Genomic DNA, 115,343 nt, shown 5'->3' on the forward strand with positions numbered 1-115,343 from the left:
ACGAGTACGCCGATTAATAAAAGAAAAAGTCGAGGCGTTGTTCACTTCTTTCGATTTAATTTTATTGCCGGTTGCTCCTACCACCGCTTTTAAAATTGGCGATAATTTGCAAGACCCCTTGGTAATGTACATGGCTGATATTTTTACCGTGCTAGCTTCTCTTACTGGTAATCCGGCCATCGCCCTGCCCATTGGCAATAACAAAGCAGGTTTACCGTTAAGTATCCAGTTTGTAGCCGGCCAATTTAACGAGGAAGAACTTTTGGCGTTTTCTCAACAATTTTTAAAAAATTAATGCGATAGGTTTGTAGGTTTAATCTTTTGATAATCAGTCCGTTTCGTTAGTTTTGGTTTTTTGGTAATGTTTTGTTGTGTAAAACCCAGCAAAACATTGTAGGCTTTTTTAATAAGTTTTGCCAGAATCCGATATCACCAGATAGTCTTTCTTTAGGAGCTATGGTGGGTAATTTAAAAAAATCAACCTGTATAGAATGATTAAACTAATGCGAATTTTCTATCTGCTTCCGCTCCTCAGCTTAACAACTAGTGCGTTTTCTCAACAAAAAATTAACCCAGACAGCCTTCTAAAAACCTCAAATTTTTTTGTCGATACCGATTCGAGAACCGTGCCAGAAGCGATTGAAAATCAGTTGCTTTTTGGACAGAATTATATTTATAAGCTTCGCTTAGATTCCATACAAAAAACAGTTCCACTGCCGTACAATGAGTATGTACAGCAATATATAGACATTTATAGCAAGCGTAAGGACATGTTTGGTAAAATGTTGGGCCTGTCTAACTATTACTTTCCTATTTTCGAAAAAGCGTTGGCAGAGTATAATGTGCCCAAGGAAATTGAATACCTCACCATTATCGAGTCAGAAATGAATCCTAACGCCCGTTCTCGGGTTGGTGCCACAGGCCTTTGGCAATTTATGTTTGGCACAGGCAAGGCCTATGGATTGCAAATGGACAACTATGTTGATGAACGAAAGGACCCAATACAAGCTAGCTACGCTGCGGCAGCTTATTTTAGAGATTCTTATGAAGAGTTGGGGGATTGGTTGCTAGCACTTGCCGCCTATAATTGTGGTAAAGGGAATGTTAATCGTGCGATTGCCAAGGCAGGGTCTAGAGATTTCTGGGAAATTAGGCAATTCCTACCTAAAGAAACCAGAAACTACGTGCCAGCATTTATAGCAGCAGTATATGTAATGAACTATTCCTCTAAACATCAAATTACCCCTCAGGCCTGTAATTTGTGCCTAAAAACAGATACGGTTTTGGTAAATAAATTTGTTTCGTTACCGCAACTTGCCAATGCGTTAAATGTTTCTAGCGATGCGCTCGCCGATTTAAATCCTTCGTACAAGAAACAGATTGTAAATGGCACAGATGAAACGCCAAAAAGAATTATCCTACCGAGTTTACAAAATGCAGATTTTACAGGCATCTATAATGTGTTAAATACTGATTATATAGATGCTAATCCCAATATTATCCTTGCTAGTACAGATGATGTTAGAGCGCTTCGGAAAGCAAGTGCGTCAAATTTGTCAAGGGAAAAAACAGTACTCTACAAGGTAAGGCCTGGCCAAAGTTTAAATGCTATTGCTGATAAATATAATGTAGAGGTGCAGGATTTAAAGGTATGGAACCGGTTAAAAAGCAATGTCATTGTACCTGGGCAGCACCTCAAAATTTATGTACATGGGGCGCCAGCTAAAGCAGCAACCTCTTCCTATTCTAATTATCGGGTTAAAGCAGGAGACACATTATCTGATATTGCAGAACGATTTGATGGGGTAACCGTTCAAAGGATAAAGAACGACAATGGTTTAAAGAAGTCGATTTTACAACCAGGTATGCTGCTAAAAATTTCTAAAGGCTAGTTTTAGGCTGTTGGAAAGAGTTGGTATTGATGGTTATTATGTAAAACGCAACCATTGTTGATGCTACAGGCTTTGGTTAAAAATTTTCGATAAAGTTTTATTTTTGCTTTTTATTTAGAGAACCATGAAGCTTAAAGCAACCAATTTATCTAGTTTGCCACACATAGCAAGCGAACTTTTGATTTTTGCCCAAGATGAAAAGATTTTCTTGTTTGAAGGGGAAATGGCTGCTGGAAAAACTACTTTTATAAAGGAACTTTGCGCCGGCTTGGGCGTTTTAAAAAATGTTTCCAGTCCTACTTATTCCATTGTAAATGAGTATCAAGGCGAAAAGAATAAAATTTTTCATTTCGATTTTTATAGGATAAAAACGGTTGAAGAGGCTTTTGATATTGGTTTTGAAGAATATCTTGACAGCGGTGCCATTTGTTTAATAGAATGGCCAGACAAAATAGAAGTGTTGTTGCCCACCAATTATATAAAAGTTAAAATAGAAGTGGCGCTCAATGGAGAACGAATTTTTAATTTTTCTAAAATATAGCCGCATGCATTCATTGTTAATTTTCATTGCTTGGTTTATTATTCAGAAAGCTTTGATGGTATTCACTCCGATGTTTTGATATTACGCAAAACATTTCCAACGTTTTTTTGTAACTTCAACAACCCAAAATTTTAAATAAGCTAAAAATGGCTACAGGATTTAGCGCCGGAATGGCCGATATTGCTTTGCAGGGTCTGCGGCAAACACAAGAGGCGACACTAGAAACCAAGGCTAGAAAAAACGACCTTTGCATCGGTATTCCAAAAGAAATTTCTTTTCAAGAAAATAGAATAGCGCTAACACCTTTATCAGTCGCGCTGTTGGTAAATAACGGCCATCAGGTTATATTAGAAAGTGGCGCTGGTATGGGTGCCAACTTTTCTGACAGGGAATATGCAGAGCAAGGCGCAAAAATTGTGCATGATAAAAAGGAAGTGTTTGCATGCGATATTTTAATGAAAATTGCGCCGCCTATGCTGGTAGAAATCGAGATGATGCACAAAGGGCAGACCCTAATTTCTTCACTCCAAACAGGAACACTTAAGCAAGAATACCTCAAAGCCTTAATGCATAAAAAGATCAATGCGCTTTGTTTTGAGAACATAAGAGATGAAGGAAACGTACTAAGCGTTGTGCGGGCAATGGGCGAAATTGTTGGATCTACCTCCATTTTAATCGCTGCAGAATACTTAAGTAGCGTAACCGGCGGCAAAGGATTGATGCTTGGCGGCTTTACTGGCGTGCCGCCAACCGAACTAGTAATTCTTGGTGCTGGTACCGTTGGAGAATATGCGGCAAGAACAGCTCTAGCCTTAGGTGCAGAGGTAAAGGTTTTTGACAGTTCTATTTATCGACTTAGGCGATTGCAAAATAATTTAAGCAGCAGCAGGGTTTTTACTTCGGTTATGCAGCCCATTGTATTGCATAAATCTTTGGTTACTTGCGATGTGGTGATTGGAGCTATTAGAGCCAAACATGGCCGAAGCCCCTGCATAGTAATGGAGGAAACAGTAGCTAAAATGAAACCAAATTCAGTGCTGATAGACATTAGCATAGATCAGGGTGGTTGTTTCGAAACTTCCGAGGTCACAAATCACACAAAACCCGTATTTAGAAAGCATGATGTGATACATTATTGTGTGCCCAATATTGCCTCTCGCGTACCTAGAACAGCATCTTATGCACTTACCAATATCTTTGCACCAATTCTTTTAGCCATTGGCGAGAGCGGTGGATTAATGAATATGGTTTGGGAGCATCCCGGAATTAGAGAGGCACTGTACATTTATCAAGGCAACGTAACCAATAAGGACCTAGCCGATATGTTCGATTTGCCTTTTAAAGACTTGGAATTATTGGTGCTTTCGAATAGGTAGTTTTGAGTTAGAAAGATGAAAGGGGGAAGGTAGCAGAAAGCTTAAGGCAAAAAGCTGAAAGACTAAAGCGAAAAGAGGTTGAAGGCTGAAAGGTTGAAAGTTTAGGGTAGCAGAAAGCTGAAAGACTAAAGACTAAAGCGAAAAGAGGTTGAAGGCTGGAAGGTTGAAGGTTTAGGGTAGCAGAAAGCTGAAAGATGAAAGCGCGAGGCGCCCAATTTTCGCACTCGCCACTCCCCTTCTAGTTCAAGGAGGGGTAGGGGGCAATGTCATTAACTTAAGGAATCGTTTGTCAGTCAGAGCCTGTCGAAGACCTTAAAAAAAGTCTAAAAACCAACAAAATAGCTGTCCTTCGACAAGCTCAGGATGACACCAGTTTTTGTGGTTTCTATTAAGTTAATGACATTGGGATCCCGGGGTGATTAAATAGCATAGTCGGAGGTCGGAAAGCACATATTTACAGATCAAACAGAGCATCAGTCTGCCATAATTTAACACAATGAAAAAAACTATAATCTGTCTGTTGCTCGCCACGCTAACTTGCAGCGTCTTTGCGCAAAGTGATGAATATAGCCAAACTAAGCTGCGTATTGTAGACTCTTATTTTACCTACCTGTCTTCTACTATGCAAAACAACCAAAACGAACTCGTAGAAATAAAGAAAGAAATACCTTCTATTGTGTTGGATATTCGATATGCCACAAACAATAATTTTATGCAACAGGTAATGTACAACCAGGCAAGAGCCTTCGCTCGCCGCCCGGTTGTGGAAGCGCTTAAAAAAGTGCAGACCATTTTGCGTGCGCGAGGTTTAGGTTTAAAGATTTACGATGGTTACAGGCCTTATGCCGTCACAGTAGATTTTTATAAGAAAGCTAGCGATAAAAACTTTGTCGCAAATCCTGCAAAAGGCTCTAAACACAATAGAGGTTGTGCGATAGATTGTACATTGATCGATTTAAAAACAGGAAAAGAGTTGGAAATGCCCACGCCGTACGATAGCTTTTCTAAAGCAGCAGCGGCAGGTTACCCAGCTGTTTCGGCTGTGGCAAGAACAAATAGAGATTTGTTGATTTTTATTATGAGAAAAAACCAAATGAACGTGCTGAGCAACGAATGGTGGCACTATGATTTTGTAAGTTGGCGCAACTTCGATTTGATGGATATTCCTTTTGAGAAATTGTAGTCTTTTATGAAGCGCCTCTTAACCTTCCTTTCGAGAGCGTTTATCGGAGGTGGTATGTATGGCAGATGCTGAAATAAATTCGGTATGACAGTTTTGGTTTTGCGCCCACCCACCTAGGCACATTAATTCCTACTCCCCGCGTACCTAAACCCGGACGAAGTGGAATATTTTGAAATTAAATTTATTGATTCAAATGCCCCTTCACGGCTTGCGGTTAATCTCCATCAACTATCGTTTTAAAAAAAGCAAACTGCTGTTTTATAGATTTCTTCCAATAAGTTGCATTGTGGCTTCCGGGCTGCTGAGTATAAGTGGCATTTATTTTTAAACTGTCGCACTTTTTCTTAAGGTTGTTGTTGGCATGGTAGAAGAAGTCGCTATTTCCATCGTCGAAGATAATTTGTTTTTTACTTCCCTTCAATTTATCTATGTTTCCAATTACAGAATATTGCAACCAAATATCACTGTCATGACTTGGGTTGCCCAACAAATCTGGTACGCCAAATTGGCCAATTGGATCTGTTAAATCTACACCTCCGCTGGTACTGCCGGCACTTTTAAATAATTCTGGATGCTTTAAAAAGAGATACAAAGCGCCATGGCCGCCCATGCTAAGGCCTGTAATAAAAACATTAGAAGTATCTACCGGGAAATCTGTTTTTATTTTTGGCATCAATTCATCGAAGAAAAAACTTTCATATTGCCAATCTTTCTTTGCCGGGCTATTGATGTACCAACTGTTGAACAATCCATCTGGACAAACCAAAATATAACCAAAATCATCGGCATATTTTTGTGCATCCATAATGCTGTTCCATTGTTTATAATTTGCGCTGAAACCATGAAGCAGGAAAACCGTTGGCAAAGTTTTGTGCTTCGACATGTTATGCGGGGTAAATACCCAAACGGTATCGGTGCGGGGCAGATTTTTAGAGTTAAAAACCAACTGCTTTTGGGCAAAGGTAGAGAGATAGCAAAGTGTTGCAATTAATAAAAGAGAAAGGTGTTTCATGTTAAAAGTTATTGTGTATTAAGGTAATGGTTTTTACTATTTCGGCTCGTATGGCGCTGGTGGAATCTACAAAATTATTATTCATAAATGAAAACAAGTATGTTTTGCCCTTTTTAGTAATCACGTAGCCGCTCTGGTTATGTACACCCGTTAACGTGCCTGTTTTTGCAAAAACGAAAGGATTGTCCGTTTTTGGGTAGGCATACTTTATGGTGCCTGCTTTGCCGCCTGCGGGCAGCATGGCAAATAATTTTGATGGATTATTTACTTCCTTATAAATAAGCTCTAATATTTTTATTATGTCTCTAGGCGTAAACAAATTCATCCGAGAAAGGCCGCTGCCATCTACCCAGTTCGGCTTGTCTGGCAGGGTTTTCAAATAAGTGTTTAGTGCATAATCTATTGTCTTTTTGGTCTGTAAAGTATCGCTTATTTGGTTGCTGCAAAGCAGTATCAATTGTTCGGCAATAAAATTATCGCTAGGTAACAGCATCTCGGTTAATACAGCATCTCTATCTGCGCCAAGAATGGTTTTGGCATTCTTTGGCATTGGTATATTAACTAGCCCAACAAATGCATGCAAGGTGTCTGCTAGCAAGTTCAGCGTAGTCTGGCTATTTAGCGAGTATGGAATCCGCTCCTGGTAATTTGCCGCAGGCGCAGAATTGCTGTAGTGAAATTCGTTTTTGAGTAGATCTCTTTTTACAAAAAAGTTGTTACTGTTGGCGCTGTCTTTAATAAAACAGCTTGTAAAGGTTTTTGGCGAAATACTAAAAGAGCCCTCCGAATTGCCGGTTACTTGCACGGTATTGTCCATTATAGGCAACTCGCTAATTTCTGCTTGAAAGTAATCATTATAATCATCCCAAGCCCAGCCAGGGCCAAATTTATTGCCCACGTATCTGCCGGGCGAAAAAAATAGCTTCTTATTACTGGCTTTTAAAAAGTTTAGGGCGCTTCGGTCTTTCAGTTCTGTTTGGAGGAAAGAAGGGTCTCCGGTGCCCCAAAAAATTAAGGAGTCATTTCTTTCTTCGTAACGTAAGGCAGCAATTTTTTGCGGCAGCATTTTTAGCACAGTGTAAAATGTAAATAGCTTTGTGTTAGAGGCCGGCACAAAATATTTACTGGCATCTTTCTCAAAAATCATTTTTTCATCCTGTAAATCGTATAGAGCAAAGCCAAAAGCCGTGTTCTTTAAAACTGCTGAGGTTTTAAATTCCTTTGAGAGTTTGTGCGAGATTTTTTTATTTATCCCACAGCTGGCTCCTAGAAAAATAAATAGGCAAAGAAAATATAAGGTTGCTTTTTTCTGAGATTTTGGGGACATTTTTTGGCATTCGTTAAAATCTGAACTAAATTGCTAAATTTAATTTAATGTTGGCCAAATACAAAACTATTGCAATTAAAATCATTCAAAATGTACAATTTTGTCTGTGCAGTTTATTGCTCGTTTTTGCGACCGCCAATGCTCAACAATTTCGACTGCCAGAAAACAGGCATCGCCAATCAATCACCTTTAAAAGTATAAAAAACCTAATTGTGGTGCCAGTATTGGTAAATGGCAAAGGTCCCTATGATTTTATTTTGGATACTGGCGTAGGCCCTATGATTATCACAGATCCAAGTATTTTAGATTCCTTAGATTTCCATGCACTTAAAAAAGTTACCGTTTCGGGCTTAGGCACAGATACCTTGGTGGCTTATGTTTCTCAAAGCATTAATGCGCAGATTGGAAGGGCAAAAATAAGCCGCATTCCTACCGCTATTTTAAATGACGACCTTTTTAACCTATCGGGATATTTAGGCAAGAAAATTTATGGAATAATAGGTTTTTCATTCTTTAACAGTTTTGTGGTAGATATTCGGTATAGTCAAAACAGACTAATTATATATCAGCACGATGCAAAAATAAAGCTTCGCGGCAAACGGATTCCGCTGCAAATTTACAATCAGCGGCCTTACGTGTCTGCTGAGGTTGCTGTATCTGATGGTGTTAAGGTAATGGCAAAATTCTTGGTGGATACTGGCGCAAGCCACTCCTTATCTATGGAGACGTTGGGTGATGGAGGCTTTCCAATACCTCAAAAAAAAATAGCCGCTAATCTTGGCATGAGCTTAAGTGGTAGAATAAAAGGCTATGTGGGTAGAATTGCCAGCTTTAATTTTGGTGGCCATGTATTTAAAAATATTGTGGCCGGCTTCCCAAATTATAAAACAATTATTAAAAAAATTGCAGATAGTAAGCGTAATGGTACCCTTGGAGCCGAATTGCTAAAGAGGTTTGACGTGCAATTTGATTATGCAAACAGCGCGGTCTATTTAAAGCTCAACAGCTACGCAAAGAAGCCCTTCAACTATGATAAAGTGGGCGCAGTATTGTATTTGGATCTAGAAAAAGTAAAACGTTATATGATAGCCGAGGTAGACGAAGATTCGCCTGCAGATAAAGGTGGTCTGTTAGCTGGTGATGAAATTTTAGCCATAAATTTTAGCGACGTGAATAAATATTCTCTTGATGAACTGGCTGAAATGTTCAAATCAAATCTTCAAAAAACAATCATCTTTGAGATAGCCAGAAATGGAAAGGTAATTTTCCGTTTCGTGCGCCCCGAAGATAGAATCTGACGCTATAAATAGCGGTAATTTTATGGTTACAAGGTCCAAAAATGGCAATATTCTTATATCTTTAAAGCAAACTAAATAAACTATTTACTTATTCGAATGAAATTTGACTTTAAAATTTTAGCGGCTGTCGTTCTGGCACTTTCCATATCCGGCTGTAAAACTATTTTCCATCACAAGAAATCGAACACTAAACCTGCAACAGCAGCGCAGGCAACTCCACCAAAAAAGCAAGAAGACATAAAGGCATATAAAGAGGTGGTAACCGATAAGGCAAAAACCATTAATGGCATGTTTAAAACCCATAAGGTTGATGATAAGTGGTATTTCGAAATTCCAGATAGTCTGTTAAACAGAGATATGTTGGTGGTAACTCGTTTATCAAAATCACCTACGGGGATTAATGTCGGAAATCAACAATATGGCGGCGAAGAGCTAAACGAACAAGTTTGGAAATGGGAGCGTAAGGGAAGGAAAATCTACATTCGTGTACCAAGTTTTTCTGTACGTGCAGATTCTACGAGTGACATGTATCAATCGGTTAAGAACTCGAACCTATCGCAAATTTTGGCCAGTTTCGACATTAAGGCTTACAATAAAGACACCACAGCAATTGTAATAGATGTTACCGATTTTTACAATGGCGATATAATGGCCATCGGCGCAACTGATGCATTAAGAAAAGCCTACAAAATCCAAACTTATGATGCTGGCCGATCCTATGTTGATACCATTAAAACATATCCAATCAACATTGAGGTAAAGACAGAAAAAACGTATAAGGCACAAGATTCACCGACTGATGCAAGCAACGGTGCGGTAACATTTGAGTTTAATACTTCTATGTTGTTGTTGCCAAGAACACCCGTAAAAGCAAGGTTAATGGATAAAAGGGTTGGCTATTTTGGCCAATCTCAAATAGATTATGGAACGAATGCTCAAAAAGCAGAACGTACCGCATATATTCATCGTTGGAACTTAGTACCTAAAGATACAGCCGCCTATCTTCGTGGAGAACTGGTAGAACCAGTAAAACCCATTGTTATTTATATAGATCCGGCAACACCAAAAAAATGGGTACCTTATTTAATTGCAGGTATAAATGACTGGAATGTAGCTTTCGAGGCCGCAGGATTTAAAAATGCCATTATGGGCAAGGCTGCACCAACCAAAGCAGAAGATTCTGAATTTAGCGTAGACGATTCTCGCTACTCGGTGTTGAGGTATTTTGCCTCAGACATTGCAAATGCGTACGGCCCCCACATCAGCGACCCGCGTACTGGCCAAATTTTAGAAACGCATATTGGCTGGTACCACAATGTGATGGACTTATTGCGCAATTGGTATTTCGTACAAACCGCTGCCGTAAATCCGGCAGCTCGTAAAGCGCAGTTTACCGATACAGAAATGGGCGAACTGATTAGATTTGTGTCTTCGCACGAGATTGGCCACACGCTCGGCCTACCACATAACTTTGGCTCAAGCTATGCTTATCCTGTAGATTCTTTACGTTCTAAAACTTTTACAGATAAACATGGAACGGCACCTTCTATTATGGATTATGCCCGTTTTAATTACATTGCTCAGCCTGGCGATGGTGTAACCAAATTACATCCAGAAATAGGAGAGTACGATAAGTGGGCCATTAAATGGGGCTATAGTTGGTTTCCAGGCAATAAATCTCCACAGCAAGAGCGAGCTATCTTAGATAAATGGACGTTAAAGAATGCTGGCAATCCACTTTATTTCTATGGTAGACAGGGTACGAGTTTAGATCCGCGTTTGCAAAGCGAAGATTTGGGCGATAACGCCATGAAAGCAAGTACTTATGGCATAGCAAACCTAAAACGCATTTTGCCAAATGTAGAAAAATGGACGTATAGACAAGGGAAAGATTACAGCGACCTAAAGGAAATTTACAATGAAGTGGTTACCCAATTTAATCGGTACATGGGGCATGTAGCAACCAACGTGGGTGGCATGAGCGAAAACTTTAAAACTTACGAACAAAGCGGGCCAGTATATGCCTACCTGCCTAAAGCCACCCAACAAGGTGCGGTGTCGTTTTTTAATAAGAATCTTTTTGTAACTCCACTTTGGTTAATAAATACCGAAGAGTTGGGCAAATTTGATAATGGAACGCTTTTGAACAGAGTTAAGGGTGTGCAGACTGGTACATTGGGAGCTTTACTGTCTCCCACTCGAATTGCTCGTTTGCTAGATAACCAAACCAAGAACGGCACATCAGAAGCCTACACTTTAACAGATATGTTTGCCGATTTGAAATCTTCCGTCTTCTCTTCTGGAAGACCAGATGCCTTTAAAAGAAACTTACAACGGGCTTATGTAGAAGATTTGGGTGATTTAATGACCAAGGATCTTAATCTTCCGGGAGGCTTATCTTCGGATGCCGCAGCTGGTTATGGATATACTCCGATTAATGTTGGCCTTTCTGACATAAGACCAATAGTGAGAATGGAATTGAAAAACTTACTGAGAACCACAAAATCAAGAGCAAATGCCGGTGATGTCATTTCTAAGGCTCATTATGATGATTTAAGCAGTAGAATTAAAGATATTTTAGATCCTAAAAAGTAAACGACAGCTTAGTATTTAAAACGAGGTAATTCTGTATAGTTTTACCTCGTTTTTTACGCACTATAATTCCAAATTATAGAAAGTTTTTTTTGTTTCCTTGATGGCTTAGCTGAAAGTATTGGTTCTTTGCACAACAAATAAAGAGGATATAAAAGGCTTTGGCGAAAATGGGGCCTGCAATAACCAACGTAAAGTCGGCGCTGTATTATTGATAAAAAGAAAATAGGAGGTCAGAGGTGGGCGATAGGATAATATTGAAATTTTTATACGTTCCAAAACAAAATTTTATTGTTTAATTTGCAAAACATCAAAAACACCTATGTTCCGTTATTACCTATTCTTTTTGTTTGGATTGCTACTTTTTACCGCTTGCAACAACACCAAAACTAACGACGCATCGCTCAGAGAATTTACCTTTGCGCCTGTTAAGGGCATTCGATACACAGAAGTTAAGCGTAGGTTTAGTTCAGGGCTCTCTTTTAATCCAGAGGGTTTTATGCAAAAGCCATCATGGATTATAGAAGTTGCCGCCGAAGACACCATGTTGGCCTGGAGCCCGCAAAAGCAAATGATGCAGCGTTTCTATATGCAGTATGATCACGGAGATGTGTACAATTTTGCCGCAGAGTTTTTTAAAGTGCAACACGTAAGTAAAGATAGCATGGTGTTTAGGCGAGTAGAGGTAGAAGGGAGGAAGATTGTAAATGGCATAGCATCTGATGTAAACATGACATTTTATGCCCAAAACTACATCAAAAACAAACTAAAAACAACTGTAACAGCATTGCAAAAACCTAGTAAAGAAGATACTGCTTTCGTTAAACGAAGGGCTGCAACAGTAAACAAGAGCCTAGACAGTGCTTTTGCAGCAACCACCCCTGTAAAATTTATAGCAAAGAATAAAACCGTTAGCGTAGAAAAAATAAGTACCGTAGATCCTTTGCAGAAACGTACAGAAGCGTACGATTATATGTTTCCGCAATATGAAATTAAGATAGACAAAGCTTACAAAGACTTTTATTATCTCTGCAATGCAATAGTAGATTTTAAAGGGCATATACATATTGAAAACGTTGTAGGCGTGTTGCCAGAGAATGCCGAGAATAAGAAAAAGGTGGTGCAAGCTATTGCAGATATTTACCTATACAGTTTTTTTACGGTGCAGCCAGGAACCACGTTGGGTATACCACATAATTCGCAAATAACGTTTGGTATCACTGGAAAAGCAGCTAAAAAGCCTTAATAGTCTGTTGGTTAACTTTTATGTGGATTGTTAAAAAATGTTAAATGTTTTTTTGTTTTAATGAATATATCACTTATCTTGCAAGCTTAATCTAACACTAAATACAATGCAAGAGGGTACAGTAAAATTTTTCAACGTAACAAAAGGTTTTGGTTTCATCGTTCCATCTAACGGCGACGCAGAAATTTTTGTTCATTCAACGGGTTTAATCGATGAGATCCGTGAAAACGACAAAGTGCAATATGAAGTTGCCAACGGAAAAAAAGGCTTAAATGCCGTTAATGTGAAAGTAATTTAATTTATTATCATATTTAAAAGACAGCCTGCAAATTAACTTTGCAGGCTTTTTTTGTGGTAAAGAATTTGAAAACCAAAATCACAGGTCAGTAATCCTAACTCGACATTCTAAAAGTTAAAAGCAATAGTTAAGCAGTGGTCTCCTTTGTAGAATCCTCAACAAACTAAACAAGTCTATTTATATTTTTCTGATTGATGTTGCAGCAGAGTTCAAGCTCCCATCTTTGTTTTTGATGATAGGACACGTTAATTTAACAGTTTCGTTTTGAGCGATGTGAAAAATCTCATAAATAGGAAATAGATCCTGTGAGCAGATCTTGCTTGTGAGGCGTTTCGTACCTCAACGCAACGACTGGTTTCCTTAAGTTATAATCATTTAAAGCCTTTCTCCAACACTCTTAATAATCGCAACTGTTAATCTGCTTACACACGCCAATTTTCCGCGATTGTTATAAATTTTAATATCCCAAACATGTGTTTTTGCACCTAAGTGTATTTTGGTGCAAACGCCCTTTACCAAACCACCTTTTACTGGCCGCAAGTGGTTTGCATTTACCTCTAACCCAACAGGAACATATTTTTCTGGATCGATACACATAAAAGAGGCAACGCTGCCAATCGACTCTGCCAAAACCACCGAAGCACCGCCGTGCAAAATGCCCGCAGGTTGGTGCGTCCGTTCATCAACTGGCATGGTGGCAGTTAAAGAGTCAGCGCCAATTTCTGTAAACACAATATCTAAAAGGCCGCCAATATGATTTTTTGGTTTGCCATTTAATTCTTCTACCGTAAACTGTTTAAACCACATGGTAAAGTTCTTTTAAAATTTGTACGTGATGCGCTATATGCCCTGCAATTACAAACAGCAAAGCCCTTACGGTTATCTCTTTACCAGATGCAATTCCTTTTCTATTTAATTCCTCCTCGTTCAACGACTCAAAAAGGTATAGATTCGCTTTGCGCAAAGCGATGAATTCTTCTGTTAGGTTTTTAAAATCTCTATTTGCAAAATCAGCGTTCGCTACATACGCATCTTCATCAAAACCAGTCAAAGGCTGTTGCTCGTTTCTAGCAAAACTCATTAACCTATAGGTTAATATTCTGTCTGTATCTATCAAATGCCCAAGTAATTCTTTTACTGTCCATTTGCCCGCTGCGTAAGCAAAATTCTCCTTGTCTTTATTGTTTAGTAACAATTTCGGGAGCGAAGTAATCTGTTGGGTCAATTTCTCAAAAATATCGTCTTTAACTTTGCTAATGTAGTTTTCGCCCCAAGCTGGGTATTCGTTAGGCTGTGGTCGGTTCATAAGTTAGGCTGCTTTTTAATATGATTCTAAATGTTGTTCCTTTTCCAATTTCAGAGTCTTTTACAAAAATCTCTCCGCTGTGATAGTTTTCGACAATGCGCCTTGTAAGCGAAAGACCAAGTCCCCAGCCTCTTTTTCGAGTGGTAAATCCAGGCTGAAAAACAGCATCGAATTTCGATCTGGGTATGCCACGACCGCTATCGGTAACGTCTATAAAAACTTGTTCTTTTGCTAGGTTCTCAATAATATTTACTGAAATGGTACCAGCGTTATCTATGGCATTCGCCGCATTTTTTAACAAATTTTCTGTCACCCAATCAAATAACGGTACGTTTAGCAGGGCCCTAACCTGTTCGTCTCCAGTAATAGAAAATACAACCTTATCAGAAGTGCGCAGTCTAAAGTAGGCAATAAAATTAGCCACAACTGTAAAAACCACATGGTCTTCTAAAATAGGTTTCGACCCAATTTTAGAGAATCTATCTGCAATAACCTCCAAACGCTTAATGTCATTTTCCATCTCGGCAATTAATGGGTCATCTTCCGCGTCGAACTTCGATTTCATTAGCTCAACCCAAGCCATTAGAGAAGATATTGGCGTACCCAACTGATGAGCGGTTTCTTTCGCCAAACCAACCCAAACCTGATCTTGTTCATCTTTTCTTGCCGAGCTAAATGCAGTATATGCAGTTAATAGGAATAAGAAAATTACCCCCATTTGGATGTATGGAAAAAACCTCAACTGCGTTAAAATAAAAGAGTCTTTATAATAGGCATTGTATTTATCGCCCAAAATGGCAACCGTTACCGGCGGATGTTGCCTCTTCATTATCGCCAGTTGGCGTACAAAATATAAACTATCGTAAGTTAGTTTTGTATTGTCGGCATACATGGTTTTTGTGCTATCTAAACCTGTAGAAGAGGTAATTCTGCCGGTAGTATCTGTTAGAATGACTGGCATTTTCATGTTTTCTCGCACGGCCTCCATAATGCCGGTGTAATTGTCGTTGTCCATCAAAAACATAGAGCGTTCGGTAACTTTAAGCCAAAGTTGAAATTGTGTTGCTTCTTCTCGCTCCATTTTTTTTACAAATGAATCTGTATAAAAAATAGAGGCAATGCCAATTAATATAGCGAATATGAGGAGGAGAAACTTCCAGCGTCGTTTTTTCTGATATGGATTCATGCTTATGAAGGCAAATTACAATAAGAAAACGAAAAAAACATAAAAAACATATCTTTGTGGCTCCTGCCGTTTTTAGGTGGGGCGATTAACTTTCGATGCACCAAATGTATGGAGCCGAAAGCGCAACATTCCCAATTATGGAAAAAAAAGTAAGAGTAAGATTTGCCCCGAGCCCAACAGGCGGCCTACATTTGGGCGGTGTACGTACCGCATTGTTTAATTATCTGTTCGCTAAGAAGCACAACGGAACATTTGTTTTAAGAATAGAAGACACAGACCAAAGTAGATTTGTAGAAGGTGCAGAAGAATATATAGAAGATTGTTTAAACTGGTGTGGTATAATGCCTGATGAGAGTTCGGGCAACCCTGGTAATTTTGGGCCATATAGGCAAAGCGAGCGCAAAAGCTCCTACAAAAAATTTGCAGAACAATTGGTAACTGATGGCTATGCCTATTATGCTTTCGATACTCCAGAAGAGTTGGACGCAAAAAGAAAAGAGATTCCTAATTTTCAGTATGGCCAGACAACGCGCATGCACATGCGTAATTCGCTTTCGTTAAGTCATGACGAGGTTGCAGAGCTCTTAGAAAATGAAATTCCCCATGTAATCAGGATAAAAGTGCCCGAAGATGAAAATGTTTCTTTTAAAGATTTGATCCGTGGAGATGTTGCGTTCGAAACTAGTGGCGTTGATGATAAGGTATTGCTAAAAGCTGATGGTATGCCTACTTACCATTTGGCCGTGGTGGTAGACGATAAAGCGATGGAAATTACCCATATTTTTAGAGGAGAAGAATGGCTGCCATCTGCACCTGTCCATATATTGCTTTGGAAATATTTGGGTTGGGAAAACATTATGCCGCAGTGGGCACACTTGCCGCTTATTTTAAAGCCAGATGGTAATGGAAAGCTAAGCAAACGCGATGGCGATAGACTTGGTTTTCCGGTGTACGCCATGAACTGGACCGACCCTAAAACTGGAGATGTGACTACTGGATTTAAAGAATTGGGCTTTTTGCCCGAGGCTTTTGTTAATATGCTGGCCATGTTAGGCTGGAACGACGGCACAGAACAAGAATTATTTGGTTTGGCAGAACTCGAAGAAAAATTTTCTTTAGAAAGGATAAGCAAGGCAGGCGCAAAGTTCGATTTTGAAAAAGCCAAATGGTTTAACCACGAATGGATTAAAGTTACACCGGCAGCCGAACTTTGTCGAATGGTTAAAGTTGAGTTACAGAAAGAAAACATTGAGGTAGAAAATGATAAATATCTTATCCACGTTTTAGAGATGATAAAAGACAGGTGTTTCTTGTTGCCAGATTTTATTGCACAATCTGCCTACTTTTTCGATTTGCCAAAAGCGTATGATGATGCTGCTATAAAAGCCAAATGGACACCAGAAAAAGCCGCTTTTTTTGAGGTATATGCAGAAAACTTGGATTTAACGAGTGCCGAAATAGCCGAAATAGCTTTTAAAGCATTAGCAGAAAAGCATGGTTTTAAGGCAGGCGAATTAATGCTCCCTTTTAGAATTATGCTGGTAGGAGGGAAATTTGGTCCAGGTGTTTTTGATATAGCTGTAACGTTGGGGGTAGAGAAAACCCAGTTAAGGATAGAAAAAGCGATACAAGCTTTTAATGCTTAGCGTACGTGTAAACGAATTGTTTTATATGTTTGGTAGGCCCTAGAATTGCTGCCTAAATCTTATTTTACCATTAAATGGAAGTACTTAGGCGCCTGTTTTATGGAATGAATTCGTCTTTTTTAAAAGCATAACCAAATTTTTTATAAGGGTTAAAATTTTTATTTTATCTTCGATAAACCATAATAACACAAACCATGCAAATTTTTGGAAAGGGAAGTGAAAACATAGAAGACAGCAGGGGCAGCAGCGGCGGTCGCGGTGGAAAAACTATTCTCGGCGGAGGCATTGGGCTTCTGGTAATTGTTGTTGGCCTCTTTTTTGGTAAGGACCTTACTGGCTTGGTTTCTCAAATGCCAGATGGTGGACAAAATGTAGAAGTGAAAAAGGGAATTCCGAAAGACCCCGACGGCATTAGGATAAGCCAGATATTAGCCACCACCGATTCAGTTTGGACGGTTGAGTTTGAAAAAATGGGCAAAACTTACCAAAGGCCAACGCTACGAATGTTTGACGATGCCGTGCAAACTGGTTGCGGAAACGCAAGCTCTGGCGTTGGGCCATTTTATTGCCCTGCCGACGAACATGTTTATATAGATTTATCTTTTTATAAAGAATTGAAAGACCGCTTTGGTGCAGCTGGAGATTTTGCGCAAGCCTATGTAATTGCGCATGAAGTTGGTCATCATGTGCAAAACTTACTGGGCATTTCTGAAAAGTTGGACAAAGAGCGCGGTCGATTAAGCGAGACAGCATACAACAAATTATCAGTTAAGTTAGAGCTACAGGCAGATTTTTTTGCAGGAATTTGGGCACATGACATTAAAAATGGCAGTAACGTTATATTAGACCCAGGCGATATAGAGGAAGCTTTAACTGCCGCGAACGCCATTGGTGATGACAAATTGCAGAAACAGGCAACAGGAGAAGTCCATCCAGATTCGTTTACGCATGGGACTTCTAAACAACGTGTGTATTGGTTTAAAAAAGGGTACGAAACCGGCGATTTTAGCCAAGGCGATACTTTTAATGCTAGCGATTTATAAAAAGGCAAAACATTTGCTCAATTTGCGCTGTTAACTTTAGCATTTGAGTTCGTAGCTCCAAATTTTTAGATTGCCGAATCAACATTTACATCCACCAAAAAAAGAATGATTTTACTAGTTGATGATTTGCCCGAAAATTTAATTTCGTTGCAAAGAGTGCTTCAAGCCCATAATTTTGAAGTTGATACAGCCTCATCGGGTGAAGAAGCCTTAAAGAAAGTTTTAAAAAAAAGCTACGTATTAATTATTTTAGATGTACAAATGCCAGAGATGGATGGCTTTGAAGTTGCCGAGGCCATTTCTGGATTTAGCAAATCTAAAGATACCGCTATCATTTTTCTTTCGGCGGCAAACACAGAATCTCAATTTATAACCAAAGGCTACCACAGTGGTGGGTTAGATTACATCACCAAGCCGGTAGACGTAAACATTCTACTCTTAAAAATAAAGACCTTTTATCGTATTTATGAGCAAAACAGAAAGCTCAATGAAATGCAGGAAAGATTATTGGCCGAAATTGAAACTAGAAAAGAGGCCGAACATAAAAAAGACGAATTCATCAGCATTGCTAGCCATGAGTTAAAAACTCCTTTAACAAGCGTTAAGGGATATATTCAATTGTTGCAACGCAGTTTAAACAAGGGAGATACAAGCACAGCTATAAGTCATTTAAATAAAGCAAACACCCAGCTACAAAAACTTAACGAGCTTATTGTTGATTTGCTGGACATTTCTAAAATAGAGAGCGGCAAACTTAAGTTTAACATGCAGTATTTTCCTGCCAATAATGTGGTAGATAATGCCATAGAAATGATGCAAAGCGCCTATCCAAATTTTACCATTAATAAGATTGGCGATTGCCAAGAGTTGGTTTATGGAGATGAAGGTAGGCTTGAGCAAGTAGTTATCAATTTTATAACCAATGGAATTAAATATGCGCCAAATACCAATCAAATTAATGTTTCGATAGGCATAACCGAGGGTAAATTGCGGGTTTCGGTAAAAGATTATGGCATTGGCATACCAGAAGAAGAACAGGCCCACATCTTCGAAAAATTTTATAGAGTGGAAGAAAATAGTGCGCATTTTAATGGATTGGGCATAGGCTTGTATATCTGTTCTACGGTGATTGATAGGCACCAAGGAAGTATTGGCGTACACAGTTCACCTAGCCAAGGTTCCGAGTTTTATTTTGATATTCCGGTTGATACAAAAGATGTTGAGTCAGCAAACTTAGATTAAAATATTCTGATAAAAATTAATGAAAACAACTTTAAAAAATAATCTGCGCTTAGGGCTTGGGCTTTCCTTAATCATTCTTTTTATAAGTTCTTTGGCTTCGTACATCAGCATCAGCAATCTGATCAAAAGTACCGATCTGGTAAAGCATAGCGATGAAGTGATATTGGATATTCAGCACTCGCTCGCCAAAATGATAGATGCAGAAACTGCACAACGTGGTTACCTTCTAAATGGAAACAAAGTATTTTTACAACCCTACATTGGAGCCAGAGACAGCATAAATTTAATTTTAGCTAAAGTTGCGCACGACACCAAAGAAAACCCCGTTCAGCGCAATTACGTCGGGGCAATTAAATCTGTTTTTAATAAGCGATTAGATGTTCTTAAAATAGCTATTGATTTAAAGGCTGCCGGAAAAAAGATAGACGAAGCCACCCTTTTACAAGGGAAAGAATACATGGATGAGGGCAGGCAGTTAGTGGCCAAAATGAGCGCAGAAGAGAGACGCCTGTTAGACGTAAGGACTTTAGAGTTAAATAAGCTAACAACCTACACCCCGATCCTAATTGTTATCGCTTCGCTTTTAGCGATCATCATTACATTGTTTTTTTATCGTAGGGTATCGGTTGATTTTGACGATAGAGTTAGGTTACTTGGAGAAATTGAAGGTCAAAAGTCAGAAATGGAGAATCGCCTAATTGCCATTAAAGACATCGCCTACCAAATATCAAAAGGAGATTATGAGATGAGTTTGGACAGCCGAACCCAAGATGATATTGGCGAGCTTTCTGGTTCTCTAAATAAGATGGCTAAAGCACTTAAACTTTCTTTTAATACCCTAACAGAAAAGGAATGGATGCAGGCTGGAGTGGCAGGGTTAAATGTGAGAATGGTTGGAGAAAAAAATGTTTTCGACCTAGCAGAAGATATTATTCATTTTTTGGCTACCTATACAAACGCTCAAATTGGTGTTTTGTATGTTTTTAAAGGAGACGGCTTGTTGCATTTAAAAGGGCAATATGCCGCTTTGTCTAAAAAACTTCCAGAAACCTTAGAAATTGGAGAGGGTTTAGTTGGTCAGGCGGTAAAAACAGGCGAGGTAATTTTGGTAAAAGATGTTCCACAGAATGAGTTTACCATCAGCTACTCTACAGGAGCAATTAGACCCGCAGAAATTATTGTTGTTCCGATTATAAGAAATGAAATTTCGGTGGGCGGCATCCAGCTTGGAACCACAGGCTCTTTCACTAGCATGGAGGTAGAGCTTTTAAAATCTGTAATGTCTGATGTTGGCACCGCACTTATTGGCGCTCAAAACAGGCAACATTTACAGTCTCTGCTAGAGGAAACCCAAGCGCAAGCGGAAGAGTTGCAAGTGCAGCATGGCGAGCTAGAAGGAATGAATGCCGAATTGGAGGCTCAAACGCAAAAACTTCAGGCATCAGAAGAGGAGTTGAAAGTGCAGCAAGAGGAATTGTTGCAGGCCAATCAAGAATTAGAAGAACGCTCAAGTCTTTTGGAAGAAAGAAATGAAATGATTAATGAGCGCAATATAGAAATTCAACATAAAGCAGAGGCATTAGAGGTAAGTACCAAGTATAAATCTGAGTTTATGGCAAACATGTCGCACGAGTTGCGCACGCCATTAAATTCTATCCTTTTGTTGTCCAGACTAATGTCTGAAAGTGAACAGATGGATAAGGAACATCAAGAGTTTGCCTCTGTAATCCAAAGTTCCGGTCAGGGGCTGTTAAGTTTAATAGATGAGATTTTAGATCTGTCGAAAATAGAAGCAGGCAAAATGGAGCTAGAAAAAGCAGATATCGCAATAGCAGAAATTGTTACCACGATGCGCGCTTTGTTTAAGCCAGTAGCCACCGAAAAGAAATTAGAATTCTTGATAGAAACCGGACCAGACGTTCCGAAAATGTTTAACAGCGACAGAATGCGGTTAGAACAGATTTTGAAAAATCTACTATCTAACGCAATTAAGTTCACGTCGAAGGGTTCTGTAAAACTTAAACTAGAAAAAAACCACGAGTTAAATGCCATGGTATTTACCGTATCCGATACAGGATTGGGCATTCCTGAAGAGAAGCAGGGCTTAATTTTCGAAGCTTTCCAACAAGCAGATGGCTCTACAAGGAGAAGGTTTGGCGGCACTGGGCTCGGACTTTCTATAAGCAGAGAACTTGCAAGACTTTTAGGTGGCTACATTGAATTGAGTAGCGAAGAGAATAACGGAAGTAACTTTAGCTTAATCCTCCCATTAGCCGACCATGTTGTTTTGGATAACAAAAAAGTAGCAACAGAAGAAATAAAGAAAGAGGTTGCCGAGCCAACGGTAAAACATTTAACCATAAGCACAATTCCACAAGACGTAGATGATGATAGAGACACCATTACAACAGATGATAAGGTTATTCTAATTGTTGAAGACGATACTGCTTTTGCAAAAACCCTATTAAAATTTGCTCGAGATAAAAATTACAAAGGTTTGGTTGCCGTTCGTGGCGATGTAGGAATAGAACTCGCCCAAACCTTTTTGCCAAAGGCAATTCTCTTAGATATTCAGCTGCCTATAAAAGATGGATGGCAAGTTATGGAAGAGTTGAAAGCCGATCCAAAAACACGCCCGATACCGGTGCACATTATGTCTTCTTTACATGTAAGAAGAGAAAGTTTGCTAAAAGGTGCCGTAGAATTTATTAATAAGCCCTTTGCCTTTGAGCACATGCAAGAAATTTTTAGCAAGTTAGAAAATGCATTAAGTGGAGCAGCCAAAAAGGTATTGATTGTAGAGGAAAACGAACAACATGCAAAAGCACTAAGCTATTATTTGAGCAACTTTAACATTCAGACTGAGTTGGTTAAAGATGTGCAAGAAAGTGTTAAAGCGCTGGGTAAACCCGATGTTAATTGCGTTATTTTAGACATGGGCGTGCCAGATAGGCTCGCTTATGAAATGTTGGAGGTAATCAAAAAAAATCCTGGGTTAGAGAATTTGCCAATCATTATATTTACGGGCAAGAATTTATCAAAGGGAGAAGAGAAAAGGATAAAGCAGTATGCAGACTCCATTGTTGTTAAAACCGCCCATTCTTACCAACGCATATTAGATGAGGCTGGTCTTTTTCTGCACCTTGTAGAAGAAAGAGGCAACGACAAAGTAGTTAAGTCTAAGAGATTTGGAGAATTGCAAGATGTTTTGACGGGTAAAACAGTTTTGATTGCGGATGACGATGTGAGGAATATTTTTTCTCTCTCTAAAATGCTCGAACAACATAAAATGCATGTACTTACCGCAATTGACGGGAAAGAGGCGCTTAAGCTATTAGAAGAAAATGTTGGAAAAGTAGATGTGGTATTAATGGATATGATGATGCCAGAAATGGACGGATACGAAACCACCAAGAAAATAAGAGAAAATCTAATGTATAAAAACTTACCCATTTTGGCCGTAACCGCAAAAGCCATGATGGGCGATAGAGAAAAATGCATTGCTGCAGGCGCTTCAGACTACATTAGCAAACCTGTAGATATGGACCAACTCAGTTCCCTTTTAAGGGTTTGGTTATACGAAAATCGTCCAAATATTAAACATTCTTAAACAAGTATGCCCAACAAACTCATTCTGATAATAGATGATGACCCCAGAAACATTTTTGCCCTAAAAGCTGTTCTTCAAGCAAAGGGTTTTTTATGTGTTTCTGCTTTGAGTGCGAGGGAAGGTTTCTCTTGCATTGCGCAAAATCCATCAGTAAAATTAGTGTTAATGGATATGATGATGCCAGAAATGGATGGTTATGAGGCCATTGCATTTATGAAGCGAAGTGCAGATATGCAAGATTTACCTGTTATTGCCGTAACCGCGCAGGCTATGGTTGGCGATAGAGAACGGTGTCTGCTAGCGGGCGCTTCTGGCTATTTGTCTAAACCCGTTAACGTAGATAATCTATTGATAGAAATTAAAAAATATTTAGGTTAAGTGATTGTAGAAGATGCCATTGATAATGAACATGTAAAAACATTATTAAATGATGTATTGGAAAATTATGGATATGATTTCTCTGGATACTCTCATGCATCTATAAAACGAAGAATAGCTCGGCTTTATTCTTTAGATAATTTTGTAAGTTTTGCAGAATTTAGATACACGATTAGATCTGATAAAGGGTATTTTAAGAGGTTTTTAGAGGAAATAACGGTAAATGTTACCGAAATGTTTCGGGATCCTGCTTTCTACAAATTGCTAAGAGAAGAGGTGTTGCCCACTCTTGGTACCTATCCTTTTATTAGAATTTGGGTGGCAGGCTGCTCTACCGGCGAAGAAGCTTATTCGCTTGCCATTGTTTTAAATGAATTAAATCTGCTCAAAAAATCTATCATTTACGCAACAGATATAAATCCCGCAGTGCTAGAAAGCGCGAAAGCGGCCATTTTCCCGCTTAAATACATCAAATCTTATTCAGAGAACTACCGCGAAGCCGGCGGACAGCGAGATTTTTCTAGCTATTATACAGCAAACTATTCGCTCGCAAAATTTGATCAGACCTTGGGCGAAAAAATGATTTTTTCTACACACAACTTGGTTTCAGATTATTCTTTTAACGAGTTTCAACTTATTCTCTGTAGAAATGTACTTATTTATTTTGATAAAGAACTTCAGCACAAAGTGTTTAATTTGTTCGATAATAGTTTGGAAAAATTAGGGTATCTTGCTTTGGGAAGTAAAGAGAGTTTAGATTTTTGGGAGAAGAGAAAGCATTATAATAGGATTAGTAAAGAAAAAATATGGCGCAAACTGTAGATACAACAAGTTGTAAAGCTATGGTTATTGGCGGCTCTGCCGGCAGTTTAAATGTACTACTTGAAGTGCTGCCACTGTTAAAAGCCGATATCGATTTCCCAATCCTTATTGTTGTGCACAGAAAACCTGGAAGCGAATCTATGCTGGTAGAGCTTTTGCAAAGCCGCACTTTGCTCTCAGTTAAAGAAGTAGAAGAAAAAAATTTTTTAAAAGGGGGCATCATTTATCTTGCCCCAGCAAACTACCATGTATTGATAGAAGAAGATAAAAGTTTTTCATTAGACTATTCTGAAAAAGTAAATTATTCACGCCCATCTATCGATGTTGCTTTTCAATCGGCAGCAGAAGTATATAAAGAAAAATTGGTCGGCATTTTACTTTCTGGATCTAACGCTGATGGAACGGAAGGATTAAAAAGAGTGGGCAAACTAGGTGGGACCGTGGTTATACAAAACCCAGATACCGCCATTATGCCCTATATGCCAGAAATTGCTATAAGCACTGTAAACCAGAGCTTAGTTATAGATGCAGATAAAATGGCTGATTACATAAACCTATTAAATAGATAATTTCTTCAAGCTTGAAAAGATAACGTATGGAAACTAAAAAAAGAGTCTTGGTTTTTGATGATGATAAAGATATTTTAGAAATCTGTACATACATTTTAGAAGAAGCCGGTTACGAAATTAAGACATCAGAAAATGCAAGAAATATAGAAGAGCAGGTTGGTTCTTTTATGCCCAACCTTATTTTTATGGATAACTGGTTGCCAGATTTAGGCGGCATTACCGCAACCCAAACCTTAAAAAACAACCCAACTTTAAAGAATATTCCTGTAATTTACTTTTCTGCCAATACCGATATCGAAAAGCTGGCCAATCAAGCTGGCGCAGACAGTTATCTGGCAAAACCTTTTGATATTACAGATTTAGAAGAAATCGTAAAAACTCATTTGATTTAGCTAGTAGGCGGTGAGCTGTATAAAAGTTAAGCAAAACTCATCTAAGCTAGAGCGTTTAAAGATAAAACATAAGAATGGGGCAGACAATCCCAACTTGTCGGCACTTTCCGGGCTTGGTAAGGCTTTTTCTTGATATTGGCTCCCTCTGCTGGGCTTCCCGCACGAGCGGGATCTTACTCACCAGCGCCCCGTTGCTGAAAGCCCCGCCTATGCAGGAAATTGATCTCGACTGGTCGGGACCCTAACCAGCTGAGCTAAAATCCCTGTCAAAGGTTCCGCTGCGATAATCCTTTCTAATAGCTTCTGGCTTTTTTGCTTCTTGATAAATCTTTCAATTCTTATCGCTTCGGCTTCTCTCTCACCACATGAAAAAACTGCTTTTAATATCCATGGGCGGTGTTTCGAGGTGTAAGTCGACATCTCTGAGTTGTTATGCTCCGTTAAACGCCTAACTGGGTTGTTTGTGTGCCCCACATAATACAAGGCAGAAGAAACTGAATACAAAATATATAGGTAGTACATATAGAATGCTTTTAAAAGCAATCCCGCACGTGCGGGATTGCCGGGCATGGTAAGGCTGTTTCTTAAAACCAAGAAAGCCTTACCGGGCATGGTAAGGCTTTATCTTGATATTGGCTCCCTCTGCTGGGCTCGAACCAGCGACCCTCTGATTAACAGTCAGATGCTCTAACCAGCTGAGCTAAGAAGGAGTGTTTATATTTTCAATCAATTATAAGCTCAAAATCCTTTGAACTTCCTTTTATTCCTCTGATTAATCCCGCACGTGCGGGACTCTAACCAGCTGAGCTAAGAAGGAGTGTTTAAGTGTTACCAACATTTCTGCAGATAATCTTTCCCAAAAACCATAATCAGTAAAGCAAAAGCTGCGTGTTATGTCCTTGTTTTTGGGAATGCAATATTAGGGCTTTTAAATTATTTATGCAATATTTGCGAAGAAATTTTTTTAAATATTTTTAGTAACTTATATATGAGCTTGATAATCATTGGTAGTGTGGCGTTCGATGCGATTGAAACCCCTTTTGGAAAAACAGATAAAATTGTGGGTGGGGCGGCTACTTACGCTAGTTTAGCTGCTTCTTACCTCAATAAAAGCACCAAAATCGTTGCCGTAGTGGGCGATGATTTTCCGCAAAGTGATATAGAAACATTTACAAAGCACGGAATCGATACCGAGGGATTGCAGATAAAAGAAGGCGAAAAGTCTTTTTTCTGGAGCGGAAAATACCGAAATGACATGAATAGCCGAGATACTTTGGTTACCGAACTGAACGTTTTGGAAAACTTTGATCCAATTATTCCAGAGAGCTACCAAGATTGCGAATACCTTTTATTGGGAAACCTTACTCCGCAGGTGCAACAAACTGTAATTAAGCGCTTAAAGAAAAGGCCAAAGCTAATTGTAATGGATACCATGAATTTTTGGATGGACATTATGATGGATGATTTGCTGGAAACCATTAAAATGGTAGATGTATTAACCATCAACGATGAGGAAGCGAGACAGTTGTCTGGAGAATATTCTTTGGTAAAGGCGGCAAAGAAAATCCTTGCCATGGGTCCAAAATATCTCATTATTAAAAAAGGCGAACACGGTGCGCTGCTCTTTAGCGGAGACGAGGTGTTTTCTGCACCTGCGTTGCCATTGGCCGAAGTATTTGACCCAACCGGTGCAGGAGACACTTTTGCAGGTGGATTTATCGGTTATATGGCAAAAGTTGAAACGATAGATTTTACAAGTATGAAAAATGCCATTATTTATGGCTCTGCCCTTGCATCTTTCTGCGTGGAAAAATTTGGAGCAGAAAGACTAATAAATTTGACCGACGAAGAAATTTCGGGAAGAATTGCTCAGTTTGTTAGGTTAAGCGCTTTCGATATAGCGCTGTAAAAGAGCATCGGGGAGATTTTAATTTCCCCGATGTTTGCACTAAAGTTTTCCAATCACCTTAAATTTTTCAAAAACTTCTTGGGTGTGTGGGGCATCTGCCAGCTCATCAGTTAAATCTTGGCCTGCCCAATGTTCGTAATGGTTTCCATCTCGCCACAGCCTGCTTTTGGTAACATCATAAATTAGCCCTTGGTAAGCCACCCAAATTTGTGGTTTGTCTTGTCCGTTTCTTAAAGCCAATTGTTGCAGGGTATAGCGTTGCAAATCCATTAATTTTTGGCTCGGCTTTTAAAAACTTCGTACAGGTAAATGTTCATCAGCAATAGCCCCATTAAATAAAAATGGTCTTCGAAAGGAATGCTTCCAAGCCTAATCCCAGTATTTTCTGCGTTGTTGTAAATTACAACTGGGATGGCTGTTAAAAATCCGTTAACCACGTAAAAAGGGATGAGTGCAATTAAGTACGCCCTATAGAATTTATACATAAATCTAAATTTATGATTTAAATATTCTACGTACCCCAACACCAGCAATAAGAAGCCGAAATTAATAACGGTGTACCAACGGTTGTATCCAAAAAATAAAAAAGCAATGCATAAGCCAAGTAGTAAATTGCTCAGAGCCAAGCTGTATTTTTGAAGATGATTTGCCGGAAAATAAGTATTTAAACATTGATAAATAAAGATGCAGGCGTAAGGAACCGTTAAAAAAAACATAATCTCTTCTAGCGGAAGCCCAAAAAATTTAATTCCGATGATGTAACCTGGATTAAAAGACCAAACATTCAGTTTCACAAAAAGTAAATCCCAGATTAAAAAGACAACTCCGGTAATTAAGATGGCGGGCAGTACAAATTTCCATTTGCTAACAAAATGCACTTTCTTATCGAACGAAAGTACGAGTGGAAAAAAAATAACCCCCAAATTGATAAGCAGATAAGTAAAGTTCATCTAGATAAATTTCTTTAAAATGTTAACTTCGTCAGCTGTACAGCGCTTGCTCTCAATCATAAACACGGCTATGTTTTTAATCAGTTTGTCACTTGCCGATTTAAAGTTTTCGTTTTGATAGTGCTTTAATATTTCTTTTCTGTCTCCCTCTAAATTTTTTCCAAAACCTAAAAAAGCTGGCGTATTGTATTCTATAGAAAAACGAATAAACCTAATCTCTAGATTGTTCTTGTCCATTTTAACAGCCTTTGCCAAGGTTTTTAACGAGCGACTGACATTGGTAACTTTGTTGTAAGGATTCCATGCGTGTTTGGCTTTCAAAGCTTGTAAGGCGCCAACATAGGCAACAATTAAGGGTGTTTTAAGCTTCAGCCCATTCAATCTATCATACAACGAATCGGTGATTTTGCCGCTTTCTACTGCCCTTACCAAATCAATCTTTACTTGCTCAATTTGCTTATCAGATAGCTGTGCCGATGCTCCGTTACAGACTAAAAGGAAAAGAAAAGCGGACAATATTATCTTTCGCATGTTAGCGCAAATATAAAGAAACAATCTAAATTGCTTCCGTATGTGAAACTAACTTTCTTGGGTTAGCAACGCAACTCTGTTTGGATTCGTCTTTTTTCAACGTTGCGTTTTATATGATTTTAGAAAGTTAAAAATGACACCCTGCTTAAACTAATTCACTATGAAACTTTTACCTTCGATTATCCGTTAATACAACACATGAGAGGTTTTCATTTTTCAGATTATGTACCCAGTAACGCCCCGAAAGGAGGTTTCGACGAACTGCTTAAATTGTTCAGCGAGCTGCTTAATTATACCGCTGGCGATGCAGGCGAAGCTTTAAGCTGGTTAAATGAGTTAGATAAACAGTATAAAATTACCAATAACGATTATGGGATAGGTAATTTTATAGACGATTTGAAAGATAAGGGCTATTTGAGTGAGGACAATAAGACTGGCCAAATAAAAATTACCGCCAAAACCGAGCAAACCATTAGAAGATCTGCACTCGAAGAAATTTTCGGGAAACTTAAAAAAAGTGGTAGAGGCAATCACAACAGCAATCAAAGTGGTATTGGCGAAGAAAAGAATGCCGATAGAAGAGAATATAATTTTGGCGATAGCTTGGATCAGATAGACATGACTGCTTCTATCCACAACGCCCAAATTAACCATGGCATTGGTAATTTTACGCTTACAGAACGGGATTTAGAGGTAGAGGAAAAGGATTTTAAAACGCTAACTTCTACCGTATTGATGATTGATATTTCTCACTCTATGATTTTGTATGGCGAAGATAGGATTACTCCAGCCAAAAAGGTAGCAATGGCTTTAGCAGAGCTGATAAAAACCAAATACCCGAAAGATACCCTAGACATTGTTGTTTTTGGCAACGATGCTTGGCCGATTTCTGTAAAAGACCTGCCTTATTTGCAGGTTGGACCGTACCACACAAATACTTATGCTGGTTTAGAGTTGGCTACAGATTTATTACGAAGGAGAAAAACCCATAACAAACAAATTTTTATGATTACCGATGGCAAGCCTACTTGTTTAAAAGAGGGTGGCAAGTATTATAAAAATAGCATGGGTTTAGATAGAAAGGTAATTAACAAAACCTTAAACATGGCTGCTCAATGCAAAAGGTTAAAAATTCCAATCACCACATTTATGATTGCTAAAGACCCATATCTACAGCAATTTGTAAGGCAGTTTACCGAGATTAATGGCGGCCGAGCATTTTACAGCTCGTTAACAGGTTTGGGAGAATATATATTTGAGGATTACATAAAAAATAGAAGAAGAACAGTTAAATAGATAAAAGAACAAAGAGCAAGGAACAAAGATAAAACGCCTTAAACAGGTTGTGCATAGTTACTAACACAACGCATCTTTAATCTTTGTTCCTTATTCCTTACTCCTAAAACACACATGCAAAACACCACATTAGGCCAATTAAAAAGTACTGGCTACCAGACTAGATCGGTAAAAGAAGAGCTTAGAGAAAATTTGATTAGCGTTTTAAAAGATAAAAAAGCAGAATTTCAAGGCATTATTGGGTATGACGAAACCGTTATTCCCGAGCTGCAAACTGCTATTTTATCTCGGCATAACATCTTGCTTCTGGGTTTACGCGGACAAGCAAAAACGCGTATTGCAAGATTAATGGTTAACTTGTTAGATGAATATGTGCCATATATTGTTGGTAGCGAAATTTTTGATGATCCTTTGAATCCAATTTCTTGGTTTGCAAAAAATGAAATAGCTACCAAAGGTGATGATACAGAAATTGCTTGGTTGCACCGCAGCGAGCGCTACACAGAAAAGTTGGCCACGCCAGATGTTACCGTTGCAGATTTAATTGGCGATGTAGACCCGATCAAAGCCGCCACATTAAAACTTACCTATAACGACGAACGGGTTATTCATTTTGGGTTGATACCGAGGGCACACAGAGGCATTTTTGTAATTAACGAACTGCCCGACTTGCAAGCCAGAATCCAAGTGGCGCTCTTTAATATGCTGCAAGAAAAAGACATTCAAATTCGTGGGTTTAAATTGCGTTTGCCGCTAGATATACAATTTGTTTTTACCGCAAATCCAGAAGATTATACCAATCGTGGAAGTATAGTAACCCCGCTTAAAGACCGGATTGAGAGCCAAATTCTTACCCATTACCCAAAAAGTGTAGAAATTTCTAGAAAAATTACTTTTCAGGAGGCTAGATTATCTGCCGATCAAAAAGCCAAAATAGAGGCAGATGGATTGATAAAAGATTTGATAGAACAAATTGCTTTCGAAGCGAGAAAGAGCGAATTTATCGACCAAAAATCTGGAGTTTCTGCACGGTTGACTATTTCTGCTTATGAAAATTTGATCAGTACCGCAGAGCGAAGAATGCTTATTGCAGGAGAAAAAAGCACTTTCGTTCGAATGGCAGACTTAGCAGGGATTATCCCTGCCATAACCGGGAAAATAGAATTGGTGTATGAAGGTGAGCTGGAAGGACCCGCACACGTGGCCTCTATCTTAATAGGCAAATCGATTAAGAGCATGTTTACACGCTTTTTCCCAGATCCCGAGAAGGCTAAGAAAAGCAAAACCGCCAACCCATACAACGAAATTACAGAATGGTTTACAGAAGGCAACAGCCTAGATCTGACGGATTCGCTGACCAACACACAATACAAAAAGGCTTTGATGGAAGTGCCTCATTTATATGATTTGGTAAAGAAGTTTCATCCAAAGTTGAGCGAAAACCAAACGTTGCTTTTAATGGAATTTGTATTGCACGGATTGGCAGAATACTCTCAATTAAATAAGAATTATGTAAGTGGTGGTTTCGGCTTTAGCGATATGTTTGGAAGTTTATTTAATGCAGAATTCAATAGCGAAGAAGACGAGGACGATTTTAGATAACTTATAACGATACTTTTTTAATGGGCTGAAACAAAATTCTGCCCATCTTTGTCCAACGAAAAACATTAACATGGGCCGATTACCCCTTATCATAGCTGCTTGTATTTTTATAACCGCTTTCGATTTTTACTTTTTTACCGCCATTATATCCGTTTTCAAAAAATGGAAACCACTTACCAAAACTATTTTTTCCATCGCATATTGGCTGTATAGTGCGCTGCTAATTATCGGTGTATTTTGTGGTATTTACCTTAATTTATTTTTAACGCTCAGGGCAATTGTTCTGGTTGCGTTCTTTTTAACGGTTGCTTGTAAGTTTGTTATGTTGCCTTTTCTCGTTGTTGATGACATTAGGAGAGGATGGATAAAATTACAGAGACGCCTTAGTAAAAAAAGCGTTCAAGAGGAATCGGAAATCAAATCACCATCGGCAATTGCAGAGCCTATATCGCGCTCATCGTTTTTGGGAAAGGCTGGGTTAATTACCGCGGCTGTGCCTCTTACATCCCTAAGTTGGGGGGTTATTTCTGGCGCTTATGATTATACAATCAGAAGAGTAGACCTTGTGTTGCCAAACCTGCCGGCTGCTTTTGATGGGATTACATTGGGTCAAATATCAGACATACACTCAGGCAGCTTTTATAACAAAACAGCGGTGAGAGGCGGCATAGAAATGCTGATGAAAGAAAAACCCGATTTCATTTTCTTTACGGGAGATTTGGTAAATAACTTAACAAAGGAAGTGCGCGATTATCAAGAAATGTTTTCAAAAGTAAAAGCTCCGTTGGGTGTTTTTTCTAGTTTGGGCAACCACGATTATGGCGATTATTATTACGGAGCTCAATCTTCTCCCGCAAAGGTAAAAAACCTGCAAGATATGGTTACCGTGCACAAGCAAATGGGCTATGAATTGCTGCGGAACGAAAACAGACGGCTAAAGGTAAATGGGGAAGAAATTGGCATTTTAGGCGTAGAGAATTGGGGAATGGGCCGTTTTCCGAAATATGGAAGGATGGAACCAACGGTTAAAAACACCGACGATTTGCCGGTTAAGTTGTTGTTAAGTCATGATCCGTCTCACTGGCGCGCACAAATTTTACCTCAATACCCGCAAATAGATGCCATGTTTAGCGGACATACCCACGGCATGCAGTTTGGTCTGCGGTTTAAAGAAATTCAATGGAGCCCAATCCAGTATATTTACAAAGAATGGGCTGGGCTGTATAAAGAGAAGCACCAACAGCTATACGTAAACGTAGGTTATGGTTTTCTTGGTTATCCGGGCAGGGTAGGGATTGTACCAGAAATAACAATTTTTACCTTAAAGCGGGCTTAAACTACAAAAAGCCGACTTAAATTTAGCAAGAACAATTGCGGTGGGCGCAATACTAACATCGTAATTATTTGGGCGCTTTTACCAGCTTTCCGCTGTATCTTTCTTTGGTGAAAAACCAAAAAAAGGATGCCGCTGCAATCTGGAGCGCTAGCAAGATGCCAAACAAGAAATGCTTTGAGTTACGGTATAGGCGCTCTATTCTAACTTTAAAGAGATTGCTTTACCGAAGAAGTCGGTAAAGGCAATGCCTCGTATACGACCGGTTTGGGTAATTTACGCCTTCTACCTTCCGGCCTTCAACCTTTCTTCGCTTTAGTCTTTCAGCCTTGGTCTCAACCTCAGCCTTCTCTAAGAACCCGCATCAAATTTATAACCAACGCCACGCACGGTTTGCAATAAATGCGGACTATCGGGGTTGTGTTCTATCTTTTTTCTAAGCCTAACAATGTGCATGTCTAACGTTCTGGTATTTACGTCAGAGTTGTAACCCCAAACCGCCAACATCAACTCATCTCTGCTAACCACTTTACCTGCATTACGTAAAAAATAAAGCAGAATCCTGTTTTCCAAAATGGTCAACTCTATCTTCTTGCCATTTTTAACCAAAGAGTGGATGTTTGGATGATGCTCCATATTCCCAAAGCGATGAATTTCGGTTACATCTTTGTTTACTACAAACTTTACCTTACTATCTAACATCGCCACCAAAACGCCCATGCTAAATGGTTTGGTTAAATAATCAGAGGCGCCAAAATTAAATGCATCAATTTTATCTACATCTTGGGCTTTTGCGGTAAGCATAATAATTAAATTTTCGAAACCTTTGCTTCTAACGCTTTCACAAACTTGGGCGCCCTGCTTACCGGGCAACATCCAATCTAACAACACAATGTCTGGTTGTTCTTCTAAAATAATGCGCTCTCCTTCTTCACCATCTTTTGCTTCTAAAACTAGGTAACCTTCTGTTTTTAAACGATGTGAAATTAAAAACCTTAAATTTTCATCGTCTTCAACAATTAGTACTTTAACTTCTTTTGTCATTGTTATTTGCTTTGTAGATCTTTTTGTAAACTCCAGTACTGTTTTCTAATTTACTTAGAATTATGCTAATAAATTAGCGGGTATATGGCAGCATAATCTTAAACTCTGTACCAACGCCCAGTTTGCTTTCAACTGTTATATCGCCTTGCATAAAATTTGCCAATTCTTTGCAAAACGCTAATCCAAGCCCAACACTTCCGGTTTGGTTGTATTCATTATGCACCCTAAAAAATTTTTTGAACACGTTTTGTAGTTCGCTTCGCGGGATACCTATTCCTCTGTCTCTAAAATAAAATATTAACAAACCTTTTTCTAAAACGGCGCTAATGTGCAGTTTTTTTTGCCCGGGCTTAGAATATTTGTATGCGTTTTCTACCAAATTATCGAAGAGGCTGCCTAGTAACACAGGATCTGTAATAAAGGTTTTAAAACCAACAACTTCATACTCAATTTCAAAATCGGCATGTTTTAGCTGATGCGCCTCTATGGTATCTTCTATAAAATCTTGTATGTTAACCTCGTCTTTATTAAGCCTAATAGATCGATTTTCTACTTGTGTAAAAGCCAATAACTTGTTAATTAGGCCGTTTAATTTATCTGCCTCTTCGTCTAAAATTTTTCCATAATGGCTAAGCTCCGAAGGAGTAAGCGAAGAACCGCTCTTAATATTGTTGCCTGCGATTTTTATTACACTAACTGGTGTTTTAAACTCGTGCGTTAAGTTGTTGACAAAATCATACTGCAGCTCGAATATTTTACTGTTTATGTGCAAGTTTCTATAAATTAAAAACGCAACAAGTAGCAGTACTCCATAAATAAGCAGCAGCACAATGGCTATAGGCAAGAAGTAAATTAAAACATCGTTTTTGATATGGGACTTGGAGGACGTGAAATAAAGCTTAAAATTAGAGAAAGCACCTGGCAAAGCAATCTCTGTATTGATGTTGGTTTCTAAATTGCTTATCGGGTCGTAGGTAATAGGAACAACTTTTACGGTTTCATATAGTTTTTTCCGAGTATTGATTATGTTGAGCAAATAGGGGTCTAGCTGAAATACCATCATATCTTGTTGGTAGATTGGAGATGGGTTCAGTTTTTTCCTGATCATCTTCTTGTAAACCTTAAGGTCTTCTAACCTCGGAATGTTTAGGTAGGTGATACGCGCGTCGTTTGGAGATATGAGTGAAAAATTGGTGAATAGATCTTCTTGGCTGGGCACTAACGAGGTATCTAATTGATCTACAAAAGTGACCAGTTTATACGCCATAAGGTTAAAATCATCGCCTATTTTAAACCTCCGAGTATTATCCAGCGAAAACAATTTAATAGAATCTGCCTTAACATTTTTATAAAACTGATAAATGGATTTTGGTCCAATGGAAAGTTTTTCTACATTCATTCCATCTTTTACCGGTGTGTTTTTTACTTCTGTATCGTAAAAAACCACTTTAGAAACAAAAGGATATTTCTTTAGCACGCCACCTACAAATTTTGCTGCAGTTGCAGAGTCTAGAAAACCGTTATAGTAAGAAATTTCTGGTAGCTTATTCTGAAAAAAATCGTTGTAAGGTTTTAGGCTTTCTTCGAGCACATTTATCTTTTCTGAGGCGAAATCATTCTCAATAGATTTTTTGCTGTATTTAAGAGCCAAAAACAACGAAACAATAAAAGCTATAGAAATTAAGACAAAGAAAATAATACCCAGTCTTAAGCTGTTCCGGTATCCGTTTTTCCCTTTTTCGGCCATTGCTATTTTAAGTTTTCATTTAGAAATACCTCTAAAGATTTGTACAATTCGGTTCTGGCTTTCTGTTTAACAATTGGGTTTTGCCCATCTTCTTTTTCTACATAGGTTACAGGCACGTCTCGTTTTTTAAGCTCTTTGATAAACTGTATGCCTTCTGCCACATTTACCTCTGGATCGTTGGGGTTTTGGGCAATAAATACAGGTCTTTCAAATTCATCTGCATGGAAAACAGGTGATGCCATCCGCAAGTTGTCTGAATCTGTAATGGGGTTGCCAATAACTTCGTAATACATTTGAAGATACGATTTAAAGTATGGCGGAATAGATTTTAAATAGCTAAATAAATTAATTACCCCAGAGTTAGACCCTCCGCAACGGTACAGTTTTGGGTTTTTATATAAGCAATTTAGTGCCAAATAGCCGCCAAGGCCATTACCGTAAATGGCAATACGATTTGGGTTAGCAATTTTTTGCGTAATTAACCACTTAACGCCGTCGTTAACATCGCTTTGTATCTTTCCATTCCATTCTTTAAAACCTGCAGAATAGAATGCTTTTCCATACCCAGAAGAACCTCTGTAGTTAATCTGTAAAACTGCATAGCCGCGATTGGCCAAAAACTGTACCTCGGCATTGTAGCCCCAACTACTTCTGCCCCTCGGTCCATCGTGCGGCAGCACCACAACTGGTAAATTGGTAACTCTTTCTTTTTTTGGTAATGTAAGGTAGCCATGTATCGTCAACCCATCGGCAGCCTTAAAACTGATGGGCTTCATTGCACTCATATTTTCCTCCTTGATAGATGGATTAATATCGGCAAGTTTTTTTAGGTTGTTATCGCTAGATGTATAGAGGTAATAAGAGCCCGGGTTTCTATCGGTAAATGTCCTAATTATAAAAACACGGTCATCGTCATCTTTATCTATAATCCTCCACTCAGTGCCGGGCAAAAGCTTATCTATTTTTGCATTTGCCAAGTGGGTACTATCATCAAGATAGAACTTTTCCTTTCGCCAAGTTTCGCAGGTTACAAACAAGATTTTCCCTTTTTTTTGCGAATATTTTGCGTTAATTACGTCTAAACTGTCGTTTGCAAAAAGCACGCTATCTTCTTTCCCGGTAGATAGATTTAACGTTACCAACGCATTCTTATCTCGGTTTACGTTAGAGATTGCGTAGATAACATTCGGTTGCTTTTCTGAAAATGCGATAGGCATTAAGTTGCTGTTGAAATTGTTGGTTGCCACCGATTTAAAAGGTTGACGTTCGTTTTCTCGAAACAGCAGCGTTTCGTTTACACCATCGCTGGCAATGGCCATTCTTAAAATGCCTTTGTTATCGGTCATCCAACGGGTAATATTGCCAGGATTTTTTGCCGCCATTTGCATTTTTCCGTCGCGCACATTTAACCGGTAAACATCAAAAACCGTAGAGTCTCTTTTGTTAGAAAGTACCACAATGTATTTGTTGTCTATCAATTGATCTTCTATTACCCGAAGGCTAGATTTTTTGCTCGCATTTAACAAAAACAGTTTTCCGCCGTTCTTATTTATCAAGAACAAATCAGATTTTCTATCTTTTCCGTTCTCCTCGGCATAAAAAATCAATTCGTTACTGCTTGTCCAAAAATAAAAACTAATGTCTTTGTCGGTTAAATTGGTAAGCTGTTTCTTTTGGCCTGTAGCAAGATTTTCTACAAAAAGTGCAGAGTTATTGTCTTTTAATTGCAAGTACGACAAGCTTTTTCCATCTGGAGATACGCGATAATACGCCTTGTCTCTCGACTTAAAAAAATTATCCACAGGTATGCGCTTCACAGTGATTTTACTCTTGCAACAGAAAAGCAATACCGATAAAACTATTATACCTAGTCCTTTTAACATAAACGCCTATTATACAAAAAACTATTTTGTTCTTCTAGCAACCTAATCTATAAAAAAAGTTTAACATGATATTAGGGACTCAATGTAGCATTTTAACTAACCAAATATGCACTATTTGAAGTAACATTTTTATAACCAAGAGCTATAACCTTTATCTTTTTTCTGAGTAAGACCACAGGGAAATTTTCGTTAGTTCTTTATGCCTATATTTAGAGCACTATTGCGTTGGTGTATGTCGAAATATTTTTTTGTATTCTTTTGCTTTTTTACAACGGTTGTTTCTGCTCAGGTTCTCGGTCAACGGCCTCAAATTTCAGATAGCAACAGCGGTTTGGCCATACAATATTATAGAGATGGGGAATTTGAAAAAGCAGCTGCCATTTTCGAGAAATTATTCGAAAAGCCGAACAACAACCTTTATTTCAACATTTATTTCAACACCCTGCTTAAATTAAAAAAATATAGTCAGGCAGAGGTGCTCATAAAAAAAGGCATTAAGGAAGACCCAACAAACGACGATTATGTAATTGCGCAGGGTAAAATTTACCAAGAAAAAGGCGATGAAAAAAATGCCGATAAGATTTTTTCAAAACTCATTAATCAATTGCCGAAAGACGAATTTAAGGTGCGGATTTTGGCCAATTCTTTTTATCAATACGGGAATTATGACGAAGCTGTAGAAACCTTTAAACGCGGCAGAGTGCTGTTAAACGATTCAAATGCTTTCACATTTGAGTTAATAAACCTGTATCGTTTTAGAAAAGATAAGCCTATGCTTATGCAAACCTATTTGGATGTATTAGCAACCATGCCAGAACTTTTGCCGCAGGCAGAAACCGTGCTTTCCAATACTTTTGACGATAACGCAGATTATGTAAATTTTCAAACAGGCATATTAAAAAAAATCCAAAAGCAACCAGATGCAACCGTTTATATAAAACTTTTAACCTGGAATTACATCCAGATGCAGCAATATGACATGGCACTTAGGCAGTTAATTGCTTTTGATAAACGAACAAAAGATGATGGTGCTACTTTGTTTAGCACCTTGCAAGTTTTTGCCAGCAACCGTGCTTTCGATAGCGCGATTAAAGGCTACGAATATTTGGTGGCAAAAGGCGAAGATAATCCTTATTTTCTTCCTGCCAAAGTAGAACTGTTAAACACCAAATATAATTTATTGCTAGAAGGCATAAAACCAGCTGAAGATGTAGGAAAGCTGGCCCAAGAATATGAAGACCTGTTAACCAAATATGGCAAGAATAAAAATACGCTTTTTGCCGCTCAAAAACTTGCGCAGCTAAACGCTTATTATTTAAACAATCCAAAGAAAGCACAGGTAATTTTAGAAGAAACTTTAAAAATACCTGGGTTGCCAGAAATGGTTATTGGCCAGCTAAAACTATCATTGGGAGATATTTACATTTTAACCAACCAGCCTTGGGATGCTTTTTTGGTTTATGAGCAGGTTGCAAAACAGTTTGAAGGTCAGCAAATTGCAAACGAGGCAAGTTTTAAAAGTGCAGAGCTTTCTTTCTATCAAAGAAATTTTGCCTATGCGCTATCACAATGCCAAGTGCTTAAAGCGGCAACTTCGCAACTTATTGCCAATGATGCGTTAAATTTAAGCCTACTAATTACAGATAACAATCAAGATCCTAAAGACAGCAGCGCCCTAAAGATGTACGCCGATGCAGAAATGCTAACTTTTAGAAAAAAAACTCAAGCAGCCATCCAAAAACTAGATAGCATTAACGTTGTTTATCCGCAAAACAGTTTGGCAGATGCTGTACTGATGAGCAAAGCTAAAATTTACATCAGCAAAGCTGATTATTCCCGGGCGGCAGAAACTTTAATAAGTTTGGCAACTCTATACAAAGATGGAATCTTTACCGATGATGCCTTGTTTATGCTCGGCGATTTGTATGAGACCAAGCTACACGATAAAGAAAAGGCAAAAACGTATTTCGAAAAATTGATTACAGATTATTCTGGTAGCATGTTTGTAGGCGATGCCCGAAAACGTTTTAGGGCGCTAAGAGGTAACGATGGCGTTTAGCTAGAAAAACTGCAAAAGAATGTTGGGCTTTCGCTAACTTTGCCGCATGCTTTTATACAACGTTACGTTAATTTTAGAGGAATCTATCGCCAATGAATGGTTAGATTGGATGCAAAAAACCCATATTCCGGCGGTTATGGATACAGAAAAATTTCTATCGCATAGGTTGTTGCGGGTAGTGGATTCTCCAAATGAGGGCGTTACCTATTGTACGCAATATGTGGCAGAGAGCGATGAAAAATACAAGGAATATCTAGCAGAATTTGCTCCCGCTTTACAACATGAACTTGATACAAAGTTTGCAAATAAATTTGTGGCTTACCGCACGGTAATGGAGATTGTAGGCTAAACCTCAGTCTCAATCCGGATTTATTTTTTTATTGTCCTTATGCCTTGTTGCATCTCGGATTGTTTTCTTCTCTAGGTTTTTGTGAAATGCACCGGTTAAATCTATTCCGGTTTGGTTTGCCAAACAAATCAACACAAAAAGCACATCCGCCATTTCATCGGCTAAGTTTATTTCTTCGTCGCTTTTTTTGTAAGATTGTTCGCCATATTTTCTAGCGATAATTCGAGCAACTTCGCCCACTTCTTCCATCAAAATTGCGGTGTTGGTTAATTCGTTAAAATAGCGAACGCCGGTCGTTTTTATCCAATTATCTACTGTTTGCTGGGCTTCCTCAATGGTCATGTTGTCTTTCTTTAATTTCTGCTTTTATTATAGTGGTCACGTCTTTACTGGCGCCTTCCAATAAAAAAACGCTTGCACCTTTTTCTCGGGCATAAGGATTGGTAACTTCTCCAATCTTGTTAATTTTTCTAAAAAAAGGCCTTTCCCCCTTTCGCTGGGAATCTTCGTCGTACGGTCCGAAAATTAGAATGACGTCTTTTATTGGCTTATCCATTTTAAACCAGTTTAAATAATCGGCATTATAAGTTACCGCATTAATGTTTTTAAAACGAGAATAATAATTAATCGCGCCAGCTTCGCCATAATTATCTGCCCGAACCAACAGACTAGATTTATCTTTAACCTTTGCATAAGCGATGTCTGTTAAATGTGCCAGTTCTTTCCAACCCAGCATATCTGCAAAATCTTGGGGTAAATCATGTTGCAAACCATCTTCCCACCTCAGCGCGCCCACTTCGCTAAAGATTTTATGCTTTTGAACAATCCTTTTCGGACTTAAAAACGGATAAGAAACCCTTAGTATGAGCAAAAAAAGTATTATTGGAATAACCAAGGTAGATACCTTTATGTACCGCTGAGAGGATTTCTGCAGTACCCCCCCAAAATAAGCACAGCCAGCGGCAATAATTACTGGGTACAGCCCTACAGCGTAATAACTTTTAGCCCGAAAATAGGTGAACAGGAAAAGCGAAAAAGCAAATCCAATAACGATCCAACGGAAATTTTGAAAGGGCTTATAAAACATCAGCGAAAGCAAACCAGCAACCACAATAAAAATAATGTTTATATAGTAAAGCATTTGGTCTTTTAGAAAATCAATGCGGTTGATTTTATCCAATTGTGTTTTCGCCAGCTCTTTCATGTGGCCAACCACCGGAAAATTATGGTTATACTGCCACAGCAAGTTTGGCAACATAATGATCAAAGCAACTAAAACGGCAAGGTAGAAGTGTTTGTTTTTAAAAATTGTTCTCTGTTGCGAGATGATGAAGGCTGGTGCAAGCCCTGCTGCTAAAAACAAAATGTTGTATTTGTTTAAAAACCCTATTCCAAATGCAATTGCCGCAGCATATAAAAAGCCGATTTTTTTTGTGTTGATGTATTTTATTAGGAAAAAATAAAGGGCAGTCCAGCTCAGTATGTCAAATGCATTGGGTTGAAAAAGTAAATCTAAACGCCCAATGGTAGAGCAAATTAAGGCAATAGCCGATAAGCTTTTTGCATATAAATTACCTTTAAACTCTTCTACAATTTTCCAAGTAAACACGATTGTTGCCGCACCTATTGCGGCAGAAACCAAACGAATAACCGCTTCGCTTTTTCCCAAAAACGTAATCAGCAATGCAAAAATAGAAGTTACTGGCGGCACCGATTGAAAGCCCCAAGCCAAATGTTTGGCTTGATCTAAATGTAAAAACTCATCTCTATGCAGTTCGTAAATCGGGTTAACCAGCAAAAAAGGTAAGACCAGTTTTAAAGCGATGAAAAATAAAAGTAAAGCCGAACTCGCTTTCGAGTAATCGTTTCTTCCTATAAAAGAATTAGCCGCGCGCATATCTATAGTTTTATTGGTCTAAGTGCTGTTTTAGTTTTGCGGTGTGTATAGGTTACTCCTTGTTCTTTGTATCAATTAATATCGTTACAGGGCCGTCGTTCAATAAACTTATTTTCATATCGGCACCAAAAATTCCGGTTTCTACTTTTTTATTTAGCAAAGCTGATAATTTTAAAATCATTTGTTCATACAATGGAATGGCAATTTCTGGTTTTGCTGCTCTGTTAAATCCAGGTCTGTTTCCCTTTTTTGTAGCAGCAAACAGCGTAAACTGACTGATCAGCAGAATATTTCCATCAACATCTGTTAAGGCTTTGTTCATCAATCCGTTTTCATCGCTAAAAACTCTAAGTCCAACAATCTTTTGGGCCAACCAATCTAAATCTTCTTTTCCATCTGCATCTTCTATGCCTAAGAGCACCAGAAAACCAGTTGATATATTTCCTGTAATCTGACCATCTACTTTGCAACTTGCTTCTGTTACTCGTTGTATTACCGCCCTCATTTGCTTTACATTTTATACCGCAAGTTAGTTATTTACAACGTTTGGTAAACGAACGAAAAAAATTTTCAGTAAAATTGTAGCATGAATTCCAACTCATCCACCCGTTTAAATAAGTTTATCAGCGAGAGCGGATTGTGTTCTCGACGAGAGGCAGATCGATTTATAGAAAAAGGTAACGTATTCATCAACGGAAAGCGCGCAAATGTGGGCGATCAGGTTTTGGCCGGCGATCGTGTAATGGTAAATGGACACACCATCGAGCCCAAAAAAGAAGATGCTTTTGTACTGATAGCCTTTAACAAACCGGTAGGAATTACCAGCACCACAGAAAAAAATGTACCAGCAAACATTGTAGATTACGTAAATTACAGCGAACGTATTTTCCCAATTGGCAGGTTGGATAAAGATTCTTCTGGACTCATTTTTTTAACCAACAACGGCGATATTGTTAACAAAATATTAAGGGCTGGCAACAAACACGAAAAGGAATATGTGGTTACGGTAAATAAAGCCCTTACCGAAGATTTTATTGTAGAAATGGCAGCTGGTGTGCCAATTTTGGGCGTAAATACACGTAAGTGTCAGGTTAGGCAGATAAGCACAAATGTTTTTAGCATCATTTTGGTTCAGGGATTAAATAGGCAAGTACGCAGAATGTGCGAGCATTTTGGTTATGAGGTGATCAGATTAGAACGCACTCGCATCATGAATATCACGTTGAAAGGCATTCCGCCCGGCGAGTTTAGAGAACTTGCCGAGGATGAAATGATCACATTGATGGAAAGCGTAGAAAAATCTTCATCGCAGGGAACTGCAAAGCCAAAAAACACAAAGAAAAAAACCGAAAATTGGGAAAAAGATACGGACGCAAGGGCGGATGTCCCAAAAAAATCTTTCAGCAAACCAAAAGCTTCGCATAAGGCAACGGGGAAAAAGCCATCGTTTAAGGCAAGTACAAAATCTAGTAGCAAACCGAATGGTAAATCAGATCCTGCACCCGCCAAAAAGAAAACACTTAAAGGCAAAAGAACAACAAAAGCGACTCATTTACGACGAAACAGCTGATGATACCGCTCGAACGACCGAGTTTCTAAAATAGGATAAAATTCAGAGATTTTAGTTTTTTACAGGTCTTTTTACCGCTAAGTTTCGTAGAGTTTTAAACTCAGAGTTTCGTAGAGTTTTTTCACGGAAAAAACAGAGCCGCTAGTGAATAATAGAGGAATACTTTTTTTCCGCGCGACTCCGGATATTTTCATATCTAACTCTTTTTTCAAATTTTTTAAACGAAATTTTCAAAAGCTTTTAGGGATGACGAGGATTAAGTCTCACTTTTAAAGAATTTAATTCTCGTCGTAACTCTGCGCTTTTTCTCTGTGCAACTCGGCAGCAACTTCCCGACCTGCTTGTGGGCAATTCCTATATAAACATTAACGTGTAGGATTCATTAGGCCTCCATTGCTATTTTGTATAAATTACACCCTTTCGTTTATTACCCGCTTAATTCCTGAGCTTAATAAGGGAACATTAAAATTAATAATCAAACCCAATTTAAATTTGCCCAACCTCAAATAAGTTAACATTTGCGACAAATGTACAGCATTTAGCCTTTCGACACATTTCAACTCAATCACCAATTTATTTTCCACTTATAAATCTAACCTATACCCGCAATCTAAGTACACTTCCTCAAAAATCAACGGCATTGGCTTTTGTTTTTCTTCAAATAAACCAGCTTTCTTGATTTTGTAAAATAAACATTCTTGATAAGCACTTTCTAAAAGTCCCGGACCCAAACCACGATGGACTTCTATAGCAAGCCCAATAACTTCGCCTGTCAATTCATTTTCCGACATCTTAAACTTATATGATGAGTTTTGTTATGTTCAATCTAATCTACACTTTTATCAGTGGAAATTCAATTATAGTAAGAATCCAAATCTTATCTCTCCAAAGCAATGGATTGCTACCGTCTTTTCTCTCGTCCTGTTTTTTCCGTACCTTTGCACTTTCTGCGTTAAGCATTTAACGCTAAACACAATAACATGCAGTCCACAAAAAAAATAGATATTCGTTCATTAACCTTGCCTCAATTAAAAGAGCATTTGGTTGCATTAAAGCAACCTTCTTTTAGGGCAAAACAAATCTATCAATGGTTGTGGGAAAAATCTGCCATAACCTTTGAGGAAATGAGCAATCTTTCGAAGGAGTTGCGCCAAACCTTAAATGAGAAATTTGTCATCAATGCTGTTACGGTTAGCAACTCGCAGGTTAGTAATGACGATACCATAAAAAATGCCTTCCGATTAGCAGATGGCAACATAGTAGAAGGTGTTTTAATTCCTTTGGATGAGCGCATGACCGCCTGCGTAAGCTCTCAAGTAGGTTGCAGTTTGAGTTGTAAATTTTGTGCAACCGGCTACATGGAACGAAAAAGAAATCTAACTGCAGATGAAATTTACGACCAGGTAGTTTTAATTGATAAGCAAGCAAAAGAAAATTATAAGACCCCACTAACCAACATTGTGTATATGGGCATGGGCGAGCCACTTCTAAACTATGCAAATGTGTTAAAATCTATAGAGCGCATCACTGCGCCAGATGGTTTGAACATGAGTTATAAACGCATTACTGTTTCTACGGCTGGCATAGCAAAAATGATTAAAAAGCTAGCAGACGACGGAGCAAAGTTTAACCTCGCCCTTTCTCTACATGCAGCAGATGATAAAAAGCGAAATGAAATTATGCCGATTAACGAGGCTAACACCTTGGCCGCATTGGCAGACGCGTTAAAGTATTATTTCGCAAAAACCAAAAATTCTGTTACTTACGAATATATTGTTTTTAACCACTTTAACGATGAACTTGAAGATGCCGCCGACCTTGCGAAATTCTGCAAGCACATTCCATGTAAAGTAAATTTAATAGAATACAACCCCATTTCTTTTGCTGACTATACCAATGCCGAAGGAGATAAGATTGATGCTTTTGCAAACTATCTTAAAAATCAAGGGATAAACACCAACATTAGGCGCAGTAGAGGAAAAGATATTGATGCGGCCTGTGGGCAATTGGCGATTAAACAGTAGATTTGATTTACGATTTACGATTTACGAATTACGATTGTTTGGTGCGTAGACCATTCCGAATTTCATTCATCTAAAGAAATGGGCGGTAAATTATTGGTTGCCGGTTACGAGCGGCAAGTAGGTGGTCTAAAATTAAACTTTTAAAAGGCTGCTAGATGTGCGATACAAGTAGCCGATATGACTTTCAACCATTAACCGTTAACAATTTTCGGGCAACTTGAGTTTTAACTGTCAACCTTCTCACCCTCAACCTCGGTCTTAGTCTTAACCTCAGTCTCCGCCTCAACCTCTCTCCACAGTCTGCCATCATGGCACGTCTCTTTTGTTCGCTTTACACGTTAATGCACTTAATTGACAGTTTGGAGAAAATTTGTCAATACATAGCCATTGGCATAAAAAATGTGCAATGCTACGTGTTAAAAAATATTTATCAAATTAAAAACTTAAAATAATTATGTCGTTAAATCTTAAACCAATTGCTGGCACAGCAAATAGGGTAATTGTAGAGCCGGCAGCGGCTGAGGAAAAAACTGCTTCAGGCCTTTATATCCCCGATACAGCTAAAGAAAAACCATCAAGAGGTACTGTAATGTCGGTATCTGATGAAGATGCTGAAGGTAAAAAACCATCTGTAAAAGTTGGCGATGTAGTATTGTACGGAAAATATGGCGGTACTGAACTTCCTATTGATGGTAAGGATTATTTAATTATGCGCGAGACAGATATCTACGCAATAGTTGGATAATGGAAAGCTTAAAGCGAAAAGACTGAAGCTGAAAGACCAAAGCAAAAAGTTAAAAGCCGAAAGTGAAAAATAAAATATATCATTTAATAATAAGATATGTTTCGATGTAGAGACTTTTGTCTCATATCTCAATACTCATATCTCAAATCTATAAAAAATGTCAAAACAAGTAAAATACAACGTAGAAGCACGCGATGCCTTGAAAAGAGGTGTTGATATTCTTGCAAATGCCGTAAAGGTAACTTTAGGTCCAAAGGGGCGTAACGTAATTATAGATAAGAAATTCGGATCGCCAGTTATAACTAAAGATGGTGTAACGGTTGCCAAAGAAATTGAATTAAAAGACGCCATTGAGAACATGGGCGCTCAAATGGTTAAAGAAGTTGCTTCTAAAACCGCAGATATTGCAGGTGATGGAACAACAACTGCTACTGTGTTGGCACAGGCAATTATTACTACAGGTATTAAAAACGTGGCTGCAGGCGCAAATCCAATGGATTTGAAACGCGGAATTGATAAAGCAGTTAAAGCTGTGGTTCAAAGCCTTCAATCGCAGTCGCAAACTGTTGGTGAAGACATCAACAAAATTAAGCAAGTAGCATCTATCTCTGCCAATAACGATGATTTAATTGGATCATTGATTGCAGAAGCAATGGGTAAAGTGGGTAAAGATGGCGTAATTACTGTTGAAGAAGCAAAAGGTACCGAAACTGAAGTAAAAACAGTAGAAGGTATGCAATTCGACAGAGGTTATCTATCTCCTTATTTTGTTACCAATGCAGACAAAATGGAAGCAGAGTTAGAAACTCCTTACATTTTAATCTATGATAAGAAGATAAGCAACATGAAAGAATTGTTGCCTGTTTTAGAAAAAACTGTACAAACTGGTAAACCGTTGGTTATCATTTCTGAAGATTTAGACGGCGAAGCGTTAGCTACTTTGGTAGTAAACAAAATTCGTGGTTCTTTGAAAGTTGTTGCAGTTAAAGCACCAGGTTTTGGAGATAGAAGAAAAGCTATGTTAGAAGACATCGCTATTTTAACTGGCGGAATTGTAGTATCAGAAGAAAGAGGCTACAAATTAGAAAACGCTGACTTAACTTACTTAGGTACTGCAGAAAAAGTAGTTGTTGATAAAGACAATACAACCATAATTAACGGAGCTGGTAATAGCGAAGATATTAAATCTCGCGTTAGCCAAATTAAAGCTCAAATAGAAACCACAACTTCAGATTACGATAAAGAAAAATTGCAAGAGCGTTTGGCTAAATTGGCTGGCGGTGTTGCTGTGCTTTACGTAGGTGCTGCAAGTGAGGTTGAAATGAAAGAGAAGAAAGACCGTGTTGATGATGCTTTACACGCAACTCGTGCTGCTGTAGAAGAAGGTATTGTTGCAGGTGGTGGTGTAGCTTTTATCCGTGCGGTAGAAGCTTTGGCTAATCTTAAAGGAGAGAACGAAGATGAGAATACCGGTATTCAAATTATCCGTAGAGCGATAGAAGAGCCATTACGTCAAATTTGCGAAAACGCAGGTGTAGAAGGTTCCATTGTAGTTCAACGAGTTAAAGAAGGAAAAGAAGATTTCGGTTACAATGCGCGTACTGACGTGTACGAGAATTTAATTGGAGCTGGAGTTATCGATCCTACTAAAGTAAGTAGAGTAGCCTTAGAAAATGCAGCTTCTATTGCGGCCATGTTGTTAACTACAGAAGTAGTTTTAGCAGATGAGCCAGAAGAAGGCGGTGCAGCAATGCCTCCAATGGGCGGTGGCGGTATGGGCGGCATGATGTAAGTTAGCTCATAGCATTTAATTTCGTGTAAAAACGACCATTGAAACGTATGTTTTGATGGTCGTTTTTTTTTTTAACAAAATGATAGACAGTAATTTACGAATGGTAGGCAAAAAAGGGGTAGGATTTCGTGTAAATTTTTAAAAATGGCTTGTGCTTTTATTTAAATTTCATAGATATTTTGCAACTAACGAACTTATCGAAGAAAGTTTTATCAAACATTTAGAGAATATATATTGCCTTTAATAGGCCAAAATTATCTTTTTAGGTTTAAAGAGCTTCTTCGTACATTGACTGACATAAATAGATGACGTGGATATTCGGAAAGCTCTTCAGGATTGTTTTTCTATCAACAATCCTTTTATTTTTTAGTATTGAAGGTTTTTCGCAGCTTACTATCGGGCCTGTTGATGCAGGACCTTATACGCCTGGTGGTACCATAGCGGCAACATTTAAGATACTTAGTGGAAGCTGCATTAAACAAACAAATCAATTTCAACTTTTCCTTTCGGATGCCTCTGGTAGCTTCGCATCTGAAAAACTTATAGGGAACTACGATAGTTTTTATTCAACGTATATAAACGGGATAATTCCAGTAGGAACCCCAAGTGGTACAGGTTACAAATTGAGGATAAAATCAACCTTACCTGCTATAGTATCAGTAGAATCATCTCCTTTCGAAATAAAATTAGGTGCTGCCGTGCAGGCAAAAATTACGTCCAACTACCTTAATTCTAACAACAAGGAAACATTTGGTACTTGCCAAACAAAACCAAATAATACCTTTATATTAACCAACCAGTCTACGCCAACTTCATTGGTTAATTCTACCATAAAAGACGAGCTTAATAACACGCAAGTAGCCTTTCCATTTCCTACAGAAAACCAGAGCTTTACAGCAGATTTAACACACTATACCATTTTTGTAAAGGCTACCATGCCCAACGGCACAGTAGGAACGAAAGCATATCTGCTTATAAACAATAAAACCACCACGGTTTTTGGTACATCGGGCTCAAATACAATTTGTTTGCCAGATAATTTGGAATTTCCGGTGGATACCTCATTTCCAAATGGCATCGGAGCTAACTTTCCTGGTAATCTCTACACGGTAGATTGGGGAGACAATACCACGTCAATACTTACCATTTGTGAAATTATTTCGAACAATAGCATCCTCAAACATCAGTACACAAAATCGTCTTGCGGTAATGTAATCATCACTTCTAACGGATCTGTGTACAATGTATTTGGTATTAATATAAACTTAAAGAACAAGTTTTGCGGCAATATCGGCACACCAGTTTCAACTACAGCAAAAGTGGTACGCCGACCTGACAACTCATTTGTAAATAAGTCGCCAAATTGTGCCAATGTAAATGTGTTGTTTCAAAATACATCAGATCCGGGGCAAAATCCAAACACAAATAGTGCTGGCTGTGTAGATAACGATGCCACCTATAATTGGTACGTTGATGGGGTTTTAATAAAAGCGAACCAACCAAAGAGTTATAATTTCGAATATACCTTCCCTAAACACGGCCTTTATACCGTAAAATTAGAATCCACTTCCAATGGCGCCTGCGACGCTGATCCAGAAGAACATCAAATATGCATACAAGACCTTCCAAAACCTGTATTTACATTGCCTAAAACCAGCTTTTGTGCTCCTTCTACGTTAATACCAGTAGATAAATCCATCATAGACAACGTTTGCACGGATGCCAACACCTACAATTGGGTGGTTACGCCCGCTGTATCAACCATTAATGGAACAACGTTGCAAAGCAAACAACCAGAATTTAGTTTTACCCAACCTGGGGTTTATCAATTTATATTGCAAATTACCACACCAAGTTGTGGGTTGGTTTCGTCAGCACCGCAAACAGTAGTGGTAAATACCAATCCTACAGCAAAATTATCGCCAGACATAACGCTGTGTAATTTGGTTTCTTACGATTTTAACAATACAACTACTGGCCCAACAAAAACACTTTTGACGGGAACTCCCAATCCTGAGGCAGATACCTATACTTGGACGGTTACTGGCGGTGCTTACAGCTTTACCACAGGCGATGCCCACTCGCAATATCCATCTATAAAATTTGACGACTTTGCCACATATACGGTAAAGGTGGTACACAAGAATGGTTGTGGGATGGTGCCTGCCTCTCAAATACTAACCTTCCAAAAAGCACCAAAAGTTGATGCTGGGCCCGACCAGAGTATCTGCTTTACCGAAAACAGTTTTAGCTTAGATGCTAAAATATCAGATAATACGGTTGCCCATGTTTGGGTGGGAGGAAATGGCGTTTTCTCTCCTGATCGGAATGCACTAAATGCCACTTACACACCCACTGCACAAGAGCGCGCTGCTGGAACGGTAGCACTTATTCTAAGAGCAACAACGGCTTTAGCTGCTCCATGCAGAACCATAGATGACGAAATTACACTTATTATAAAGCCAAAGTTAGATCTTACTAGCCTGGCAACACTAAGCATTTGTACAAACGAAACTTTAAATTACGAGCCAACAAATAATGTCGCGGGAACCGTTTTTTCTTGGACAGCAACAGGATCTACAAACGCTGCGGGATTTTCTGCAAGCGGCTCGGGTTTGATAAGCGACCAGCTCAGTAATACAGATCCAATTAATAATGCGCAGGTAACTTATACCATCATTCCGAAATACGATGGCTGTGAAGGAACTCCATTTAAACTGGTGGTGACTGTCAGTCCGCGGCCAATTGTTACGGCCACCGCTGCAGAACCTACTATTTGCAGCAACACGAACACAAACATTACACTATCTTCTAATTTGGCAAATACCACCTATACCTATACAAGCACGGTTAGTGGAAGTGTAACAGGCAATACAACTCGAACCGTTCCTAGCACAGTTGCATTTATTAAGGATAAGCTTGTAAATACTGGGAGCAGCAATGCTACCGTAACCTACACCATTGTTCCATCGGTTGCTGGCAAATGCCCAGCAGCGGCTGTTACTAAGGTTATTACTGTTTACCCTGCTGTTCCAATTGCAAATGCAGGAAAAGACATGAGTTTGTGCAGTGGAGATGGTATCCAACTTTCGGGCAACGAACCTGGGGTGGGTACAGGTACATGGACGTTAGAATCGGGTCAAAGTGGGGTGGCCATTGCAAATCCTCGCTTGTTCAATACAGCGGTAACAGGTTTAATACCCGGACAAACTTATACGTTTAAATGGACAATTATAGGTGCAGCTCCTTGCTCTGAAAGTTTCGATGAGGTTAAGATAACTTTTTTTCCTCCCGTTACCAATACTATCTCTAGCGCCGACATCCTCATCTGCAATGGTACAATGGCAACAATCTTGGGCGATGTTCCGACTGGAGGTGCAGGCGGGCCTTTTACTTTTTCGTGGGAAGAGAGCATAGACAATGGCGGCACATGGAATATCATATCTGGCCAAAAAAGTAAAGACCTAACCATAAACCTAAGTCAAAGCACACAAATTAGGCGTTTGGTAAACAGCAGTATTTGTACCTCGTTTAGTAATGTAATAGATGTTAAAGTTAGACCTCCGCTGGATAATAATATTATTTCTGCTAATCAAGAAGTGTGTTTCGATAAACCATTAAGTCCGCTGCAAGGCAGCATTCCAACAGGCGGAGATGGAAATTATGGTTATCAGTGGCAAAAAAGCACAGATCAGGGAGCTACTTGGGTTGACATTGCATCTGCAAAAAATCAGTATTTAGATATTTTAGGAACCGCCATAAACACTTGGTTTCGGCGGTTGGTAACTAGTGCAGCTTGCGGTGCGGCCGAGAGTTTGAGTAATGTTGTAAAAATTACAATCATACAACCAGCTAAAGCAGAATTTACTTTTGGAACTGCGAAAGGCTGTAGCCCATTTCTATTAGAGGCAATGAACATTAAAGCCAACAGTTATCCCAGCAATGACATTTACACATGGTACGCTGACGATGTTGTGATTGGAACAGGTTTAGCTTTCCCAGGCTATACCATTACCGGCGGGAATAGAACCGTAACCATCAAGCTGGTAACCAGTAGCAAAAATGCATGTAACATAGATACCTTTGAGCAAATTTTTTCTACCTACGATGTTTTACAAGCAAGTTTTACACAAGATTTAACTGAGGGATGCGGCCCATTAAAAGTTACCTTTAAAAATACCTCTGCACCCTTAACCGATGCCACTTTTAAATGGGATTTTGGAAATGGGCAAAAGTCTACAGTTGCAGATCCGGGTACGATTGTTTTCGATGCAGACGCCACTGGAAAAGACACCACTTATACCATTACGTTAACGGCCTCAACCCCTTGTAACACCATCGTAAAAACAAGTACGGTAATGGTAAAAGCGAAGGCCATCGCCGTATTTTCTCCAGATCGTACATCTGCCTGTTCTCCGGCAACCATCAATTTTAGCAACACTTCGCCCGGCAATACAAACACTTACTACTTCGATTTTGGAGACGGTACAACTTCTGGGCCTATTACCGATAAGAGTTCGGTAAGCCATGTATACACCACCACAATGGTAAAGGATTATGTAGTTACCATGCGTGCAGAAAATAATTGCGGGTCAGCTAGCTCTTCGTACACCGTTACCATTTCTCCAAATACCATTGTGCCAGAATTGGTGGTAAACAGTAACGAAAAACAGGGCTGTGCGCCTTTAAGCGTAAACCTCTACAACAATACAAGTGGAGCAAACATCTTTACCTACACGTTTTTAAATAATACCACCGGAGAGAAAAGCACCACCGTTACCACTAAAGCGCCAGAGGTAGTTAACCATATTTTTACTACAGGTGGCAATTATACGGTAACACTTGTTGCAACCAACGGCTGTTCTACTGCAACCACCACAGAAACGATTACCGTTTACGATAAACCAGTCTTAAATTTTGCAGCAGATAAAACTGATGGATGTGATGGACTAAAAGTAACATTTAACAATACAGCAGAAGATGGAGTTGGTTATCTTTGGGATTTTGGCGATGGTCAAACCTCTACAGATAACTCACCCACACATGTTTATAATGGCGTAGGGAAAAGGTTTACCGTTACGTTAACGGCAACGAATCAACTCGGCTGTCCAACTACGGCAACGTTGCCAAACTACATAACGCTGGTTTCGCCGCCAGTAGCAGATTTTACTGTAAAACCAGGCAATTCCATAGCCATTCCAAATTATACCTTTTCTTTCTTTGATAACTCTTCAGAAGGGGCAGTATGGGAATGGGATTTTGGCGATGGCGTAACTTCCAAATTACAGAATCCCGTCCATTTATATCCCGACACAGGAACTTATCGAGTTAATTTAAAAGTGTACAATAAAGGTGGTTGCGCAAGTACTACCTATCAAACCGTACGCATTATTGGTGTTCCAGGATTTTTATACCTGCCAAATTCATTTATGCCCGGAAGTGCTAAAGAGGAATTGAGAACTTTTAAAGCCAAAGGCCGTGGCGTAGAACAATACAAACTGAGCATTTTCAATAAATGGGGTTTATTAATTTTCGAAACTTCTGACATTAGCGACGGCGCTCCATCTTTGGGTTGGGACGGAACATATAATGGAGTAGCGCAGCCACAAGGAGCGTATTTTTGGAAAGCCGAAGTAAAGTTTACCAATGGTTCGGCATGGAAAGGAATGACCTACAAAGGTGAGAAAGCAAGGAAAACAGGCGTAATATATTTAATTAGATAATGAAAAAGAAAACTCTACCCATCGTCTTTTTAATTTTGAGTTCGCTTTTTTGTAGCGCCCAAGATCAGATTTATTCACAATTTTACAACGCGCCACTCTATTTAAATCCTGCACTTACGGGCCAATTTGAAGGTAGCATTAGGTTTAATGCGTTATATAGAAATCAATGGACGGGCTTGGCTAGCGATTACTCTTACCTGCATGCCTCGGGCGACTTGAACTTTCCGGAAATTAGAAGTGGCTTTGGGTTAATGTTTAACCGCAGCAGCGAAGGAACTGCTTATTTGGTAAAAAACAACATTGCAGCAAGTTACGCCTATATTATTCCGGGCGATAATTTTACGCTTTCTTTTGGTTTACAGGGAGGCATTACCAATTTGAAATTAGATTGGAGTAAATTGGTTTTTGGAGACCAGATTGATGTTAACACTGGCTACAACCCAGGTTTAATATCTGGCGCTGAGCGCCCTAACGTAGACAGTCGGTTTTATTTTGATGCTGCGGCAGGTGCAAACTTAGTTTACGGAAAAGCAATGTTAGGCCTAGCTGCGCATCACATCAACCATCCAGATGAATCTTTAACAGGGATCAATACAAAATTGCCCATTCGACTTTCTGCCAACTTAGGCTATCAAATTGCCTTAATTCCAGATCAATATAATCGCGATGGCACTTATGTCATTCCTTCTGTGGTGGTTTATAAACAAGAAAATATAACCTCTTTTAGTGTAGGTGCTCAGTTCAAATATAAAGGAGTTAACGTTGGCGCTTGGTTTCGAAAAAATGGACTGTCGAATGGAAGCGATGCCGTGGTATTCTCTGCTATATTCGATATTTTTAGCAAGAACAAGAACGGAGAAAAGTTTCGCGTAGGGATCAGTCATGATGCAACCACCTCTAAACTAAACTATGCCAATACCGGCGGTACTACAGAGCTTGGCGTCAGCTATCAAAAATACTTTCCTGGAAGCGGCAACTATGGCGAATATAACGGCCTAAGGTGCTACGATTTTTATTAACTTTACCTTTGCATGAATAGTTTATTTGAACACGGTCAGTTTATTACGCAAAGCGAGGTTAACAAGTTTTTGCTTGCTATTTTATTGTGTGGATTAATTGGTGCAGAGCGAGAATACCATAGCAAATCTGCGGGTTTAAAAACCATGATTATGATTGGGCTTGGCGCAACTTTGTTTACCATCCTATCCGTAAAAATCGGTTTAAATAGTCACGACCGCATTGCATCTAACATCGTAACGGGGATAGGTTTTTTGGGAGCTGGGGTAATTTTTAAGGAAGACAATAAAGTTAATGGTTTAACAACTGCCTGTGTAATATGGATCGTTGCCGCAATTGGTATGGCCATTGGTGCTGGGTTTTTTCAGCAGGCATTTGGGGTTACCGTGGTTGTTTTGTTGGCCTTGTTTATTTTTCCATTTGTAGAAAACTTGATAGAAAGAAGGTTTACCAAGAGATTTTACCGCATCGTTAAAACTTACGAAAATGAAAGTTTAGACCATTATGAAGAAGACATCAAATCATCTAAACTAAAATTTAAAAGAGGAAAACAAGAGGTTGCAAACGGTAGAATAAGTGGGGTTTGGGTGGCTGTTGGTAGTCCGAAAAACCACAAGCGTTTTGTAGATAAAATGCTAAACGATAAAAAACTGATAGAGTTTGAATTTTAAGTAATGGAAATTCTAAATTAAAGATTAAAACTTATCGATTGAGTGTAGCGCACTTTAACCGGAATACCTCTCTGCTTTCCAGGAATCCATTTTTTAGAATTTTCTAAAACTCGTGTGGCTTCATCGTCTATGGAGGGATAAACTCTCTTGTAGATATGTATATCTGTAATGTTTCCCTTATTATCTATCACAAAATTAGCCGAAACTTTGCCCTGTATTACATTTTTTTGGGCATCAGCAGGATATCTTACAGATCGCCCAATATAACTATTCCAGGCATTTTCCCCACCGGGATATTCGGGCGCTTGCATTGCAATAGTGTATGGATATTTTATGCCATCCTTAATACTTTCGCCAGAAACCAACCTACTCGAGTCGTATATTTCGATAAACGAATTATCAGATTTTGAGAATTTCCCTGTCCATGTACCATTTTTAAATCCATTTATGTAGCTACCTTCTTGCACCAATTCGGCATCTCCTAATCCCTCAACTTCTTTAACATGGCCGTTCCCATTCTCAACATTAACCACACCATTTGAATCCGCATCATACATAACCTTTACGTTGCCCTCATTCATCAAGAAAAATGACTCAGCGTCCGTTCCTATCATTTGATTCTGAGGCGCTTTTACTGGCGCTATGTAATCGTTTTTTCTTTTAACCTTACCGTTTGAATAATAGGTTGTTGAAATTCCGAAAGGAAGACCATTGTTATAAGTCATATCCTGCACTTTCGCTCCTGTACTATCAAACTGCAAAATCAAGCCATCATAAACTAAAGATGGTTGGAAAGACTTCAAATAACCTTGCGTTTTTTTAACATCGTTTTTAAAATATTCTGTCAGCTTAAACCGCGTATCACCAGAATCGGGCGCTTCTATTATCCTCACAAAATCAGCTTTTGCTTTAATTTGAGTCTCTTTTCCGTCATTGGTAAAGAAATAAACATTTTGTCTTTTTTGTCCTTGAGCAAATTGAACAAATAACACACATATTATCGAGGAAAGAAGTATTTTCATGTAGCTTTAAATTTCAGCTAAATCTATAAATAAATGTATCGTATATCCAACTTTTTTTTAGTCTTCAAAAGCTGGCAATTTATAACCCAAAAACAGCAAATCTATTTTTTTGGTTTCTCTAAAATTTTTCAAAATGAAAACTCGTATTTTTACAAGAAAGATGTGGTTCTTCTAACTTAAAATTTACCCGCGGAAAACAAGAATTGGCAAATGGAAAAATTACTGGCGTTTGGATTGCCAGTCCTAAAAACCACAAACGATTTGTAGATAAAATGCTAAACCATAAAAAATTGGCAGAGTTTGATTTTTATGTGTCTTTAAAATTAATGCTTAAAATTAATTGGTTCACTATAGGAATATTCAAATGGAATGCCCCTGAATTTTGCAGGTTGCCATGTCGGACTATTATACAGAACGCGAGCTGCCTCTAAATCTAAAGATTTGTTTATAGAATTGTTTATCCAAACATTAGAAATTTTTCCGTCCACGCCTATTGTAAAACTGGGCGTTACAGAACCACTAATTAGTTGCCCGTTACTGTTTACAGGGTTTTTTTCGGCTTTAGAGATATAGCCTAACCAACCAATTCTCCCTCCCGGAAATTCAGCGCATTTTTTTATTATAGTGTATCTATACTTTTTACCCTCTTTTGTGGTCTCTCCTCCTAACATTTTACCGTTAGAATAGGTCTCTACAAAAGATTCATCTTTATTCGGATAATGTCCTAACCAAATGCCATTTTTATATCCGTCTTTATAATCTCCTTCTTCAATTTTTTGCTCGATACCGCTTTCGATTGTTTCACGAAAATGCCCGTTTCCATTCTCAACAAATACTTTTCCTGTGGAATCTCCTTCGAATAACCGTTTTTCCATTTTAAAATCGACTGAAAAATCGCCAATATTATTTTGAATGTCAGTTTTTGCATCCTGTGGCCTAGGGTATTCTGTTTTTCTTTTAACTTTTCCATTAGAATAGTAGGAGATAGATATCCTTGTGGATTCTCCAGCTTGGTAATTTTTAATTTCTTGTCGTGTTGCAGTGCCCGCTGCTTTAGTTTGAACTTCTTTGCCGTCTTTTTTTAATAAATACACCTTCTTGTTTTGCTGGGCTAACACAGATGAAGTTAAGCCAATAAGAATGAGAACTATACCATAAATTTTCATAACAGGAGGGGTTTTCTATAAAGCTACAAAAAAAGGGTGGGTTGTGGTATATTTGACTTTCTCAGTTAAAAGTTTATTACTTAAGCAAATGAAAGAGCAAATTTCTATTTTTGATATTTTTAAAATTGGCATTGGTCCATCGAGCTCTCACACCCTTGGGCCATGGCGTGCTGCGCAACAATTTATTGCATCGCTCGAAGAAAAAGATCTATTGGCAGAAATAGAAGGGTTAAAGATTTTGCTCTACGGTTCTTTAGCAAAAACGGGCAGCGGACATGGTACAGACATCGCTATTTTTTTGGGGCTTTCTGGCGCAGATCCGGTAACGTTCGATGTGGAATTGGTGATGCCGACTTTCTATGCCATCAAAACCAACAAGCAATTAACGCTGGAAAACCACCTAACCATTCCGTTCGATTATGACGTAGATTTGCTCTATCTCTTTAACGAAATTTTGCCTTTCCATCCAAATGGGTTAACATTTCAAGCGCTGTTAAAAAACGGAAAAGCTCATTCAGAAACCTATTTTTCTGTAGGAGGTGGCTTTGTGGTTAAGGAGGGTGAGGTTATAGACGACAGTAAAACGGTCGATTTGCCATTCCCCATTGAGAACGCCAAAGATCTGCTGCATTGGTGTCTATCCACAGGCTTAAAAGTAAGTGAAATTGTATTGGAGAATGAGCTTGCTTGGCGAAAAGAAGAAAAAACAAAAGAAGGTATTTTGCAGCATTTTGCCGTAATGCGAAATTGCACCTACCGCGGCTGCCATACCGGTGGGTTTTTGCCTGGAGGTTTAGAAGTGGGCAGGCGTGCAGCTAAGCTGAATCAAAAATTGATCGGCGACAGCGAGTACCACGATTACGATAGCTGGATTGGAGCCATTAAAAAAGGTGGCAATGGATTTAATTATATTTTAGATTGGGTAAGTTGTTTCGCCCTTGCGGTGAATGAAGAAAACGCATCTTTTGGTCGTGTGGTAACTGCACCAACAAACGGGGCGGCGGGCGTAATTCCTGCTGTATTACAATATTTTATGGCCTTTTGCGATGGTTATTCAGATGACAAAATTATCCAATTTATTGCCTGCGCATCTGAGATTGGGAGTATCTTTAAAAAAGGTTCTACCATTTCTGCCGCTATGGGAGGTTGCCAAGCAGAAATCGGTGTTTCTTCTGCCATGGCAGCTGCTGCGCTAACAGAATGTTTGGGCGGCTCTCAGCGTCAAGTACTAATGGCTGCAGAAATTGCAATGGAACATCATCTTGGCCTAACCTGCGATCCAATAGGTGGCTTGGTACAAGTGCCGTGTATAGAGCGCAACACCATGGGCGCTATAAAAGCCATTACCGCTAGCCAGTTGGCATTGCAAAGTAATCCTGATAAGGCAAAAGTAAGTTTAGATGTGGTGGTGAAAACCATGTGGCAAACTGCACAAGATATGAATGTGAAATATAAAGAAACATCAGATGGAGGGTTAGCAATTAATATTCCGTTGAGTTTGCCGGAATGCTAGACTAATCCCGAATATTTCAGAACCAGCCACCAAATTCCTGTGGTTATAAAACCCAAAACTATCCCAATCCCTACAACCATATTGGCCAGTTTTGGATTTAGATTATACTGTTCTACGATTACAGCAGAGGTTAGTTGGCTCGGCATGGCCATTTCGAAAATGGTAATTTTACTGATGATACCATTAAGCTGCAATACGATGGCAATTAGAAAAATTAAAGCGGGCGCCAATATAAGTTTGTAAAATAACGCAATGCGTATGGTTTTTAATTGGCTAAACCAGCCACCAAACTTTAACTGCAAGCCAATAGAGAATAAAGCCAGCGGCCCAACGGTAATGGATAGCTTATCGAAAAGAGGATTTAAAAAAGAAATGTTTACAAAGTGAGGCAAAGTTAAGCTAAGCACACAAGCAATTAGCGGGGGAAAAGAAAGTGCCTTTTTAACTAATGTGCCAATGCTAAGTTGTTGTTTTTGGGATGATCTTATGGCAACGAGCACGCCAAAAGTAGCGAGAATAGCAAAAGTAATTTGATCGCAGATGATGGCGATGGCCAATTCCTTTTCGCTAAAATAGGCCATTATAAGTGGGAAACCTATAAACGAAGTATTGCTCAGTCCGCTCACTAATTTTAGTCCGCCTGTTGTTGCTTTGTTCAGTTTTTTAAAGCGACTGTACATAGTTATCAGCAACCATGCAAATAGCCAAACCAAAATGGGCGCTACTGCCGGAAAAATCAAATGCTTTGTCCAAGTGATGTGCGGTAGGTATTTGAACGATAACGCAGGTAAGGCAATGTAAATAATCCAAGCATTAATGCCTTTGTGGGCATCGGCGGGCAAGGTTTTACTCTTCCTAAAAGCAACGCCTGCCAAAAAGCACAGAATAATGATTAAAAAATTAGCCACTTGAATTTACGATTTTAGAGTGACGATTTACCAATTAAGCAGAAAGGCCAAAGCAGAAAGCGAAAAGCTGACTACTGATATTCTAATACCCATCGCCTCCCACCTAAAGCCTATTTTGCGTTCGGCTTATTCTTTGTCCACACTCTTTTGTTAGGCCTGCTAGACGGATGCCTTTTTTCCTCCACATGTTTAATTTCCATATTGGCAATCTCTTCTGATAGTGGAATACGCGGCACCTGCTTTTCGATCAGCTTTTCTATGTTTTCGAAACGGCGTTTGTCTTTTCCGTTAACCAAGGTAATGGCAGTACCTTTGCTTTCTGCACGAGCCGTTCTACCCACGCGGTGCACATAATCTGCGGGATCGCCAGGAACATCATAATTAATAATCAAATCAATTCCTTCTACATCAATTCCTCTAGAGAGTACATCGGTACCGATTAAAATAGGCAGTTTTCGATTTTTAAAATCGAGCAAAATCTGCTCGCGTTCTTTCTGCTCTAAATCTGAGTGGAAAGCAGCAGCCTTAATGCCCAAACTTTTAAAAGCCTTGTTTAAGCCCTTAACTTTCTCTTTTGTGGAAGCAAAAATAATACTGCTTTTATACAGCCCGCTCTTAAAAATCTCAGTTAATAAAGCCTGTTTTTGTTGATCGTGAATGTTGTATGCCTGCTGATTAATACCTTCTGCTGGTTTGGCGATAGAAATGGTAATCTGTTTTGGATTCTTTAAGATCTTTGTTGCCATACCTCTAATTTTTGGCGCCATGGTTGCCGAAAATAGAAGTGTTTGGCGTTCTTGCGGAAGATAGCTTATGATGCGGATAATATCATCGTAAAAACCCATATCCAACATTCTATCTGCCTCATCTAACACCAAATGTTGCAATTGAGAAAGGTTTAGCACTCCCGAAGATAAATGCGACATCAAACGGCCTGGAGTAGCGATAATAATATCTACACCTTCTCGCATCGAGCGTTTTTGTTGTTCGTAAGCAATGCCATCGCCACCGCCATAAACCGTAAGCGAGCTGATGTTGGTAAAATAAGAAAGCGCTTCTACCTGTAAATCTATCTGCTGTGCAAGCTCTCTAGTTGGCGCTAAAATTAAGGTATTGTTATGCCTATTTTTTGCTTTGCTAATGTTATCCATTACTGGCAATAAATAGCTCGCTGTTTTGCCGGTACCGGTTTGCGCACAAGCAATAAGATCATGATGGGCTAAAACTTCTGGAATTGCAAGTTCTTGTATGGGTGTGGCACTTTTGTAACCCATGGCCATTAGGCCTTCGTATAAATCGGGGTTAAAGTTAAAATCGCTGAAATTCAATATAATGTTTTTTTACTTGCAAAAGTACCCCAAAATACCGCCAATAGCAAACGGCGTTTTTTTGAGCTTTAAACAGGCTGTTTTGAGTAAAATTAGTTTGCCGAAGGGTTTGAACCCTTATCTACCAATAGCTTAAATGCCAATCCATTAATGTTCGAATTATATATTTTAGATGTTTTAAATGGTTTTTCTAAGGCACTAAACACCAACATATTTTTCGGTGTAAGAAAAATAGATGGAACAGTATAGCCTGCCGGCGATATTTTAGAAACGGCTTTGCTTGCTAAATCTAATTTATAAATTGATTCTCCCTGTCCCATTAACCCGTCGAATTTATCGGCAGGATTGCTGGCATTAAAAACAATAGATTTCCCATCAGAGGTATAAAAGAAGCGATTGTTACTGGCAAAGTTTAAATCTTTACCAACCAAATCTCTCAATAAAAATTTGCTTTTCAATTTTCCAAAGACAGAATAGACATACAGGTTGTTTAAATCATGCATCACCAATTCATCGTTCCCTTTCCAGGTTGGCGAATAGACACTTAACTTAGAATCAAAGTCCAGTATTTGATAGTTTTTATTGTTTGATCCAATGATGCCAATTTTCCAAACCCCCTTTTTAAATACGCTAAAAGCGATGTTTTTGCCATCGGGTGAGAACATGGCCTGATAGAAATTCTTGCTTTGAACATCCAATTGATCCTGACTTTTGGTTGCCATATTGGCCATCCAAATGCTTCGGTTGTTGCTAGAATCGCTAACTGTGTAGGCCAATTGGTTGCCATCTGGCGAAATGGCTGCGTCTGTAGCGCCACCAAAAGAAACCTGATGAAGCGTATCTAAACTCGTCGCGGTTATCTTTCCATCATTTTGATAAGCCAATTGAAACTTTTTGTTAGCTAGAGAAACCGTATCTAACACAGCTTTTCTTTCACTCTCTTGATGCTGATTGTTGCAGGCAGCAAAAATAGCCATGCAAGGAATTAATAGTTTAAACAAACGCATTTCTCTTCGGTTGATGAAAGACAAATTTACGGATATTTAGTTTAAGATCGCTTTTGGGGTCGCATGTTATCGAGCTGAAAAGGTTTTACTATGGCAAGTACAGCTCTTTTTCTGGTTGTCACGTTGAGATTGTCAAAACGCTTTTTATCATTCTTTAATTATCCTTCGACGGGCTCGGGAGGATAAAACGATATATTTTTTACTACTCTTTTTCTGGTTGTCACGTTGAGCTTGTCAAAACGCTTTTTATTCTTCTTTAATTGTCCTTCGACGGGCTCAGGAGGACAAAACAATATATTTTTTACTACTCTTTTTCTGGTTGTCACGTTGAGCTTGTCGAAACGCTTTTTATCATTCTTCGGTAATCCTTAGACAGGCTGCCATTGACTTTTTTTGTAATCAATTGATTTGCAAATAATTACATTCCTAAAAGATTAACGTCATTTATATTGATTTGTATGAAATGTATTAAATCTTTGGATGATACCATTTTATTGGTTTTTCCTTAGCTTACTGACCTTGCCCCAACCCCTCCCAAAAAAATGCTGATAGTAGTAGGAGATGACCAAAAGTTAATGATTGATTTTGTCGTCAGTCTTTTAACAAAAGCTTTAATATAGAAGTTGGAATATTCAATTGCGTGCTATCAGAAAAGTTAGACTTTGCTTTGCTCAAGTTGAAGTTCTTTATGCTTACTTGGTTTTTTCCGCTTGTCTCAAGCGTCAAATTTTTAATTGCAGACTCGCCTTGATCAAAATGACTTCCATCTAAATTAACTTCAGAATCGTTGTTTGCCAAAACATTTAAACTATTTAAGTTTATGCCAGATATATTTATGTTCGAATTGTTCGCCATAACTTTTAAGCTTTTAACAAGTGTTTGATTAGACACACTATGGCTTAAAGTGTCTCCGGTGTTGGTGATGTGATTAAAATCTACATCTGAATTGCCAAGTGTAAAGAAGCACTTTGTCAAGTCTACAGCCAAACTATCCGTTTGAACCACGCAGTTGAGATTCATAAAGTTATTAGCACTCAATTTCTCCAAATTTGGCGCATAAACAACGATGAAGATTCTCTGGTTAAAATTTTGCAAAGACAATTCTTTTTTGAAATTTATGTTTAAAACACCATTTACAACTTCTGTAGTTATAGAGCCTGCCAATTGTTCGGGAATTTTTACACCATAGCTTTCACTCTTATTAACATGTACTTCTACGCTAGAATTATTTCCATTTGTAAAATTCACTGTAGAAAAAGGTTTATTTAGAGCAATTGCTTTTCTCCCTCTTGATGCGGTTTGGAAAGGTTGGTTGTTTGCATCTTGAATTTCTGCCATGTTCATTTTAGGCGAGTCTTTATAATACATTTTCGAAACCACCACCATGCCCAATAGTGGAGCGATGAATATAAAAACGCCGAATGCGATTAATAATTTATTACTTGTTTTCATGGGTGTCTGGGTTAAAGTTTTGTTCTACGAAAGTTTGATAGCGAGATTTCAGTTCGTCGAAATCTATGTTGAGTAAATACATCGTTCTAAAAAGAATGGGCATTTCTTCTTGCAAGAAATTCTTCTTTCGATAGGCTTTTACCTTGCTTGTTGCAGCCTCATCTAAGAAAAAGCCAATGCCTCTTTTGTTGTTAATGATGCCTTCATTTTGCAACAGATCATAAGTACGCATTACCGTATTTGGGTTTACCTCCATGGTTACCGCCAGTTCTCTTACCGATGAAATTTTTTCTTCCGGTTTCCATTTCTCCAACAAAATCTGCTCGCAAACGTATTCTGCAATTTGTAGATAGATGGCTTTATTATCGTTAAACTCCATAATTAAACCTCCTTCTCTTTAAAACGTATGTAAGCGATGATCCAATTTATGACGGCGAAAATCATCAATACGCCAATCATTAACCATTCTTCAGCATTATGCGATAGATTCCAAATGCTGGAGTTGCTTATTGTGGTTCTATCTTCAAATATCATTTTGCTAAGATACGGGACAGTCAGTGCCCAAATTATTATCAAAATCATTACGGTAATCACCGTTTTGACAAATTGAAATTTTTTGAAGAACAAGGAACCAAGCAGAAAGATACTGGAAAAAATCAATGGGCCTCCGAAATAAAGAATTTTTGCTGCCCTTACATCCCCCATCACATCAAAAAAGTATTGCGGAACTTGGTAATTTTCCATCCGTTCTGGCATTTCTCGATACTCATTTAATACAGCATTTGGGAAAATGCTCCTCAACTTATTTACAAAAGCAACATCGACTAGATAAAAAATTAAGAAATAGCTAGCCAATGCGAATATGGAACTATATAGAAGGCCAACCGCAAATTTCTCCAAGCTAGATGCCGGAAGTGTGAATTCTAAAATTGCTTTAGGCTTTTGTCCAAGTGGGGCAAAATATTGGTTTGCTGCAAGCGAAAGGAAAAGCATTCCAAGTAGAATAAAAAGCGGCCATCTAAAATCTAGTTTTAATTTATAGGCATCATAATTTGTGCTATGCAGTCCAGTGGTATGTGAAGTTATATCCCAATAACCGTAGCTATAAACAGCTATAATAATCCCCAAAACTATACCCAGTACAATTAAATACAATTTCCCATATTCTAGCCACTGCTTTCTAATTAAAAGCCCGAAGCGATTTATATCAAAGGTGTTGTTCATGGTTTTATGAAGCTTGATTGAAAATGGTATACAATTGTTCTTTAGAATTCAACATGGCATTAAACAAGAGTTCTATATCTAGCTTGCTTTCTTGTTGATCGGTATTTTTAAAAATGGCTTGATAACCCATTAACGAGGGTTCGCCATAAATGGCAGTTTCATCAAGCTCGCGCACTTTTTTAAACAGCAGCTTCTTCGTAATCTCATCAACAGATGCGTTTAAGGCTACTTTATTTTCGTTTAACACGATAACCGTATCTATCAAATTGTCTAGATCCCGCACTTGGTGCGTAGAAATTACAATGCAGCGCTCATCTGTTAGTACCGATGACATGATTTTTCTAAACTGGGTTTTTGAAGGAATATCCAAACCGTTAGTTGGCTCATCCATCACAATCAACTTTGCGTTTGTGGCCAAGCCAAAGGCGATGATAAATTTCTTCTTTTGGCCATAACTCATTTCGCTTAATTTTTGGTCTTTTGGTACATCAAACTCATTCAGCAATTGCTGCAATTCCGCTCGATCAAATTTGGGATAGAAGCCTGCTATGCTCTTTACATAAGCCTCAATACCAATGCCGGGTAAATCAAATTCTTCTGGAATGAAACAAATATTTTGTAGCATTTTTGGGTTTCGCTTCCGCGGATTAAAACCCATCACCTCTATACTACCTTGCTGGGCATACACCAACCCAACCATGTTTTTTAACAAGGTAGATTTGCCCGCCCCGTTTTCGCCAAATAGTCCATAAATATGTCCGGCTTCTAACTGCATATTCATTTGATCGAACAAATTTTTATTCTTGCTGTAACCGAAAGTTAGATTGTCAATTTTAACCATTGCTTAGTGTATTAGTTAAATAATACACTAAAGTACAGTTTGATTTTGTAAAACCAAAATTATTTCAGAGAAATTTAGTTAATTTATTGATAAATAGGGATTTAAAATTAAAATTAAACGAAGGTATTTATTCAAAGTGTTCACTTGTCAAAAAAACCATCGTACTCGATTGATATTTTTTTTCTTTTTCGTAGGTTTGGGTATGCTTGAAAAATTTAAAACAAAAAGCCTACTTATACTGCTAATTCTAGTGTCATTAAGCTTAGGTGTTTTTGCTCAACCCAACTTAAAAGGTTATAACATCAAATGGACAAGCCAAAGTAAAAATGCCTTGGAATCTATGCCTGTTGGTGGAAACGATATCGGATGCAATGTTTGGGTGGAAGATAACAGCATCTATTTCTACGTTGGTAGAAGCAATAGTTTTGATGAGAACAATGCGTTGTTAAAAACTGGAAGAATCAAGGTTACCTTCAGTCCAAATCCATTTAAAAAATTTAGCCAAGAGCTAAAATTAAAGGAAGGTTATGTAGAAATTATTGGTACAGATGGCGCGTTAAAAGTAACGTCGCGGTTATGGGTCGAACCGAATGCGCCAGAAATTCATCTAGATGTTGTTTCAAATTCGAACATTAGCGTTAAGGCAGAATATCAAAATTGGCGTATTGAAAAAAAGCCGGTCAGCAGCAGGTGGGTGGTTCCATCGTACATAGATTACCCAGGAAAAGATGTGTACTGGTTTCCCGACAGCGTGAAAAGTGCGGGTGCTAATATTGTATTTTACCATCAAAATAATAGTAATAATTTAGTTATAGATAAAGAAATTGTACAGCAAGGCTTGTCTAGTTTGAAAGATTCACTTTGGAATCCTTTAAAAGATTTTATTTTCGGAGGCGTATTATCTGGTAAAAATATGGTCGTTTCGAACAAAGATACAGGCACTTATTTAAACACCCATTATAAATCTATAGCGCTACGCAGCAAAACAGCCGGAAGAAGCTTTCAAATAAATGTAGCACTTCGCTCTGGTTATTCCACAGATAATAAAGTTTGGGAAAAACAGCTAACGAGAAATGTAAATTCAGGGCGGCGATTGCTTAAAAATAAGTTTGCAGCGCATCAACTTTGGTGGAAAAACTTTTGGGGTAAAAGTTGGATTATGCTGAATACAACACAAAACAATCCTGCAAATTCTGTTTGGCAAGTAGGAAGAAATTACAATATTTTTCGTTATCAAATGGCTTGCAACAGCAACGGAGAATATCCCACCAAGTTTAACGGCGGACTTTTTACCGTAGATCCTGTGTTGGTAGATACCGCATTTAAAAAAGATAACCCAGACTTTAGAGCTTGGGGCGGTGGAGTGATGACTGCACAAAACCAGCGGTTACTTTATTGGCCGCTATTAAAAACTGGTGATTTTAACATAATGCCGCAGCAGTTCGATTTTTATCGCAGGGCCTGTAAAAATGCAGAGCTGAGGACGAAGTTTTATTGGGGCCACAAAGGCGCTTATTTTACGGATCAAATGAACCAAGCTGGCATTATTAGCGGCAGAGAATATGGTTGGGTTAGGCCGAACACGTTAGATATTGGCACCCAAAATACGCCCTATCACGAATATTATTTTACAAGCCAGCTTGAGTTTTCGTTTATGATGTTGGAGTATTATCGCTTTTCAAACATCGACATCCAGCCTTACCTTCATTTTATCAAATCGGCCATTCAGTTTTTCGATCAGCATTATAGAATGTTAAGTGTGCAGAATTTTGGCTCAGAGTTTACACCAGATGGTAAATACAACCTCTATCCTTGCATGGCATTGGAAACGTATACTGGCCATGTAAAAAACCCTGCTGACGTTATTGCTGCTTTGACAGTACTTACAACCAGAATGCAAAAATTGCCATTAAAGTATGTTTCGAAGGAAGAAAAGAAATTTTATGCGCTGATGCTTTCTCGTTTGCCAAAAATGCCGTTAAGAATGATGCGAGGGGTGGAGACAATTGCTCCAGCAGAACAATGGGATAGAATTATCAATCAAGAAATACCTCAGTTGTATCCCGTATTTCCTTGGGGATTATTTGGAGTTGGCAAACCCAACCTGCAGCTGGCCATAAATACGTGGAAGTTTGGGGTGGATAACGAAAACCAAAAAAACTACATCGGCTGGCATCAAGATGCCATTTTTTGCGCCAGAATGGGTCTAACAGACGAAGCAAAACACATTACGTTAAAAAAACTTTCCAACTCCCAACGACGTTTCCCAACGTTTTGGGGGCCTGGGTACGATTGGGTTCCAGACCATAATTGGGGCGGTTCTGGTATGATAGGCTTACAAGAAATGCTTATGCAAACGGTTGATGATAAAATATATCTTTTGCCTGCTTGGCCAAAAGAGTGGGATGTAAATTTTAAACTGCATGCACCAAAAAATACAACTGTGGAGTTAACCTATCAAAACGGTAAAGTTAAGACGCTAAAAGTTACGCCTTCTAGCAGACAAAAAGACATTATATGGCCGGACTCTTTTAAATAAGTAAGATTTTAGCAGAATCGATTATAGAATATTAACTTAAAAACGCATGGGAAACTTCCTACAATGAAAATGCCTGTAAATAATGTTGTGCATAATCGCCCCAGTTTTTCATTGCGCCTTTTAGAATATCAGTAAGTCCTTTATTGTCGACTGGTTTTCCTTTACTGGGCGGCATTAGTTCTTTTTCGGGTACCGCAACTTCAGATACTTTTGTGGCAAACCACGTCACGTTTTCATGTGGCAATGCTACACCCAAAATCATCCCGGGCAAACCGGTAAAAGACTCTGGTCCACCAGAAACGGCAATTTGATCTGTATAAAAAGCCACCACGTAAATAGAGTCCATAATTATGGCATTTGCCCTGCGGCATTGATAACCTACAATATCTCGTGTTTCATCGGTAATTTTCCAAGTAATTTTGCGTACAGTATCGGTTACCAAATATTTGTTCTCGAAAACATGCTTTTCTGTTGTGCTTTTTTGAGCGTTAAAATTGGTAAAAACCGTATTTTCTAAATCTGCCAATGGATCACCACCAAAAAAATTGCCTGCAGGTATTTCTTCGGTCGAAGGCCATTTATACAGGCTTTTATCTTTATTAAAGCTTAACACGCTTTTCGTTACCTTAAATTGCGGGTTTTTCTTTTGGTACTGTTCAAAAGCTTGATCCATATAAGATTCGTTTTCTGGCGTAATCCGCTTTTTTAGCAAGGCGTACATATTGGCTTTTTTTTCAAACTCTATCACGCCGTTTTTAACAAAGTGAGTGTTTTGCGCAAATATATGTGTGCCGCCGAAAATAGAGGCGAAAAGGATAAGGTAGATTAGAGTCGTTTTCATAGAATTATTTTTTTGCATTAAGTCCGCCGCCCATTTTATTAAAATCCCACATAATGGAGAAAAGAAAATAACGTTTGATGGTGGTGTAGCTACTTTGGGTAATGTTGCCATTGTATGCGCTTCTATCGAAGCCAACATTTTGGTTTAAAAGATCGTTTACCTTCATCTCTAACTTTAGATCTTCTGATTTAAAAAACTTTTTAGTTAATGCCGCGTTCCACAAAAGGCGTTTGAAGCTGTTGTTAAAAGTTTGTGTTTTGCCCGTGTAGAGATAGTTTGCATCTGTAGAAATTTCGAATTTTCCGGGAAGCTGCACACTTGCGTTCGCATTGCCGTTAGCTCCCCAACCGCTGCTATTACCAAAGGTACCAACACTGGCTTTAGAAATATTATAACTTGGGCCAAAAGAAGCACTAAAACTGTATTTTTTATTCTTGTATTGCGACAAACTAAGCGAACCGGAATAAGAGTTATTCTGCGTGTTGTTTAACACGTCGTTTATAAAATTGTAAGAAGAATTTGTAGAAGCATCTAAGTTAAGGTACACGTTAAGATCTAATGCTTGAATTTTTCTTCCAAACCCGCCGTACATGGAAAAATTGGACGGAGTTTTATCTCCAATATTTACAGACTGGTAGGTGCTTTTTCCGGTTTTTTGATCTGTAGTAACATTACTTACAATAGGATTTGCCGTTAAACTTCCGTAGGCGCCAATGTAAATAGACTGATTTGTTAAAACTTTATAAGAATTATAATTCAAATTTAAACTGCTCCTAAAAGAAGGTTTTAAATCTGGGTTTCCAAGTGTAATATTTAATGGATCGGTATTTACTCTAACCGGTTGGATTTGATCTAAGCTAGGCTGGTTGCTATTTCCGTTATAGTTTATCCTAAGCGATTTTTGTTGAGAAAAGCGATATTGGTAAGATGCTTGAGGCATGTAGTTTATAAAGTTCCTTGAATATGTTTTATCTGCATAAACATCTTTTTGTTTAAAGTTTACGCCACTAAATTTCGAGCCAAAATTTACAACGGTCTTGCCTTTTTTATAGTTAAAAATGGCGCCACCTTGGTTAATAACTTGATCCAGTTGATAATTGTTGCTAAACACAGTATCTAATACGCTATAGTTTCCTCCTTGCCCTTTGTTAAAAGATTTACGGTCAGATTGGCCGTTCATAAGGCTTAAGCCATAATTTACAATAACGGTAAAAGTTTTCGAAAGCGGCTCGGTATAAGCCAAATTAGAAACAAAAGAAGAATTAGAAATGTCATTAACTTTAAGCTGATTAATCAAACTGTCTCTAGCTACGCCCAATGAATCGTAAAATTTGTTATCGCTATTTAAAGTGCCATTACTGTTGTTTTTATTGAGCGATTCTCTTAGGTTAAGTGAAAGCGTTCTTCCTTTTTTCTTCAGCTTTTTTGTAAACAACGCGTTCATGTCAAATTGCTGTTCGTCTACTTTGTTTTTTAAAGCGCGCGTACTTGTGTTTAGTAGATTGTTGTTTCCATTGCTGCTTGAGGAATTAAAATTGTTCAGCGTATTGCTGTTCTTTAATGTTCCGTCTACGTTTACCTTTAAAGTTAAGGTGGTGTCTATCTTTATCTCGTAGGTTGCATCTACTTTTTGTCTAAACAAACTGTTTTCATTGGTTTGGTCAGAAACGTTGTTAAGCACCCCGTTGCTTAAGTTGTTTTGGCTGATGGTGTTCCTGTCTCCGCTTACGCTAAAAGAGCCAATTTTATAGTTGGTGTTTAGCGATTCTTTGTCTTTGTTCCATTTTGAATCAAAGTGCAGGCCGCCGGTTCTGGCAATCGGGATACCTTGGCCATTGTATTGCCCGTTATAACTATCGAAATCATCGCCGCCACCACTGTAGTAAAAGTAACCCTCATCGCTAACATTAAGACTATTTCCGCCGTATTTATCCCGATCGTCCCAGCCAAGGCCAACCGTGCCCGTGTTGGCTAAAATACCATAGGCAGAAAATTTCTTCTTGCCCCAAAATTTATTAAACATCGCCTGGCCTGTGTAAAAGTCATCGGTACCGTAACCGCCTTGCAATTTTCCAAAATAGCCGTTTTTCTTATCTTCTTTAAGTTTGATGTTTAGGGTTTTGGTTTTTTCGCCATCATCAATTCCGGTAAAAGCCGCTTGGTCGCTTGATTTATCATAAAGCTGTACAGATTCTACCATATCGGCACGCAAGTTCTTGGTAACCAAAGTTGGGTCATCGCCAAAAAACTCTTCGCCATCTACCAATACTTTCGGTACACTTTTTCCCTGCGCCGTAATCTTACCATCCTTATCAACCTGAAAACCTGGGAACTGTTTAATTAAATCTTCTACTTTTGCATTAGGCTCGATGTTATAAGCTTTCGGGTCGAAAATAGTAGTGTCGCCTTTTATTTTTATCGCAGTGCGATTGCCTGTAATTACCACGTCGTTGAGTAGTTTTGCAAGACCTGTTAAATTTATTTTCCCATAATCCTTTATTTTTTGGGTAGAATCTAAACTAAAGTGATCTACAAAATCGGCGTACTTTGGATAAGAAATTAGCAGAATAAATTTGCCGCTTTTAATTCCATCCAGTTGAAAATTTCCATTGGGCAAGGTACGCGCAAATTTTACCAAAGTAGAGTCTTTTGCATTTAATATGGCAACTGATGCATCAACTAAAATACTTGTGGACGCAGTGTCTATGGTTCGCCCTTTAACGGAGTGCAAAACCTGTGCACTTGCAGAGAAACACAACATGGTTAACATTAAAAGCAGTCCTGCAACAAAAAGAGATGGCTTGTGTGGCTGAGCGCGCAATAAGATATTCATTTGGGATTTGGTTTTTGGTCGGTCAAATATAAACTAATGCATTAGTTTTGCAAAGCGGATTAACTTTTTTTAACATTATAATTTTTCGATGCGGGTAATTTCTTCAATTACCGTATCGATGTTGTTTTCTGCAGTTTGCGCATCTTTGGCTACAATGGTAATGTCGAACCGCCCACCCATTAATAAAGTGGTACGCGTCTTGGAGATTTTTTGTGCAGAAGCTGTAAGGCTCAGAGAAACGAGAAGAAAGAAAAATACCCTTAACATAGCAAGCAAATTTACGAAATATTGGTCCGCTTTCTGAATTTAGATGCTTGATCATTTTTTAGGTTTGTTTGGAAACAACCAAATTTGTATCTCTTGTTGATTACAGAAACGATATTTTGTATTTTTCTTTGAACCTACGCCCAAAGGCATTGATTTAAAATCCATCATTATAATTTTGGCAGAAGCTACGCATCGTTACGTACGGAATTTGCTCTTTGCTACTTTAAATTTAGCCTTTTAGTTTTAGCGATTCCGCTTTCTGCTTTGGTCTTTCGGCTTTAAGCTTTTTTTCTTAAATTTGCAGCGCTTTAAACGCCGTTTGCAGCGGTATCAATAGCGTATATGAAAAAATATTTAACCTTACTTTATTACTGCTATGATCCTATAGCAGAGGCGGCGCAATTTGCCGCTAATCATTTGGACTTTTGCAAATCGTTGAACCTAGTTGGTCGCATAATCGTTGCCGAGGAAGGATTAAATGGAACCGTATCTGGAACCGTAGAAGCTTGCAATGAATACATGACCGCTATCCATTCTGACGGTCGATTTGCAAAAACAGAATTTAAAGTGGACGAAGTAGACCAACCTACGTTCATAAAAATGCATTGTAGATATAAATCAGAAATTGTCCACTCTGGTTTAAGAGATACGTCTATCATAAATCCCGCAGAAAAAACGGGCAAACATTTAGAGCCGAAAGATTTCTTGGCGATGAAAGATGAAGAGGACGTTTTGATTTTGGATGTGCGCTCTAACTACGAGCATCAATTGGGCAGGTTTAAGAATGCGCTGACTTTGGATATAGAAAACTTTAGGGATTTTCCGGAGCAGATAAATCAATTGGCGCAGTACAAAGACAAGAAAATAGTAACCTATTGCACAGGTGGAATAAAATGCGAGAAAGCTTCGGCGTTGTTGTTACATCATGGTTTCGAAAACGTTTATCAATTACATGGCGGCATTATAAAGTACGGAAAGGAAGCTGGTGGCCAAGATTTTGAGGGGAAATGTTATGTGTTCGATAATCGGCTATCTGTAGATGTAAACAAGGTAAACCCAACGGTGGTTTCTAAATGTTACAACTGCGGAATAGTTACGCCAAAAATGATAAACTGCGCCAACCCAGAATGCAATGCCCATATTACGCAATGCGATGCTTGCGGAACGGAGCTTAATGGATGCTGCTCTACCACTTGCACCACACACCCACGGTTAAGGCCATATAATGGTACGGGCTATTACGTAAAAGTGCCGCAAGCTGTCTTATCTAAATAACAAATCTATTTTTAACATTTGCATTTTTTGATACGTTCGGGTAGTTTGTGCCTAACCAAATGACGGTTCTATAGCATTTTACCAAAATTTAGTTAATTTGGGTAAAAATAGCTCAAGCTTAAACCCCTATGTCTCTTAGAATACGTCCCTTAGTTTTTGCCATTTTTCTGTGCTTATTTAAGAGTTACGCTTTTGCTTACGATATTAAAAGCATAGGCGTTCCATATATAGAAAATTTTCCAAAAGCCTTATATGGTTCTGGCAACCAAAACTGGAGCGTAACAAAGGATTTGAAAGGCGTTATGTACTTTGGCAATGCCGAAGGTTTACTGACTTATGATGGAACCTACTGGCAAAAGTATTTGATGCCAAATAGACAAATAGTTAGAGCGGTGGCTGCCGATAAAGATGGGAGGGTTTATGTAGGAAGTTTTGGTGAATTTGGTTACTGGAAGTTAAAAAACAATAGGTTTAGCTATCATTCCCTAACTAAACTTTTACCAAAAGGAGTGGAGCTAAAGGACGAGATATGGAAGATTTATATAGATAAGGACCGAGTACTTTTTCAATCATTTTCTGAAATAATTATCTACAAGAACAAGAAGTTGAGCGTTGTTAAGGCGCCCTCGTCTTTCTTGTTTTTACATCATGCAAATAATAAATTTTTCGTAGAGGTTTTAAACAAAGGTTTATTTGAACTAGTCGGAAATAAGCTGGTTTTTCTGCCTGGTAGCGAGAAACTAGGAAGTGACGGTGTGCTATGCATTCTTCCATTCAAGAAAGATACCTATTTAATCGGCACAAGTAAAAGTGGGCTTTTTCTCTATGATGAAAAACAGTTTGTGCCCTTCACATCAGCTGCAAACAATTTTTTAAAAACGTTCCAACTAAACAATGGCACAGTTCTTAAAGATAAATATTTCGCCTTTGGCACAATTTTAAATGGCTTGATCATCATCGATTCCACAGGGAATATAGTTCAAAAAATCAACAAGTCTAGCGGCTTACAGAACAATACTGTGCTGAGTATTTTTGCCGATGATGAGCAAAATCTATGGGCGGGTTTAGACAATGGGATAGATAGGATTGAGTTAAATTCTCCATTGTATTATTATTTCGATAAATCAGGGCAGTTTGGCACAGTCTATAGTAGCATTATCTTCCATAATAACATATATCTAGGCACAAACCAAGGGCTATTTTATAGTAAATGGTCGCCCGAAAATACATCGTCCAACTTTAATTTCTCTTTAATACCGGGATCGCAAGGGCAGGTTTGGGACTTAGAAATTGTTGATGACGAGCTCATTTGTGGCCATAACGACGGTACATTTCGAGTTTTTGGTGGATTTATTGAAAAAATCTCTTCAATTAGTGGCGGCTGGATATTGCAACGGTTAAAATCAAACCCAAACTTCTTTATTCAAGGAACCTATAATGGTCTCGCTTTGTTTGAAAAAAATCCAGGTAACTCCCTAAAGTTTGTTACGAAAATATCGGGATTTGAAGAACCGTCTCGCTATGTTGAACAAGACAGCAAGGGCGATATTTGGGTAAGCCAAGCGTACAAAGGACTTTATAAACTTACGCTTAGTAAAGATTTTACCACGGTTACAAAAATTGATTATTTCGACAAGAAGAATGGCCTCCCGGGAGATTTCAACGTCAATATTTTTAATTTAGAGAATAAGATTGTCTTTTCTTCTAACGAGGGTTTTTACACCTATGATGAGTTTAGCGATAAGTTTTCTAAATATAAAGTGCTTAACCAAAGCTTAGGGCTATTTGCAAGCTCCAATAAAATTATCGATGCTGGCAGCAGGAAATACTGGTTTATAAACCACGGAAAAACCGCGATGGTAGACTTTTCAAAACGCGGAAAGATTGTGGTAGATTCAAGCAAATTTAGTCAGCTGGATGGCAGGATGGTACAGTTTTACGAAAACATAAGTAAAATAGGCCAACAGCGTTACTTAATAAGCGTAGATGATGGTTTTGTGATTTACAATGCAGACGATAATTCTAACGCTAAACAGGCTGCCTTGCCAAAGGTGCTGATTCGTAGAATAGATGATATAACCGATAAATACATTAACCTTAGTGAAGGTGCCGATAGCAGTGCCATTGCATCATTTAAAAATAGTCGAAACAATATTCGCATCTCTTTTTCTTTGCCTTATTATAGGCAGGCTAAAATTAAGTTTCAGTACTTTTTAGAGGGTTATTCTAAAGATTGGAGCGAGTGGAATTCTGCAACACAGAAAGATTTTACCAATTTGCAGAGTGGCAATTATGTTTTTAAGGTGCGGGCAAAGACTAACGGAGGTTCCACAACTAACATAACCAGTTATAGGTTTACCATCTCAAATCCTTGGTATTTTAATATATGGGCTATCGTTGTCTATCTTGCCATGTTCGTAATTTTACTTATTCTTGGTAAGAAAATCTACGAACAAAAATTAAAGAAAGACAGTGAGCAAATTGCGCTTAAATTAAAAGCAGAACAAGAAGAAATTATAAAAGAAGAGGCTGAGGCCAACGAAAGAAATATCCATAAAATCCAAACGGATAGGTTGCAGGCAGAACTTTCATCTAAAAGCAGAGAGCTCGCAAATTCTGCGATGAGTCTTGTCTATAAAAATGAATTGTTGCAGAAGTTGAGCGAAGAAATCATCAAACTTAAAGATGGTTATGGCAAACAATTGCCAGAAGACCAAACTAGGAAAATTCAAAAAGTGATAAATGATGGCATGAACGATGAGCGCGACTGGCATCTTTTTGAGCACAGTTTTAACGAGGCGCATGAGAGTTTTTTTATCAAACTTAAAAAGGAACATCCGGCACTAGTTCCAAATGATTTAAAACTCTGCGCGTATCTAAGAATGAATATGAGCAGTAAGGAAATGTCCTCATTGTTGAACATCTCGCTTCGCGGAGTCGAAATTCGACGTTATAGATTAAGGAAAAAGCTAGATGTGCCACATGATAAGAATCTGTCTGAGTTTTTAATGGAGATTTAACACTACATCATTACTACACACAAGCCAAGTAGATACCCCACAACAGTTGTTGTTGTTGTAGCAAGTCTATCTCTTATAAAAAATGCCTTTAAAGTTCAAAAACTTCTTTTTTGGGCTAAAATCGAATACGGTACACCCATTATTTAGCTATTTTTTCTACCAGTGATGTAATAATGTAGAGGTGTGATTACTTGCACAAGGGAAATTTTATGTCCAATTTTAAGCTAGTCAACCAAATCCAAATATAAAAAGCATGAAAAGAATCTTTACTAAAATTTGTGTTCTTGCCTCCATTTGCCTGCTATTCTTTAACGTATCATTTGCGCAAAATGTAACTGTTAAAGGTGTGGTAAGAGATGCAAGCGACAAAACCACCTTACCAAGCGTAAGTGTATCGGTTAAAGGAACAACCACAGGCACACAAACCGATGTAAACGGCGCCTATAGTATTGCAGCCCCTGCAAACGCCACGTTGGTTTTTACGTACATCGGCTACAACAGCCAAGAATTGCAGGTTGCCGGAAAAACCATTCTTAATGTTGCGCTAGAATCTACCTCGAAAGAACTGCAGCAGGTAGTGGTGATTGGTTATGGTACTCAAAAGAAAAGAGATGTTACCGGGTCGATTACCAGTGTTAAGGGTACAGAAATTGAAAAATTTGCTGTAACCAATCCTGTCGCCGCGTTGCAAGGAAAAGTACCCGGCTTAACAATCAGTAATGCTGGCAATCCAGGTTCTAGCCCAACGGTACGTATTCGCGGTATAAACAGTACGGGCGCATCAAATGACCCCCTTTATGTTGTAGATGGTATTTTCCAAACCAATATAGACTATTTAAACCCAGCTGATATCGAAACAATAGATCTCTTGAGAGACGCGTCTTCTATCGCAATTTTTGGTTTAAAAGGCGCAAATGGTGTGATCGCCATTACTACAAAACGAGCAGCTAAAGGAAAAACCACCGTTAATTTCCAGAGTACGTTCGGCATACAACATGTAACCAACCTTATAGATGTTGTAGACGCCGATGGATTTAAGAAATTATATTCGGCCCAGTTGGCAAATTTAAATGCGGCTCCGTTTGATTATACAAACTACACTGCGAACACAAATTGGCAAAATCAAATTATTCGAGATGCGGTGATTAATACCAACACGTTAAGCATTTCAAATAGTGGCGAAAAAAGTACCACGTTGCTAAACGTTGGCTACAATAACCAAGACGGTGTTCTGAAAAATAACAATTTCAAAAAATTCGTTGCCAGGTTAAGTGAGGAAATAAGAATAACTGATAATATTAAAGTTGGTGGAGATTTAACCGGCTATCACTTTATCAACACTCCGACTTCTGCAGACTTAAACAATGCGCTTTGGGCAGCTCCAATTATCCCAATCCAAACTGATGCCAATACCTATTATAGTTTGCCCACTTTCCAAAGGGCACAGGTACTTAACCCTGTTGCACGTTTAAACCGAGGCGCAGGAACAGCGATAGATGCCGGCTTTAGGTTTACAGGAAGTGTATATGCTGAAATTAAATTTTTAAAGGATTTTACGTTAAGATCTAGTTTCAGTACAGATTTAGGGTTTAATAATGCAAGACGCTATACACCTCTTCCATATAGTTTTATTAATCTGGGTGAAGGTACTAATCCAACCAATACTTATTTTGATAATACGGCTAAAACCAGCGTTGAACAACAAGCGGACGAGAACCGTAAATATCAACAAGACCAAACTTTAACCTATAATAAAGTTTTTGATGGCGGACATACATTAACCGCACTACTTGGTTTTTCGTCTTATTCATTTAATACTACAAACTTAAAAGGGTCACGCCGAGATACCACTTTAAATGTACCGTTTGACTCTGATTTATGGTACATTGGAGCTATAAATACCAATAACCCAACGTTTAATGATGGCAGTGGTTCTACAGAAACCAACCTGGGTGCATTCGGTCGTATCAATTATTCTTATAAAAATAGATATTTGTTAAATGCAACCATCAGACGAGATGGTAACTCTAGATTTGCTCCGGCAAATAGATGGGGAACATTTGGAAGTGTTGGTTTAGGTTGGGTAGCGAGCGACGAAGATTTCTTTAAAAATAACATTAAAGGAGTTGACTTTTTCAAACTACGCGCGTCTTACGGCTATCTCGGCAATGCAAACTCGCTTACAGATAATGTGTACCAAGTTGGGTTAAATGGTGGTGCAACGGCTGTTTTTGGTCAGAATGTTTATACTGCCGTGTCTCCAGCATACACCGCGGATCCAAATTTACAATATGAAGTTGTAAAAGGCTTTGACTTAGGTTTAGAAGCTAGAGCATTAAACAATCGTTTAAGCTTAGATTTAGGAGTTTATGATAAAACCACAAGTAAAATCATCAGCAACATTATTTTGCCTGGCACCAATTTAGGTTACATAACCAATTTGGGTGATATTTCTAACAGAGGTATAGAAGTTAGCTTAGGCTGGAACGATAAAATCGGGTCTGATTTTAGTTATGGCATTAATGGTAATTTTAGCTATGTTAAAAACAAAGTTAAATCTCTTGGACTTACCAATTTTAAATTATTGGGTAATGGAGGTGTAAATGTTACTGAGACAGGAAATCCGATTGGATATTTTTATGGCTACAGACAGACTGGCATCTATCAAACTACTGCAGATTTAGACAAAGAAGCGCATTTTGCTAATTCTTTACCAGGAGATATCTCTTACCAAGACGTTAACGGCGACGGCGTGATTACGCCTGCAGATAGAACATATTTAGGCACTCCTTTCCCCCCTTATAGCTACGGCCTAAGTCTTTCTTTGGGTTACAAAGGGTTTGATGCGGTAGTAGAAGGACAAGGTGTTGCAGGAAACAAAATTTACACGCAAAGACGTACTAGTAACTTCGCAATCTTAAATTACGAAACCAATAGGCTTAATGCATGGACTGCTGCAGGTTCTACTAATGTTGAGCCAATCTTAGACAATTCACGGGGGAACAACCTGTTGTTTAGCTCATACTATTTAGAATCTGGTTCTTACTTCCGTTTACGTAACGTACAATTAGGCTACACTTTTGCCAAAAACATGTTGAGCGAAGTTGGCATTCAAAAACTGAGAGTATTTGTAAGCGGTCAAAACGTTAAAACTTGGAGTAAAACGACTGGCTATAGTCCCGAAGCACAAGTTGGTACTGTTCAAGCTGGGGGTGTTTTAGCAGCAGGTGCAGATAATGGCGTTTATCCAGTTCCTGCAATTTATTCTTTCGGCTTAAACGTAACTTTCTAAGTACATCATTTAATTCATACAAAATGAAAAATATTAAATCACAAATTGGAATTGTGTTAACCACGATGATAGTTTTATCAGCAGCGACTGGTTGCAAAAAATTTTTAGATACAGAAAAGCAAGGTACATATACAACAGATAATTATCCATATCCTAAAGGTTCTGGCCCTTATGATACCTTCCTTTTTGGAGCATATAATGATTTGAGATCTTACGATGTGCATTGTACAGGTTTCTTTTTGGCAACTAATGTTAGAAGTGACGATGCCGATAAGGGAAGTACTGCCGGCGATGGTGGCGCAGATGCGAATAGTTTCGATACCTTTCCGGTGCTTCCGAGCAATGGTATTGTAAGTGGCATGTGGGTTGGATATTTAAGCTTTATTGCAAAATGTAACAACGTAATAAATCAAGTAGATAATAATCCAGCAATCACGGCTAGTGATCAAATTAAGATGCAGTCTAAGGCAGAAGCTCGCTTTATGAGAGGTTATGCTTACTTTAACATGGTTCGGTTTTTTGGTAGGGTGCCAATATTAGATAAGGTACTTTCGGTTTCTGCTGTAAATGTTCCACAAAGTTCAGCTGCCCAAATTTACACCTTTATTGAGAGTGATCTGCAATTTGCAGCAGCAAATTTGCCCGCAAGTTGGGATCCTAGATTTGTTGGCCGTGCAACAAGTGGCATGGCTAATGGCATTTTGGCAAAAGTTTACTTAACACAAAAGAAATGGGCTGCGGCAATGGGAGCAGCAAACATGGTAATGACATCTGGTCAGTACGATTTGTCGACTCCTTACGACAAGATTTTTGGCGAATCTGGCGAAAATAGCCAAGAATCTGTTTTTGAAGTGCAAGCAACTGCAAGTGCAACGGTACCAACAGATAATGGGGTTCAGATCAATCAGTTTCAGGGTGTTAGAGATGGTGGAGTTTGGAATTTAGGTTTTGGATGGAACGTTCCGACAAGTTATTTAGAAGCAGCTTATGAGCCAAACGATCCAAGAGAAGCTAGAACGTTTTTAAGAAGAAGTACTGCAAGTACCACATACCAAACTGTTTACGGAGAAAATACGCCTACTACTTGGAACAATCCAATTTACAATCAAAAAGTTTACACGAGCCCAGCCTTTAGAGCGCTTTATAATGACATGTCTGGATATTGGTTGAACATTCGTATTCTACGCTACGCAGATGTTGTTTTAATGTATGCCGAAGCAGCTAACGAAATTGGTGGAGCTGCAAACATTACTTTAGCTTCAACAGCATTAAATAGTGTGCGCTCTAGAGCAAGAAATGGCAATACAGCTATTTTACCTGATGTTGTAACCATTGACCAAGCAACATTACGCACCGCAATACACCATGAGAGAAGAATTGAGTTGGCCATGGAATATGACCGTTTCTTTGATTTGGTGCGTTGGGGCCAATCGCAAAGCGCATTAGCTGCTGCAGGCAGACCAGGCTTTGTTGCTTCTCGAGATAATTTGCTGCCAATCCCTCAAACTCAAATTGATTTGAGTAAAGGTGTACTCACTCAAAACCCAGGTTATTAACTTTTAAATTAAAGAAAATGAAATTTTCAAATCAAAATAGAGTTTACCTTTTCGGTTTAACCGTATTGTTAGCCATCTTCTCCTCTTGTAAAAAGAGCGATAATCCAAACGATTTACCAAGTGTGAATCCTCAAGATTATGCGGGAAAAATTGATGGCTTTGGTTCTGCAGACGAGATTTATGCTAAAAACCTAGTGGCATATTGGTCCTTTGATGGAAACAAGAATGAAACGAAATCTGGCACTGCACCAACATCTTCAGCAGGAGATAGCTTTATCCCGGGAGGAGTAAAAGGACAAGCATTAAAGTTGAGTGGAGGCTATCTTTACTACGGCAAACAGTTCGATGCCTTTAAAACGGGCGCTTTTACAAGTTTTACCATAAGTGCTTGGGTACAAATTTTAAACAATGGAAGTAAGAAAACAATGCTTTTTCAAATCGCCAGACCGGGCATGTTTGATGGAAATGTAGACTTTGTCTTAGAAACCCAGGCAAATCCAGCCAGCAACGTCGATTATCTTCAAATTCATCCCACGTTTGCAACCGTTGGAGGTGGAAGACAAGACAACATCAACAATTATGGCGCAACCAATGTGTCGCCAGCAATTGGCGCAAACAAATGGATAAATATAATAGTTACCTACGATGCAAGTGCTGGTACGTTTAATATTTGGGGAAACGCCGCTAAAATTGGCAATTACCCAGACAGAGGAACTGGCGATGCGTTGTTCAAATCTTATGAGCCAAACGAGATTATCATTGGTGGAAATTACAATGTCATTCCCAGCAAATCTGTAAATGCAGACACTGGGTTTGCGCCAATGACCGGCTCTATAGATGAAATTAGGGTTTACAATACCGTGCTGCCCGACGCTTACATCAAAACACTCTACAACCTTGGAGTTGCAGGTAAATAAAAAATTCTAATTCTGGCTTATCTTTCTTAAGCCAGAATTTTAAAAAAATCACAATTAATATGTTTAAAAGGTATTTTAAGTTTTGCCTACCGTTGGTTATTTTAGTTACCCTAAATGCCTGCAAAAAAGGCAGTACGCTTACAGAAAAGCCGCAAGACGCCCAACTTTCTTTTACTGTTGATGGGGCTTACAACGGAACATTATCTTATAACAATGTTGCGGTAAGGCCAAAAATTTCCACTGACTTTTCACAACAAATAGGTGCAAATTCTATAAGTAAAATTACTTGGAAAACTAATGCGGGACAAGAAGTTGCGTTTCAATCGGGCTTTAGCAACAACAATAAAACACTCACGCTTACACCAACCAAAGATTTAGCGTCCTTCGAAAAGTATTTGGTGGTGATACCTAGTGATTTGATGACGCAAAACGGAGGTGAAATCTCAAACCCTATCCAAATACAACTACAAACTGGGTTAGATGGAAAAGATAAATTCCCACAAATCTCAGATGATGATTTACTTACTCTTATCCAAAAACAAACCTTTAAATATTTTTGGGATTTTGCACATCCAGCAAGTGGCATGGCTAGAGAGCGCAATACTTCTGGCGATGTGGTTACAACTGGTGGTTCTGGTTTTGGGATTATGTCTATCGTGGTGGGAATAAACAGAAATTTTATCAGCAAAGCTGATGGCCTGGCGCGCTTGCAAAAAATTGTTGGCTTTCTTAAAACAGCCGATACCTTTCACGGTGTATTTCCACATTGGTTAAATGGCAATACAGGCAAAGTAATTCCATTTAGCACTAAAGATAATGGTGCTGACTTGGTAGAAACTTCTTTTTTAATGCAAGGTTTGATCGTTGCGAGACAGTATTTTGCAGAAAACAGCCCACAAGAAAATCAATTAAGGGCAGACATTAATACGTTAAGTAGTAGAGTAGAGTGGGATTGGTTTAGACAAGGAGATCAGCAAAAGCTGTTTTGGCATTGGAGTCCAGATTACAACTGGGACATTAACTTGCAGGTAAAAGGCTGGAACGAATCATTGATGGTTTACGTATTGGCTGCTTCCTCTGGTACGCATGGCATCCCAAAATCTGTGTATGATAATGGTTGGGCAGACAATGGCGGCATGAAAAACGGAAATACCTTTTATGGAGTTTCTTTACCATTGGGGCCTGCTAACGGAGGTCCACTTTTCTTCGAACATTATTCTTTTCTCAGCATCAATCCTATGGGTTTGAAAGATGCTTACGCTGATTATCAAGCGCAAACGTTAGCGCATACCAAAATTAACTATAACTATTGTGTGGCCAACCCAAAGAAATATGTAGGTTATTCTAAAGATTGTTGGGGCTTAACCGCAAGTGATATCAATGGCGGTTACACTGCAAGTTCCCCAGATAACGATGGAGGTTACATTGCGCCAACTGCCGCCATTTCCTCTATTGCTTATACGCCAACAGAATCTATGGCTGCCATCCGCTTTTTCTATTACAAACTTGGCGATAAAACCTGGGGCGATTATGGCTTTAAAGATGCCTTTTCGCTTACAGATCCCTGGTTTGCCGATTCTTATTTGGCAATAGATCAAGGGCCGCAAATAGTTATGATAGAAAATTATCGCACAAAGCTAATCTGGAACTTGTTTATGAGCGCACCTGAAGTAAAAATGGGGATGCAAAAATTAGGCTTTACAAGTCCGAATCTATAATTTTATTAAACATGAGAGATAAAAAACTCGTTTTTGCAATTGTATTTTCTGCCGTATGCATCTTTACCCAGTGTAAAGCGCAGAAGTATGAATCGATTTCTAAGACACCCGCAATTGAGAAAAATCTTAGCGACGAACAGTTATTGGATGTGGTGCAAAAACAAACCTTCCAATATTTTTGGGATGGTGCAGAGCCTAATTCTGGCGCAGCTAGAGAGCGATATCATGTAGACAATATTTATCCCGCAAAGGATAAAAATACAGTTACTACTGGAGCGACGGGTTTTGGCTTATTGGGTATTATCAGCGCAGTTGACAGAAAATTTGTAAATAGAAGCGACGGGGTAGCGAGATTAACAAAGATTTTAGATTTCTTGGGCAAAGCCGATAGATTTCATGGCGCCTGGCCGCATTGGCTAAATGGAGAAACTGGAAAGGTAATTCCATTTGGAAAAAAAGACAATGGCGGCGATCTGGTAGAAACATCTTTTTTGGCACAAGGACTCATTTGTATAAACGAATACTTTAAGGACGGCTCTGCAAAAGAACGAGCCTTAGCAAAAACGGCAGACTTTCTTTGGCGCGGAATAGACTTCAATTGGTATAGAAACGGCGGTCAGAATGTACTGTTCTGGCATTGGTCGCCAGAGTATGCATGGCAGATGAATTTTCCGGTTAAAGGCTATAACGAATGTTTGATTATGTATGTATTGGCTGCCTCTTCGCCAACACATACGGTTCCTGCTGCTGTCTATCACGAAGGTTGGGCGAGAAACGGTGTTATAAAAACAAGTTTCGATGTGTATGGACATCATTTTACCTTAGATTATCAAGGCGAAAAAAACAGTGTTGGCCCATTGTTTTGGGCACATTATTCTTATTTAGGTCTAAATCCGAAAGGGCTAAAAGATAAATACGCGGATTATTGGCAAAACAATGTAAACCAAACACTTGCCATACACGATTATTGCGTGGCAAACCCGAAAGGCTATAAAGGTTATGGCGAAAATAGTTGGGGTTTAACCGCAAGTTATTCTGTAAATGGCTACTCGGCACATACCATTAACAATGATCTCGGTGTGATTTCTCCAACCGCTGCCATTTCCTCTATTCCATACACGCCAAAAGAATCTATGAAGGTAATCAGGCACCTTTATGAAGATTTAGGCGATAAGCTTTGGGGCAAGTACGGTTTTTACGATGCTTTTTCTGAAACAGACAATTGGTACCCGAAGCATTATTTGGGGATAGACCAAGGGCCAATGGTAGTTATGATAGAAAACTACAGATCGGGTTTGCTTTGGAAATTGTTTATGAAGAGTGCAGATGTGCAGAAAGGATTGAAGAAATTAGGGTTTAAAAGTAGCGAAATAAAAACGGATAATTAAAGGTCGAGATGGTTTGATTCTGTAAAAACGCTGTTGCAACAATTGAAAAATAGCGTAGCTTTAAAAACTATTCGTTTTTTGCTGCAGATAAATTTTTTTAACCATCTCTAATCACTAAATAATGAAAGCGAAATTTCTTTTCACAGTGTTAATTTTAACAAGTATAACTTCACGATTATTTGCAAAAGACTGTAATCAAAAATAAGCTAAATTAGAAACTTATAGATTTTTTTAACGACCATGAAAAAAATTCTTTTACTATTTATTACCGCAGCTCTTAGTACAACAATATATGCGCAACAAAAAACCTCAGCACCCTTTCAAGATGAAATAAATGCTTTTAAAGTCAAAGATGCAGCAGCAATGCCTGCAAAAGATGGTATTCTTTTTATCGGTAGCTCATCTTTACGTAAATGGACAGATTTAGAAAAGGTTTATGCAAAATATTATGCCATTAATAGAGGTTTTGGCGGCTCTAAGTTGTTAAACGCCATCTATTATGCCGATGACATCATTTTTCCTTATCAACCAAGACAGATTTTTATTTACAGCGGTGAGAATGATATTGCCGAGGGTGCCAGCGCAGAAATTACTGCCGATAGGTTTAAAATTCTCTTCGGTCTCATCAGGAAGAAAATGCCAGAGGTCCCAATCGAGTTTATTTCGATAAAACCAAGTCCGAGTAGAGCGCAATTTATGCCCGAATTTTTACATGCAAACGCATTAATCAAAATATTTTTGGCAAAGCAAAGTAAAACAGATTTTATTAACGTTTATAGCAATATGCTAAACGCGAATGGAAAGCCGATGCCTGATATATTTTTAGAAGATAATCTCCACATGAACCAAAAAGGCTACGACATTTGGATTAAAGCCATTGCACCTTTCTTAGTAAAATAAACCCCCCTAAACTTTCGAAATGAAATTATTCAAATTAATTTTTATCCTTTTTACCATCGTAAATCTTAATGTTTTCGCACAAAAAAAGGCAACCGCAAAATCTAGTCAGATGGATCAATTTGTAAAATCTTTAATGTCTAAAATGACGGTAGAAGAAAAAATTGGTCAATTAAATTTGTTAACCGGTGGCGAAGCAACAACAGGTTCAGCAGTCAGTACAGATGTAGAACAGAAAATTGCTGCTGGCAAAGTTGGAGGTATTTTTAGCTTAACCACGCCAGAAAAAATTAGAAAAACACAAGAAGCCGCTATGAAAAGTCGCCTAAAAATTCCAATGATTTTTGGTCAAGATGTAATCCATGGGTATAAAACCGTTTTTCCAATTCCTTTGGCATTAGCCGCAAGTTGGGATTTACCAATGATAGAAAATACGGCAAGAGTTGCGGCGCAAGAAGCTAGCGCCGACGGTTTAAACTGGACTTTCTCTCCCATGGTTGATATTGCACGCGATGCGCGTTGGGGACGGATTTCAGAAGGAAGTGGCGAAGACCCATTTTTAGGCTCGGCAATAGCAAAAGTAATGGTTAAGGGTTATCAGGGCGATGATTTATCAAAAAATAACACCATTATGGCTTGTGTAAAACACTTCGCTTTATATGGCGCTGTAGAAGCTGGGCGCGATTACAATACCGTTGACATGAGCAAAGATAGGATGTACAACGATTACTTTCCACCCTATAAAGCTGCCATTGATGCCGGTGCTGGAAGTGTGATGGCCTCTTTTAACGACATTAACGGAATTCCTGCAACTGCAAACAAATGGTTGTTAACCGATGTGCTGCGCAAGCAATGGGGTTTTACAGGCTTCGTGGTGTCAGATTATACCGGAGTGAATGAATTAAGTGCGCACGGGTTGGGCAATCTTCAACAGGTAAGTGCAAGAGCTTTAGTCGCCGGAACAGATATGGATATGGTTGGCGAAGGATATTTAACCACGTTAAAAAAATCTATTGCCGAAGGCAAAGTAACCATGGCACAGATAGACAATGCCTGCCGTTTAGTTTTAGAAGCCAAATACAAGCTTGGTCTATTTGCAGACCCATTTAAATATTGCAGCGAGGAGCGTGCAAAGACAGAAATTTCTACGGAAGCCAACTTAAAAGCTGCCCGAAATGCTGCAGCGCAAACCTTTGTGTTGTTAAAAAACGAGAACAACATTCTTCCGTTAAAGAAAACAGGTACAATAGCTGTCATCGGTCCGCTCGGAAATACCAAACCAAATATGGTTGGTACTTGGGCAGTAAATGCCAATATGGATATCGTGCCGACTTTGGTAGAAGGCATTGAGCAGGTAGCAGGAAAAGATGTAAAGGTTACTTATGCTTTGGGTTCTAATTTAACGGCCGATTCGGTGTTGCAAAAGAATAGTACCATGTTTGGCCGCGACATCCCTAGAGACAATAGACCAGAGCAAGACGTTATTAATGATGCGTTGAAAGTGGCCAGCAAAGCTGATGTAATTGTTGCTGCCTTAGGAGAATCTTCGGAGATGAGCGGTGAGGCGTCTAGCCGAACAGATATTGATATTCCTGAAGTGCAAAAAAGACTTTTGGCCGCTTTGTTGAAAACAGGAAAGCCGGTGGTATTGGTGTTGTTTACGGGCCGCCCATTGGCCATAAAAGAAGAAAGCGAAACAGTTCCGGCCATTTTAAACGTTTGGTTCGGAGGTACAGAAGCTACTACTGCCATAGGCGATGTGCTTTTTGGCGATGTAAATCCATCTGGTAAACTGCCAGTTACCTTTCCTCAAAATGTTGGACAAGTCCCTATTTATTATGCCCATAAAAATACAGGTAGACCTTTGCCTGCCGGCGGATGGTTTTCTAAATTTAAATCCAACTACCTTGATGTAAGCAATGATCCGCTATATCCGTTTGGCTTTGGTTTAAGTTATACCACGTTTAACTATGGCGAGGTTAAATTAAGCAATATCTCTTTGAATCCTGGAAAGACGATTACGGCAACTGTCAGCTTAACCAATACCGGAAAAGTAGTAGGCAAAGAAGTAGTGCAAATGTACATTAGAGACCTTGTTGGCAGCACAACTAGGCCTGTAAAAGAGCTTAAAGGTTTTCAGAAAATTAGCCTTAATCCAGGAGAAACCAAGGAAGTAAGCTTTAAAATCTCTGAGGACGATTTAAAGTTTTACAATGCCGATTTAAAATATGTAGCCGAGCCAGGAGATTTTAAGGTTTTTATTGGAACAAATTCATCGGACGTGAAAGAAGCTGATTTTAAGTTGTTAAAATAGGTTATCGAAAAATTTAAGCGATGAAATGGATTAGAATAGGCTTACTTTTAGTGTTTGCAGTTGCCGCTAGCAATGGCTTTGCGCAAGACACCATGATGTTTAAAAAAGTGGTGTTTGCTAAAAAGGGAGACACGCTTAATTTGAGAGTGCTGTATCCAAAAGATTTTGATTCTGCCAAAACCTATCCAATTTTATTCTTTTTACACGGCAGCGGCGAGCGCGGAAACGACAATGAAAGTCAATTGGTACATGGCAGCAAGCAATTTTTAAAAGATAGCGTGCGGAATGCTTTTCCGTCTATTGTGGTTTTTCCACAATGCCCAGCAAACGATTATTGGTCGGATGTGAATATTGTAACGGAAAACGGAAAGCGGACTTTTAATTTTCAAAAAGATGGCAAACCAACCAAAGCCATGCACGCACTTTTGGCTGTGGTTAAAGATTTTCTACATCGAGATTATGTAGATAAAAGCCAAGTTTATGTTGGGGGTTTATCTATGGGCGGTATGGGCACGTATGAAATGTTGCGAAGAAAACGCCATACCTTTGCCGCGGCTTTTGCCATTTGTGGTGGCGATAATTTGGCAAACGTTAAAAAATACAAACACGTTCCACTTTGGATTTTCCATGGCGCGAAAGATGATGTTGTAGATCCGGCTTTTTCTGTCGCCACTGCAGAACGATTAAAAGTTTTAGGCGATGAAGTAAAACTAACCATATATCCTAATGCAAACCACAACAGTTGGGATAGCGCCTTTGCAGAACCAGGTTTTTTGCCTTGGTTGTATGGGCATAGGAGGTAGAACGTTGGATTCTCGGCGGCAACCCGCGCTATTGGCGGGTAATTTTTCTAACTGGTTTTTTTTATCCCGCAGATTGCGCTGATGTTCGCCGATTTCTTTCTGCGTAAATCTGTTTTATCTGCGGAATCTTTCTTTAGCAGTTTGTTTTTCTCTCGCAAATTACGCCGTTAGCGGTAAGCGTAGCGAAACTAACACCCGGAATTTAAAATCATAAAACTTGCGTATCGATAACTTTTAAGTTAACTTTGCGAAATGAATTCTGAAAAACAAATCATTTTTCACAAACACTATTTCAACGACTTCTATTTGGAGCAGACTGAGAAAGTGCAAGAAAAAATTGAATACGTTTTTAAGATTGTGAGAACCGTTCAAAATGTTCCAAAAAAATTCTTCGACCACATGAAGGGAACGGACGGACTTTATGAAATACGAATTGAATTTGAAAGCAATATTTACAGAATATTTTGCTGTTTTGACAAAGGAAATTTAGTCGTTCTATTTAACTGTTTTCAAAAGAAATCACAAAAAACGCCGAAAAAGGAAATCGACTTGGCATTGAGATTAAAAAATGAATACTTCAACTCAAAAAAGAAAAAGTAATGAACAAAGAAAATATCAGAAATGCTAAAAACTTTGACGAGTTATTAGACATTAAATACGGGAAAATCGGAGCTGAAAAACGAGACGCATTTGAAGAAAAAGCTCAATATTTTGTAATTAGCGAGATGTTGAAGGAAGCTCGGAAAGAAGCCAATATGACGCAGGAACAATTGGCTGACAAAGTTGGAACTAAGAAAAGTTATATTTCTCGACTAGAAAACGGAAAATGCGACATTCAGCTTTCTACTCTTTATAGAATTTTCGAGTTTGGACTTGGAAAACGAATAAATTTAATGTTCTCATAAAAACGCCCAACCGCTAACAGCAAATTTATACAAAAATGGCTGCCAGTGGTTTACATTATTTCATAAGTTATTTGATTTGGTGAGGGCTGAAAATGGATTTGCAAGCAATGCCATTTCTGCACAAATTTTCAAAACGATCTTCGCTGATTTCTGTTCTGCGGCAACCTGTTTTCTCTGCTGGAACTATTTTTAACCCTTTGTTTTTGTCCCGCTGATCACGCTGACGTTCGCTGATTTCTTTCTCTGCGGGAACTATTTCTGTTCCTTTCAATAATTCCATTCGCTTTTCGAAACATCAATTGATCATTTTAACTTAACATTAATTGGCTAATATATTTAGTGTTTTTGATATTTTGATGATTAGTTCATCAATACTTATTAACAGGTTGGGTTTTTGATAAGAGGTTTTTTTTATGGGTTGGCTTACTCTTGGCATGTTTAATAGTTGGGTTATCTCAACGCAAAAAAGCCTAAAGGGATTAACTATTTGCGGGATGTTAATAGAAAATTATCGCACCTTTTTCAAAAATCTTTCTATAACTCTTTGAACCGTTTTGATTCCAGCTTATTGTTACTCCGGCGGCTGTTTGTTGGCGGTTGAAAGAGCGCTAACGATTGTCCCACGGGGATACCTTTGGCAATTGACAGAGCGCCCAAATAGTTTTCTTAAACCTTAACTAGCATGCGTTTTTTTACGTCAAAAAAAAATCCAGAAAGGATTACATGTTTATAGGAATTGTTCCAAGCGAATCGTTCGACCCTGGCGGGGTCGAATCTATTGCCAATGGGTTTTATAAACATTCCAAACGCCAACGTTGACAATATCTTTTTTCTGGCAGCTGTTTTTTGGCGTCTTGCTATTCGCGCTAACGACAGGAACGGCATCCTTTTTCCCCGGCTTTTCTGCGGGGGAAAAGATATAGTGGATGGCGTGCCCGAGCGCCCAAATAATCATCCATATTAAATCTGTTTCCGAATCCTCATCATATTCTTTACGGAACGATAGAGAAGCTTTATCTCAAATCTTTTATATTTGTAAAGAGACAAAGAAGATAAAATTATGCTAAAAGGATTTTTTAATGTACCCGAACCTATAAATGAACCGATTTTAAATTATGCGCCTGGCAGCAAAGAGCGCGAGTTGTTAAAAGACGCACTCGCCGAGGCGCGCGCGCAAGAACAAGATATTCCAATGTATATTGCGGGTAAAAAGGTTTACACCGAGAAAAAGGGAAGGTTAACACCGCCCCACGACCATAAACACGTGCTGGGAACATACAGTATTGGCGATAAAACCCACATTAACCAAGCTATTGAAGCTGCACTGGCGGCAAAAAGTGATTGGGAAAATTTATCGTGGGAACACAGAGCCGCAATATTTTTAAAAGCTGCCGATTTAGTTGCTGGAAAATACCGTTACAAATTAAACGCTGCAACCATGCTTGGGCAAAGCAAAAATGCTTTCCAGGCCGAAATTGATGCTGCGTGCGAGTTGATAGATTTTTTACGTTTCAATGTAGGCTATATGGCCGAAATTTATAAACAACAGCCGCCAGTTTCTCCGCGTGGTGTGTGGAATAGGGTAGAGCAACGTCCGCTAGAGGGTTTTGTATTTGCGCTTACTCCTTTTAACTTTACAGCCATTGCAGCCAATTTACCAGCTTCTGCCGCTATGATGGGCAATGTAGTGGTTTGGAAACCTGCCGATACCCAAATTTATGCTGCAAATGTTTTGATGGAAATCTTTACAGAAGCTGGTGTGCCAGATGGCGTTATCAATTTGGTTTATGCCGACGGGCCAGAAACCGGTGATGTAATTTTTAACCATAAAGATTTTGCAGGTATTCATTTTACAGGTTCTACAAAAGTATTTCAAGAAATTTGGAAGACCATAGGAACTAACATTCATAAGTACAGATCTTACCCACGCATTGTGGGCGAAACAGGTGGAAAAGATTTTATCCTTATTCATCCTTCTGCACAGGTGGATGTTGCCAGTACCGCGATTGTGCGTGGTGCTTTCGAATACCAAGGGCAAAAATGTTCTGCTGCTAGCAGGGTGTATATTGCAAAAAGTTTATGGCCAGCCATAAAAGAAAAAATGGTTGCAGATTTGGCGACATTTAAAATGGGAGGCACCGAAGATTTTGGCAATTTTATAAACGCTGTGATAGATGAACGGTCTTTTGATAAATTGGCGAAGTATATCGATTCGGCCAAGAAAGACAAAGGCGTAGAAATTATTGCCGGTGGCAATTACGATAAGAGCAAAGGCTATTTTATAGAACCTACGGTTTTGGTTACAGACGACCCAAAATACACCACCATGTGCGAAGAGCTTTTCGGCCCAGTATTAACGGTTTACGTGTATGAGGATAAAGATTTCGACGCTGTGTTGGAGTTGATTGATGCGACTTCGCCTTATGCCTTAACAGGTGCGGTAATTGCGCAAGATAGATATGCGATTGAAAAAGCAAGCCATGCATTACGCAATGCAGCAGGTAATTTTTACATCAACGATAAATGTACAGGAGCAGTTGTTGGTCAACAGCCATTTGGTGGTGCCAGAGGTTCTGGTACAAATGATAAGGCTGGTTCGATGATTAATTTGTTGCGTTGGGTTTCGCCACGTACCATTAAAGAAGTGTTCGATTCGCCAACAGATTATCGTTATCCGTTTTTAGCAGAAGATTAATTTTATAATTAGAAACCGCAGAAATTTCTTAATAAAGGTAGTTTTTGCGGTTTTTTCGCTTTCGCGCGAAGAATTTTTTATGGGTGTAACGCCCAAATTTATTTTCATCCAAATAAAAAAAAGATGTACAAAACGCTACAACCCATTCTACAAAAAGAGTTAGAAGACATAGAAAACGCAGGTCTATATAAAAAGGAACGTGTAATTATTACCCCGCAAGGTGCCGATATTAAGGTGCAAGATGGCGGAGATGTAATTAACTTTTGTGCAAACAATTACCTCGGACTTTCTTCTCATCCAAAAGTATTAGAGGCAGCAAAAAAATCTATTGACGAGCATGGCTATGGCTTATCTTCGGTGCGATTTATTTGTGGTACGCAAGATGTACACAAAGAATTAGAGGCAAAAATCTCGGAGTTTTTGGGTATGGAAGATACCATTTTATATGCAGCCGCTTTTGATGCAAATGGTGGCGTTTTCGAGCCTTTGTTCGGTGCAGAAGATGCTATTATTTCTGATGAACTGAATCACGCTTCGATTATAGATGGTGTGAGGCTTTGCAAGGCGCAACGTTTTCGATATAAAAATGCAAATATGGAAGATTTGGAAAAGCAACTTATCGCTGCCAAAGATTGCCGTACCAGAATTATAGTTACCGATGGTGCATTTTCTATGGATGGTTCTATAGCTCCGTTAGATAAAATTTGCGATCTCGCTGATAAATATGATGCTTTAGTTATGATAGACGAGTGCCATTGTAGCGGTTTTATTGGTAAAACTGGTCGAGGAACGCACGAGCATTTTGGGGTTATGGATCGCGTAGACATCATTACTGGAACTTTGGGCAAAGCTTTGGGCGGAGCTTCTGGTGGCTTTACCTCGGCACGAAAAGAAATTGTGGCCATGCTCCGTCAGCGTTCTAGGCCTTATTTGTTTTCGAATACCTTAGCTCCCGCAATTGCAGGCGCATCTATCGTGGTGTTAGATATGCTTAGCGAGACCACAGATTTGCGCGATAAACTAGAAGCCAACACCAAATATTTCAGGAAAAAAATGACTGCTGCTGGCTTCGACATTAAGCCTGGCTTTCATCCAATTGTGCCGGTAATGCTGTACGATGCTAAAATTGCCCAAACTTTTGCGGCGAAAATGCTTGACGAAGGTATTTACGTGATTGGATTTTTCTATCCTGTGGTTCCAAAAGAAAAAGCAAGAATTAGGGTTCAAATTTCTGCTGGGCACGAGCGCCACCATTTAGATAAAGCCATAGCTGCGTTTACCAAAGTGGGGAAAGAGTTGGGAGTGATATAAGGTTGAGGTTGAGATTGAGACTGAGGTTTAGATTAAGGCCGAGTCTAAGGTTAAAGGCAAGTTTCAGCAACGAATAAGGAGAAAAGATTAAAGACAGGGCGCTCATTCTACTTTTAAAAAGATGCGTAGCTTCGGCCGAACTCATAGCGGTGGGTTTCAACCTACTGCGTTTAGCCCGCAGACTCTGTGAACTTTGTGAAAATCTCTATGTGCTTTGTGGTGAAAACTAAACCACAGAGAACAACAAGCAAACTGCACAAAAACCTCAAAGAGAAGAAGTCTTTAAATTTTACTTTGTTAGCTTGGAATAAGCCTTTGTTAACTTTAAGGTAAAATACCGTGGGTCGGTTCATTTTCTTGCAATTAATTGTCCAAAACTCGTTTTTGAACTCGGCCAATAAAAAATAATAATCAAAATAGCCGTATATTTGGCTCGATGCTACAGGATAAAATTCAGAAATATACAGAAGAAATAAATCAGTTTGTTACGCAAAAGGCAGATGAACTAGAGCAATTTCGTATTAAATATTTAGGTTCTAAAGGAATTATTAAAGAAGTTTTTGAGGAATTTAAAACGGCTTCTGTTGATGAGAAAAAATCTTTAGGCAAGGTTTTAAATACGTTTAAACAACTTGCAGAAAGCAAATATCAAACTTTAAAAGAAAGTGCTATTGAAGGAAAAGCCGCTAACGCTGATGAAAATTTAGACCTGAGCTTGCCTGGCGAAGGATTCGAGATTGGGTCGCGGCATCCGCTTGCGCTTGTACGTAGAGAAATTGTAGAAATCTTTGCAAAACTGGGCTTTACAGTTGCCGAAGGTCCAGAAATAGAAGACGACTGGCATAATTTCTCTGCCTTAAACTTTCCAGAAGAACATCCTGCGAGAGATATGCAAGATACTTTCTTTATTAAAAAGGCAACAACCTCCCGCTCTGCTGGAGAGGGACGGGGAGAGGCTATAGGCGATATTGCTTTGCGAACCCACACGTCTAGTGTACAAGTACGCATGATGGAGCAAGGAAAGCCGCCATTTAGAGCCATTATGCCGGGTAGGGTTTATAGAAATGAGGCAATATCTGCTCGGGCACATTGTTTTTTTCATCAAATAGAAGGTTTGTATGTGGATGAAAACGTTTCTTTCGCCGATTTAAAACAAACCCTATTCTATTTTGTGCAAGAGCTATATGGCGAGGGAACTAAAGTGCGTTTCCGTCCTTCTTATTTCCCGTTTACAGAGCCAAGTGCCGAAATGGACATATCTTGCACCATTTGTAAAGGTGCAGGTTGTACGTTATGTAAGTATAGTGGCTGGGTAGAGATTTTAGGATGCGGAATGGTAGATCCCAATGTGTTGGAAAATTGTGATATAGATTCAAAAAAATACAGTGGCTTTGCTTTTGGAATGGGCATAGAGCGCATTGCAAATTTAAAGTTCGAGATTAAAGACTTGCGGTTGTTCTCAGAGAACGATCTTCGGTTTTTAAAGCAATATAAATCCGCCTTGATATAATGCGGTATTGTCTTGTTTTTTTGCTCTGTGTTTTTCTGCTTGGCGGATGCGGGAAAGAGCAAAACTTTATTCCAGATGTACCTGTTAATTTTAGCTCTCCACTAACAGATCCTCGGTTAAGCGCGCTAAATGGAGTTGGTAGTGCTGTCATTATCAACGGTTACGGAATATCTGGACTAATCATTTATAGAAGAATAGATGGTAAGTATGTTGCTTATGATAGAACGAGTAGTGTAAATCCGCAACAGAGATGTGCTGTGGTTCTAGATTCGGGATTGTTTACTGCAACAGACCCCTGTTCTGGCGCCAAATTTATCTTAGAGGATGGTTCTCCGGGCAAAGCGCCCGCTACCAGGTCTTTAAAGCAGTACGTCGTTTCGATATCGGGAGGAATAGTGTTACATGTAACAAATTAAAATGGAAGCCGAAAAAATTAAGGAAACCGTAAAAAAAGCAGCGAGAGAGTTGTTTAGAAAATATGGCTACCATAAAACCAGCGTAAATGAAATTGCAAAAAAGGCACGTATTGCAAAGGCAACCATCTATAAATATTTCGATAGTAAAGAACAGGTTTTAGACCAAATTTTAATGGACTATTTGGATGTAAACCTTAATGAAATCTTGCATCAAAAAGTGACCTATAAAAATGAAGAGGAACATCTAAAAGCTTTGGTGATGCGTACCAGTCGATTGTCTTTTACGGTATGCAACGAGTTTATAGGTTGGGATTTCGTTCGAGAGAACGCAAATTCGCAAGAGTTTTTAAAACACCTCTCCGATCAGTTAGAAGCGCTACTACTAGCCGCTTATTTGGAATTAGACAACTTTAAAAACAACCCATCCAGACGAGAGGGGCTTGCATTCCTGTTAAAGGCTAGTAAAAGCATCGTTTTCTCCTTCGCCTTTACTTCGGTTAGTGATGCCGATGTTCGAAAAAACTTTGTAAGTTTTCAAAAAGAAATTTTGCCGTTTTTGGTTAAGGCTGCGTTGTAGTAGAGATTTTTTTAAGAATGTTTGGGTGCTTACAAATAGATTTTTATCAAGCGATTATTTGTGGAGATTCAATTCTGGTATCTTATTTATTCTTGCGTTTTTTTTGTCAAGCACCGACAGCGTAAAAATTTCTTGTTATTAATTTATGTAGGCAGGCTTATTTTCCCCATGAAAACAGATGGTACACCCTTGCCAAAACTAATTTTTTTACCGCAAAGCGTTTCGTTAGCCAATATGGCAAAAAGCACGGCTTCTTTGGCATCGGGTTGAATGCCCAACGCTGCTGTGGTGTCAAAATTTGCCCTGGGTAAGTTTTTTCTTAATAGATCAGTCAATAAAGGGTTATGTATTCCGCCACCACTCATAAAAACCCAAAATTCTTTCTCTTTGTTTACACTTTTCTTAATGGCGTTTACTATACCGTCTGCAGAAAAATGACAAAGCGTAGCCATGACGTCTTCCTTGTTTATTTTTTCTGTTGAGGATTGCTTTTGTGCTTGATGTAAGTAGTTTAAATTAAAGAGTTCTGGGCCAGTAGTTTTTGGGAAATCTAACTCAAAAAAGCCATGACCTAATAAGGCCGACAAAAGCTTTTGATTTGGGTTTCCACTAGATGAAATTGTGGCATCTTTATCGTAAAACCTGCCAAAATTTTGTTGCATGTATTGATCCATTAAGGTGTTTCCGGGGCCAACATCGGTAGAAAAAACAGCGGAAGCATTTGAATTGCCGGGCAAATAGGTAAAGTTTGCAATCCCTCCAATATTTAGCATAATCCTGTTTTCGCCCTTTTTAGAAAAGATTAGGTAATCGCCATAAACGGCCAACGGTGCGCCTTCGCCACCTGCCGCCAAGTGTTTTTGCCGAAAATCTGATAAAGTGATTATGCCAGTCTTGAAAGCAATGTGGTCTCCATCGCCAATTTGTAAGGTGCCGTTGGGATAACCTGATAACCGGTGTAAAGATTTTGGCGCATGAAAAATAGTTTGACCATGGCTGGCAATAAAGTCAATGTCGGCAGCTTTATAACCCCACGTTTCCAAAGCATCATTTATAAACGTAGCGTGTACATTAGCAATATGTTCGTTCATCAAACATACCAAATCCAAATTTGCATTTTTTTTAGAAAAAACGGCTTTTATTTGCTTTCTAAAAGCGTCATCATAGCTTGCGGTGCAAAACTCAATAACCCTAATTTCGGTATCGACACCGTAACCTCTAACCGTGCAGAGTGCAATATCTAGGCCATCCATAGAGGTGCCGCTCATCAAGCCAATAATTAGCCTTTCTTGCTTATCGGCTCGTTGGTATAGGTTTTTAATTTGATTGTTCATGTAATTTTAGTTTTGTCAATCGAATTTTTAAAAAATTGCTTAAAGCTAGGTGTAAAAAACAGCTTTTTCGAACTGGCGTGTGTTAATTATTTCTATCTTTGCTGCTCCGTACTCATTTAACCAAAAATTAAAAACCATGGCCAGATTAAATTTACTGGAGGAAACACGTTTTGAAAAACTTCCCGTTACTGTATTCAAAAACCAAAAAATTGCTTCAATCGATGTTGCGCGACGAATAAGTGAACTTATCAAAAAAAAGCAAAACGAAAACCTACCTGCAATTTTAGGCTTGGCAACCGGCGTTACCCCTATCGATGTTTATGGGGAGCTTGTAAGGCTTCATAAAGAAGAGGGGCTAGGTTTTGCAAATGTGATTACCTTTAATTTGGATGAATACTATCCCATGCAACCTGGCGCTGCCCAAAGCTACGTAAGGTTTATGAACGAACACCTTTTCGATCATATAGACATAAAAAAAGAAAACATTCATATTCCTGACGGTACGTTAGCTTTGGAAGATATTCCTTCGTTTTGTATCGGATATGAAAAAATGATTGGAGAACTCGGAGGATTGGATATTCAGATTTTGGGAATTGGCCGTACGGGACATATAGGGTTTAATGAACCTGGTTCGGCACCCAACTCTGGTACGCGTTTGGTAACCCTAGATGATTTGACCCGTAGAGATGCCGCTAGAGATTTTGGAGGTAAGTCTTTTGTGCCAACCAAAGCAATAACCATGGGTATTGGCACAATATTTAAAGCGCGCGAAATTATTTTGATGGCCTGGAACCGTAAAAAGGCATCAATTATCAAGAAGGCTGTTGAAGGCGAAATTTCTGGAGAAGTGCCCGCGACTTATTTGCAGCTCTCAGAACATGTAGAGTTTATTTTAGACGAGCCAGCAGCTTCCATGCTTACCCGGTTCGATACACCTTGGTTGGTAAAAGATTGTGTTTGGACTGAAATAATGATTCGGAAGGCCGTTATTTGGCTCGCAAATACACTGAGGAAACCTATTTTAAAACTTACCGAAGACGATTACAATAACAATGGCATGGCGCAATTGGCCACAGAAAACGGGCCGGTTTACAATATTAATATCCATATTTTTAATAAATTACAACACACCATAACTGGCTGGCCGGGCGGCAAGCCAAATGCAGACGATTCGCAACGTCCAGAGCGCGCAGAGCCAGCCAAAAAAAATGTCATCATATTTTCTCCGCATCCTGATGATGATGTGATTTCTATGGGAGGCACATTTATCAGGCTGGTGGATCAAAAACACAATGTACACGTGGCTTACCAAACCTCTGGCAATACTGCCGTATGGGATGACGATGCCTTGAGATTTGTTGAGTTTAATGTAGACTTTGCCACTAAAATGGGCATGGATAGTGGAGAACTCAAAAACATCTACCAAAACATGCGCACTTTTATGCAGCAGAAAGAACCAAATCAGGTAGACACCCCAGAGATTCAGACAGTTAAGGGTTTGATAAGAAAGGGTGAAGCCATTGCTGGAGCGAGGTATTGCGGTTTAGACGATGACCATATCCATTTTCAGGCCTTGCCTTTTTATGAAACGGGCAAAAATCAAAAAAATCCGGTTAGTTTTAAAGATGTAGAACTGACTATGGAGCTGCTGCAGAAAGTTAAACCTCAGCAAATATTTGCAGCTGGTGATTTTGAAGATCCACATGGAACCCACATTGTATGTTTTAACATCATTTTAGATGCACTAAGTCGTTTGCGAAAAACTGAAGATTGGGCTAAAGATTGTTGGTTGTGGATGTATAGGGGGGCATGGTTAGAATTTGATATGTACGAGATCGAAATGGCAGTTCCGTTAAGCCCTAAAGAGCTGGAACGAAAAAAGTATGCTATTTTTAAGCATCAAAGTCAAAAAGATAGGGCCGTTTTCCCTGGAGACGATTCGAGAGAATTTTGGCAGCGTGCAGAAGACCGCAATAGAGAAACAGCAAAGGGCTACGATGAACTTGGGCTTGCAGAATACGAAGCTATGGAAGCGTTTGTAAGATGGAAGTTTGAAGAAGAATAAATACTGGCTTAACTAGTAGTAAATTATTGATAGTCAATTAATAGTTGATTATCAATAATTTATACTCTAATTAAACGCCTGGTCTGCGACCACCGCTATACAAAAGGGAGATTTCCGCTAATATCTTTTACTGCACCTGCAATTCCCCTCCTTTGAAAGGGATGCCCGAATGTCATTAGCTTAAGGAAACCCTGTCGTTGAGGTTTAATATAAATTACATTTTGATTTTAGCTCCTTATAGCCAGCTCACTAGTCCCGGCCTAGCAGCAGTTTGGAGGGAAAAACGCCAGAAGCTGCATGCAGAAGCCGTACACTTTGCAGCTACGAATAGGATTCGCAGCCTTGCGCGGGAATAGGCCTAGGGAAATGCCTCGAATCATCGGTATTGAACAGCTTGGCGAGTTTTTACCCAAAGAGGTGCCAGCCTTAATTTATTCAAGGGTCGTTATTGATTAATGTGTTCGTGAGCTCGCAGAAAAATGCTCGGTTTTTGTAAAATTTTTATCGAGAAAAATTTTTGAAGTCCTTGCGGCTAGCACAGCGTTAGGTCTGTCGGATGTTGTTTTCTGGAAGGCTGAATGGAGCAGTAATAGAAGTCATATAATAGTATAATTATTTGATAAGTAATTAATTGATTATAAATAATGTCAATGGTAGGTACGAAGCGTCTCACAAACAAGAACTGCTCGTAGTATTTATTACCGAGTTGTGAGATTTTTTTGCTATTTTCAAAATGACGAAACCGTTAAGTTAATCATGTTTGAGGGGCTGCAAGGCGGGTGGTTTTTTTGAAGAAATCTATAATGCAAACAATTTGCCTTAGTTATTATAGGTTTTTTTGAAGCTTTAGATTTAACCGCTTTCGCCTTTAAAAGGAAATAGGTATTTTTGCGGCATTATTTTTTAGATAAAAAATTATTTTATGTTGAGGACGGTAACTTGTGGGGCATTAACCATAAAAAACTTAGGCGAAAGCGTTGTGCTTTGTGGTTGGGTGCAAAAATCTAGAGATTTAGGTGGAATGACCTTTATCGATATCCGTGATAGATATGGCATTACGCAACTCGTTTTTAACACAGACGATAATAGCGAGCTTTGCGAGAAGGCACGTAGTTTAGGTAGGGAGTTTGTTATAAAAGCCAGCGGAACTGTAGTGGAACGGAGCAATAAAAACCCCAAAATGGCTACAGGTGATGTAGAGATAAAAATTACAGCGTTAGAAATTTTAAATCCGGCCAAACTACCTCCATTTTTAATAGATGATGAAACAGACGGCGGCGACGAGCTGCGGATGAAATATAGGTATTTGGATCTGCGCCGAAGTCCGGTACGCAATAACCTCATTTTGCGCCATAAAATGGCACAATCTGTACGCCGGTATTTAGATGGCTTAGATTTTATAGAGGTAGAAACGCCAGTTTTGATAAAATCTACCCCAGAAGGTGCAAGAGATTTTGTGGTGCCAAGTAGAATGAACGAAGGCCAATTTTATGCATTGCCTCAATCTCCTCAAACATTTAAGCAGTTGCTTATGGTTTCTGGATTCGACAGGTACTTTCAAATTGTAAAGTGTTTTAGAGATGAAGATCTGCGTGCAGACAGACAACCAGAGTTTACGCAGATAGACTGCGAGATGAGCTTTATAGAACAAGAAGATATTCTAAACACTTTCGAAGGCTTAATTCGCACCTTATTTAAAGAAGTACGCCACTACGATTTGCCAGAAGTTCCGCGGATGCAGTATGCAGATGCCATGCGTTTTTATGGATCTGATAAGCCAGATACCAGGTTTGATATGCAGTTTTTTGAACTAACAGGGTGGGTAAAAGGCAAAGGTTTTCCTGTATTTGACAATGCAGAACTTGTAGTAGGCATCAATGCTAAAGGTTGCGCGCATTATACGCGCAAGCAATTAGATGCACTTACAGATTTTGTTAAGCGCCAGCAAATTGGTGCAACAGGTTTAATTTACATGCGCCATAACGACGATGGAACTTTAAAATCTTCCGTAGATAAATTCTATAATGAAGAAGAGCTAAGGGTTTGGAGTGCAGGTTTTGAAACCGAACCAGGAGATTTAGTTTTGGTAATGGCCGGCTCAAAAGATAAAGTACGCAAGCAATTAAGTGAGTTGCGTTTAGAAATGGGCAACCAATTGGGTTTGCGCGATAAAAATACATTTTCTGCCTTATGGGTATTGGATTTTCCGCTATTAGAGTGGGATGAAGAAACTGAGCGCTACCATGCCATGCACCACCCATTTACCTCGCCAAAACCAGAAGACATTAAGTTATTAGACACCAAACCGGGCGAAGTTAGGGCAAATGCCTACGATATGGTGGTAAACGGGATAGAAATTGGAGGCGGTTCCATCCGTATTCACGATAGAACTTTACAGGCATTGATGTTTAAGCATTTGGGTTTTAGTAAAGAAGAAGCCCAGAAACAGTTTGGTTTTTTAATGGATGCTTTTGAGTTTGGCGCACCTCCACATGGTGGCATCGCTTTCGGTTTCGATCGCCTAACCTCTATTTTTGCCGGCTTAGATTCTATTAGAGATGTAATTGCTTTCCCAAAAAACAACTCTGGCAGAGACGTAATGATAGACAGTCCAAGCACCATCGACGATAAACAGTTGAAGGAGTTGAGTATAAGGGTACAGCTATAGGACTATAAAATGGCAGTAGTTCTAAAAATGTCTAGTTAAAAAATTAATTTTTTAACTAGACATTTTTTTATGGATTTAAAACGCTGCTTTTTTAGATAGATGATCTTCCTCAATTTGGAGAAAATTTAAAGCCTTTAATAACCACTTCAACACTTTTTCCATCAGTTGGGGCGTGGCCATCGAATAGCCACAAATTGATAAATACGGGCATCTCCAGAGAACTTACCGGTACATCTGCGGTACCAAAAGTTTTCGATGCGAATAAGCCAGTATCATCATCATTAAATCCTTTTAAGCTTTTTAGCGTAATTTCTGTGGCTGTTCTTATAAATCTATGTGTAGTTTTTGTATCACTTATAGAAAATTCTTGTACATAGCTTGCCGGTTTGGCGTCTGTTTTACCTGTTTGCGGATAAATGGTATAGTTTAGATTCGGGTAACTGCTATTGCCCCATCGTGCAATTTCGATATCCATCTCGTCAAACCTATCGTTACCAGAATAATTGAACAAGCCGAGAACTACATTCTTATCTAGCGTACTCAATGCACCTTCCACTTGCCATTGGTAGTTGCCGTAACCCAATTTTCTTAAGGTCGAAACCTCGGCGCATTCCCAACGGTTTGTCGTTTCATTTTTCTTGATTAACAGGTGAAGCCATCCTTTCTCATCTACCCAAACATTTGCGCCACTCCAATAATTTGGGCCAGGACCTTGCGCATTGCTGGGCTTTCTTACGCGCCAAGTATAACCAGAAAAACTTATCGTATCAACCAAATTACCATATTGTAAAGCCGAAATTGGAGTTTTGTCTTTCTTTGGATTTACAATTTTCTTAGCACACGATGCTAAAATCGGCAGACAAATAAGAACGTAGAATAATTGTTTCATAAAGATATATTTGCGCTGTTTAAAAAAGAACGATAAACATTTTTTAGCTGTTTATCGTTCTATATTTACTTTTTGGCAATAAGTCATAAATTTTATCTACTAAGCTATGCTTAATAACCAAGTAGAAAATTCTACTTTAAAATTGTGCTCACTTTATCTAACAAGGAGTTAGGGCCTGTCACATCATAATCTTCTGCCCAAATGTATGCGCCTTTAAAGCCATTGTCTTTAATGTATTGAGCTTTTTTTGTAACCAGCGGAATCCCATTGTAATAAACACCCTTTGCTATTGTAGCCGTAAACTCGTTTTGCGGCGCAGAAGCATCTGCTGCAACGATGTCTTTATAAGGCAAATACCCATACGACCCATAACTTAGATTATTGCCATTGGCATCTAAAGCGTTGTAAACTATGCCAAATGCGGGAATTCCTAAAACCAATTTATTTGCCGGGTAGCCTTTAGTTACCTTCCAGATATTTGAAGCATCTATAAAATAACTGTAAGAAGACTGCTGTGCCAATGCAGAGCCTGGAAACACAGTACCATTTTCAAAAGTGTGCACGTTGAGCCAATCGGCTTCGCTCAAGCTGCCGTATTCCCAATGCAAATAATTTGTCGTTACAGTAGCAGTAACAAGAGAACCAGTGGGCAATGCAGCTTTAAGCTCGTTAAGAAACGGCGCTACAGAATTTACCATTTGAGCAGAAACAGCATAAGAGTCATTTCCCAAATCGGTCATCATTATATCTATCCCATCTAATTTTCTTGCAACTACATAAGCCTTTAGTAATGCAATAATTGATGCCCGGTTACTTGAATTTGTTATAGAAAGGCCGAAATCGGTACTGTTGTACAATCCCCAACCGTCTACACCAGATAACCGTCCAGAAACACCTAATAAAACAGGCACGCCGTTAATATGGCCGCGGGCAACCAACTCGTCTATATTCTGGTTAAAATTGGCTTTAGAAAAATCTATAGAAGTTGGCGAAATTACCTTAGCACCATTAATGGCAACGTGGGTCACTTTTGTCCAATCTATATTTGCTGCGGTTCCGTTTTCTGATAAATAAGCCATCACCACGTTGGTGTATGGTTTTGGTGTATAAGTGCTTGGACTTACCAACACTTTGGATATGCGTGTGGAAACAAGACCGTTGTAGCTTGCCTCAAGTTTTATTTGATATTCGCCGCCTGCGGTTGGGGTAAAAGTATAGGCAGTATCTGTAGATACTTCTTTGCCATCTACTGTCCACATTATTTTAGATTTTTCTTCTGGTTTTGGCGAGAAGGTAAGGCCACTGTAGGTGGCAGACTGTCCTTGGTTTATAATGATAGACGGCGCTCTAAAAACACCTTTTGTATCAAAAATGCGGGGATGAAAATTGTCATCTACCTGCGCTTCTTGGCCTTTTTTGCAGCTGCTAATGGCGCAGATGATTAGGCTTGTAAATAAGAAATAGGATAATTTTTTCATGTGAATATTCTTATGGTAAATAACTTATTTTTTAATATTATTAATTATTGTCAGCAATGAATTGTCGCCTTGGGCATCGCCAAGCAGCTGCCATATCATCACACCGCCGCCGTGTTTTTTTACTACAAACTTTACTTTTTTTGTAATGGTAGAAACGCCGTTGTAATAAATAGTTCCTTGGTCTGCAATAGTGACGCTGTCTGTTTTGGCTGCATCTGGGTAGCGTGCCAAAATATCGCTATAAGTAAGGCTAGCTGGTATGCTAGCTCCAAATCCATAACCATAATAGGGTAGGCCGAGTATTAATCTGTCTGCAGAAATGCCTCTTTCGGTATTCCAATAGTCGAAATCGGCAACAGCATCTTTGTATGATGAATGCTGACCTGGGTTGCTTTTGTTCCATGGCCCGGTATGGTCATAAGCCATTACGTTTATAAAATCGAACAAAGAAAGTGCCTCATCAGAAATGGTGTGGCCGTTCCAAGTGGCTACAGCAGCAGTTAAAAGCTTTTTATTTGGTTTGAGTGCGCTCGATAGACTATTTATCAACGCATCGTAATTGCTATCGATAAAGTCGCCTTCCAAATCTACGTCAATTCCATCAAACCGGTATTCATCGGCGAAAGCCAACATATTGGTTACCCATAGCTCACGGTTATTAGATTGTAACAGCTTTTTGAGAAATACTGGTGGGTTCCCTCCGCCAAATGAAAATAGCACCTTAACGTTTTCGGCATGTGCTTTTTCTATCAGTGAATTTAAGCCTATCGGTGCCGTTAAATTCCCCAAAGAATCTGGATTAAGGAAGGCGACATTCAAATGTGTAATCTGCTTAAAATTTACTTTTGAAGACGCTGTATCTAAATTTCCATGAGACATTACATATCCAACCACTCTAAAAGGTGGTTTTTTATTCTTTGTTACAGCTCCAATATAGTTGGCAGCATTAACATGAAGCGCAAAAAGCGACAATAACAAAATAACGAATGAAGTGTGTATCTTTCTCATTGATTTTATTTAAGCTTATTTGGCAACATCCCACCAAACGCGTCCATTCCAGCTATCAACTCCGCCCATCCGTTGTAACGCAACATCGAAATTTGCTTTGTTTTGCTCTTCCTCTGTGTAGGGATATTCGAACCTTCTTGGGATAGTAGTGCTCTCTCCAGTTTCTGAAACGCCCACAGCTGGAGTTAAAGCAGGATAACCAGTTCTTCTCCAGTTGGCGTAAGCTTCTGGTCCGTTTAGTAGAAGCGTAACCCACATTTGGTTGTTTATCAGTTCTATCTCTCTGCCTGGCGTTAATTGGTTTGCTTGGATAAATTGGTCTATTTCTGATTGTGGGATGCTTGGCCCATCTGGAAAAAGATTTAATTGCTTGCACGCGGCCTCGAGCCCTTTTGCATAATGGGCACTTGCGCTTCCGCCAAAAGTTGCACCAAATCTAACGGTTGCTTCGGCCAGTAAAAACTCTACTTCGGCATAAGTTTGATGTAAGAAAGGCGCATTAAATCTTAGTAAAAAATTTGCAAGTTGTACTTTTTCGTCGTTATTGGTGGCTGAAACAGTAGTTCCTCCCGGCAAAGTTATAGTTACAGCATTCAAATACGGGGCATCATAAATGTAACTTCCTGGTTTAACACCAACATAGCCCTGCAAAGGCACTATTTGATCGGTAATATCCGTGCGGTCTTTCGGTACGCTAGCAGAATTATCTATATAGTATCTTGCCATATATTTAAGCCTGGGATCATTAGTACTTCTTAACTGGTCTATAAAAACGGTTGTAAAGCGACCTGGAACAGCGCCGCCATTAAAAAACGATGCAGACACCGCGTTACCCTTTATATTTCCTTGACCAGCCCCTTCGTAGGGATTTCTAATATCTTCGTGTTGCAACTTGCAAATGTCTGCGTTAGAGGCAAAAACACCAGCATCAAAGGCGGCTTGCGCTTCTTTTTGCGCTTTCGCAGGGTCTACTTTTACCAACCTCATGGCTAAACGCAAATGAAGAGAATTGGCAAATTTTTTCCAGGCAGCAATGTTTCCATTGTAAAACAAATCTCCCTTAACTACATCTTTTGATGGATTTAATTGAGCAGAAGCAGCAGAAAGTTCTTTAAAAAAGTCGTCGTAAACATCTTGTTGTTTGTCAAATTTGGCATTTACGCCCAGACCAGCTTCACTATACGGAAGATCACCGTATAAATCTGTTAATCTATCGAAGACATAAACCTTCATAATTCTGCACATTGCATTTAAGTTGGTTTTATTTTCTACTCCGTTAGTTCTGTTTACGGCATCTATAATATTTACAATATCGTTTGGATAGGAATCATTCCATAAAGCACCCATTGCGCCTGGATTTTTAAAATAAATTCCACCCCAACGGTTGCTATAAGAACCTGCTATTTGCTGTACCAAGGGTAAAGTCATTAAAAAGCTTGTTCTTTCATTCACGTTTAAATCTCCAGAGAAGCGCAGTTGCACAGTAGATAACTGGATCGCAGGATCTATGTTTGCGGACCTTGTGGGATCTATATTGGTATCGCCGAACTTCTTACAAGAGCCCAATGTTAAGGTAAGGCCGAGAAAAATAAGTATCAGTTTGTTTATGTCTTTTTTCATGATGTTGTCTTTTAAAATAATCATCTCCGTTAGAACCTAAAATTTAAGTTGAAACCATAACTACGTCTGCCTGGCAAAGAACCATATTCAATTCCTTGTCCGTTTCCATTGTTATAATTAGAATCTGGATCTACGTTTGGAACGTCTTTATATATGATGAAAGGATTTCTGGCCACTAAACCAACTTGAACATCCTTAATTTTCCATTTGCTAATTAGCGAAGATGGCAAATTATAACTTAATGTGAGCTGCCGAACCTTAACGTAAGATGCGTTATAGATATAAGGAACTGCAACCGCAGTAGTAATATTACCCAATGTTGCCCAATAGCTAGATGGCTCTATTGCCTGCGTATTTTGCTTATAAACCGGATTGCCACCAGCGTCTACCCCGGTTTGTACAACCCCGGCTGGCACCAGGCCTCTAACTTTGCCTGCCGCTGTCCACTGGGCTATGGTCATTCCGGCTGCTTGTCTGTCTTCTTCTGATGCAATCCACTCTGCCCGGCCAGGTAGTGTAGATTTTAATTCTCCACCTGCAGCTGCAAAATAATTGGTTAGCGATAGTAAATCTGCCCCCCATTTAACATCCAATACCGTTCCAAGACTAAAGTTTTTATAGCTCATGGTGCTGCTTAAACCGCCGGTCCAGTCGAAAACCCCTTTTCCCAAAACCTCTCTATTATTACTTAACATAGGCTGCAGGGTTTTTGCGTCAAGAATAATATTCCCGTTAGGGTCTTTTTGATAATTGTATCCTAAAATTGCGCCATAAGACTCGCCCGGCATGGCTACTACAGAGACTCCTGCCCAACGGGCATCAGATAGGCTGATAAAAGGAGTTCCTTCTGCCAAAGATTCTACGGTATTCTTGTTCCTGGCGAAAGAAACGTTCAAATCCCAATTAAAATTTTTGGTTTTAACTGGCGTTCCACTTAGTGCAATTTCTAAGCCTCGGTTGCTAATGGTACCTGCGTTTATAATTTTAGAGTTGAAACCAGATGAAGGAGCAGCAGGAACAATGTTAAGCTGATCTTTAGATTTTGCATTATAGTACGTAATATCTAATCCCAATCTGTTCTTAAAGAACTTAAGTTCTGTACCAAACTCGTAATTAAATGTGGTGGTTGGTTTTAAATCATTGCTAAATTTTATATCGGTAGATAATCCGCCGGTAGGCAAACCATTAAATGGTAATGAGTTGCTTCTGTAATATTGGCTTGTTAAATATGGATCGGTATCTGATGCTACCTGCGCTACAGACGCCCTTAACTTACCAAAAGTTAAAATCTTTTTATCCATTTTAAAGGCATCGGTAAAAACAAAACTGGTGCTTAACGATGGAAAAAATTTGCTGTTGCTATTTACCGGGAGCGTAGAAAAAGCATCTTGTCTTAACGTAGCATCTACATACAGATAATTCTCGTAAGCAAAGGTGGCTAATCCATAAATCGAATTAAAACTTCTTCTACTTGCCACAGGAATTACAGATTGAGTTGTATAGCTGGTTGGAATAGCAACGTCTGTTATGGCCTGGTTTGTAAACTGATTATTAGTTCCATCTCTTTTGTTCCTAGTTATGCTTGCGCCCAACCTTAAAGACACAAATATAGATTTACCAATTTGTTTTTTTGCGCTTAGCAAACCATCAGCTTCTATAGTGCTATATTTTACATTATTTTGGTTTAGTGTACCAGTCAAGGCGCCGGGAGTTGTAACAGGACTGAAATCTCTAAAATCTACCTGCGTTTGGTCTGATGAGCCTCTAGCCTGGAAACTTAGCCAGCTTAAAATATCATAGTTTAACTGTAACGATGCCAGCAACCTGTTTTTTTTACTGGTATTGCTCATTTCGTTAATTACCCAATACGGATTTAGGCGATATTGATTGCCGTTATTCCAATCTAAATAACTTCCATCAGCATTTTTATATTCGTTTGCAAACCGCGCCTGATCTACCGTATTAGCCAAAGAAAGAAAGCTGTTTCCAATATTCGACGGAGAATCTGCCAACGAAGGCCTGTTGTTCACATCTTCATTTAGATAAAATGCCCTTGCTGTAAGGCTTATTTTTGGGCCAAATTTAGAGCTTCCGTTTAAGGTAAAAGAGTTTCTGTTAATACCGCTTGTTGGAATGATATCTTTATTTGAAAGGTTAGAATAAGAGAAACGGAAGTTCGAGTTATCATTACCACTAGAAAACGATAGCGTGTTTGTGAAGGTAGAACCGGTTCTAAAAAAACCATCTATGTTGTTTGGAACATAAGCGTAAGGTCTTTTTTGCCCTGTGCCCGTAATTACCGATAAGCTTGGATCTATGCGAGCACCAAAACTGGTGTTAAGCGTTCCATAATCTTGCTCTCTCACATTATTTATCAACTCTTTTGTGCCCTGTCCGTATAAAGACTGGTAGCCATCATAACTGGTAAGTTGTGTTTCTAAAGACGAAGTACTGTTAAATTCTATCCCTAAATCTTTTTTGCTGCTTCCCTTTTTAGTGGTGATGAGTATTACTCCGTTTCCTGCCCTAGAGCCATACAAGGCAGATGCGGATGCACCTTTTAACACACTTATGGTTTCAATATCATCCGGACTTAGTGCCGAGATGGCATCGCCCAAATCCACGCCTCCAGCATATTGGCCAGACCCAGCGCCGCCATAGTTAGAATTATCTATCGGGATGCCATCTACCACATATAAAGGCTGGTTATTGCCAGTTAAGGTGGTGCTTCCCCTAATAATTACTTTAGATGCACCCGCAGGGCCGCCGGCCGTTCCGCTGATAATTAAGCCCGGAACCTTGCCCGCCAAGGAGTTGATTACGTTGGTTTCTCTAGCCTTGTTTAAGGTAGATCCATCCACTTCTGATACTGCATAACCCAAAGATCTTTCTTCTCTACTTATGCCAAGCGCAGTAACAACCGTAGTTTTTAAAGTGGTAGAAGTTTCTGCTAATACAACTACAATGTTGTTGGCTCCAGCTACTATGGCTTTTCGGTGGAAACCTATGTAGCTAAAAATAATACTATCGCCACGATCTGCCTCAATTCCAAACCTTCCATCTTGATTTGAACTTGCAGTGAGGTTCTTGTTTTTATTAAACACAGTAACGCCAGGCAATGTTGTACCCTTATCATCTTGGACCGTTCCATTTAAAATAAAAGATTGCAATGTAGAATTAACGGTCATTTTTGTGGCTTTTGCCATCGCCGAATTCATAAAGCCAACCAATAAAAGCAATCCTAAAAAGGATTTTGCAGATAGGCCATAAAAACAGTAGTAGGTTAGATTTTTTTTCATATTGTAGATATTGTTTATTTGTGTTACAATCCTTAGGTATCATTTGCTGTGGTTGTTCTCTTTACAACAGCGGCGTTAATTTCGGTTAGATATACTAGAGCATAAAACTTAAGGCTAATAATATATCCACGATTAAATGTTCTTAAATTTAATTATGTGTAAGCCAAGTGTAAAGGGAACTTTAAAATCTTTAAAAACAGTATCAGAGAAAAAAATCTTTACCAAAATATTAAAACGCTTGTCAAGTATTGGTATTAGTTTTCGACAAATCCAACTTATTACCAATGAGAGCATATAAGAAGAAAGAAAGATTAAATATATTTGATAAATCAAAACTAATAAAAAGTTTTTAATACTTTTGTGTTAATGTTATAAAGTTTTTGATTTTTTTTAATTTTAACAACGTTTGCTAAAAATAGTATTGCTGCAAGGTTGAAATTAAGAAGTAAAATGGGTATGGAACGGAAACTAATCATTGTTCATTTCATTCATCGCTTTAAAATATGAGGTAAGTAATTAACTTTACGTAGATTTTATAAAGTTTGGCTTACTTTTAAGCCCTTAGTTAAAATGTAAATTCAAAAAATAATGTTTAAATCCATATTATAGAGCCCCCAAGAATATAAATGTTTGATCCTAACCAAAAGAACTCGAAGCTTTATTTTGAAATTATAAAGTTTCTTTATTATGGCAAGTTAATGTCTTGCGCCGAACTTAGCTTACAAATGAGCAAAAGCATACCTCTTGTTGCAAGATTGTTAAGTCAACTTGTAGACAAAGGGCTTTTAATAGAAAAAGGCTACGCTGCGTCTAGTGGGGGCAGAAAGCCATTGCTTTATGGCGTGGCCCCTGGGCAAATAAATATTGTAGCTGTAGCAATGGATCAGTTGTCTACTCGAATTGTAATTGTCGACTTTTTTAACAACTACCTAACCGAGATAGAGGTTGTAGATTTAAAACTGCTAAATAATCCAAATTCACTTGATGAACTTAGTGAAGCTATTTCGGCGCACATTCTTAATTCGGGAATAAGTAAAAACTCTATACTAGGCATAGGAATTGGTATGCCGGGTTTTGTTAACGCAGAAAAAGGGGTTAATTACACTTATTTAGACTCGGGTTCTGACAGTATAACTTCCCGAATTTGCAGGACTTTGAATCTACCAGTTTTTATAGATAACGACTCTAGTCTTGTGGCGTTTGCCGAACTTAAATTTGGTGTTGCTAAACAAATTAAAGACGTAATGGTAATTAATTTGAGCTGGGGAATTGGGCTTGGAATGATTATTAATGGCCATTTGTTTAGAGGTCATAGTGGCTTTGCGGGCGAGTTTAGTCACATTCCAATTTCAGAAGAAGGTGCGTTATGTTCTTGTGGTAAGCAAGGCTGTTTAGAGGCACAGGCTTCGTTGTTGGCGGTAGCCGAAAAGGCAATTGAAGGAATAAAAAGCGGGAGAAAAACACGATTGACTTACGATCCGAAAAGCTCGAAAGCAGTTGTTGGAGATGCTTTGATGGAGGTTGCAAACGAAGGAGACCAATTTGCGATAGAACTTTTATCAGAGGCGGCTTATGAAATAGGTAGAGGCCTTTCTATTTTGATTCATATTATTAACCCAAGGGCGATTGTTTTGAGCGGAAGGGGCGCCAAAGTGGGCAAGTTATTGCTCGCCCCAATTCAGCAAGCCTTAAACAAATATTGCATACCCAGACTGGCCGAAGACACAGAGATTTACATTTCTGATATAGGCTTCGATGCCGAACTTATTGGAGCGGCTATTTTGGTAATGGAAAATGCTGAAAAAATAGAAGAGCCTATTTCCGCCTACACCTTAACATAAATCTTTTTCTTGTCTAAATAGTAGCCGATTGGCCAAATTAGCAACATATAGGTAACAGCAAAAAGCAACGATGCATTTTTTCCTGATGTAATATTTAGAAAAATAGAGTGGTAAACCACTGCTCCCAAAGGCACGCCATTTATTCTGATTAAATAGACAAGACTGATTATTATCCAAGAAATTACATAAAGAAACAAGGGATTTCTGCCAAAAACGGCAAAAAAGTATGTCCACTTTTTGAAATTGAGAACTTCTATGATGTACATTAAAATTGCCAAAAGGAAAAGATCCATCCCAATTGAGTATAAAACGTAAGGACTAGTCCAAATCGGTTTATTTATTGGGAATACGATATTCCATACCTGGGCAGCAATTAGCAGCGCTATTCCAAAAACAATCAACTTGTTGATGGTAGAAATGTTATTTCCGTTTTTCTGAATAAATTTTCCGACAAAGAAACCACCCATTACATTCACTACCGCAGGGAAAGTACTCAACAAACCTTCAGGGTCGAAGGGAATACCAAAGCCATGATAGATGTTTTTAGCTGATAAATACAGCGCATCTAACTTTGATGATGCATTGTTTTCTAAGCTAAACGGATCAGGATGGGTGCCAAAATGATACATGATAAACCAAAATCCAAAGAGGAGAAAACCCGATATAAATAAAAGCATGCGCGAGTTAAAATAATAAATTAGCAGGCTAGCTATACCGTAGCAAACAGCAATTCTCTGCAAAACTCCCCAGATTCTTATTTCGGCAAGATTTTTAAAAACGATTTGGTGGTTTACCCAACTAACGTAAGGAAAACCGTTAAGGAACAGGCCGATAAAAAATATTAAAAGTGTACGCTTTAATACTTTAAAAAGAAAATGAGAAGAGTTTTTTTTGTCTAAATTCCTCATACTAAAGCTCATGGCATTGCCAACCACAAACAAAAAAGTTGGGAAAACTAAGTCTGTCAAGGTAAATCCATTCCAAGCGGAGTGTTCGAAAGGGGCGTAGATTGCTTTCCAATCTCCCGGGTTATTCACAACAATCATCAACGTAATCGTTAAACCTCGTAATACATCTAACGAGAGATATCGCTGCTTTGGTTTCGAAAAGTTTTCCATTTCAATTCTTTAGTTGCTGCAACTTAGTAATTTTTTTATTAACTATCACATTCTTTTATTTTTGATTTAGATAAATTTTGCTCCAATTGGCGCACGCCTGCCGAGTGTGATTGAATAGAAAAAGAAAGACTACAACAGAGTTGAGCCGAGCAGGTTTAATTTAATGCCGTTTTTTTATTAGTGCTCTTTGTGAGATCTTCTTGGCGCGATTTGTGGTCAGTTGCTTTTACCTCTAGTATTTTATCAACGCCAGTATTGCATCCCATTTTCTGGGTTCATTTCTTAAAAGATTAAACTTGGCGACCAGCGGATCTTTTATGGGTTTTTCTGTTTGAGGATCCATCTCTTAATTAAAAAAAAACCTTGGTTAGAAATTTTTCTTTGCATAAATCTTTATCCCAGAACTTTAAAGGCATTAGGTAATCTACAGTAAAAACAAGTTTTAGCATTAAAATTTACCACAATTTTTTACCACTTCTTTATAAAAATTTACGTAAAGCGGCAATATTTTTTTAAGGTCGAAATCTTTTGCGCGCATAAAGGCGTTCTCTTTAAATTGGTTTAATGTGTTGTCGTCTTTTAAAATTTCTATGGCATGCGCTGCCATTCCTTCTATATCGCCAACATTATCCATATAACCACAAAAGCCATCTACGTTAAGCTCTGGCAAGCCGCCAGCATTAGAAGACAACACCGGAACTTTGCATGCCATGGCTTCTAAAGCCGCCAATCCAAAACTTTCAGACTCTGATGGAATGAGGAACAGATCACTAACAGATAAAATCTCTTCTACCGCATCTTGCTTACCTAAAAAACGCACATTTTCGCAAATTTTTAGTTCTCTGCAGAGTTGCTCATCATAGGCGCGTTCTGGCCCATCGCCCACCATTAATAATTTGGATGGAATTACTTTTTGAACTTTTTCGAACACCCTAATTACATCCTTGGTTCGTTTAACCTTTCTAAAATTGCTGGTATGTATTAAAATACGTTCGTTGTTTGGAGCAATTGCTTTCTTAAAATGGTCTTTCGCCTGTAGGCTAAAACGGTTTAAATCTATAAAATTGGGAATAACCCTGATGTCTTTGGTAATCTTGAAGTGCTTAAGCGTGTCTTTTTTCAAGTCGTTAGATACTGTTGTTACACCATCACTTTGATTGATTGAAAAAGTAACCACAGGTTTATAGGTTGGATCTTTGCCAACCAAGGTAATATCGGTGCCGTGCAGCGTGGTAACCACAGGAATATCAATGCCATAGCTTGCCAAAATTTGTTTGGCCATAAATGCGGCAGAAGCATGTGGAATGGCATAGTGAACATGTAAAACATCCAGTTTTTCAAACCGTACCACATCTACCATTTTACTGGCCAAAGCCGATTCATAAGG

88 protein-coding genes, 1 tRNA gene and 1 pseudogene (2 of these 90 cut by a window edge) are annotated in these 115,343 nt (G+C 38.8%); 52 read left to right on the forward strand and 38 right to left on the reverse strand.

What is annotated here, in order from left to right; translation table 11 throughout:
* The 5 genes from gatA to ABIB40_RS11660 form a co-directional block, all read left to right on the forward strand.
* Positions 1–295, forward strand: the final stretch of a protein-coding gene (gene gatA / locus ABIB40_RS11640) for an Asp-tRNA(Asn)/Glu-tRNA(Gln) amidotransferase subunit GatA (RefSeq protein WP_354359212.1). Its footprint begins 1,127 nt before the window's first position; 295 of the gene's 1,422 nt are visible here — the last part of the coding sequence; its start codon lies beyond the left edge, outside the window; its stop codon occupies positions 293–295.
* Positions 296–491: 196 nt separating this feature from the next.
* Positions 492–1,892: a lytic transglycosylase domain-containing protein gene (locus tag ABIB40_RS11645; protein ID WP_354359214.1), complete on the forward strand. Its 1,401-nt coding sequence runs from the start codon at positions 492–494 to the stop codon at positions 1,890–1,892.
* A 124-nt stretch (positions 1,893–2,016) separates the two neighbouring features.
* On the forward strand, positions 2,017–2,433 hold the full coding sequence (tsaE, locus tag ABIB40_RS11650) for a tRNA (adenosine(37)-N6)-threonylcarbamoyltransferase complex ATPase subunit type 1 TsaE (RefSeq protein WP_354359216.1): 417 nt from the start codon (positions 2,017–2,019) through the stop codon (positions 2,431–2,433).
* A gap of 146 nt (positions 2,434–2,579) precedes the next feature.
* The gene (locus ABIB40_RS11655) at positions 2,580–3,809 is read left to right on the forward strand and encodes an alanine dehydrogenase (protein WP_354359218.1); all 1,230 of its coding nucleotides are present in this window, start codon (positions 2,580–2,582) and stop codon (positions 3,807–3,809) included.
* Between the two features lie 496 nt (positions 3,810–4,305).
* A complete protein-coding gene (locus tag ABIB40_RS11660; RefSeq protein WP_354359220.1) occupies positions 4,306–4,992 on the forward strand; it encodes a M15 family metallopeptidase in 687 nt (228 codons plus the stop codon).
* Between the two features lie 214 nt (positions 4,993–5,206).
* Here the strand turns inward: ABIB40_RS11660 and ABIB40_RS11665 are convergent, their stop codons facing one another.
* Entirely contained in the window at positions 5,207–6,004 is a 798-nt protein-coding gene (locus ABIB40_RS11665) for an alpha/beta hydrolase (protein ID WP_354359222.1), read from the reverse strand.
* A gap of 1 nt (position 6,005) precedes the next feature.
* Positions 6,006–7,331, reverse strand: coding sequence for a D-alanyl-D-alanine carboxypeptidase/D-alanyl-D-alanine-endopeptidase (locus ABIB40_RS11670; RefSeq protein WP_354359224.1), 1,326 nt, complete (start codon positions 7,329–7,331; stop codon positions 6,006–6,008).
* 47 nt (positions 7,332–7,378) lie between these two features.
* Here ABIB40_RS11670 and ABIB40_RS11675 point away from each other — a divergent pair, with 47 nt between their 5' ends.
* The 4 genes from ABIB40_RS11675 to ABIB40_RS11690 all read left to right on the forward strand — a co-directional run bounded on the left by ABIB40_RS11675 (position 7,379) and on the right by ABIB40_RS11690 (position 12,765).
* Positions 7,379–8,629, forward strand: a complete 1,251-nt coding sequence (locus ABIB40_RS11675) for an aspartyl protease family protein (RefSeq protein ID WP_354359226.1) — start codon at positions 7,379–7,381, stop codon at positions 8,627–8,629.
* A 96-nt stretch (positions 8,630–8,725) separates the two neighbouring features.
* Positions 8,726–11,224 (forward strand): zinc-dependent metalloprotease, encoded by a 2,499-nt coding sequence (locus tag ABIB40_RS11680; protein ID WP_354359228.1) that lies wholly within the window; start codon positions 8,726–8,728, stop codon positions 11,222–11,224.
* Positions 11,225–11,543: 319 nt separating this feature from the next.
* A complete protein-coding gene (locus ABIB40_RS11685; protein WP_354359230.1) occupies positions 11,544–12,467 on the forward strand; it encodes a hypothetical protein in 924 nt (307 codons plus the stop codon).
* Positions 12,468–12,573: 106 nt separating this feature from the next.
* On the forward strand, positions 12,574–12,765 hold the full coding sequence (locus ABIB40_RS11690) for a cold-shock protein (RefSeq protein ID WP_354359232.1): 192 nt from the start codon (positions 12,574–12,576) through the stop codon (positions 12,763–12,765).
* A 375-nt stretch (positions 12,766–13,140) separates the two neighbouring features.
* Here ABIB40_RS11690 and ABIB40_RS11695 read toward each other — a convergent pair whose 3' ends face one another.
* From ABIB40_RS11695 to ABIB40_RS11705, 3 genes are read right to left on the reverse strand one after another with little or no spacing between them, the layout of a single operon-like run.
* Positions 13,141–13,572, reverse strand: coding sequence for a hotdog fold thioesterase (locus ABIB40_RS11695; RefSeq protein WP_354359234.1), 432 nt, complete (start codon positions 13,570–13,572; stop codon positions 13,141–13,143).
* Complete coding sequence (locus ABIB40_RS11700) at positions 13,562–14,071, reverse strand: DinB family protein (RefSeq protein WP_354359236.1); 510 nt, start codon at positions 14,069–14,071, stop codon at positions 13,562–13,564. The genes ABIB40_RS11695 and ABIB40_RS11700 overlap by 11 nt, the downstream gene beginning before the upstream one ends.
* Positions 14,052–15,257 (reverse strand): sensor histidine kinase, encoded by a 1,206-nt coding sequence (locus tag ABIB40_RS11705; RefSeq protein ID WP_354359238.1) that lies wholly within the window; start codon positions 15,255–15,257, stop codon positions 14,052–14,054. The genes ABIB40_RS11700 and ABIB40_RS11705 overlap by 20 nt, the downstream gene beginning before the upstream one ends.
* A 137-nt stretch (positions 15,258–15,394) precedes the next feature.
* Between ABIB40_RS11705 and gltX the strand changes: the two genes are divergently transcribed.
* The 8 genes from gltX (at position 15,395) to ABIB40_RS11745 (ending at position 24,959) form a co-directional block, all read left to right on the forward strand.
* Entirely contained in the window at positions 15,395–16,903 is a 1,509-nt protein-coding gene (gltX, locus tag ABIB40_RS11710) for a glutamate--tRNA ligase (protein ID WP_354359240.1), read from the forward strand.
* A gap of 194 nt (positions 16,904–17,097) precedes the next feature.
* Positions 17,098–17,946 (forward strand): KPN_02809 family neutral zinc metallopeptidase, encoded by an 849-nt coding sequence (gene ypfJ / locus ABIB40_RS11715; RefSeq protein ID WP_354359242.1) that lies wholly within the window; start codon positions 17,098–17,100, stop codon positions 17,944–17,946.
* Positions 17,947–18,051: 105 nt separating this feature from the next.
* Positions 18,052–19,188 (forward strand): hybrid sensor histidine kinase/response regulator, encoded by a 1,137-nt coding sequence (locus ABIB40_RS11720; protein ID WP_354359244.1) that lies wholly within the window; start codon positions 18,052–18,054, stop codon positions 19,186–19,188.
* 19 nt (positions 19,189–19,207) lie between these two features.
* Entirely contained in the window at positions 19,208–22,798 is a 3,591-nt protein-coding gene (locus tag ABIB40_RS11725; RefSeq protein WP_354359246.1) for a response regulator, read from the forward strand.
* 6 nt (positions 22,799–22,804) lie between these two features.
* Positions 22,805–23,176 carry a response regulator gene (locus ABIB40_RS11730; protein WP_354359248.1) on the forward strand — a complete coding sequence of 124 codons (372 nt, stop codon included), beginning with the start codon at positions 22,805–22,807 and terminating at the stop codon, positions 23,174–23,176.
* Positions 23,177–23,998, forward strand: coding sequence for a CheR family methyltransferase (locus ABIB40_RS11735; protein ID WP_354359249.1), 822 nt, complete (start codon positions 23,177–23,179; stop codon positions 23,996–23,998).
* Positions 23,983–24,567 carry a chemotaxis protein CheB gene (locus tag ABIB40_RS11740; protein ID WP_354359251.1) on the forward strand — a complete coding sequence of 195 codons (585 nt, stop codon included), beginning with the start codon at positions 23,983–23,985 and terminating at the stop codon, positions 24,565–24,567. Before ABIB40_RS11735 ends, ABIB40_RS11740 begins: the two co-directional genes overlap by 16 nt.
* Before the next feature lie 26 nt (positions 24,568–24,593).
* Positions 24,594–24,959 carry a response regulator gene (locus ABIB40_RS11745; protein WP_354359253.1) on the forward strand — a complete coding sequence of 122 codons (366 nt, stop codon included), beginning with the start codon at positions 24,594–24,596 and terminating at the stop codon, positions 24,957–24,959.
* Positions 24,960–25,166: 207 nt separating this feature from the next.
* Here the strand turns inward: ABIB40_RS11745 and ABIB40_RS11750 are convergent, their stop codons facing one another.
* Positions 25,167–25,571, reverse strand: coding sequence for a GIY-YIG nuclease family protein (locus ABIB40_RS11750; RefSeq protein WP_354359255.1), 405 nt, complete (start codon positions 25,569–25,571; stop codon positions 25,167–25,169).
* Between the two features lie 21 nt (positions 25,572–25,592).
* Positions 25,593–25,669: transfer RNA gene (locus tag ABIB40_RS11755), tRNA-Asn, on the reverse strand.
* A gap of 278 nt (positions 25,670–25,947) precedes the next feature.
* Here ABIB40_RS11755 and ABIB40_RS11760 point away from each other — a divergent pair.
* Positions 25,948–26,868, forward strand: a complete 921-nt coding sequence (locus ABIB40_RS11760) for a PfkB family carbohydrate kinase (protein ID WP_354359257.1) — start codon at positions 25,948–25,950, stop codon at positions 26,866–26,868.
* Positions 26,869–26,907: 39 nt separating this feature from the next.
* Here the strand turns inward: ABIB40_RS11760 and ABIB40_RS11765 are convergent, their stop codons facing one another.
* The 3 genes from ABIB40_RS11765 to ABIB40_RS11775 are packed head-to-tail and all read right to left on the reverse strand — an operon-like array spanning position 26,908 to position 28,349.
* The gene (locus ABIB40_RS11765) at positions 26,908–27,138 is read right to left on the reverse strand and encodes a cytochrome b5 domain-containing protein (RefSeq protein WP_354359259.1); all 231 of its coding nucleotides are present in this window, start codon (positions 27,136–27,138) and stop codon (positions 26,908–26,910) included.
* Positions 27,138–27,818, reverse strand: coding sequence for a lycopene cyclase domain-containing protein (locus ABIB40_RS11770; RefSeq protein WP_354359261.1), 681 nt, complete (start codon positions 27,816–27,818; stop codon positions 27,138–27,140). Before ABIB40_RS11770 ends, ABIB40_RS11765 begins: the two co-directional genes overlap by 1 nt.
* Positions 27,819–28,349 carry a hypothetical protein gene (locus ABIB40_RS11775; protein WP_354359263.1) on the reverse strand — a complete coding sequence of 177 codons (531 nt, stop codon included), beginning with the start codon at positions 28,347–28,349 and terminating at the stop codon, positions 27,819–27,821.
* A gap of 198 nt (positions 28,350–28,547) precedes the next feature.
* Between ABIB40_RS11775 and ABIB40_RS11780 the strand changes: the two genes are divergently transcribed.
* The 3 genes from ABIB40_RS11780 to ABIB40_RS11790 all read left to right on the forward strand — a co-directional run bounded on the left by ABIB40_RS11780 (position 28,548) and on the right by ABIB40_RS11790 (position 32,583).
* Complete coding sequence (locus tag ABIB40_RS11780) at positions 28,548–29,645, forward strand: vWA domain-containing protein (RefSeq protein WP_354359265.1); 1,098 nt, start codon at positions 28,548–28,550, stop codon at positions 29,643–29,645.
* A gap of 114 nt (positions 29,646–29,759) precedes the next feature.
* Positions 29,760–31,247: a sigma 54-interacting transcriptional regulator gene (locus ABIB40_RS11785; RefSeq protein ID WP_354359267.1), complete on the forward strand. Its 1,488-nt coding sequence runs from the start codon at positions 29,760–29,762 to the stop codon at positions 31,245–31,247.
* A gap of 70 nt (positions 31,248–31,317) precedes the next feature.
* Positions 31,318–32,583, forward strand: coding sequence for a metallophosphoesterase (locus tag ABIB40_RS11790; RefSeq protein ID WP_354359269.1), 1,266 nt, complete (start codon positions 31,318–31,320; stop codon positions 32,581–32,583).
* A gap of 348 nt (positions 32,584–32,931) precedes the next feature.
* Here ABIB40_RS11790 and ABIB40_RS11795 read toward each other — a convergent pair whose 3' ends face one another.
* The 3 genes from ABIB40_RS11795 to ABIB40_RS11805 all read right to left on the reverse strand — a co-directional run bounded on the left by ABIB40_RS11795 (position 32,932) and on the right by ABIB40_RS11805 (position 37,254).
* Positions 32,932–33,624, reverse strand: a complete 693-nt coding sequence (locus tag ABIB40_RS11795) for a response regulator transcription factor (protein WP_354359271.1) — start codon at positions 33,622–33,624, stop codon at positions 32,932–32,934.
* Between the two features lie 73 nt (positions 33,625–33,697).
* Positions 33,698–35,371 carry a sensor histidine kinase gene (locus tag ABIB40_RS11800; RefSeq protein ID WP_354359273.1) on the reverse strand — a complete coding sequence of 558 codons (1,674 nt, stop codon included), beginning with the start codon at positions 35,369–35,371 and terminating at the stop codon, positions 33,698–33,700.
* A 2-nt stretch (positions 35,372–35,373) separates the two neighbouring features.
* Positions 35,374–37,254 (reverse strand): S9 family peptidase, encoded by a 1,881-nt coding sequence (locus ABIB40_RS11805; protein WP_354359275.1) that lies wholly within the window; start codon positions 37,252–37,254, stop codon positions 35,374–35,376.
* Positions 37,255–37,486: 232 nt separating this feature from the next.
* Between ABIB40_RS11805 and ABIB40_RS11810 the strand changes: the two genes are divergently transcribed.
* Both ABIB40_RS11810 and ABIB40_RS11815 read left to right on the forward strand, forming a co-directional pair.
* Entirely contained in the window at positions 37,487–39,313 is a 1,827-nt protein-coding gene (locus tag ABIB40_RS11810) for a tetratricopeptide repeat protein (protein ID WP_354359277.1), read from the forward strand.
* Between the two features lie 46 nt (positions 39,314–39,359).
* Positions 39,360–39,662, forward strand: coding sequence for a DUF4286 family protein (locus ABIB40_RS11815; RefSeq protein WP_354359279.1), 303 nt, complete (start codon positions 39,360–39,362; stop codon positions 39,660–39,662).
* Between the two features lie 9 nt (positions 39,663–39,671).
* On the opposite strand, the gene ABIB40_RS11820 is transcribed toward ABIB40_RS11815, so the two are convergent.
* The 3 genes from ABIB40_RS11820 to dtd are packed head-to-tail and all read right to left on the reverse strand — an operon-like array spanning position 39,672 to position 42,064.
* Entirely contained in the window at positions 39,672–40,004 is a 333-nt protein-coding gene (locus tag ABIB40_RS11820; RefSeq protein ID WP_354359281.1) for a nucleotide pyrophosphohydrolase, read from the reverse strand.
* Entirely contained in the window at positions 39,994–41,559 is a 1,566-nt protein-coding gene (locus ABIB40_RS11825; protein WP_354359283.1) for a glycosyltransferase family 39 protein, read from the reverse strand. Before ABIB40_RS11825 ends, ABIB40_RS11820 begins: the two co-directional genes overlap by 11 nt.
* Before the next feature lie 52 nt (positions 41,560–41,611).
* A complete protein-coding gene (gene dtd, locus ABIB40_RS11830) occupies positions 41,612–42,064 on the reverse strand; it encodes a D-aminoacyl-tRNA deacylase (protein ID WP_354359285.1) in 453 nt (150 codons plus the stop codon).
* An 81-nt stretch (positions 42,065–42,145) separates the two neighbouring features.
* Between dtd and rluF the strand changes: the two genes are divergently transcribed.
* Positions 42,146–43,129, forward strand: a complete 984-nt coding sequence (rluF, locus tag ABIB40_RS11835) for a 23S rRNA pseudouridine(2604) synthase RluF (protein ID WP_354359287.1) — start codon at positions 42,146–42,148, stop codon at positions 43,127–43,129.
* A 410-nt stretch (positions 43,130–43,539) separates the two neighbouring features.
* Here the strand turns inward: rluF and ABIB40_RS11840 are convergent.
* A pseudogene (locus tag ABIB40_RS11840) lies at positions 43,540–43,920 on the reverse strand (GxxExxY protein).
* 189 nt (positions 43,921–44,109) lie between these two features.
* Between ABIB40_RS11840 and rlmN the strand changes: the two are divergent.
* The 6 genes from rlmN to ABIB40_RS11870 all read left to right on the forward strand — a co-directional run bounded on the left by rlmN (position 44,110) and on the right by ABIB40_RS11870 (position 55,101).
* On the forward strand, positions 44,110–45,153 hold the full coding sequence (gene rlmN, locus ABIB40_RS11845) for a dual-specificity RNA methyltransferase RlmN (protein WP_354359289.1): 1,044 nt from the start codon (positions 44,110–44,112) through the stop codon (positions 45,151–45,153).
* A gap of 454 nt (positions 45,154–45,607) precedes the next feature.
* Positions 45,608–45,898 carry a co-chaperone GroES gene (locus tag ABIB40_RS11850; RefSeq protein WP_354359291.1) on the forward strand — a complete coding sequence of 97 codons (291 nt, stop codon included), beginning with the start codon at positions 45,608–45,610 and terminating at the stop codon, positions 45,896–45,898.
* 157 nt (positions 45,899–46,055) lie between these two features.
* Positions 46,056–47,690: a chaperonin GroEL gene (groL, locus tag ABIB40_RS11855; protein ID WP_354359293.1), complete on the forward strand. Its 1,635-nt coding sequence runs from the start codon at positions 46,056–46,058 to the stop codon at positions 47,688–47,690.
* A gap of 305 nt (positions 47,691–47,995) precedes the next feature.
* Positions 47,996–53,413: a PKD domain-containing protein gene (locus ABIB40_RS11860; RefSeq protein ID WP_354359295.1), complete on the forward strand. Its 5,418-nt coding sequence runs from the start codon at positions 47,996–47,998 to the stop codon at positions 53,411–53,413.
* Positions 53,413–54,432 carry a PorP/SprF family type IX secretion system membrane protein gene (locus ABIB40_RS11865; protein ID WP_354359297.1) on the forward strand — a complete coding sequence of 340 codons (1,020 nt, stop codon included), beginning with the start codon at positions 53,413–53,415 and terminating at the stop codon, positions 54,430–54,432. The genes ABIB40_RS11860 and ABIB40_RS11865 overlap by 1 nt, the downstream gene beginning before the upstream one ends.
* A gap of 12 nt (positions 54,433–54,444) precedes the next feature.
* Positions 54,445–55,101 carry an MgtC/SapB family protein gene (locus ABIB40_RS11870; RefSeq protein ID WP_354359299.1) on the forward strand — a complete coding sequence of 219 codons (657 nt, stop codon included), beginning with the start codon at positions 54,445–54,447 and terminating at the stop codon, positions 55,099–55,101.
* Positions 55,102–55,118: 17 nt separating this feature from the next.
* Here the strand turns inward: ABIB40_RS11870 and ABIB40_RS11875 are convergent, their stop codons facing one another.
* Positions 55,119–56,123 (reverse strand): energy transducer TonB, encoded by a 1,005-nt coding sequence (locus tag ABIB40_RS11875; RefSeq protein ID WP_354359301.1) that lies wholly within the window; start codon positions 56,121–56,123, stop codon positions 55,119–55,121.
* 323 nt (positions 56,124–56,446) lie between these two features.
* A complete protein-coding gene (locus tag ABIB40_RS11880; protein WP_354359303.1) occupies positions 56,447–57,289 on the reverse strand; it encodes an energy transducer TonB in 843 nt (280 codons plus the stop codon).
* A gap of 88 nt (positions 57,290–57,377) precedes the next feature.
* Here ABIB40_RS11880 and ABIB40_RS11885 point away from each other — a divergent pair, with 88 nt between their 5' ends.
* The gene (locus tag ABIB40_RS11885) at positions 57,378–58,802 is read left to right on the forward strand and encodes an L-serine ammonia-lyase (RefSeq protein ID WP_354359305.1); all 1,425 of its coding nucleotides are present in this window, start codon (positions 57,378–57,380) and stop codon (positions 58,800–58,802) included.
* Here ABIB40_RS11885 and ABIB40_RS11890 read toward each other — a convergent pair.
* The 7 genes from ABIB40_RS11890 to ABIB40_RS11920 form a co-directional block, all read right to left on the reverse strand.
* Positions 58,799–59,710 (reverse strand): AEC family transporter, encoded by a 912-nt coding sequence (locus ABIB40_RS11890; RefSeq protein WP_354359307.1) that lies wholly within the window; start codon positions 59,708–59,710, stop codon positions 58,799–58,801. The genes ABIB40_RS11885 and ABIB40_RS11890 overlap by 4 nt on opposite strands.
* 110 nt (positions 59,711–59,820) lie before the next feature.
* Entirely contained in the window at positions 59,821–61,038 is a 1,218-nt protein-coding gene (locus ABIB40_RS11895; protein ID WP_354359309.1) for a DEAD/DEAH box helicase, read from the reverse strand.
* A 92-nt stretch (positions 61,039–61,130) separates the two neighbouring features.
* Positions 61,131–62,015 carry a TolB family protein gene (locus tag ABIB40_RS11900; RefSeq protein ID WP_354359311.1) on the reverse strand — a complete coding sequence of 295 codons (885 nt, stop codon included), beginning with the start codon at positions 62,013–62,015 and terminating at the stop codon, positions 61,131–61,133.
* Between the two features lie 621 nt (positions 62,016–62,636).
* Positions 62,637–63,497 (reverse strand): GIN domain-containing protein, encoded by an 861-nt coding sequence (locus ABIB40_RS11905; protein WP_354359313.1) that lies wholly within the window; start codon positions 63,495–63,497, stop codon positions 62,637–62,639.
* The gene (locus ABIB40_RS11910; protein WP_354359315.1) at positions 63,484–63,876 is read right to left on the reverse strand and encodes a GntR family transcriptional regulator; all 393 of its coding nucleotides are present in this window, start codon (positions 63,874–63,876) and stop codon (positions 63,484–63,486) included. The genes ABIB40_RS11905 and ABIB40_RS11910 overlap by 14 nt, the downstream gene beginning before the upstream one ends.
* Positions 63,877–63,878: 2 nt before the next feature.
* A complete protein-coding gene (locus ABIB40_RS11915) occupies positions 63,879–64,721 on the reverse strand; it encodes a hypothetical protein (protein ID WP_354359317.1) in 843 nt (280 codons plus the stop codon).
* 4 nt (positions 64,722–64,725) lie between these two features.
* Positions 64,726–65,562 (reverse strand): ABC transporter ATP-binding protein, encoded by an 837-nt coding sequence (locus ABIB40_RS11920; protein WP_354359318.1) that lies wholly within the window; start codon positions 65,560–65,562, stop codon positions 64,726–64,728.
* Positions 65,563–65,812: 250 nt separating this feature from the next.
* On the opposite strand from ABIB40_RS11920, the gene ABIB40_RS11925 reads away from it, so the two are divergent.
* Entirely contained in the window at positions 65,813–68,101 is a 2,289-nt protein-coding gene (locus ABIB40_RS11925; protein ID WP_354359320.1) for a DUF5703 domain-containing protein, read from the forward strand.
* Positions 68,102–68,159: 58 nt separating this feature from the next.
* Here the strand turns inward: ABIB40_RS11925 and ABIB40_RS11930 are convergent, their stop codons facing one another.
* The 3 genes from ABIB40_RS11930 to ABIB40_RS11940 all read right to left on the reverse strand — a co-directional run bounded on the left by ABIB40_RS11930 (position 68,160) and on the right by ABIB40_RS11940 (position 72,042).
* Positions 68,160–68,942 (reverse strand): GLPGLI family protein, encoded by a 783-nt coding sequence (locus tag ABIB40_RS11930; RefSeq protein WP_354359322.1) that lies wholly within the window; start codon positions 68,940–68,942, stop codon positions 68,160–68,162.
* Positions 68,943–68,946: 4 nt separating this feature from the next.
* The gene (locus tag ABIB40_RS11935) at positions 68,947–71,775 is read right to left on the reverse strand and encodes an outer membrane beta-barrel protein (protein ID WP_354359324.1); all 2,829 of its coding nucleotides are present in this window, start codon (positions 71,773–71,775) and stop codon (positions 68,947–68,949) included.
* Between the two features lie 75 nt (positions 71,776–71,850).
* A complete protein-coding gene (locus ABIB40_RS11940; protein ID WP_354359326.1) occupies positions 71,851–72,042 on the reverse strand; it encodes a hypothetical protein in 192 nt (63 codons plus the stop codon).
* 342 nt (positions 72,043–72,384) lie between these two features.
* Here ABIB40_RS11940 and trhO point away from each other — a divergent pair, with 342 nt between their 5' ends.
* The 12 genes from trhO to ABIB40_RS12000 all read left to right on the forward strand — a co-directional run bounded on the left by trhO (position 72,385) and on the right by ABIB40_RS12000 (position 90,127).
* On the forward strand, positions 72,385–73,317 hold the full coding sequence (gene trhO / locus ABIB40_RS11945) for an oxygen-dependent tRNA uridine(34) hydroxylase TrhO (RefSeq protein WP_354359328.1): 933 nt from the start codon (positions 72,385–72,387) through the stop codon (positions 73,315–73,317).
* 128 nt (positions 73,318–73,445) lie between these two features.
* Positions 73,446–76,337 carry a ligand-binding sensor domain-containing protein gene (locus tag ABIB40_RS11950; RefSeq protein ID WP_354359330.1) on the forward strand — a complete coding sequence of 964 codons (2,892 nt, stop codon included), beginning with the start codon at positions 73,446–73,448 and terminating at the stop codon, positions 76,335–76,337.
* Positions 76,338–76,590: 253 nt separating this feature from the next.
* Positions 76,591–79,629: a SusC/RagA family TonB-linked outer membrane protein gene (locus ABIB40_RS11955; RefSeq protein WP_354359332.1), complete on the forward strand. Its 3,039-nt coding sequence runs from the start codon at positions 76,591–76,593 to the stop codon at positions 79,627–79,629.
* Between the two features lie 23 nt (positions 79,630–79,652).
* On the forward strand, positions 79,653–81,185 hold the full coding sequence (locus ABIB40_RS11960; RefSeq protein WP_354359334.1) for a RagB/SusD family nutrient uptake outer membrane protein: 1,533 nt from the start codon (positions 79,653–79,655) through the stop codon (positions 81,183–81,185).
* Positions 81,186–81,202: 17 nt separating this feature from the next.
* Positions 81,203–82,102: a LamG-like jellyroll fold domain-containing protein gene (locus ABIB40_RS11965; RefSeq protein WP_354359336.1), complete on the forward strand. Its 900-nt coding sequence runs from the start codon at positions 81,203–81,205 to the stop codon at positions 82,100–82,102.
* Positions 82,103–82,161: 59 nt separating this feature from the next.
* A complete protein-coding gene (locus ABIB40_RS11970) occupies positions 82,162–83,820 on the forward strand; it encodes a glucoamylase family protein (RefSeq protein WP_354359338.1) in 1,659 nt (552 codons plus the stop codon).
* Positions 83,821–83,831: 11 nt separating this feature from the next.
* Positions 83,832–85,208, forward strand: coding sequence for a glucoamylase family protein (locus tag ABIB40_RS11975; protein WP_354359340.1), 1,377 nt, complete (start codon positions 83,832–83,834; stop codon positions 85,206–85,208).
* Between the two features lie 240 nt (positions 85,209–85,448).
* Positions 85,449–86,108 (forward strand): GDSL-type esterase/lipase family protein, encoded by a 660-nt coding sequence (locus ABIB40_RS11980; protein ID WP_354359342.1) that lies wholly within the window; start codon positions 85,449–85,451, stop codon positions 86,106–86,108.
* A gap of 19 nt (positions 86,109–86,127) precedes the next feature.
* Positions 86,128–88,419 carry a beta-glucosidase BglX gene (bglX, locus tag ABIB40_RS11985; RefSeq protein WP_354359344.1) on the forward strand — a complete coding sequence of 764 codons (2,292 nt, stop codon included), beginning with the start codon at positions 86,128–86,130 and terminating at the stop codon, positions 88,417–88,419.
* Positions 88,420–88,439: 20 nt separating this feature from the next.
* Positions 88,440–89,222: a carboxylesterase family protein gene (locus ABIB40_RS11990; RefSeq protein ID WP_354359346.1), complete on the forward strand. Its 783-nt coding sequence runs from the start codon at positions 88,440–88,442 to the stop codon at positions 89,220–89,222.
* Positions 89,223–89,474: 252 nt separating this feature from the next.
* A complete protein-coding gene (locus ABIB40_RS11995; protein WP_354359348.1) occupies positions 89,475–89,822 on the forward strand; it encodes a type II toxin-antitoxin system RelE/ParE family toxin in 348 nt (115 codons plus the stop codon).
* Positions 89,822–90,127, forward strand: coding sequence for a helix-turn-helix transcriptional regulator (locus ABIB40_RS12000; protein WP_354359350.1), 306 nt, complete (start codon positions 89,822–89,824; stop codon positions 90,125–90,127). The genes ABIB40_RS11995 and ABIB40_RS12000 overlap by 1 nt, the downstream gene beginning before the upstream one ends.
* 67 nt (positions 90,128–90,194) lie before the next feature.
* On the opposite strand, the gene ABIB40_RS12005 is transcribed toward ABIB40_RS12000, so the two are convergent.
* The gene (locus tag ABIB40_RS12005; RefSeq protein WP_354359352.1) at positions 90,195–90,407 is read right to left on the reverse strand and encodes a hypothetical protein; all 213 of its coding nucleotides are present in this window, start codon (positions 90,405–90,407) and stop codon (positions 90,195–90,197) included.
* Between the two features lie 780 nt (positions 90,408–91,187).
* On the opposite strand from ABIB40_RS12005, the gene pruA reads away from it, so the two are divergent.
* The 5 genes from pruA to ABIB40_RS12030 all read left to right on the forward strand — a co-directional run bounded on the left by pruA (position 91,188) and on the right by ABIB40_RS12030 (position 96,636).
* Complete coding sequence (gene pruA, locus ABIB40_RS12010) at positions 91,188–92,822, forward strand: L-glutamate gamma-semialdehyde dehydrogenase (RefSeq protein WP_354359353.1); 1,635 nt, start codon at positions 91,188–91,190, stop codon at positions 92,820–92,822.
* Between the two features lie 123 nt (positions 92,823–92,945).
* Positions 92,946–94,133: a glycine C-acetyltransferase gene (gene kbl, locus ABIB40_RS12015; RefSeq protein ID WP_354359355.1), complete on the forward strand. Its 1,188-nt coding sequence runs from the start codon at positions 92,946–92,948 to the stop codon at positions 94,131–94,133.
* Between the two features lie 436 nt (positions 94,134–94,569).
* Positions 94,570–95,643, forward strand: a complete 1,074-nt coding sequence (gene pheS / locus ABIB40_RS12020) for a phenylalanine--tRNA ligase subunit alpha (protein ID WP_354359357.1) — start codon at positions 94,570–94,572, stop codon at positions 95,641–95,643.
* Positions 95,643–96,059, forward strand: coding sequence for a Rieske (2Fe-2S) protein (locus tag ABIB40_RS12025; RefSeq protein ID WP_354359359.1), 417 nt, complete (start codon positions 95,643–95,645; stop codon positions 96,057–96,059). Before pheS ends, ABIB40_RS12025 begins: the two co-directional genes overlap by 1 nt.
* A gap of 1 nt (position 96,060) precedes the next feature.
* A complete protein-coding gene (locus ABIB40_RS12030; RefSeq protein WP_354359361.1) occupies positions 96,061–96,636 on the forward strand; it encodes a TetR/AcrR family transcriptional regulator in 576 nt (191 codons plus the stop codon).
* A gap of 143 nt (positions 96,637–96,779) precedes the next feature.
* Here the strand turns inward: ABIB40_RS12030 and ABIB40_RS12035 are convergent, their stop codons facing one another.
* Positions 96,780–97,970: an anhydro-N-acetylmuramic acid kinase gene (locus tag ABIB40_RS12035; protein ID WP_354359363.1), complete on the reverse strand. Its 1,191-nt coding sequence runs from the start codon at positions 97,968–97,970 to the stop codon at positions 96,780–96,782.
* Positions 97,971–98,106: 136 nt separating this feature from the next.
* Here ABIB40_RS12035 and ABIB40_RS12040 point away from each other — a divergent pair, with 136 nt between their 5' ends.
* Both ABIB40_RS12040 and aspS read left to right on the forward strand, forming a co-directional pair.
* Positions 98,107–100,035 carry a glucosamine-6-phosphate deaminase gene (locus ABIB40_RS12040; RefSeq protein WP_354359365.1) on the forward strand — a complete coding sequence of 643 codons (1,929 nt, stop codon included), beginning with the start codon at positions 98,107–98,109 and terminating at the stop codon, positions 100,033–100,035.
* A gap of 922 nt (positions 100,036–100,957) precedes the next feature.
* Positions 100,958–102,703: an aspartate--tRNA ligase gene (aspS, locus tag ABIB40_RS12045; RefSeq protein ID WP_354359367.1), complete on the forward strand. Its 1,746-nt coding sequence runs from the start codon at positions 100,958–100,960 to the stop codon at positions 102,701–102,703.
* A gap of 109 nt (positions 102,704–102,812) precedes the next feature.
* On the opposite strand, the gene ABIB40_RS12050 is transcribed toward aspS, so the two are convergent.
* From ABIB40_RS12050 to ABIB40_RS12070, 5 genes are all read right to left on the reverse strand, one after another.
* Complete coding sequence (locus tag ABIB40_RS12050) at positions 102,813–103,592, reverse strand: glycoside hydrolase family 16 protein (RefSeq protein ID WP_354359368.1); 780 nt, start codon at positions 103,590–103,592, stop codon at positions 102,813–102,815.
* A gap of 131 nt (positions 103,593–103,723) precedes the next feature.
* Positions 103,724–105,070 (reverse strand): glycosyl hydrolase family 18 protein, encoded by a 1,347-nt coding sequence (locus ABIB40_RS12055; protein WP_354359370.1) that lies wholly within the window; start codon positions 105,068–105,070, stop codon positions 103,724–103,726.
* Positions 105,071–105,094: 24 nt separating this feature from the next.
* Entirely contained in the window at positions 105,095–106,078 is a 984-nt protein-coding gene (locus tag ABIB40_RS12060; RefSeq protein WP_354359372.1) for a glycosyl hydrolase family 18 protein, read from the reverse strand.
* 15 nt (positions 106,079–106,093) lie between these two features.
* Positions 106,094–107,698, reverse strand: coding sequence for a SusD/RagB family nutrient-binding outer membrane lipoprotein (locus ABIB40_RS12065; RefSeq protein ID WP_354359374.1), 1,605 nt, complete (start codon positions 107,696–107,698; stop codon positions 106,094–106,096).
* 29 nt (positions 107,699–107,727) lie between these two features.
* Entirely contained in the window at positions 107,728–110,997 is a 3,270-nt protein-coding gene (locus ABIB40_RS12070) for a SusC/RagA family TonB-linked outer membrane protein (protein ID WP_354359376.1), read from the reverse strand.
* Positions 110,998–111,722: 725 nt separating this feature from the next.
* Between ABIB40_RS12070 and ABIB40_RS12075 the strand changes: the two genes are divergently transcribed.
* Positions 111,723–112,838, forward strand: a complete 1,116-nt coding sequence (locus ABIB40_RS12075) for an ROK family protein (RefSeq protein ID WP_354359378.1) — start codon at positions 111,723–111,725, stop codon at positions 112,836–112,838.
* On the opposite strand, the gene ABIB40_RS12080 is transcribed toward ABIB40_RS12075, so the two are convergent.
* Together ABIB40_RS12080 and bshA are read right to left on the reverse strand one after the other, a co-directional pair.
* Positions 112,823–113,956, reverse strand: coding sequence for an acyltransferase family protein (locus ABIB40_RS12080; RefSeq protein ID WP_354359380.1), 1,134 nt, complete (start codon positions 113,954–113,956; stop codon positions 112,823–112,825). The genes ABIB40_RS12075 and ABIB40_RS12080 overlap by 16 nt on opposite strands.
* Before the next feature lie 448 nt (positions 113,957–114,404).
* A protein-coding gene (gene bshA / locus ABIB40_RS12085; RefSeq protein WP_354359382.1) for an N-acetyl-alpha-D-glucosaminyl L-malate synthase BshA crosses the window boundary here: on the reverse strand, positions 114,405–115,343 show its 3' portion. The gene runs 198 nt beyond the window's last position; the window shows 939 of its 1,137 coding nt (coding positions 199–1,137); its start codon lies off the right edge, out of view — the gene reads right to left on this strand; it ends in the stop codon at positions 114,405–114,407.

It is taken from the genome of Pedobacter sp. UYP30 (assembly GCF_040547165.1).
In the GTDB taxonomy this organism is placed as follows: Bacteria; Bacteroidota; Bacteroidia; order Sphingobacteriales; family Sphingobacteriaceae; genus Pedobacter.

Bases quoted from the DNA above. Each gene is read 5' to 3' on its own strand.
- trhO (WP_354359328.1), top strand. From the start codon at position 72,385: ATGAAAAAATATTTAACCTTACTTTATTACTGCTATGATCCTATAGCA.
- ABIB40_RS11990 (WP_354359346.1), top strand. From the start codon at position 88,440: ATGAAATGGATTAGAATAGGCTTACTTTTAGTGTTTGCAGTTGCCGCT.
- ABIB40_RS11775 (WP_354359263.1), bottom strand. From the start codon at position 28,349: ATGCGAAAGATAATATTGTCCGCTTTTCTTTTCCTTTTAGTCTGTAAC.
- ABIB40_RS11935 (WP_354359324.1), bottom strand. From the start codon at position 71,775: ATGAATATCTTATTGCGCGCTCAGCCACACAAGCCATCTCTTTTTGTT.
- ABIB40_RS11680 (WP_354359228.1), top strand. From the start codon at position 8,726: ATGAAATTTGACTTTAAAATTTTAGCGGCTGTCGTTCTGGCACTTTCC.
- ABIB40_RS11885 (WP_354359305.1), top strand. From the start codon at position 57,378: ATGAAAGAGCAAATTTCTATTTTTGATATTTTTAAAATTGGCATTGGT.
- ABIB40_RS11875 (WP_354359301.1), bottom strand. From the start codon at position 56,123: ATGAAAATACTTCTTTCCTCGATAATATGTGTGTTATTTGTTCAATTT.
- kbl (WP_354359355.1), top strand. From the start codon at position 92,946: ATGTACAAAACGCTACAACCCATTCTACAAAAAGAGTTAGAAGACATA.
- ABIB40_RS11930 (WP_354359322.1), bottom strand. From the start codon at position 68,942: ATGAAAACGACTCTAATCTACCTTATCCTTTTCGCCTCTATTTTCGGC.
- ABIB40_RS11770 (WP_354359261.1), bottom strand. From the start codon at position 27,818: ATGAACTTTACTTATCTGCTTATCAATTTGGGGGTTATTTTTTTTCCA.
- ABIB40_RS11760 (WP_354359257.1), top strand. From the start codon at position 25,948: ATGAGCTTGATAATCATTGGTAGTGTGGCGTTCGATGCGATTGAAACC.
- rlmN (WP_354359289.1), top strand. From the start codon at position 44,110: ATGCAGTCCACAAAAAAAATAGATATTCGTTCATTAACCTTGCCTCAA.
- ABIB40_RS11820 (WP_354359281.1), bottom strand. From the start codon at position 40,004: ATGACCATTGAGGAAGCCCAGCAAACAGTAGATAATTGGATAAAAACG.
- ABIB40_RS11690 (WP_354359232.1), top strand. From the start codon at position 12,574: ATGCAAGAGGGTACAGTAAAATTTTTCAACGTAACAAAAGGTTTTGGT.
- ABIB40_RS12065 (WP_354359374.1), bottom strand. From the start codon at position 107,698: ATGAAAAAAGACATAAACAAACTGATACTTATTTTTCTCGGCCTTACC.
- ABIB40_RS12035 (WP_354359363.1), bottom strand. From the start codon at position 97,970: ATGAACAATCAAATTAAAAACCTATACCAACGAGCCGATAAGCAAGAA.
- ABIB40_RS11955 (WP_354359332.1), top strand. From the start codon at position 76,591: ATGAAAAGAATCTTTACTAAAATTTGTGTTCTTGCCTCCATTTGCCTG.
- ABIB40_RS11865 (WP_354359297.1), top strand. From the start codon at position 53,413: ATGAAAAAGAAAACTCTACCCATCGTCTTTTTAATTTTGAGTTCGCTT.
- ABIB40_RS11975 (WP_354359340.1), top strand. From the start codon at position 83,832: ATGAGAGATAAAAAACTCGTTTTTGCAATTGTATTTTCTGCCGTATGC.
- ABIB40_RS11670 (WP_354359224.1), bottom strand. From the start codon at position 7,331: ATGTCCCCAAAATCTCAGAAAAAAGCAACCTTATATTTTCTTTGCCTA.
- ABIB40_RS11695 (WP_354359234.1), bottom strand. From the start codon at position 13,572: ATGTGGTTTAAACAGTTTACGGTAGAAGAATTAAATGGCAAACCAAAA.
- ABIB40_RS11815 (WP_354359279.1), top strand. From the start codon at position 39,360: ATGCTTTTATACAACGTTACGTTAATTTTAGAGGAATCTATCGCCAAT.
- tsaE (WP_354359216.1), top strand. From the start codon at position 2,017: ATGAAGCTTAAAGCAACCAATTTATCTAGTTTGCCACACATAGCAAGC.
- ABIB40_RS11915 (WP_354359317.1), bottom strand. From the start codon at position 64,721: ATGAACAACACCTTTGATATAAATCGCTTCGGGCTTTTAATTAGAAAG.
- ABIB40_RS12075 (WP_354359378.1), top strand. From the start codon at position 111,723: ATGAGCAAAAGCATACCTCTTGTTGCAAGATTGTTAAGTCAACTTGTA.
- pheS (WP_354359357.1), top strand. From the start codon at position 94,570: ATGCTACAGGATAAAATTCAGAAATATACAGAAGAAATAAATCAGTTT.
- ABIB40_RS12025 (WP_354359359.1), top strand. From the start codon at position 95,643: ATGCGGTATTGTCTTGTTTTTTTGCTCTGTGTTTTTCTGCTTGGCGGA.
- ABIB40_RS11965 (WP_354359336.1), top strand. From the start codon at position 81,203: ATGAAATTTTCAAATCAAAATAGAGTTTACCTTTTCGGTTTAACCGTA.
- ABIB40_RS11800 (WP_354359273.1), bottom strand. From the start codon at position 35,371: ATGGCCGAAAAAGGGAAAAACGGATACCGGAACAGCTTAAGACTGGGT.
- ABIB40_RS11660 (WP_354359220.1), top strand. From the start codon at position 4,306: ATGAAAAAAACTATAATCTGTCTGTTGCTCGCCACGCTAACTTGCAGC.
- ABIB40_RS12080 (WP_354359380.1), bottom strand. From the start codon at position 113,956: ATGGAAAACTTTTCGAAACCAAAGCAGCGATATCTCTCGTTAGATGTA.
- ABIB40_RS11730 (WP_354359248.1), top strand. From the start codon at position 22,805: ATGCCCAACAAACTCATTCTGATAATAGATGATGACCCCAGAAACATT.
- aspS (WP_354359367.1), top strand. From the start codon at position 100,958: ATGTTGAGGACGGTAACTTGTGGGGCATTAACCATAAAAAACTTAGGC.
- ABIB40_RS12030 (WP_354359361.1), top strand. From the start codon at position 96,061: ATGGAAGCCGAAAAAATTAAGGAAACCGTAAAAAAAGCAGCGAGAGAG.
- ABIB40_RS12070 (WP_354359376.1), bottom strand. From the start codon at position 110,997: ATGAAAAAAAATCTAACCTACTACTGTTTTTATGGCCTATCTGCAAAA.
- ABIB40_RS11740 (WP_354359251.1), top strand. From the start codon at position 23,983: ATGGCGCAAACTGTAGATACAACAAGTTGTAAAGCTATGGTTATTGGC.
- ABIB40_RS11655 (WP_354359218.1), top strand. From the start codon at position 2,580: ATGGCTACAGGATTTAGCGCCGGAATGGCCGATATTGCTTTGCAGGGT.
- ABIB40_RS11825 (WP_354359283.1), bottom strand. From the start codon at position 41,559: ATGCGCGCGGCTAATTCTTTTATAGGAAGAAACGATTACTCGAAAGCG.
- ABIB40_RS11950 (WP_354359330.1), top strand. From the start codon at position 73,446: ATGTCTCTTAGAATACGTCCCTTAGTTTTTGCCATTTTTCTGTGCTTA.
- ABIB40_RS11900 (WP_354359311.1), bottom strand. From the start codon at position 62,015: ATGGCTATTTTTGCTGCCTGCAACAATCAGCATCAAGAGAGTGAAAGA.
- ABIB40_RS12040 (WP_354359365.1), top strand. From the start codon at position 98,107: ATGGCCAGATTAAATTTACTGGAGGAAACACGTTTTGAAAAACTTCCC.
- ABIB40_RS11810 (WP_354359277.1), top strand. From the start codon at position 37,487: ATGTCGAAATATTTTTTTGTATTCTTTTGCTTTTTTACAACGGTTGTT.
- ABIB40_RS11960 (WP_354359334.1), top strand. From the start codon at position 79,653: ATGAAAAATATTAAATCACAAATTGGAATTGTGTTAACCACGATGATA.
- ABIB40_RS11685 (WP_354359230.1), top strand. From the start codon at position 11,544: ATGTTCCGTTATTACCTATTCTTTTTGTTTGGATTGCTACTTTTTACC.
- ABIB40_RS11785 (WP_354359267.1), top strand. From the start codon at position 29,760: ATGCAAAACACCACATTAGGCCAATTAAAAAGTACTGGCTACCAGACT.
- ABIB40_RS11705 (WP_354359238.1), bottom strand. From the start codon at position 15,257: ATGAATCCATATCAGAAAAAACGACGCTGGAAGTTTCTCCTCCTCATA.
- ABIB40_RS11910 (WP_354359315.1), bottom strand. From the start codon at position 63,876: ATGGAGTTTAACGATAATAAAGCCATCTATCTACAAATTGCAGAATAC.
- ABIB40_RS11725 (WP_354359246.1), top strand. From the start codon at position 19,208: ATGAAAACAACTTTAAAAAATAATCTGCGCTTAGGGCTTGGGCTTTCC.
- ABIB40_RS12005 (WP_354359352.1), bottom strand. From the start codon at position 90,407: ATGGAATTATTGAAAGGAACAGAAATAGTTCCCGCAGAGAAAGAAATC.
- ABIB40_RS11995 (WP_354359348.1), top strand. From the start codon at position 89,475: ATGAATTCTGAAAAACAAATCATTTTTCACAAACACTATTTCAACGAC.
- ABIB40_RS12000 (WP_354359350.1), top strand. From the start codon at position 89,822: ATGAACAAAGAAAATATCAGAAATGCTAAAAACTTTGACGAGTTATTA.
- ABIB40_RS11780 (WP_354359265.1), top strand. From the start codon at position 28,548: ATGAGAGGTTTTCATTTTTCAGATTATGTACCCAGTAACGCCCCGAAA.
- gltX (WP_354359240.1), top strand. From the start codon at position 15,395: ATGGAAAAAAAAGTAAGAGTAAGATTTGCCCCGAGCCCAACAGGCGGC.
- bglX (WP_354359344.1), top strand. From the start codon at position 86,128: ATGAAATTATTCAAATTAATTTTTATCCTTTTTACCATCGTAAATCTT.
- ypfJ (WP_354359242.1), top strand. From the start codon at position 17,098: ATGCAAATTTTTGGAAAGGGAAGTGAAAACATAGAAGACAGCAGGGGC.
- rluF (WP_354359287.1), top strand. From the start codon at position 42,146: ATGAATTCCAACTCATCCACCCGTTTAAATAAGTTTATCAGCGAGAGC.
- ABIB40_RS11940 (WP_354359326.1), bottom strand. From the start codon at position 72,042: ATGTTAAGGGTATTTTTCTTTCTTCTCGTTTCTCTGAGCCTTACAGCT.
- ABIB40_RS11745 (WP_354359253.1), top strand. From the start codon at position 24,594: ATGGAAACTAAAAAAAGAGTCTTGGTTTTTGATGATGATAAAGATATT.
- ABIB40_RS11700 (WP_354359236.1), bottom strand. From the start codon at position 14,071: ATGAACCGACCACAGCCTAACGAATACCCAGCTTGGGGCGAAAACTAC.
- ABIB40_RS11805 (WP_354359275.1), bottom strand. From the start codon at position 37,254: ATGTTAAAAGGACTAGGTATAATAGTTTTATCGGTATTGCTTTTCTGT.
- ABIB40_RS12060 (WP_354359372.1), bottom strand. From the start codon at position 106,078: ATGAGAAAGATACACACTTCATTCGTTATTTTGTTATTGTCGCTTTTT.
- ABIB40_RS11790 (WP_354359269.1), top strand. From the start codon at position 31,318: ATGGGCCGATTACCCCTTATCATAGCTGCTTGTATTTTTATAACCGCT.
- ABIB40_RS11765 (WP_354359259.1), bottom strand. From the start codon at position 27,138: ATGGATTTGCAACGCTATACCCTGCAACAATTGGCTTTAAGAAACGGA.
- ABIB40_RS11675 (WP_354359226.1), top strand. From the start codon at position 7,379: ATGTTGGCCAAATACAAAACTATTGCAATTAAAATCATTCAAAATGTA.
- ABIB40_RS11795 (WP_354359271.1), bottom strand. From the start codon at position 33,624: ATGACAAAAGAAGTTAAAGTACTAATTGTTGAAGACGATGAAAATTTA.
- ABIB40_RS11750 (WP_354359255.1), bottom strand. From the start codon at position 25,571: ATGCCCGGTAAGGCTTTCTTGGTTTTAAGAAACAGCCTTACCATGCCC.
- ABIB40_RS11970 (WP_354359338.1), top strand. From the start codon at position 82,162: ATGTTTAAAAGGTATTTTAAGTTTTGCCTACCGTTGGTTATTTTAGTT.
- ABIB40_RS11720 (WP_354359244.1), top strand. From the start codon at position 18,052: ATGATTTTACTAGTTGATGATTTGCCCGAAAATTTAATTTCGTTGCAA.
- ABIB40_RS11850 (WP_354359291.1), top strand. From the start codon at position 45,608: ATGTCGTTAAATCTTAAACCAATTGCTGGCACAGCAAATAGGGTAATT.
- ABIB40_RS11905 (WP_354359313.1), bottom strand. From the start codon at position 63,497: ATGAAAACAAGTAATAAATTATTAATCGCATTCGGCGTTTTTATATTC.
- ABIB40_RS11665 (WP_354359222.1), bottom strand. From the start codon at position 6,004: ATGAAACACCTTTCTCTTTTATTAATTGCAACACTTTGCTATCTCTCT.
- ABIB40_RS11870 (WP_354359299.1), top strand. From the start codon at position 54,445: ATGAATAGTTTATTTGAACACGGTCAGTTTATTACGCAAAGCGAGGTT.
- ABIB40_RS12055 (WP_354359370.1), bottom strand. From the start codon at position 105,070: ATGAAAAAATTATCCTATTTCTTATTTACAAGCCTAATCATCTGCGCC.
- ABIB40_RS11880 (WP_354359303.1), bottom strand. From the start codon at position 57,289: ATGAAAATTTATGGTATAGTTCTCATTCTTATTGGCTTAACTTCATCT.
- ABIB40_RS11645 (WP_354359214.1), top strand. From the start codon at position 492: ATGATTAAACTAATGCGAATTTTCTATCTGCTTCCGCTCCTCAGCTTA.
- pruA (WP_354359353.1), top strand. From the start codon at position 91,188: ATGCTAAAAGGATTTTTTAATGTACCCGAACCTATAAATGAACCGATT.
- groL (WP_354359293.1), top strand. From the start codon at position 46,056: ATGTCAAAACAAGTAAAATACAACGTAGAAGCACGCGATGCCTTGAAA.
- dtd (WP_354359285.1), bottom strand. From the start codon at position 42,064: ATGAGGGCGGTAATACAACGAGTAACAGAAGCAAGTTGCAAAGTAGAT.
- ABIB40_RS11860 (WP_354359295.1), top strand. From the start codon at position 47,996: ATGACGTGGATATTCGGAAAGCTCTTCAGGATTGTTTTTCTATCAACA.
- ABIB40_RS11980 (WP_354359342.1), top strand. From the start codon at position 85,449: ATGAAAAAAATTCTTTTACTATTTATTACCGCAGCTCTTAGTACAACA.
- ABIB40_RS12050 (WP_354359368.1), bottom strand. From the start codon at position 103,592: ATGAAACAATTATTCTACGTTCTTATTTGTCTGCCGATTTTAGCATCG.
- ABIB40_RS11920 (WP_354359318.1), bottom strand. From the start codon at position 65,562: ATGGTTAAAATTGACAATCTAACTTTCGGTTACAGCAAGAATAAAAAT.